This is a genomic window from Enterococcus sp. DA9 (assembly GCF_008000875.1).
Lineage (GTDB): Bacteria > Bacillota > Bacilli > Lactobacillales > Enterococcaceae > Enterococcus_B > Enterococcus_B lactis.
In genome coordinates this window covers 2,552,672-2,668,014 of the sequence record NZ_CP042839.1, presented here as the reverse complement: position 1 = coordinate 2,668,014, position 115,343 = coordinate 2,552,672, and the positions used below count along the sequence as shown (strand labels likewise).

Annotated in this window: 92 protein-coding genes, 1 tRNA gene and 27 pseudogenes (1 of these 120 cut by a window edge); 106 read left to right on the top strand and 14 right to left on the bottom strand. The window is 34.9% G+C overall.

Annotated features, from left to right (window positions below; all coding sequences use genetic code 11):
- From FTX43_RS13885 to FTX43_RS13735, 35 genes and pseudogenes are all read left to right on the top strand, one after another.
- Positions 1–241: the final stretch of a phage replisome organizer N-terminal domain-containing protein gene (locus FTX43_RS13885; protein WP_024635611.1), read on the top strand. It extends 590 nt beyond the left edge of the window; only the last 241 of its 831 coding nucleotides appear in the window; its start codon lies off the left edge, out of view; its stop codon occupies positions 239–241.
- Between the two features lie 16 nt (positions 242–257).
- Positions 258–1,108 (top strand): annotated as a pseudogene (locus tag FTX43_RS13880) (ATP-binding protein).
- A pseudogene (locus FTX43_RS13875) lies at positions 1,105–1,465 on the top strand (DUF1064 domain-containing protein). Before FTX43_RS13880 ends, FTX43_RS13875 begins: the two co-directional pseudogenes overlap by 4 nt.
- Positions 1,466–1,479: 14 nt before the next feature.
- Positions 1,480–1,641, top strand: a complete 162-nt coding sequence (locus FTX43_RS15035) for a hypothetical protein (RefSeq protein ID WP_002319167.1) — start codon at positions 1,480–1,482, stop codon at positions 1,639–1,641.
- A 2-nt stretch (positions 1,642–1,643) separates the two neighbouring features.
- Entirely contained in the window at positions 1,644–1,943 is a 300-nt protein-coding gene (locus tag FTX43_RS13870; RefSeq protein ID WP_187159997.1) for a hypothetical protein, read from the top strand.
- The gene (locus FTX43_RS13865; RefSeq protein WP_002321589.1) at positions 1,943–2,275 is read left to right on the top strand and encodes a DUF1140 family protein; all 333 of its coding nucleotides are present in this window, start codon (positions 1,943–1,945) and stop codon (positions 2,273–2,275) included. Before FTX43_RS13870 ends, FTX43_RS13865 begins: the two co-directional genes overlap by 1 nt.
- Before the next feature lie 43 nt (positions 2,276–2,318).
- On the top strand, positions 2,319–2,651 hold the full coding sequence (locus FTX43_RS13860; protein WP_396015211.1) for a YopX family protein: 333 nt from the start codon (positions 2,319–2,321) through the stop codon (positions 2,649–2,651).
- A gap of 37 nt (positions 2,652–2,688) precedes the next feature.
- A pseudogene (locus FTX43_RS15335) lies at positions 2,689–3,093 on the top strand (DUF1642 domain-containing protein); the annotation flags it as partial.
- 86 nt (positions 3,094–3,179) lie between these two features.
- A complete protein-coding gene (locus FTX43_RS13850; protein ID WP_002323694.1) occupies positions 3,180–3,401 on the top strand; it encodes a hypothetical protein in 222 nt (73 codons plus the stop codon).
- On the top strand, positions 3,398–3,694 hold the full coding sequence (locus tag FTX43_RS13845; protein WP_104832643.1) for a hypothetical protein: 297 nt from the start codon (positions 3,398–3,400) through the stop codon (positions 3,692–3,694). Before FTX43_RS13850 ends, FTX43_RS13845 begins: the two co-directional genes overlap by 4 nt.
- A gap of 76 nt (positions 3,695–3,770) precedes the next feature.
- Positions 3,771–4,176 (top strand): annotated as a pseudogene (locus tag FTX43_RS13840) (ArpU family phage packaging/lysis transcriptional regulator).
- A gap of 781 nt (positions 4,177–4,957) precedes the next feature.
- Positions 4,958–5,125, top strand: a complete 168-nt coding sequence (locus FTX43_RS14995) for a hypothetical protein (protein ID WP_002340810.1) — start codon at positions 4,958–4,960, stop codon at positions 5,123–5,125.
- A 25-nt stretch (positions 5,126–5,150) separates the two neighbouring features.
- Positions 5,151–5,494: pseudogene (locus tag FTX43_RS13835) on the top strand (HNH endonuclease).
- Between the two features lie 4 nt (positions 5,495–5,498).
- Positions 5,499–5,780, top strand: a complete 282-nt coding sequence (locus FTX43_RS13830; RefSeq protein WP_002299164.1) for a hypothetical protein — start codon at positions 5,499–5,501, stop codon at positions 5,778–5,780.
- A gap of 102 nt (positions 5,781–5,882) precedes the next feature.
- Positions 5,883–6,196: pseudogene (locus FTX43_RS13825) on the top strand (terminase).
- A pseudogene (locus FTX43_RS13820) lies at positions 6,174–7,863 on the top strand (terminase TerL endonuclease subunit). The pseudogenes FTX43_RS13825 and FTX43_RS13820 overlap by 23 nt, the downstream one beginning before the upstream one ends.
- A 21-nt stretch (positions 7,864–7,884) precedes the next feature.
- Positions 7,885–9,052 (top strand): annotated as a pseudogene (locus FTX43_RS13815) (phage portal protein); the annotation flags it as partial.
- Positions 9,015–9,694 (top strand): annotated as a pseudogene (locus tag FTX43_RS13810) (head maturation protease, ClpP-related). The pseudogenes FTX43_RS13815 and FTX43_RS13810, both read left to right, overlap by 38 nt.
- Positions 9,694–10,845 (top strand): annotated as a pseudogene (locus FTX43_RS13805) (phage major capsid protein). The pseudogenes FTX43_RS13810 and FTX43_RS13805 overlap by 1 nt, the downstream one beginning before the upstream one ends.
- Positions 10,842–11,707, top strand: a pseudogene (locus FTX43_RS13800) (hypothetical protein). Before FTX43_RS13805 ends, FTX43_RS13800 begins: the two co-directional pseudogenes overlap by 4 nt.
- A pseudogene (locus FTX43_RS13795) lies at positions 11,708–12,047 on the top strand (hypothetical protein). It begins immediately after the preceding pseudogene.
- Positions 11,999–12,344, top strand: a pseudogene (locus FTX43_RS13790) (head-tail adaptor protein); the annotation flags it as partial. The pseudogenes FTX43_RS13795 and FTX43_RS13790, both read left to right, overlap by 49 nt.
- A gap of 36 nt (positions 12,345–12,380) precedes the next feature.
- Positions 12,381–12,732: pseudogene (locus tag FTX43_RS15330) on the top strand (hypothetical protein).
- Positions 12,725–13,122: pseudogene (locus FTX43_RS13785) on the top strand (hypothetical protein). The pseudogenes FTX43_RS15330 and FTX43_RS13785 overlap by 8 nt, the downstream one beginning before the upstream one ends.
- Positions 13,123–13,132: 10 nt before the next feature.
- Positions 13,133–13,736, top strand: a pseudogene (locus FTX43_RS13780) (phage tail protein).
- 20 nt (positions 13,737–13,756) lie between these two features.
- A pseudogene (locus FTX43_RS13775) lies at positions 13,757–14,113 on the top strand (hypothetical protein); the annotation flags it as partial.
- Between the two features lie 6 nt (positions 14,114–14,119).
- Positions 14,120–14,302 (top strand): hypothetical protein, encoded by a 183-nt coding sequence (locus FTX43_RS15465; RefSeq protein WP_002305377.1) that lies wholly within the window; start codon positions 14,120–14,122, stop codon positions 14,300–14,302.
- A gap of 50 nt (positions 14,303–14,352) precedes the next feature.
- A pseudogene (locus FTX43_RS15535) lies at positions 14,353–16,473 on the top strand (phage tail tape measure protein); the annotation flags it as partial.
- A gap of 120 nt (positions 16,474–16,593) precedes the next feature.
- Positions 16,594–18,029: pseudogene (locus FTX43_RS15530) on the top strand (phage tail protein); the annotation flags it as partial.
- Between the two features lie 49 nt (positions 18,030–18,078).
- Positions 18,079–18,816: a phage tail protein gene (locus FTX43_RS13760; RefSeq protein ID WP_147606606.1), complete on the top strand. Its 738-nt coding sequence runs from the start codon at positions 18,079–18,081 to the stop codon at positions 18,814–18,816.
- A 9-nt stretch (positions 18,817–18,825) separates the two neighbouring features.
- Positions 18,826–21,117: a phage tail spike protein gene (locus FTX43_RS13755; protein ID WP_147606605.1), complete on the top strand. Its 2,292-nt coding sequence runs from the start codon at positions 18,826–18,828 to the stop codon at positions 21,115–21,117.
- Positions 21,118–21,140: 23 nt separating this feature from the next.
- The gene (locus FTX43_RS15525) at positions 21,141–24,020 is read left to right on the top strand and encodes a glycerophosphodiester phosphodiesterase family protein (RefSeq protein ID WP_147606603.1); all 2,880 of its coding nucleotides are present in this window, start codon (positions 21,141–21,143) and stop codon (positions 24,018–24,020) included.
- Between the two features lie 63 nt (positions 24,021–24,083).
- Entirely contained in the window at positions 24,084–24,326 is a 243-nt protein-coding gene (locus FTX43_RS13745) for a hemolysin XhlA family protein (protein ID WP_002322123.1), read from the top strand.
- A 15-nt stretch (positions 24,327–24,341) separates the two neighbouring features.
- On the top strand, positions 24,342–24,539 hold the full coding sequence (locus FTX43_RS13740) for a phage holin (RefSeq protein ID WP_099746308.1): 198 nt from the start codon (positions 24,342–24,344) through the stop codon (positions 24,537–24,539).
- Positions 24,540–24,549: 10 nt separating this feature from the next.
- The gene (locus tag FTX43_RS13735; RefSeq protein WP_086314952.1) at positions 24,550–25,827 is read left to right on the top strand and encodes a LysM peptidoglycan-binding domain-containing protein; all 1,278 of its coding nucleotides are present in this window, start codon (positions 24,550–24,552) and stop codon (positions 25,825–25,827) included.
- Between the two features lie 31 nt (positions 25,828–25,858).
- Here FTX43_RS13735 and FTX43_RS13730 read toward each other — a convergent pair whose 3' ends face one another.
- Positions 25,859–26,425, bottom strand: coding sequence for a hypothetical protein (locus tag FTX43_RS13730; protein WP_016627840.1), 567 nt, complete (start codon positions 26,423–26,425; stop codon positions 25,859–25,861).
- A 79-nt stretch (positions 26,426–26,504) separates the two neighbouring features.
- Between FTX43_RS13730 and FTX43_RS15460 the strand changes: the two are divergent.
- Positions 26,505–26,600, top strand: a pseudogene (locus FTX43_RS15460) (N-acetylmuramoyl-L-alanine amidase); the annotation flags it as partial.
- A 177-nt stretch (positions 26,601–26,777) separates the two neighbouring features.
- Positions 26,778–26,851, top strand: a tRNA-Ile gene (locus tag FTX43_RS13720).
- Between the two features lie 509 nt (positions 26,852–27,360).
- Here FTX43_RS13720 and FTX43_RS13715 read toward each other — a convergent pair.
- Together FTX43_RS13715 and FTX43_RS13710 are read right to left on the bottom strand one after the other, a co-directional pair.
- Positions 27,361–27,660 carry a DUF5960 family protein gene (locus FTX43_RS13715; protein ID WP_002340794.1) on the bottom strand — a complete coding sequence of 100 codons (300 nt, stop codon included), beginning with the start codon at positions 27,658–27,660 and terminating at the stop codon, positions 27,361–27,363.
- Positions 27,661–27,674: 14 nt separating this feature from the next.
- Positions 27,675–27,896, bottom strand: a complete 222-nt coding sequence (locus FTX43_RS13710) for a hypothetical protein (RefSeq protein ID WP_104869445.1) — start codon at positions 27,894–27,896, stop codon at positions 27,675–27,677.
- Between the two features lie 834 nt (positions 27,897–28,730).
- Here FTX43_RS13710 and FTX43_RS13705 point away from each other — a divergent pair.
- Positions 28,731–29,279 (top strand): hypothetical protein, encoded by a 549-nt coding sequence (locus FTX43_RS13705; protein ID WP_147607127.1) that lies wholly within the window; start codon positions 28,731–28,733, stop codon positions 29,277–29,279.
- 147 nt (positions 29,280–29,426) lie between these two features.
- On the opposite strand, the gene FTX43_RS13695 is transcribed toward FTX43_RS13705, so the two are convergent.
- A complete protein-coding gene (locus tag FTX43_RS13695; protein ID WP_002292896.1) occupies positions 29,427–30,659 on the bottom strand; it encodes an aminopeptidase in 1,233 nt (410 codons plus the stop codon).
- A 254-nt stretch (positions 30,660–30,913) separates the two neighbouring features.
- On the opposite strand from FTX43_RS13695, the gene FTX43_RS13690 reads away from it, so the two are divergent.
- Positions 30,914–31,483, top strand: a complete 570-nt coding sequence (locus FTX43_RS13690; protein WP_002292894.1) for a TetR/AcrR family transcriptional regulator — start codon at positions 30,914–30,916, stop codon at positions 31,481–31,483.
- A gap of 175 nt (positions 31,484–31,658) precedes the next feature.
- Here FTX43_RS13690 and FTX43_RS13685 read toward each other — a convergent pair whose 3' ends face one another.
- Positions 31,659–32,099 (bottom strand): flavodoxin, encoded by a 441-nt coding sequence (locus tag FTX43_RS13685; protein WP_002292892.1) that lies wholly within the window; start codon positions 32,097–32,099, stop codon positions 31,659–31,661.
- A 157-nt stretch (positions 32,100–32,256) separates the two neighbouring features.
- Between FTX43_RS13685 and map the strand changes: the two genes are divergently transcribed.
- The 29 genes and pseudogenes from map to FTX43_RS13540 all read left to right on the top strand — a co-directional run bounded on the left by map (position 32,257) and on the right by FTX43_RS13540 (position 65,267).
- Positions 32,257–33,021: a type I methionyl aminopeptidase gene (gene map, locus FTX43_RS13680; RefSeq protein ID WP_002292891.1), complete on the top strand. Its 765-nt coding sequence runs from the start codon at positions 32,257–32,259 to the stop codon at positions 33,019–33,021.
- Positions 33,022–33,052: 31 nt separating this feature from the next.
- Positions 33,053–33,976, top strand: a complete 924-nt coding sequence (locus FTX43_RS13675; protein WP_002292890.1) for a YihY/virulence factor BrkB family protein — start codon at positions 33,053–33,055, stop codon at positions 33,974–33,976.
- Positions 33,977–34,051: 75 nt separating this feature from the next.
- Positions 34,052–35,191: an MraY family glycosyltransferase gene (locus tag FTX43_RS13670; RefSeq protein WP_002292888.1), complete on the top strand. Its 1,140-nt coding sequence runs from the start codon at positions 34,052–34,054 to the stop codon at positions 35,189–35,191.
- Complete coding sequence (locus tag FTX43_RS13665; RefSeq protein ID WP_002292887.1) at positions 35,184–35,984, top strand: glycosyltransferase; 801 nt, start codon at positions 35,184–35,186, stop codon at positions 35,982–35,984. Before FTX43_RS13670 ends, FTX43_RS13665 begins: the two co-directional genes overlap by 8 nt.
- On the top strand, positions 35,984–36,811 hold the full coding sequence (locus FTX43_RS13660; protein ID WP_002292886.1) for a glycosyltransferase: 828 nt from the start codon (positions 35,984–35,986) through the stop codon (positions 36,809–36,811). The genes FTX43_RS13665 and FTX43_RS13660 overlap by 1 nt, the downstream gene beginning before the upstream one ends.
- A 4-nt stretch (positions 36,812–36,815) precedes the next feature.
- Positions 36,816–37,523: a glycosyltransferase family 2 protein gene (locus tag FTX43_RS13655; protein ID WP_261801541.1), complete on the top strand. Its 708-nt coding sequence runs from the start codon at positions 36,816–36,818 to the stop codon at positions 37,521–37,523.
- A 99-nt stretch (positions 37,524–37,622) separates the two neighbouring features.
- Positions 37,623–38,489: a glucose-1-phosphate thymidylyltransferase RfbA gene (rfbA, locus tag FTX43_RS13650; RefSeq protein ID WP_002292884.1), complete on the top strand. Its 867-nt coding sequence runs from the start codon at positions 37,623–37,625 to the stop codon at positions 38,487–38,489.
- 13 nt (positions 38,490–38,502) lie between these two features.
- Positions 38,503–39,075, top strand: a complete 573-nt coding sequence (rfbC, locus tag FTX43_RS13645; protein ID WP_002292883.1) for a dTDP-4-dehydrorhamnose 3,5-epimerase — start codon at positions 38,503–38,505, stop codon at positions 39,073–39,075.
- A 21-nt stretch (positions 39,076–39,096) separates the two neighbouring features.
- Positions 39,097–40,125 (top strand): dTDP-glucose 4,6-dehydratase, encoded by a 1,029-nt coding sequence (gene rfbB, locus FTX43_RS13640; protein ID WP_147607125.1) that lies wholly within the window; start codon positions 39,097–39,099, stop codon positions 40,123–40,125.
- 97 nt (positions 40,126–40,222) lie between these two features.
- Complete coding sequence (rfbD, locus tag FTX43_RS13635) at positions 40,223–41,074, top strand: dTDP-4-dehydrorhamnose reductase (RefSeq protein ID WP_002314207.1); 852 nt, start codon at positions 40,223–40,225, stop codon at positions 41,072–41,074.
- A gap of 34 nt (positions 41,075–41,108) precedes the next feature.
- Positions 41,109–43,141, top strand: a pseudogene (locus tag FTX43_RS13630) (hypothetical protein).
- 43 nt (positions 43,142–43,184) lie between these two features.
- Positions 43,185–44,465, top strand: a complete 1,281-nt coding sequence (locus FTX43_RS13625; RefSeq protein WP_002292878.1) for an EpaQ family protein — start codon at positions 43,185–43,187, stop codon at positions 44,463–44,465.
- 208 nt (positions 44,466–44,673) lie between these two features.
- On the top strand, positions 44,674–45,480 hold the full coding sequence (locus tag FTX43_RS13620; protein ID WP_002289081.1) for an ABC transporter permease: 807 nt from the start codon (positions 44,674–44,676) through the stop codon (positions 45,478–45,480).
- A gap of 11 nt (positions 45,481–45,491) precedes the next feature.
- Positions 45,492–46,712 carry an ABC transporter ATP-binding protein gene (locus FTX43_RS13615; RefSeq protein WP_002289079.1) on the top strand — a complete coding sequence of 407 codons (1,221 nt, stop codon included), beginning with the start codon at positions 45,492–45,494 and terminating at the stop codon, positions 46,710–46,712.
- Positions 46,702–48,288: a bifunctional 2-polyprenyl-6-hydroxyphenol methylase/3-demethylubiquinol 3-O-methyltransferase UbiG gene (locus tag FTX43_RS13610; protein ID WP_002289078.1), complete on the top strand. Its 1,587-nt coding sequence runs from the start codon at positions 46,702–46,704 to the stop codon at positions 48,286–48,288. Before FTX43_RS13615 ends, FTX43_RS13610 begins: the two co-directional genes overlap by 11 nt.
- Before the next feature lie 38 nt (positions 48,289–48,326).
- Positions 48,327–50,465: a glycosyltransferase family 2 protein gene (locus FTX43_RS13605; protein ID WP_147607124.1), complete on the top strand. Its 2,139-nt coding sequence runs from the start codon at positions 48,327–48,329 to the stop codon at positions 50,463–50,465.
- A gap of 292 nt (positions 50,466–50,757) precedes the next feature.
- Positions 50,758–52,148, top strand: a pseudogene (locus tag FTX43_RS13600) (sugar transferase).
- A gap of 19 nt (positions 52,149–52,167) precedes the next feature.
- Positions 52,168–53,208 carry a glycosyltransferase family A protein gene (locus FTX43_RS13595; RefSeq protein ID WP_002334678.1) on the top strand — a complete coding sequence of 347 codons (1,041 nt, stop codon included), beginning with the start codon at positions 52,168–52,170 and terminating at the stop codon, positions 53,206–53,208.
- Positions 53,209–53,387: 179 nt separating this feature from the next.
- On the top strand, positions 53,388–54,260 hold the full coding sequence (locus FTX43_RS13590; protein ID WP_025476956.1) for a phosphorylcholine transferase LicD: 873 nt from the start codon (positions 53,388–53,390) through the stop codon (positions 54,258–54,260).
- Entirely contained in the window at positions 54,257–54,958 is a 702-nt protein-coding gene (locus FTX43_RS13585; RefSeq protein ID WP_002310302.1) for a 2-C-methyl-D-erythritol 4-phosphate cytidylyltransferase, read from the top strand. The genes FTX43_RS13590 and FTX43_RS13585 overlap by 4 nt, the downstream gene beginning before the upstream one ends.
- Before the next feature lie 7 nt (positions 54,959–54,965).
- On the top strand, positions 54,966–56,033 hold the full coding sequence (locus tag FTX43_RS13580; protein ID WP_147607123.1) for an NAD-dependent epimerase/dehydratase family protein: 1,068 nt from the start codon (positions 54,966–54,968) through the stop codon (positions 56,031–56,033).
- A pseudogene (locus FTX43_RS13575) lies at positions 56,026–56,990 on the top strand (glycosyltransferase family 2 protein). Before FTX43_RS13580 ends, FTX43_RS13575 begins: the two are co-directional and overlap by 8 nt.
- A 37-nt stretch (positions 56,991–57,027) precedes the next feature.
- The gene (locus FTX43_RS13570; RefSeq protein WP_002334674.1) at positions 57,028–58,560 is read left to right on the top strand and encodes a lipopolysaccharide biosynthesis protein; all 1,533 of its coding nucleotides are present in this window, start codon (positions 57,028–57,030) and stop codon (positions 58,558–58,560) included.
- Between the two features lie 181 nt (positions 58,561–58,741).
- The gene (locus FTX43_RS13565) at positions 58,742–59,689 is read left to right on the top strand and encodes a glycosyltransferase (RefSeq protein ID WP_261801540.1); all 948 of its coding nucleotides are present in this window, start codon (positions 58,742–58,744) and stop codon (positions 59,687–59,689) included.
- Positions 59,689–61,104, top strand: a complete 1,416-nt coding sequence (locus FTX43_RS13560; protein ID WP_002334672.1) for an O-antigen ligase — start codon at positions 59,689–59,691, stop codon at positions 61,102–61,104. The genes FTX43_RS13565 and FTX43_RS13560 overlap by 1 nt, the downstream gene beginning before the upstream one ends.
- Positions 61,097–61,939, top strand: coding sequence for a phosphorylcholine transferase LicD (locus tag FTX43_RS13555; protein WP_226072194.1), 843 nt, complete (start codon positions 61,097–61,099; stop codon positions 61,937–61,939). Before FTX43_RS13560 ends, FTX43_RS13555 begins: the two co-directional genes overlap by 8 nt.
- Positions 61,940–61,953: 14 nt before the next feature.
- The gene (gene tagD, locus FTX43_RS13550; RefSeq protein ID WP_002334670.1) at positions 61,954–62,352 is read left to right on the top strand and encodes a glycerol-3-phosphate cytidylyltransferase; all 399 of its coding nucleotides are present in this window, start codon (positions 61,954–61,956) and stop codon (positions 62,350–62,352) included.
- A 423-nt stretch (positions 62,353–62,775) separates the two neighbouring features.
- Positions 62,776–64,281: a GH25 family lysozyme gene (locus tag FTX43_RS13545; RefSeq protein ID WP_147607122.1), complete on the top strand. Its 1,506-nt coding sequence runs from the start codon at positions 62,776–62,778 to the stop codon at positions 64,279–64,281.
- Positions 64,282–64,319: 38 nt separating this feature from the next.
- Positions 64,320–65,267, top strand: a complete 948-nt coding sequence (locus FTX43_RS13540) for an NAD-dependent epimerase/dehydratase family protein (RefSeq protein ID WP_147607121.1) — start codon at positions 64,320–64,322, stop codon at positions 65,265–65,267.
- 38 nt (positions 65,268–65,305) lie between these two features.
- Here FTX43_RS13540 and FTX43_RS13535 read toward each other — a convergent pair whose 3' ends face one another.
- The gene (locus FTX43_RS13535; protein WP_002310313.1) at positions 65,306–66,466 is read right to left on the bottom strand and encodes a serine hydrolase; all 1,161 of its coding nucleotides are present in this window, start codon (positions 66,464–66,466) and stop codon (positions 65,306–65,308) included.
- A gap of 164 nt (positions 66,467–66,630) precedes the next feature.
- On the opposite strand from FTX43_RS13535, the gene mltG reads away from it, so the two are divergent.
- The 7 genes from mltG (at position 66,631) to FTX43_RS13500 (ending at position 72,139) form a co-directional block, all read left to right on the top strand.
- Positions 66,631–67,806, top strand: a complete 1,176-nt coding sequence (gene mltG / locus FTX43_RS13530; RefSeq protein WP_002289159.1) for an endolytic transglycosylase MltG — start codon at positions 66,631–66,633, stop codon at positions 67,804–67,806.
- A 135-nt stretch (positions 67,807–67,941) separates the two neighbouring features.
- Positions 67,942–68,421 carry a transcription elongation factor GreA gene (gene greA, locus FTX43_RS13525; protein ID WP_002292872.1) on the top strand — a complete coding sequence of 160 codons (480 nt, stop codon included), beginning with the start codon at positions 67,942–67,944 and terminating at the stop codon, positions 68,419–68,421.
- 168 nt (positions 68,422–68,589) lie between these two features.
- Complete coding sequence (gene liaF, locus FTX43_RS13520) at positions 68,590–69,321, top strand: cell wall-active antibiotics response protein LiaF (RefSeq protein WP_002292871.1); 732 nt, start codon at positions 68,590–68,592, stop codon at positions 69,319–69,321.
- The gene (gene liaS, locus FTX43_RS13515) at positions 69,318–70,385 is read left to right on the top strand and encodes a two-component system sensor histidine kinase LiaS (RefSeq protein WP_002289154.1); all 1,068 of its coding nucleotides are present in this window, start codon (positions 69,318–69,320) and stop codon (positions 70,383–70,385) included. Before liaF ends, liaS begins: the two co-directional genes overlap by 4 nt.
- 6 nt (positions 70,386–70,391) lie before the next feature.
- On the top strand, positions 70,392–71,024 hold the full coding sequence (locus FTX43_RS13510) for a response regulator transcription factor (RefSeq protein WP_002289153.1): 633 nt from the start codon (positions 70,392–70,394) through the stop codon (positions 71,022–71,024).
- A 139-nt stretch (positions 71,025–71,163) separates the two neighbouring features.
- Complete coding sequence (locus FTX43_RS13505) at positions 71,164–71,829, top strand: TrkA family potassium uptake protein (RefSeq protein ID WP_002292869.1); 666 nt, start codon at positions 71,164–71,166, stop codon at positions 71,827–71,829.
- A gap of 16 nt (positions 71,830–71,845) precedes the next feature.
- Positions 71,846–72,139: a HesB/YadR/YfhF family protein gene (locus tag FTX43_RS13500; RefSeq protein WP_002292868.1), complete on the top strand. Its 294-nt coding sequence runs from the start codon at positions 71,846–71,848 to the stop codon at positions 72,137–72,139.
- A gap of 59 nt (positions 72,140–72,198) precedes the next feature.
- Here FTX43_RS13500 and FTX43_RS13495 read toward each other — a convergent pair.
- Both FTX43_RS13495 and FTX43_RS13490 read right to left on the bottom strand, forming a co-directional pair.
- Positions 72,199–73,145: pseudogene (locus FTX43_RS13495) on the bottom strand (phosphoglycerate dehydrogenase).
- 218 nt (positions 73,146–73,363) lie between these two features.
- Entirely contained in the window at positions 73,364–74,167 is an 804-nt protein-coding gene (locus FTX43_RS13490; protein ID WP_002310317.1) for a DUF1189 domain-containing protein, read from the bottom strand.
- A gap of 160 nt (positions 74,168–74,327) precedes the next feature.
- On the opposite strand from FTX43_RS13490, the pseudogene FTX43_RS13485 reads away from it, so the two are divergent.
- The 4 genes and pseudogenes from FTX43_RS13485 to FTX43_RS13470 all read left to right on the top strand — a co-directional run bounded on the left by FTX43_RS13485 (position 74,328) and on the right by FTX43_RS13470 (position 76,771).
- Positions 74,328–75,226, top strand: a pseudogene (locus tag FTX43_RS13485) (cation diffusion facilitator family transporter).
- Between the two features lie 47 nt (positions 75,227–75,273).
- A complete protein-coding gene (locus tag FTX43_RS13480; protein ID WP_002310319.1) occupies positions 75,274–75,744 on the top strand; it encodes a GtrA family protein in 471 nt (156 codons plus the stop codon).
- Between the two features lie 84 nt (positions 75,745–75,828).
- Entirely contained in the window at positions 75,829–76,437 is a 609-nt protein-coding gene (locus FTX43_RS13475) for a superoxide dismutase (RefSeq protein ID WP_002310320.1), read from the top strand.
- Positions 76,438–76,570: 133 nt separating this feature from the next.
- Positions 76,571–76,771 carry a cold-shock protein gene (locus FTX43_RS13470; protein WP_002292860.1) on the top strand — a complete coding sequence of 67 codons (201 nt, stop codon included), beginning with the start codon at positions 76,571–76,573 and terminating at the stop codon, positions 76,769–76,771.
- 49 nt (positions 76,772–76,820) lie between these two features.
- Here FTX43_RS13470 and FTX43_RS13465 read toward each other — a convergent pair whose 3' ends face one another.
- A complete protein-coding gene (locus FTX43_RS13465; protein ID WP_002341255.1) occupies positions 76,821–78,269 on the bottom strand; it encodes a helix-turn-helix domain-containing protein in 1,449 nt (482 codons plus the stop codon).
- Positions 78,270–78,805: 536 nt separating this feature from the next.
- Here FTX43_RS13465 and FTX43_RS13455 point away from each other — a divergent pair.
- The 5 genes and pseudogenes from FTX43_RS13455 (at position 78,806) to FTX43_RS13425 (ending at position 86,011) form a co-directional block, all read left to right on the top strand.
- A complete protein-coding gene (locus FTX43_RS13455; protein WP_147607120.1) occupies positions 78,806–80,866 on the top strand; it encodes an adhesive domain-containing protein in 2,061 nt (686 codons plus the stop codon).
- Positions 80,867–80,974: 108 nt separating this feature from the next.
- Positions 80,975–82,653, top strand: a pseudogene (locus FTX43_RS13445) (hypothetical protein).
- A gap of 5 nt (positions 82,654–82,658) precedes the next feature.
- On the top strand, positions 82,659–82,898 hold the full coding sequence (locus FTX43_RS13440; protein ID WP_002316958.1) for a hypothetical protein: 240 nt from the start codon (positions 82,659–82,661) through the stop codon (positions 82,896–82,898).
- A gap of 38 nt (positions 82,899–82,936) precedes the next feature.
- Positions 82,937–84,427: pseudogene (locus FTX43_RS15455) on the top strand (Mur ligase family protein).
- 357 nt (positions 84,428–84,784) lie between these two features.
- Positions 84,785–86,011: an LCP family protein gene (locus FTX43_RS13425; protein ID WP_086307380.1), complete on the top strand. Its 1,227-nt coding sequence runs from the start codon at positions 84,785–84,787 to the stop codon at positions 86,009–86,011.
- A 117-nt stretch (positions 86,012–86,128) separates the two neighbouring features.
- Here FTX43_RS13425 and FTX43_RS13420 read toward each other — a convergent pair whose 3' ends face one another.
- Positions 86,129–86,599 carry a TspO/MBR family protein gene (locus FTX43_RS13420; protein WP_002310332.1) on the bottom strand — a complete coding sequence of 157 codons (471 nt, stop codon included), beginning with the start codon at positions 86,597–86,599 and terminating at the stop codon, positions 86,129–86,131.
- A gap of 276 nt (positions 86,600–86,875) precedes the next feature.
- On the opposite strand from FTX43_RS13420, the gene FTX43_RS13415 reads away from it, so the two are divergent.
- Together FTX43_RS13415 and FTX43_RS13410 are read left to right on the top strand one after the other, a co-directional pair.
- The gene (locus FTX43_RS13415) at positions 86,876–88,423 is read left to right on the top strand and encodes a carbohydrate-binding protein (protein WP_147607119.1); all 1,548 of its coding nucleotides are present in this window, start codon (positions 86,876–86,878) and stop codon (positions 88,421–88,423) included.
- A 157-nt stretch (positions 88,424–88,580) separates the two neighbouring features.
- A complete protein-coding gene (locus FTX43_RS13410; RefSeq protein WP_002310335.1) occupies positions 88,581–89,159 on the top strand; it encodes a lytic polysaccharide monooxygenase in 579 nt (192 codons plus the stop codon).
- A 171-nt stretch (positions 89,160–89,330) separates the two neighbouring features.
- On the opposite strand, the gene rlmD is transcribed toward FTX43_RS13410, so the two are convergent.
- Complete coding sequence (gene rlmD / locus FTX43_RS13405; RefSeq protein ID WP_002310337.1) at positions 89,331–90,713, bottom strand: 23S rRNA (uracil(1939)-C(5))-methyltransferase RlmD; 1,383 nt, start codon at positions 90,711–90,713, stop codon at positions 89,331–89,333.
- A 106-nt stretch (positions 90,714–90,819) separates the two neighbouring features.
- On the opposite strand from rlmD, the gene recX reads away from it, so the two are divergent.
- The 3 genes from recX (at position 90,820) to FTX43_RS13390 (ending at position 93,415) form a co-directional block, all read left to right on the top strand.
- Positions 90,820–91,617: a recombination regulator RecX gene (gene recX, locus FTX43_RS13400; protein WP_002320426.1), complete on the top strand. Its 798-nt coding sequence runs from the start codon at positions 90,820–90,822 to the stop codon at positions 91,615–91,617.
- Positions 91,610–92,788: an A/G-specific adenine glycosylase gene (mutY, locus tag FTX43_RS13395; protein WP_002316961.1), complete on the top strand. Its 1,179-nt coding sequence runs from the start codon at positions 91,610–91,612 to the stop codon at positions 92,786–92,788. The genes recX and mutY overlap by 8 nt, the downstream gene beginning before the upstream one ends.
- 93 nt (positions 92,789–92,881) lie before the next feature.
- Positions 92,882–93,415, top strand: a complete 534-nt coding sequence (locus tag FTX43_RS13390) for a DUF402 domain-containing protein (protein WP_002310342.1) — start codon at positions 92,882–92,884, stop codon at positions 93,413–93,415.
- 70 nt (positions 93,416–93,485) lie between these two features.
- Here FTX43_RS13390 and FTX43_RS13385 read toward each other — a convergent pair whose 3' ends face one another.
- A complete protein-coding gene (locus tag FTX43_RS13385) occupies positions 93,486–93,920 on the bottom strand; it encodes a GNAT family N-acetyltransferase (protein ID WP_002310346.1) in 435 nt (144 codons plus the stop codon).
- 141 nt (positions 93,921–94,061) lie between these two features.
- On the opposite strand from FTX43_RS13385, the gene FTX43_RS13380 reads away from it, so the two are divergent.
- The 6 genes from FTX43_RS13380 (at position 94,062) to FTX43_RS13355 (ending at position 101,253) form a co-directional block, all read left to right on the top strand.
- Positions 94,062–95,180, top strand: a complete 1,119-nt coding sequence (locus FTX43_RS13380) for an AI-2E family transporter (RefSeq protein WP_002310347.1) — start codon at positions 94,062–94,064, stop codon at positions 95,178–95,180.
- A 127-nt stretch (positions 95,181–95,307) separates the two neighbouring features.
- The gene (locus FTX43_RS13375) at positions 95,308–96,684 is read left to right on the top strand and encodes a hemolysin family protein (RefSeq protein WP_002310348.1); all 1,377 of its coding nucleotides are present in this window, start codon (positions 95,308–95,310) and stop codon (positions 96,682–96,684) included.
- Between the two features lie 396 nt (positions 96,685–97,080).
- Positions 97,081–98,661 (top strand): peptide chain release factor 3, encoded by a 1,581-nt coding sequence (locus FTX43_RS13370; protein WP_147607118.1) that lies wholly within the window; start codon positions 97,081–97,083, stop codon positions 98,659–98,661.
- Positions 98,662–98,794: 133 nt separating this feature from the next.
- On the top strand, positions 98,795–99,700 hold the full coding sequence (locus FTX43_RS13365) for a site-specific integrase (protein ID WP_048340615.1): 906 nt from the start codon (positions 98,795–98,797) through the stop codon (positions 99,698–99,700).
- A gap of 82 nt (positions 99,701–99,782) precedes the next feature.
- Entirely contained in the window at positions 99,783–100,190 is a 408-nt protein-coding gene (locus tag FTX43_RS15305; RefSeq protein WP_261801539.1) for a hypothetical protein, read from the top strand.
- Between the two features lie 490 nt (positions 100,191–100,680).
- Positions 100,681–101,253 (top strand): tyrosine-type recombinase/integrase, encoded by a 573-nt coding sequence (locus tag FTX43_RS13355; RefSeq protein WP_147607117.1) that lies wholly within the window; start codon positions 100,681–100,683, stop codon positions 101,251–101,253.
- A gap of 19 nt (positions 101,254–101,272) precedes the next feature.
- Here the strand turns inward: FTX43_RS13355 and FTX43_RS13350 are convergent, their stop codons facing one another.
- On the bottom strand, positions 101,273–102,190 hold the full coding sequence (locus FTX43_RS13350) for a hypothetical protein (RefSeq protein WP_147607116.1): 918 nt from the start codon (positions 102,188–102,190) through the stop codon (positions 101,273–101,275).
- Between the two features lie 535 nt (positions 102,191–102,725).
- Complete coding sequence (locus tag FTX43_RS13345; RefSeq protein ID WP_147607115.1) at positions 102,726–103,346, bottom strand: hypothetical protein; 621 nt, start codon at positions 103,344–103,346, stop codon at positions 102,726–102,728.
- Between the two features lie 377 nt (positions 103,347–103,723).
- Here FTX43_RS13345 and FTX43_RS13340 point away from each other — a divergent pair, with 377 nt between their 5' ends.
- From FTX43_RS13340 to FTX43_RS13285, 11 genes are all read left to right on the top strand, one after another.
- The gene (locus FTX43_RS13340) at positions 103,724–104,293 is read left to right on the top strand and encodes a recombinase family protein (protein ID WP_147607114.1); all 570 of its coding nucleotides are present in this window, start codon (positions 103,724–103,726) and stop codon (positions 104,291–104,293) included.
- A 217-nt stretch (positions 104,294–104,510) separates the two neighbouring features.
- A complete protein-coding gene (locus tag FTX43_RS13335; RefSeq protein WP_147607113.1) occupies positions 104,511–105,599 on the top strand; it encodes a hypothetical protein in 1,089 nt (362 codons plus the stop codon).
- Positions 105,592–105,828: a hypothetical protein gene (locus FTX43_RS13330; RefSeq protein WP_010776246.1), complete on the top strand. Its 237-nt coding sequence runs from the start codon at positions 105,592–105,594 to the stop codon at positions 105,826–105,828. The genes FTX43_RS13335 and FTX43_RS13330 overlap by 8 nt, the downstream gene beginning before the upstream one ends.
- A gap of 475 nt (positions 105,829–106,303) precedes the next feature.
- Positions 106,304–106,546, top strand: a complete 243-nt coding sequence (locus tag FTX43_RS13320; protein WP_374990666.1) for a hypothetical protein — start codon at positions 106,304–106,306, stop codon at positions 106,544–106,546.
- A gap of 2 nt (positions 106,547–106,548) precedes the next feature.
- Complete coding sequence (locus FTX43_RS15300; protein ID WP_261801538.1) at positions 106,549–107,649, top strand: hypothetical protein; 1,101 nt, start codon at positions 106,549–106,551, stop codon at positions 107,647–107,649.
- On the top strand, positions 107,646–108,479 hold the full coding sequence (locus tag FTX43_RS15295) for a hypothetical protein (protein WP_261801537.1): 834 nt from the start codon (positions 107,646–107,648) through the stop codon (positions 108,477–108,479). Before FTX43_RS15300 ends, FTX43_RS15295 begins: the two co-directional genes overlap by 4 nt.
- Before the next feature lie 1,243 nt (positions 108,480–109,722).
- Complete coding sequence (locus FTX43_RS13305; protein ID WP_136498811.1) at positions 109,723–109,950, top strand: hypothetical protein; 228 nt, start codon at positions 109,723–109,725, stop codon at positions 109,948–109,950.
- Between the two features lie 122 nt (positions 109,951–110,072).
- On the top strand, positions 110,073–113,000 hold the full coding sequence (locus FTX43_RS13300; protein ID WP_147607111.1) for a hypothetical protein: 2,928 nt from the start codon (positions 110,073–110,075) through the stop codon (positions 112,998–113,000).
- A 95-nt stretch (positions 113,001–113,095) separates the two neighbouring features.
- Positions 113,096–114,073, top strand: a complete 978-nt coding sequence (locus tag FTX43_RS15290; RefSeq protein WP_261801536.1) for a hypothetical protein — start codon at positions 113,096–113,098, stop codon at positions 114,071–114,073.
- Positions 114,074–114,236: 163 nt separating this feature from the next.
- Complete coding sequence (locus FTX43_RS13290; RefSeq protein WP_136498812.1) at positions 114,237–114,521, top strand: hypothetical protein; 285 nt, start codon at positions 114,237–114,239, stop codon at positions 114,519–114,521.
- A 603-nt stretch (positions 114,522–115,124) separates the two neighbouring features.
- Positions 115,125–115,340 (top strand): flagellar motor switch protein, encoded by a 216-nt coding sequence (locus tag FTX43_RS13285; RefSeq protein ID WP_147607110.1) that lies wholly within the window; start codon positions 115,125–115,127, stop codon positions 115,338–115,340.
- The last annotated feature ends 3 nt before the right edge of the window (positions 115,341–115,343 follow it).

Here is a 115,343-nt window from a genome sequence, read left to right as displayed (position 1 = left end):
GGCAGACACAATCAGGTTGATGGAAGAAAGAGATAAAGCATCTATAGAAGCGATTGAGTATGTGATCAATTGGCTACCTACAAATGAATTTTGGTTTGGAAATATTAGAAGTGCTAAGAAATTGAGAGAAAAATTTGAGAAGCTCAAATTCGAAATCAAAGCAGACAAGAATAATCATAAAAAGCAAAGTCAAAAACTACAGTACAGCAATCCTAGTGAATATGACGACTTGCCAATTTAAAAAGGAGATGCATCACATGGAAAGCCTAGCAAATGCTATGGAGAAACTAATAAGAAGAGTATTAGTGCAAAGCGGAAAATGTCCAGAATGTAGCGAACCTTTGTATAGTTGGCGAGCTAAAAATAAGGATGGTTCAGAACGCTGTAAACCAACATGCATGAGTTGTGGTTATAAAGCGTTACGTGTGAAAGAGGATATACAGACCGAACGGATATATAACGACAGCTTAAAAGCACGAGCATTGAGTTTTTTTCAAAATGGTTCGGTATTAACAGATAAAACTTTGTTTAAATGCAAAATGGAGAATTATCACGTAGTGGATCAAGAAACGAAAATTGCTTTAGAAAGAGCTAAAAGCTATGTAAATGATGTCCTACTGAATCATCCTGCACATTTCATTCTATCAGGGAAATCAGGAAGCGGAAAAAGCCACTTGTCAATGGCGATAGCTTGGGAAATACTTGAGCGCTCAAATTATGACAAGAAAATACTTTTTATAAGCTATCAAGAGTTATTAGAGCAAATAAAGTTTTCTTATAACAATGCTGAACTGAGAAAAGAAATTGAAGGATCGCTTATAGCCGATATTAAAACAACTGATTTGGTGGTTTTTGACGATATTGGAGCTGAATTAGGTAGCGGGTATCAAATAGTAGGCAGTTTACAAACAACACGTTAAACACGCTCTTAGAAGCCAGACAGAACAAGGCAACGATCATCACAACAAACTTATCTGGTCCCGAACTAAGAGAAGCCTACGGTGAAAGAATTGTTTCTAGGATATTTAAGAATTCAGAAGGTTATGCGCTGAAATTCCAACAAACAGCAGACAAGCGCATAAAACCAGTGAAAGGTAGTATCGCATGAATAAATACCGTAATAAAAAAACTGTTCATCGAAGTATCAAGTTTGATTCTATCGCAGAAGCAGAGTATTACGATCTAGCCTTGTGGCAAGCTGAAGCGAACGGCTGGAAAGTAAAACTTCAGGAAAGATTTGAGCTGATGCCGAAATTTGAACTAGACGGAAAGAAGTATCGCAAGATCGAGTATATTCCCGACTTCACATTTTATAAAAACGGCAAACTAGTCAAAGTCGTAGATGTCAAAGGAATGCAGACAAAAGACTTTAAGATCAAGGCAAAGCTGTTTTGTCATCAATATCAAGTGCCGTTGATATTAGCTAAAAAAATATCGGAATACGTTCAAGGAAGAGCGTTTTTAACGAGGTGGTCCATCATGACAACAGAAGAAGTGATTCAAATGCGTATTCGAAGCCTTCAGCGTGAGATTGATGATCTGGAGCGGACAAAGGCAGTGATGGTCAATGAAACGGCGAGGAAGGCAATCGATTTGCACATAGAGAACTTAAGAAGGGAAATTCGTAGATTGGAGGAATGAGCGTGGATAAGAAAGCAGCAATGAAACGAATCATCGAACTGACGCATTCTGAGAATTGGCAAGAAGACAAAGAAATAGTTGCAGAAGTCCAAAAGTTCGGTAAATCAATGTGGACTGAAAAGCCTAAACGGAAAACGCCGAGAAGAATTGCAATCTGGCATGGTGATCGAATTCTAGTAACAGGTACTGCTGAACAGTTATCTGAAATTACTGGTCTGAGCAAAAACATTATTTGGGATAGAGCTAGGAGCTTATGGATTGATTCAAAAGGACGACAATTTAGGTATGTGGAGGAGAAATAATGGATCTCATTACACAATACAGTGACATCATCCTCAAGAAAATCATGATGAAGATTCAGAAAGATAAAAAATCAAAAGAACGAGCTGAATTAGTTAAGTTAGAAATGGCTGAAACAGGAGCAGGAGTGCGAAGTAGCAGGCATTGGAAAGCAGCAGCAAACATTGAATTTTATTACAACGAAATTCAAAAAGGATTCGATCAGATGCGTGAGCTAGATCGGCAAACAAATTGGAGCAAGAAACTTCATCAAGATCGTTTCAAATTTGTAGAAAAGTATAAAGAGATATTAGAAGAGTATTTGAGGAGGACAGCAAATGATACCGAAGTTTAGAGCGTGGTACACACCATTTAAAGATAAAACAATTGGACAAGAAATGAAATATGGGCAAGCAGGAAGGTTGATCACTCATGCTGAAATGGCTCCAGATAAATATGTGCTTATGCAATCCACAGGACTGAAAGACAAGAACGGTGTGGGGATATTTGAAGGGGATGTAGTATCAGTCAGCGTGCGAAATGGCTTCGATTACTTAGATAATAAAGTTTGTATTGTCAAAAATTCAATAGATTATTCCGGATTAGTTTGTGCCACTGTTGATGAAGACTTAGAGTATCAAATTTTTAACACAGAGCTGTTTGAAGAATACACGTATGAAGTCATCGGAAATATATACGAGAATAGCGAGTTATTGGAGGAACAGAGATGAATAAACAGAAACTGATTGATAAATATACTGCGAAGATTTAAAACAACTAGACGAACCGCAAAAGCCAGTGGTGCCTAAGTTTGTGGCGGAGTGGTTTGAAGAGAATAAAGATGATTTAGAATTTCTTATTTGGGAATTGTGTGTAGATTCTTATGGTTCTGCTGAGCAAGGGATGTTGAATTGGATTCAACAATCCGAAAACAATCCAATCGAAACCCTCATCCGCATGAAAGACGGCTACGAGGTCGAGAAAGAGCCGTTATGGGCAATAAAGAATGCCGATGGCAACTATCTTACTAAATGTGCTTTATGGGGAAAAGATGGAGTAAATTATAGTTTTGAATGCAATCCACCTTATCGATTGCTTTTCACTGATAAAGCAACAGCGGATGCTGCAGCATTGTTGGTGAATGGAACAGTGGAAGAGGAGAAAGAGAAATGAATAAACAAGAAAAGTCGGTTCTTAAAGAAGTGGAACAAGAGATTTCTCGTATGAAAGAGAGGTTTAAAACGGGGTGTGAATGCTAAATGTTCAAAATAGCATTTTATCTGTTCGATTACAAAGATGGTTCGTTTAAGAAAGTTTATTTCCATCACTGGAATGATAGCAAGCCAGTTTTTACAAAAAACAAGAGGAGAGCTCAGGAGTATTTTGATGAAAGATCAGCAAATAAAGATATAGTGCAGTTAAAAAAAGCAGAATCACCATCTGCGAAAACATTGTCAATTCGATTGGAGGAAAAAGAATGAAACTAAAAGACGGATTTTACGCTAGCAGTCACGGTATCGGCGGTTTAATGCTAGATATGCCGACAAAGAATCCTAAAACACGTAAGAAAACAAAAGTAAAAGTTGGTGACATGGTTCGCTGTGAAGCAGAGGAGTTCGTTTATCCCTTCCGAGGATACGTTAAAAAGATACTGTCAAACTCAGCAATCATTCGCATTGAAAACACGATGGAATGTGACAAGCGGTTAGCGAAAAGCAAAGAGAATTTAGCTGTAGCGAGATTAGTTGACATGGAAGTAATCAAGAGCAAATAAAAAAAGCCGGATCGCTCCGACTAACATAATAAAACAGACAAGTTTATTATATCACATAAAGGAGCGGTTTGACTTGATGCAATTGTTACGAGAGGTAGATTTCAAACAGACAAGATGTAATGCGAGAGATGTGCTGAAGAACTTTCGGCGTTTGGAACGGATGGCAGGTCGCTCTTTGATAGATATTAAGTCGCCGATTATTACGGATATGCCGAAGGCACCGAAGCACGGCAATAAGGCAGAGGACGCGATCATTCAGATGATGGATATAGAAGCGGAAAGAGATGCGATTCTAGCGGCTTGATGGCGCTTAGTCTGATTAGCCGCATATACTCTACAGCTTCTGTGTGCCAGACAGCTTCTCAAACTACAGAATTAGCCGTGAAGTGGGTTATTCAGAAAGAAGTATACAACGGATGAAGGAAGCTCTAATAGAGTTTGCAAGAGCGTATAAACATGGAAGAATAATTGCTTATAAATAATTTGGCGGTTTTTTGCGAATGATGGCGGTTTTTAGCTATTTACCAGTGATATTATGGTAGTGTCGAAAATTAGTGATAGGTCTGAACAAAATAATAATAAGGAACATCGTTTTATTATTGTTTCACAATTAAGCTTCGATAGACAGCAGCGGAAATATTAAGAATAAGGATGTGAATTTTAACTCCTTCTAAATTGTTCTTATATCTATCATCCGTTGCTGTCTATTGTTATTATGTCACTGTGGCGGAAAGGTGTATCGCTCATCTAAAATTTAGGTGCAAACTGCAATGTTCGATTCATTGCCAGTGACTTAAGGAACCTACGGAAACATTTCTTATCGGATGCCGATGAATTGGCTGACTAGTCGGGATGCCGCTAGCAGTTAATAGGCATAAAATACTAGCGCAGACGTGTGCCACTCTCAGGTGTAGGTTAGGAGAGAAACATTAGTTGGGTTATTAGGAATACGATAACCTGCTTGCGACAAAGCTTTGTACTGTCGCGTTGGTCATGAACAGAGACGGTATTCTGTTTCAGTATTCGTTAGCAACCGAGGGTTGGAAATGGGCGCTCAAAGTACACGAGCAAGGCGAGGTCGATAGTAATCGATGGAATCGGTGTAGGTTGCTATTACATAGTTGGTTAGATTGAGATTTGGGATTCGGTACAAATGAATCGTCAAATGTCTCAAGCACAGGATCGGAAACGTCCTGCCTGTGCATTACATATTAGATCACTCTTTGAGTGGTCTTTTTATTTTGCGTAAAGGAGGTAACAACAATGTATAGACCACAATACTTAGAACAGAAGTATGAAGTAATCACTGTGCAAAATGGTAACGGTGAGATAGTACGAAAGTATAGAAGACCAATAAAGAGCGATACATATAAACGAAAGGAAAGCAATGAAGTTATTCCATTGTATGGCAAAAGAATAGCTAAGCATTAAATAAGATTACGAAAGGAGACGGAACATGACCGAGGAATTCTATAGATGGCTATTACAGTTGATAAGAGAAGATCGTATGGTTAAGTTCTATCAGTCTCCTAAATGGCGTAGGCTTAGAGAGAAAGCGATGAAACAGATCACTATGAATGCCAAGAGTGTAGAAGACTAGGTAAGTATCATAGAGTAGAGAACGTTCATCATATAAAGGAAGTCAAGGATAGACCTGACTTAGCTTTAGATTTAGATAATCTTATTTGTTTATGTGTTGAACATCATAATGAAGTTCATGGCAGATATCTTACAGTGTTAGATAAACAAGAGAAGAAGATAGAAAGCTTTGCTAACTTCGATGCAAGTGAAAGGTGGTAAGTGCATGATCATCAATGACAATGGCAGAGAGTATGATACAGAAAAGATTGAAGAGTATTCATCTTATACACAAGGATTAATTAAACGTTTGATATACGTTCGCTATGTAGGTATTAGGGATCTGTTATCAGATAACTGTTGCAGTAAATACAAAGTGAATCAAGTAAGAGAAGCGTTGAATAAAGATAATAACGTTGAAAGAATAAAAAATATTTTTGGATATAGCATTGAAGAGATTAATTATTACATTGACTTCGCTGAAGCTTTCATTCCGATGGTGAGATAACCCCCCCTTAAAATAAATCGCAAATTTTTTGGGGGTGATGAAACGGAGGGGGCTATCAGGAAAAGAGATTTTTTCGAACTTTATCATGAAAGGAGGGCTAAAATGTTTAAAAACGAATTGTCTCAAAATCGGTACAGAGAAAAATTGCGCCGCTCTTTAATAAGCCAATTGGAAAGCCAGAAAACAAATATTGAGCCATTTTTAGATAATGTTGATCGTTATATCAGTTTATGGGAAACGGCGATATCACTGGAGAAGATATATCCGAGAACGGCATCAGATTGGAGAATGGTAAAAAGAATGAATCAGTAGCGTTGCTTGTTTCTGTCAACAAACAAATGGGATTGATGTTGGATAAACTTGCCATTACTCCTGAATTGGTAGGTGAAGCAAATGAATCAATTCCTGAGTTATAAGCATATTGAAAATTGGTTCAAAGCTATAGAAGAAGGCACTGTCAAGGTATGCAAAGAACAATTATTGTTAAAGAAGTATCTAGAAGAAAGAGTCTTTACTAGAGAAGATATTTACTTCGATAAGCAGATGGTAGAGGATTCAATCAATATACCATCACAATACTTTCCATTCGAATTAATTCCGTGGGAAAAATTTCTACAATGTTTTATTTATGGCGTTCGATGGAAAAAAGATAAAACGCTAGTGTTCAATAGGTATTTAACTCTGATGGGTCGAGGAAATGGCAAAACGGGTTATGCATCATGGAACAACTTCTTTTTACTAACCGCGAAACACGGTATTAAAAATTATAATATTGACATTTTTGCGAATAATGAAGATCAAGCCAAGACTAGCTTTGAAGACGTCTATCAAGTGATTAAAGCTCATCCTGATTTAGATAAAAAAGTATTCAAAGCAACCAAGGAAGTCATTAAAAATATTGCTACAAATAGCAAACTTCGTTATAACACGGCGAACGCTAGAACAAAAGATGGTAAACGGCCAGCAAACCGCTTTGATGAAATTCACGAAAATGAAGATTATTCAATGATGAATGTAGCTACTTCTGGTGGTGGTAAAATTCGAGATTATAGAGAATTTTATGATACAACTAATGGTCATGTTCGAGGTGGACCACTTGATGACATTATAGAAGAATCAAAAATGATTCTTTCTGGAGAACTTGGAATTGATAAGGATGGAGCAGAATTTTCTAGTTTGTTTCCATTTATTTGTCGCTTAGATAATGATAATGAAGTTGATGATCCTGACATGTGGGAAAAAGCTTGTCCAACTATTAATTACAATGCAGATTTAAAACGGAAAATGTTTCAAGAATACTCTCAAATGCAACGTAATGCTGGTTTAAGACTTACGTTCATGACAAAACGAATGAACAGACCTATGGAAGATACACGATTTGCTGTTGCTTCATATGATGATGTTCTGCATACGAAAGAAAAAGAATTTCCTGAAAAAATGGATGAAGTGATAGGAACAGTCGATTTTGCTGATAGACGAGATTTTGCCAGCGTTGGGTTGCTAGGAAAATATGATAAAGATGTTTATTTTACACAACATACTTTTATCCACGAATCAGCCCTTCGATTACAAAACATCAAACGAGAGGTTATAGATATTTCTATAGATCAAGGAAAATCACAGATCGTTCATGGAAAAAATATAGAAGCTGATTATATTGTAGGTTGGTTTCTTGAAATGAGTAATAAATATTATATTAAAAAATCGCTATGGATATGTACCGTGCAAAAATATTGAAGCCCGCTTTAGAAGAAGCAGGTTTTACTGTGGAAATTGTTCGAAGCGGATCTGTTACACATGGTATGTTAAAAGATCTGGTTGATGACCTTTTTATTAATCAACGTTTATTTTTTGGTGACGATGCGATTATGCGTTGGTATTGCATGAATGTATATGAAGAGCATATTTCTAATGGAAATATACGCTATGAAAAAATAGAACCTGAAACTAGAAAAACGGATGGCTTTTTTCATTCCTTCATGGTTTGAATTTTTTAGATGATATTTATGATTCTGCTCCTGTAACAGTCACAAATAGCTCAGTAGAAAATACAGGAACTGGATTTACTCCTCTAGTATTCTAACTTGAAAGGAGGTGAGAAAGTGGGGATTTTCAAAAGGCGGTAGGATACTTCACAAAAAAAGCAACAGTTCCTTTAGAAGAATATTTTTGTAAATTGCAAGTTGATTTTGTGTATCGAAAATTTGCAATTGAAACTTGTATCGATTTGATTGCAAATGCGATGAGTAAAGCAGAATTCAAGTCATATGAAGATGGAAAAAATAAAAAGAATGATCTGTACTATAGGCTGAATGTAGCTCCTAATAAGAAAAATAATGCAACAGAATTTAGAAAAAACTGATCAGGAGATTAATATTCTACAATGAAGTATTGATCGTTTCTCCGTCTAATAATTCTAGCGAAATATTTATTGCGGATAGTTGGGATGTCACAGAATATGCATTGAAAGATGATGTGTTTTCTCAAGTGCAAATTAACAACATAGTCCTTGATAGAGAATTTCTAGAAAGTGATGTTATCTATATAAAATACGCAGATCAACAAATTAGGCAACTAGTCGATGCGTATTATCAAGCGTATGGGAAACTCATTTCTAGTGCTATGAATGTTTACAAGCGTTCTAACGCTCGCAGATACGTGCTGAAAGGGAATTTATTCCGATCGCAAGACAATACAAACAAGATCAAATCAATAAAATGATGACATCACAATTTAAGGCTTTTATGGAAGCTGATAATGCAGGTGCGGTATTTCAATTACAAAATGAGTACACATTAGAAGATTTCAGCGGAAACTTTCAAAGCAATTCAAGAGATATAAAAAACTTAATAGACGACATCTTTGAGATGACAGCAGCAGCGTTTCACGTTCCGAAAAACCTACTAAAGGGAGACATGAGTGGGTTATCGGATCAAGTGGACGCTTTTTTAATGTTCGAAATCATTCCAATTGCTGAACTTATTCAGGATGCGTTTAACGCTAGTCTCTATGAAGCAGAAGAATACTTGTCAGGGAATTTTGTACGTGTGGATACAACTATGATCAAGATTACTAGCTTCAAAGATTTGGTTGACGCTATTGATGTAGGCATTAGAAATGGGTATTTACAATCAACGAGAAGAGAACGCGTTGGAAATGATCGCTCTGATAAGGCGATGGCAGATGAAATATTTATAACTAAAAACAACCAACAAGTATCGAAAGGTGAGGCGAATGACGACAATGAAAACATTTCTAGCAGTAAAGAATGAAGGCACAGTACCGCAAATTTTATTCAGGGATTTATTGGTTCTAGTTGGTTCTTTGAAGGGAATACTGACAAGGAATCAAAAATATTTTGGATAGTCTAGGTGATCAAGAAGAAATTGAAGTAGTAATTAATTCAAACGGTGGAGACGTATTTCAAGGGATTGCTATTGGAACTTACTTAAGTCAAATAAAGCAAAAATCAACGTTTGATTAACGGATTAGCCGCTAGCTGCTTCAATTATCGCAATGGCTGGCAATACTGTAAAATTTACAACAATGCGCAATTGATGATTCACCGCGCTTCCACATATGGAGAAGGTAATGTTGATGACTTCCGCACGATTGCTGACCAACTGGAATCAATTGATAAATCGGTAAAGGCTTCATATAAAACACGATTCAATGGCACAGATGAAGCATTGCAAGAACTTCTTGAAAAAGAATCGTTTATGGATGCAGAAACAGCTTTGAGTTATGGATTGGTCGATGAAATTATCGATGCAGAAAATAGCTTAGGTATTGAAGCTAAAAAAGAACAAAGCGTTGAAGAAATTTTGAATGACGTTGAAGAAAAAAGAGCAGAAAAAATTGCTGCATTTACAGCAGCATTAAATAAAACATTTGGACAAGGAGATGCAAAATAATGACAGTTAAAAATTTAAAAGGTGTAACAGCTGCAAGCGACCAATTGATGAAAGCTTTTAAAGATTAACGAAGAATCTTTTAGCGCAGCTATGGTAAGCTTATCTAAGGAAATTCAGGATAAAATTTTAGAAGCAACAGCAAAAAATCAAGATCAATTAGTATTAATGAACCGTGGTCAGCGTGTACTAACTACACAAGAAACAAAATTCTATAACGAAGTAGTGAATAACGAAGGTTTTGCAGGAGTTGAAGAATTAGTACCAGCTACTATTTGAACGCGTATTTGAAGATCTAGAACAATCTCATCCACTATTGCAAAAAATTACTTTTGTTAACACAACTGGTGTAACAGAATGGATTGTGTCACGTGGAGTCAATCCAGCATGGTGGGGTAAACTGTGCGAAGCTGTTAAAAAAGTTTTAGATAATGGCTTTGACGTAATTAACATGAAGCAGTTCAAGCTATCAGGTTATATTCCTGTATGTAAGGCAATGCTTGACTTAGGTCCAGTATGGTTAGATCGTTATGTCCGTACTGTTTTAGTAGAATCATTGAGAATTGCATTAGAACAAGCAATCGTTGATGGTACTGGTAAAGATATGCCAGTCGGAATGATGCGTGACATGAGCAAACAAACTAGCGGAGAATATGCTGAAAAAACAGCAGAACCTATTACAGCTTTAGATGCTGCAACTATGGGCGGTTTGATGGCGCGACTATCAAAATTCAATATCGAAGGCGTAGATGATCCGATTTATCGTAATGTAAATCCTTCTGATGTGGTCCTAATTGTGAATCCAACAGATTACTGGTCTAAAGTATTCCCAGCTAAAACCGTACTAACTGCTAATGGAGAATATGTACAAGTATTGCCAGTACCAGTTTCAGACTTGCAGTCAACAGCTGTGCCAGAAGGAAAAGCAGTATTGGGGTAGCTTCAGATTACTTCATGGTGTAGGATCTACGCTAAAAATTGAAGCTTCAGATGAATACCATTTTGTTGAAGACGAACGCATTTATCTAGCTAAACAATATGCAAATGGACAACCTAAACGTAACGATAGTTTCATTGTGTTAGATATTAGCGCTTTGGGAACTACTACTACAACTACAAAACCAACAACCACAACAACTACAACACAAGCATAGGTGATCAGAATGAATATTTTTGTCAGCCGGCAATCAATCGGTTTAAATGGGAGCTTGAAGTTTGTTTAACTAATCTGAAGAAACTAGGAATCAAAGATATCGTATTGCTTTTCAGCAGACACGATGATCAGATTCCTATTTTTTTTGAGAAGGAATATGGCGTTGAAGTTCATGTGTACGATGATCTGCGGACGACAAAGAGTATATTCCTTCGATTAAACCATATTTATGGTGGAAATATTTAGAAGAAGATCATTCGCGTGAGGACGACCGATATTTCTATATCGATTCGGATGTCATTTTCAATAAAAGAATTAATTTGCGCAAATTGCCTTCTAAAGATGATGTTTGGTATTGTAGCGACTGCTGTAGTTATCTAAGTCTTGATTATATTAGAAGCTGTGAAAACGGAGAAAATATTCTAAAAGATATGCAAACATTGTAAATTACAGTAAATCTTTGAAACTATAAACACTAATTCAGGAGGCGCACAGTGGTTATTAACCGTCCTAAACGAATTATTGGAAAAAGGTTTATCTAGATTCTAATCGCTATATCGCTACCTTAAAGGCCAAAAACAAATATACAAATCTGGACAGCCGAGATGTGGGCACAGCTTTGGAACATGATGTATTTCAATATCGGTCCTAAAGTTCACGAGAATTAGACTTTTGTTTTGCTACTGACCCAATAGAAAAAGTTAAAGAAGTAAAAATCTTGCATAATGCTGGAGTAACAACAAATGATGAAGATTTATTTTTCAAAGGAGATACGTTACTTCCACGCCTTTGATGAAGATTTATCATTTGTAAACAAGAAAAAATGCTCTTACGCATATGTTAAAGCAATTAAGGCGTGGTAGATGACGCCTGAACAAGTGACTGAAGAATTGCTAATAGCTGTGAAGGATAATATTTACTTACCTGGAACGAAGAAGATGAGTCAATTAAAAAGATGATAGCTAAAAATGCCGTTTATCTTCAAAGTAAAGTGAGTACAACTCTTCTTTTCGTCTGATAGCTTAGGAATACGGATTGCTAATCGAAAGATGTAGTACACTGAATCTGCTTTAGGTGAGTTGAACAAAATTCGCTAGCGAGTTATTAGGTTTCATTCAACATTATGCGCTACAAGAATATATTGCAGGTATGGAATGGCGAATAATCGTAGACTCGAAGAAACGTTCAACGATGGTTGGTTAAAGATTTTAACGCAAACCACCAAAAGAAATGAACTAGGAAAAAAGATTGTTAGAAGATACAGAAATCACTTCTTTAAAATTTAGAAATCTTTCCATGAGAGATAGTGATATAACAGCTATGGATGCGATGGGATCGAAATTAACTAAGAAAGTAAAGACTCCATTTCATCCAATCGCCAAGAAATTTAATAAAGATCAATATTTTATCGTAATCGATAGTATGCGTTACAACTTATCTATGCCGATTACGATAATTTTTATATCTATTTTATCTTGAAAGTGGGGTGAATATGGTGATGATAATTCTAAAGAAAAAGAACGTTTAAATAAGCAAATTTCTGCTATCAAACTTCCTTAGAAGAACATTTTAAGCTCAAACTCTTTCAAGACTCTTTGGCGAGGATGAGCTACCTGATGATTTTAATTACTTCATTCTCGAAACAGGAGAAATAGAAATGATCACTGAACCAAAATATAGCGTGGGTCAAAATCTATATCTAACTTTCTATTCAGAAAATAGAGAAGATTTAACAGAGATTCACTAGATATTATTTCATTGATTCAAAATCGTTCGATTCATTTCAGAGAATGGATCCCAACCATTTAAAACTAGAAAATCAAGATCGCTATATCGATCAATTGTATTTACGTTTAGACGATTATTGAAGAGTGATTGTCATGGCTAAAAATAGTTGGGAGCTAAAAATAAATGGACATGATGAACTTCTTTGCGGATGGAACGCTATTCAAGCGAGAGCGAACGACTGATTAACGAAGCATTGAAATCAAAAGGTTCAAATATTGCAGTGGATAGGATTACGGAAAAAATTCCTGTTCTGAAGCAGATTTAAGAAGAGGCACCAACACGCAAAAATAGTCTCCACTTAAGACTCTGTATATTAATTTGGGTTTCATCATTAGACCTACAAGAAAATTTGAGTATTTAAAATATCCTGATTGGGGATAGGTACTTCTAAAAGAAATCAGCCAGACGAATTTATGAGAAGAGATTAGGTCTTGCACTTGATCCAATTACAGAACTTCTGATTCGTCAATTCGATAAATTAAATAAATAGGGGAACAACAATGGCTAAAACAACAACTGTAGTAACAACGTTCGATAACGTGAGTATCAAACGAATTGCTTTTAATTTTAAGAACGCAGAAAATGCAATCGCAACAGATTGTAACGGACAATTAGATGGCGAAACAGAAATGCAAACGGTGGTTAAAAAATGTGGAGCGACAGAAGTAAAATCAAAATCTAAACCAATCAATATGACGGTAACAATTACTGCACATGTACCGATGGAAGTTTATCGACGTTTCAATGGATTGAAACAAGATGAACGTATTAAACCAGGCATTTACTCGTACGTCCTGATTCCGTAGGCGAAGATTTCTCACTTGCTGCAGAGATCGTGGATGACTTCGAAGAAAATAGCAAGTTAGTTGGTATGTTAGCATGCACTTCGAATACAGGATTAACATTCTCTATTGAAAATGGCGCGATGAAGTAGCTGCGTTAGAACTAGAAACAAAAGTTATGCAAGATGAATTTGGTAAATTCTATCATGAAGCAATTGTTGCAGAACTTGAAGAAGACTTAACAGATCAATGGATGACAAATCTATCTGCTGATGTGATTAAAAAGAGTTCAACAACCACTACTACAACGACACAAGCTTAAACATAAAACGGAGTAGCAAAATGAACGAAGATTACTCAAAAATTGAACTAAACGATGGAACGATTTTGAATTTAGAACCTAAACTGAATATCAAGAAATTATTGATGATCAATAGAGATTTTAACACAGACGAGTTTGCAAAAATGTCGATGGGAAAAGGCTCTATGGATATTACAGTTATTCAAGGTGCAAAAGCCGTGTATGTAGCTTATCGTCAAGCGAACATGGTCGATTACATTTCATTCGATGAATTTATCGATAAATGGGACTTTGATATGGAGGTTGCAGTAGCTGTATACAGTACTATGATGTTCAAACAAGCACGCGATGCTTATCAAAAAGAATTTGAAAAAGCAAATAAGGAAAAAAAGCTTCAAAGTAAAATACCAAAGCTCTTAGTTGAAACGTGGGTCGATGTCTATTCGATGTTGACCGACGTTTTTTCTATGCCTTCAGATTTGGTTTTAAGCGATATCTGTTTAGATGACATTTTGCAAATGGCTTACAACAAGAGTGCTTATGAAGGATGGAAAAACTATGCAATAAACCAATCCCAGAAAAACTAAGAAAGGAGGTAAAAAATGGCTAAAAGAGAACAGAAGCAGAAGTAACTTTCATAGCTAACGATGACGGATTGAATCTACGTTAAAAGAAATCAGTGCTGAATTAACTAAAAATAGAGCAGAATTAAAACTAGAACAAGCTCAATTACAACAGACTGGTTCTGAATCAGACAAGTTAGGAAGTAAATTATCTTCTTTAGAAAAGCAGTATGAATTACAAAGTCAAAAAGTTGAAGTAACTAGTCAACGTTTAGCCAATGCCAAAAAATATTATGGAGAAAATTCCACCGAAGTTCAGAAACTTGAAAGAGAACTGATTAATCAACAAACAGCACAACAACGTTTGTCAAACGAAATTGATAAAACGAGTAATGCACTAGCTCAAGCAAAAGGCGAAATACAGACGTACGAGTCTACAATGCAACAGTTGGACAGTGAACAGAAAAATGTTCAAGCTAGTGCTTCTCTGATTGAATCAGAATATAAAAAATGGCAAGCAACTGCTGGTCAATCAGCTTCTGAATCCGAGAAATTAGCGAAAGCCCAAGAATTTGTTTCTCAACAATCTGAAAATGCGGAGAAAACGATAGATATCCTAAGACGACAGTTAGAAGCTACACAGTCTGAATTTGGCGCTACATCCACAGAAGCAATGCAGATGGAAGCGAAGCTTAATGATGCTGAACGTGAATTTGAAGAGTTAGGACAAGCTGCTAAAAATGTAGATACAACTAACTTGGACGATATCGGAAGCAAAATAGATATGAATAATTTAATGGAAGCTTCTGACGTTTTAAGCGACATTGGCGATAAGCTTACAGAATTAGGGAAACAAGCAGTGGACTCAGCTAACAGTGTAGGTAGTTCCCAGAGTAAGATACAAGCTAATTTTGGTTTGACTAAACAAGAGGCTGAAGAATTAACGAATGTAGCCAGAGACATTTATTATAAAGGTTTTGGAGAATCGTTAGATCAGTCCACAGATGCATTGATTTTGGTAAAGCGTAATTTAGGCGATTTAAATAATCAAGATTTACAAAATATCACGGAACAAGCTATGGTCCTAGAAAATACCATGGGCGCTGATATGGATGAAACGTTACGTGGTGTAAATGGTTTAATGGTCAATTTCGGCTTGAACGCTCAAGATGCAATGGATTTAATGGTTTCGGGTACTCAAAACGGTTTAGATAAAACGCACGAATTAGGCGACAATATGGCAGAATATAGCCAATTATGGAGTCAAATGGATATTCAGCTGATGAAACGTTCGGAATGCTTCAAAATGGTTTAGATGCGGGTGCTTATAACCTTGATAAAGTCAATGACTTAGTTAAGGAAATGGGAATATCGTTAACAGATGGTCGATTTGAGCAAAACATGGATATGTTTAGTGAAAGTACTAGAAAAGCTTTTGAAGAGTGGAAAAATGGCGGAGGAACACAAAAAGACGTTATTAATTCCATGATTCAAGATTTTAGCAATATGGATGGTCAATACGACCAATTAAATAAAGCTTCGACAATTTGGTCTGCGCTTGGCGAAGATAATGCGATGAAAGTTGTCCAATCTTTAACTGATGTTAACCATACATTTGATGATGTTAGTGGATCTGCACAAAAATGAATGAAGATTCTACTACTCCGTTGCAAGAGTTGAACGGGAAAATAGCTGAATTAAAGGATTCATTAGCTCCTATAGGCAACACAATCATAGATGCACTCGAACCAGTAATTGATTTTCTAGGAAAGATGGCTGATGCGTTTAATAATCTTCCACAACCAGTACAGGATTTCATTGTTGCTATAGGTGGTCTTACAGCAGCATTTGGCATACTGTTACCGGCAATACTAGCCGTGTCATATTTATTTGGTCCGATGATGCTTATAATTGGAGGAATTATAGCTGTTATAGCAGGCGTTATTGTGGCAATTAAGAACTGGGGTGCAATTACTGACTGGTTTAAGGGAATATGGAGTAAATTCACTGATTGGTTGGGTGGTACTTGGGAAAGTATAAAAGAAGGTGCCTCATCAGTTTGGGATGGAGTCAAAGAAACCTGGTCTGGATTTGTAGATTGGGTTCAAGATATTTGGCAAGGTGTTTCTGATTGGTTTGGAGAGTTATGGAACGGATTAGTCGAAGGGGCTTCCAATATCTGGCAAGGAGTCCAAGAGACTTGGAGCGAGTTTGTTAGTGATGTAAAAGACTTATGGAAAGGATTAACTGAATGGTTTAATAACTTATGGGAGTCTTTAACCGAAGGCGCATCAAACATCTGGCAAGGAGTAAAAGAAACTTGGCAGAATTTGTTGATTGGGCAGCAAATGTTTGGGATGGCGTTAAAAAAGTTTGGTCAATCATATGGGATGATATTGTGGGTATTGTGCAAATCCCATGGACATTCATCACATCAATTATTCAAGCGGCTATTAATGTTATCGTAGGTATTTTTGATGTAGCTAAACAGCTATTTTATGTAGCGTGGCAAGCTGTTTGGACTCCTATTTCTGAGTTCTTAAGTAATACATGGAATAGCATGACAAATTTCCTAACGAATACATGGAATAATATCATTACTACATTGCATAATGTATTTGATCCTATTGTGACATGGTTTTCCAGTATATGGGAAAACATACAAAATACATTAACAATGGTGTGGAATAATATTCTAACTGTATTAACAAACACTTGGAATACTATTTCTCAAACGGCAATTGCAATCTGGCAACCTATTCAAGATTTTATTATTAATTTATCCCATGCTATTTTGGATGGAATTATAAATATTTGGAATAGTGTTGTTACTTGGTTGACTGGTACGTGGAATACAATAGCAAGTACAGCTAGTACCGTATGGAATAGTATAAAGCTTATAGTTTATAATCTAGTCCAATCAACAAAAGACGGTATAATCAGCGTGTGGACTGCCATCACAAGCTGGTTAACTGATAAATGGAATGCTATCAAGAATAGTGCATCAAATACCTGGAATAGTGTGACAAGCAGTATAAGCAATGCTACAAATGCAGCAAATAGTGTAATTCAAAGCGTTTGGAATAGTATATCTTCATGGATTAGCGGAATTTGGAACGGTATCAAAAATACTGCTTTGAATCTTTGGAATGGAATTACAAGCACTATTAGCTCTAAAGTAAACGATGGGAAAAATGCAATTTCAAGTGGTTGGTCCAATCTAACAGGTATTGTTTCAGACATATTTAATAATGTTAAAAGTACAATTGCTAACATTTGGGAAGGTATCAAAAAGACTGTTAGCACTCCGATTGATTGGATTAGAGATAAAATCAGTGGTATCTTTGATAATTTAAATATTTCTCTTCCTCACATACCCATGCCAGAATTTCACATTAGAGGAAAATTCAATCCATTAAAAGGCGAAATACCTTACTTAGACGTAAGCTGGCATGCTAAAGGTGGTATCTTTACTAAACCAACTTTACTTGGTGGAATGAACGGTGTCGGTGAAGCAGGACCTGAAGCAGTTTTACCTTTGAAAAGATCTGTGCTGCAAGAAATTGGTGATCGTATCTTGAGTAGCACATCAGTTTCATCTAGGGCACAAACGATTCAACCTGTGAACAACTACGAATTCAATTTCACAATTGATGGTAACGCAGATGAGGTTACTATGAAGCAAACAACTCAACAAATCATTGATAGCATTACAAAAGTTCAAAATGATAATGCTTCGGCATGGCGTTAAACAGGAGAGTATTTCTCCTGTTTTTTAGTATTAAAAAGGATGTGAAAAAATGACTGATTGTATACATTCTATAATCGATGGATTTCCTGATTATTTGCATAAATTGGCTTTAGCTGAAAGACCAACCATACCTTCTCCAAAAAGACAGAGAGTTGAAACTTCTGTTTTAGGACGGTTAGGTGGCTTAGTGCAAGATTACTCGTTTGAAGATATGTCATTCACTTTGCACTATAACTACTTAGAGGATGTGGAAGACCATCAAGCTTTTAAGCAATCGTTTTATATCATGCGTCATTGGTTAAATTATGCAAAGAAATTAGAATTCTCTGATGATCCCAACGTCTATTACGTTATCCAAACTATCGATATTGGGGATGCAGAAAACGATATCGTTGAATGGGGAGAGTTTGATGTAAATATCACTGCGAAACCATTCGCAAGAGTTCAAGAAGATGTACCAATAACCGTAGATAAACCACAGTCATTTAACTTGCTGAATAATAGTTTAGAAGAAAGTTTTCCAAAGATTATCATCACTCCTTCAACTACTTCATGCCAGTTCATCTTAAATGATTATGTGTTTAGTTTTGAAGGCTTAGTAGTAGGAACTGACGTAGTCATTGATAGTGATTTGATGCTTTGCTACGAAGAGCAATCGGACGGAGATATTTTAGATCGGTCCAACAAAATGAAGACCATGCAATATCCGACATTGCAAGTGGATATTAATTATTTTAATTGTACTGGTTTGAGCAAAATACAAATTTATCGTAATGGGTTAAGGTAGGTGAAATAGATGATCGATAATTTAATAACTATTTATGATAAAAACGACGCGAATAATTTAGCTGAACATTTATATGATACGCAAGGTTTAGGCGCTTTGTCAGACTGGTTAACAGCTACTGTTAGCAATAAATTAAACGGAGCCGAGATATTTCAGGGTACTTATCCAATAAGCGGAACTAATGCAGATTTGATTGTAGAAGGACGTATTATTCAGTGTTATGTAGATGAAAATCGAGCAAAACAGCGTCTACGGATTTATTATGCAAAGACTTCTGTAATAGGAAATACGATAGAAGTAAAAGCTGAACCTATTTTCAATGATATAAGAAAATCGGTGTTGAATAAATATGACAGTGGAACAGAAAAGATCACTGCTACTCAGGCATGGCAAAACGCAAAAGCTTTAGCGAAACCAGCTATCCCTTCGCAGTTTTCTTTCTCGTCATTAGTAGATACGCTTGCTAATGTGAAGATAGAAAAGGCGAATTTTTTAGAATTCTTTGGTGGAAAAGAGGGATCTATTCTAGATCGATTCCATGGGGAATTTCTAAAAGATAATAATACATTACATCACGAAACAAGGCTAGGCACGGATCATAAAATCAAAGCGATTTATACTAAAAACTTAACTGGTCTTGACTTAGAGATAGATGCTCAAAGCGTTTTAGTTGGAGTTTATCCATTCATTAGCAGTTCTTCAGAAGGAGAAGATGAGATCACTCTACCAGAAAAAGTTATTTTCACGGATTACGTGGATGATTATCCTGCTGGATATGTTTCTTTTGTTGATTTTAAAGACAAAGCAACTGATGTAGCCACATTAAGGGAAGCTGCTAAAGACTGGTTGAAAACAAACATAGATAAACAAAAACCACAAGTGAGTGGTTCGATTGAATTAGTACCATTGAGGCATCAAAGAGGCTATGAAAAATTTGTTGATCTAGAAAAAGTTTCGATGGGTGACGGAGTAGATGTGTATCATCCACAGTTAAAAGTGAATATGTCAGCGAGAATCGTGGAATATACGTTTAATGTTTTAACTAATTCATACGATAAATTAGTTGTAGGAAACGTCAAAACAAACTTCTTAGAAAATACAGAGAATAATGTAAGCAATTTGATTAATGATGCCATTGATCAATTGAAAAATGGTGGCGGAATCAGTGATTTAATCAATGATATTGTAGATCATCAAACTGATATGATTACTGGTCAAGATGGCGGCTATGTTTTATTAGATCCTAAAGAAGCACCTAGTCGTATTTTGATTATGGACACGCCAGATAAGAATACCGCACGGAATGTTTTACAAATTAACAATGCTGGTATTGGTTTCTCTAAAACTGGTATTAATGGAACGTATGACACCGCATGGACGCTAGATGGCGGATTCAATGCCTCGTTTATTACAGCTGGTGAGATAGTAGGGATTACTATTAGAGGTACTACATTAATTAGTGATGGCACTGATTATAGAACAAGTATTGCCAATGGCAAAATGACTTGGTATTCAAAAAAAGTTAACAAAGATATTATGGAGCTAGAAGCACGTGATTATGTAAGTGCTGATGCCGGTATTGTATCATACACCATGAAAACTGGTGGTGGTTTCATGATTAGAAATCCACAGGGGAATTTGGTTTTTAGTACGTGGGATAATGGAAATAACAGACCGTTTTTATCTTTTGGTGCGCCAAATTTCAGATATAGCAATGCTAGTTATGTAACTTCTGGCGACGGTAATTCTTTGGGTATAGATGGTAGTGCGGGTAACTCATGGGAATTTAAGGTAGCTGGCAGGACTATGAAATTTACTAGTGATGGTATGCTAACATTGCCAGGTTGTTTTTTTGGTTCATGGGAAGATGGGAAACTTGCTAGGTTTGAACAATCAACGGTACAAGTATATAAAGATTTTACTGTTAGAGGTACTAAAAACTCAACCGTACCAACAGAACATTATGGACAACGACTATTGAACGCTTATGAAACGCCAGAATATTATTTCGCTGATTATGGGGAAGCCGTTACAGGTGATGATGGTAAAGTTCGTGTTGATATTGATCCCATGTTTGCTGAGACAGTAAATCTAAGTCGGTATATGACACATGTGACACCTACAGAACTAGTTTTGTGTGCTGTTACTCATGAAGATATTGACCATTTCATCATTGAAACTAGTAAGCCAAACGTATTAGTTAGATGGAATTTAGTGGCACACCGTCTAGGGTATGAAGATGTTAGATTAAAAGAGGATACAGCATATGATAGCACAGTGCTTGACCAAAAACGTTTTTAAAACGAAGACAAGGAGGTATATAAATGGCTAGCAGTTTATATAATTTGGCTCTAGATTTCAGCAAAGAATTAAACTACACCAAAGCTATTATGGCTCGTCAAGGTGACAAAGGAATTACGGTGACTGTTAAACCATTTTTAAATGGCTTACAGATGGATACGAGTGGCGGAACATTTACTTTAAAAGGAACAACACCATCTAACCGTTACGTAGATAGTGTTGCAACTAGCGTAACTAGTGAAGAAGTCACATTTTCTCTTGATGGCACATTTATGAGTGAAGCAGGATACTATAAACACTGCTACGTAGAATATAGAAAAGATAATCAAATTTTAACAACGCAAGATATTATTTTTTTCTCACTAGGAGTGTCTGACATTTCGCAAGGCCAAGCTGATGAATACGTTTCGCAATTGGAAGAGTTGATTCGAAAGTATAACGAAACTTTTGATGCTTTTATGGCTGAAATTAAAGGTAGAGTGGATAGCTTAAATAAACAGATTACTGATTTAACTGGTCAAGCTAAAACGCTACAAGACAAGTTAGATGCTCTGAAAGAAGAAATTTCTAAGTTAGGTAACTTGCATGTGATGTACTCCAACAGCATCGACTTCGGGGACTATGATTATAGTGGGAATCCGAATTTAATGTGTGTAATTAAAGCTTCTGATTTTAGGAGAGATGGCAATAGTGATGTCTTAATATCAGACGTAGGATACAATAGTATACGTTTAACTACTCAAAAGGTCAACAATATTTGGGCGTATTCTCAAAGTACCATACCTAGTTTAGTTAGTGGCAAAACGTATACTATAAGCGCAAAAGTTAAAATAGAGGAAGGTACAACTGGTAACATTGACCAGCTGAAAGTATCTTATCGTAAAGTTAACAGTGGTACGATTTTATTATCTGCTATCACTACAGGTGTAGAGGTAGGAAAAGAAATAACAATTAAGGGTACAGGTGTAGTAAATTATGCAATCAACGATTTATCAAGGTTTTATTTATCCATTGGGGTAGACGGTGATATAAACGGTAGTGTGATTGTTAGCGATGTTAAGATTGAAGAGGGTTCAACAGCCACCCCATACCAGTCAAATTTACTCGATGCGCCGTATTATTTGAGTAAGGTGGCTTTAGGTGAAAATCTAATTAAACCAGAATCACAACAACCAGTTACTAATAGTAACTATCTTATTAAAACCTATAACACCAAACCAATGGTAAAAGGCAAGAAGTATACCATCACACTGGAAGGAACTAAGCCAGCAACACAGGTTTTTAGACCATTCTTTACGCAAGCTACAGGAAGTCCATGGGGATTTGGTGATTTGAAGCCAGTAGAAGGGGTAACTGATACTTGGTCTGCAACATTTACCGCAAGTACTGATTCACACCCTACTAGCCCACAAGTGCAGATTTATCAGGTACCAAACACAAGTGTAGGTCAATGTACAATTAAGTGGTTAAAACTAGAGGAAGGCGACACCCGAACCCCGAATATTGAGCAATATAAATACCGAGGAATCGGCATGCGAGACTCAAACAATCCAAAAGATTATGTATGGGATCTAGCACCAGAATATGTCGAAGACAATCTTGCTACAGATGTTAAAATTTCTGAAATTACTGGTAAAGCAAACAATTATACCGATGGGAAAGTAGCTATTGTTAACAAAAACCTTTCAGATATATCAGCAGACTTAAATAAACAAATAGCTAATAATAAAAATAATATTGCTACTAATACAACGAATATCTCCACTAACACTACAGCTATATCTACACTACAAAATAAAAATTTATTCACGCAGAATAAAAGTACACATGGCTTAACTTGGATTGCACATAGAGGAAACAATTCAACCGCACCAGAAAATAGTATTGTAGCTTTCGAAAATGTTTATAGACACCAAGCGATAGAAACAGATATTCAGTTAACAAGCGATAATCGTTGGGTAGTTATGCATGACGAAACAGTAGATAGAACAACTAATGGTACTGGAAAAATATCAGATATGACCTATGATCAATTTAGAGCCTTAAGAATTGATACAGGTGCTAATGTTGATAAGCTAACTGATGATGAAAAAATTCCACCTAATTTAGAAGAGTTTTTATTGATATGTAAAAAAAATAATAGAATACCAGTTGTTGAAATAAAAGCTACTGGTGGATATACAAAAGAGCAACTTCAATTAATTAAAACTATTTCTGATGGAATTGGGATGACTGAAAAAACTATATTTATCAGTTTTAACTACGATATGTTAGTTTTAATGCGAGAGATATTTCCTTTTAACGAATTACAGTGGGTATATCAAGGTACAATTAATACAGATGTTATTACAAAATTAAAAACGCTCGGTTTACCTTGCGGTTTAGATATAAATGAAAATAATGCGTCTCTAACTAAAGATAATGTAAACTTGCTACATGCTAATCGCTTGAAAATTGGCGCGTGGACTGTTGGATATAATTCATTTGAAAAGATGAAAGACTTAGGAATAGATTATATCACTACGAATAGTCCATCTGGTTATTTAAAATATGCCGAATTAAGTTTGCTTAACGGTTTTACACCTACTAATGATAATGGTCAAGTCCCACAGTTTGCAGCAGAGTTAGAAGGAGGATATGTTTTTCTAAGCTTCAATGTAAAAGATGGAACAAATAATAATCAATTAACAGAAATTGCCAAACTACCTGATTGGGCTATCCCTCATGAAAAACAATATAATCAGTGTATGATACGGACGTCTAGCGGTGTATCACTAGCCACTTTTGATACGCAGGGATGGAAACATTCTACGGGTGTAACTGAAGGTACAATTACTATTGGCTTAGGCTGGTCTTCAAGAACTACCTGGGCCGCAGGTCAATGTATTTATAAAATAGATTAACTTTGCTACCAACACGCTCAATAGAGGGTGTTTTTTATTTTACAACGAAAGGAGGCTAGTTGGTTGAAAGACGAAGCAATACAAGACGTGGTAGAACGCTTAGTGCGTATTGAAACGAAGTTGGATAACTACGAATCATTACGCGAAAAAGCGGAAAGTGCAAAAGATAGAGCGGATCAGGCATATTCTATTGCGCTTAATAATGCAGAAGATATCAAAGAGATGAAAGCCAATAATAAATGGTCGTGGGGTTACATGATCGGTTTAGGCATTACAATCATTGGCTATTTCTTGACTAAATTGTAAAGGAGGTGAGAAGAAATGGTTTTACCAGATAAGTATTATCAAGTCATTAAATGGGCAGTTTTAACAGTATTACCAGCTGCTTCTGTGTTAGTAGCAACGTTAGGGAAAGCCTATGGATGGAATGGAACAGATATGACAGTACTCACTATCAATGCAGTAGCAACATTTTTAGGCGTTATCACTGGTGTGTCGGCTTATAATTTAAAAAAATAGGAGGAAACAAATGAAGAAGAAAATTACTATTACTGCGATGAGCCTGTTAACGGCTCTTTTTTTATTGCCAATTAATGGGTTTGCTGCAAAAAATGATCAGGGTGTGGATTGGTCGATTTATCAAGGGGAGAACGGAAGATTTGGGTACGCTCATGATAAATTTGCTATTGCACAAATTGGTGGTTATAACGGAGCTGGTTTATATGACCAATGGACCTACTCCACGCAAGTTGCTTCTGCAATTGCGCAAGGCAAACGAGCGCATACCTATATTTGGTGGGATGTGTGGGGTTCCCCAGCAATTGCTAAACAAACGATGGATTATTTCTTGCCAAAGATTCAAACGCCTAAAGGTTCAATTGTAGCGATTGATTTCGAGGGTGGGGCATCTTCTAATAAGCAAGCTAATACGGATGCCATTCTTTATGGTATGCGGCGAATTAAAGCAGCAGGCTATACTCCAATGCTTTATTCAGGAAAGCCGTTTTTATTAGCTAATGCTTATTATCAGCAAGTAATCAAAGAGTTTCCAGATTCGCTATGGATCTCTGCTTATCCTGATTATAATGTAACGCTAACTCCTAACTGGAATATTTTTCCATCGCTGGACGGTATCGGTATCTATCAATTTACCTCAACTTATATTGCTGGTGGATTAGATGGTAATATCGATTTAACTGGCATTACAGACAATGGTTATACAGGTTCAGATAAACCAGCAACAGATACTCCAGCAACGGATGCAGGGGAAGAAGCTAATGATACGCCAAAATCAGAAATTAAAGTGGGCGACACTGTGAAAGTGAATTTTTCAGCGAAAAACTGGGCAACTGGAGAAGCAATCCCACAATGGGTAAAAGGAGAAAGCTACAAGGTTCAACAGATAAATGGCAACAAAGTTTTACTTGCAAATATTTTATCTTGGATTGAAAAATCAAATGTAGAAATCTTGCCAGATTCTACAACTGTTCCAGACAAACCATCAGCTGCTATCCAAACCCATATCGTCCAATATGGAGAAACACTATCTTCGATTGCTGCAAAATACGGAACAACGTATCAAGCACTTGCTTCGTTAAATGGACTAAGCAATCCGAATATGATCTATGCTGGACAAGTTCTAAAAGTGAGCGGAATAGCAAATGTTACTAGAACATACACTGTTCGATCAGGCGATAATTTATCATCAATCGCATCTAAGTTAGGCACAACGTATCAAGCGCTGGCACAGCGCAATGGATTATCAAATCCTAACTTGATTTATCCAGGTCAAGTACTATCATATTAAAAAAAGCCCCTCGATGAGGGGCGGTACATAGTTAATTCAATATTTTGTCTAAAAAATATGGTATAACTTTTCTAGTAGCTTTTATTTTTGTTTTATTTATATTGTTGTATCTTCCGTTATAGATCAATGGTACATCTGTTTCGCCATATTCTGTTGAAATATGAAGTTGATAATTAGGAATCCCTTCACTTTCTGTATAGGCAATTTTTAGTGCATCACCAGGCTCAATAGTTTTAGAGTAACCCATAGATTTATATATAAGTTCACTATCGTTTTTCATATCTTTAAATTTCATGATGTCAACTTTCATGGGCACGTTTGCAGGGGAAACTAGAACAATTTTTGTGGGACTTTCATCTAATGCTATTTCATCATAAATATTCTGAGGGAAATATTTTCCTTGCGTATCTATAGAGTAGAATTCTAGAGACACATCTTCATAGTATGTTTTGTTTTTTAAAAAACCAAATATTACAAAAACGATAGCTACAATAGTTAAGATTAATTCTAAGATATCTTTGGGTGTGTATTCTTTACCTAAATACCAATGTAAAAAATTATTTACTGTTTTTATTAATTTATGTTGTTCCTCTGACATTCTTTCACCTTCCAATTCACAAATTTTATTTTATCATAACAAAATAAATTCGTAATTAGCCTATTAGAAAAATATATGCATGATGCGTGCAACGAATGATCCAGAAGGGAACACTAAAGGCGGAGCACAAGATTTTCATGATAAACGCTGGTACTTGAATATTCCGCAACGATAAAAAATAGCCCCTCGATGAGGGGCGGTACATAATTATATTGAAAACTATAAAAATCATTCGATAAAATAGTGATGTTGTCGCATATCTTCACTATCACTCATAAATAGTCACACTCCAAGATATGCGATAACAGGTTTGTTGCCACACATTCTACTGGTTGACTGTTTATGGCTTTCCGTACCCTTAGCTCAGTTGGTTAGAGCAGACGGCTCATAACCGTCCGGTCGTAGGTTCGAGTCCTACAGGGTACATTAATGTAGCCATTTGAATCGTTGTGTGTTAGAATTTTTTGAAGAGTACTATACAAGCTAAAGCTTTTCTTCATTGCCACTCAAATGAGTGGCTTTTTTATGTATCCTTTTATGGATTAATGAAAGGATGTTGCACATAGTTATACTTCTGTATATTTGAAAAGTTTTACTTTGATTTTAAATAGAAAGACATTTGGGTTAAATTGTGAGATAATAAAGAAGAGTTTAAAGCGTTCCCCAAAAACCACTCCCCCATAAGTGTGTTACGCTTTAAACTCTTTTATATTTGAAGCCATTAAAAAGCATACCATATTTTTGAAAAAAAGTGAGAAAAAAGGCTTATAATTGGAGTGATAGTTAATTAGTGACTTATTTTTGATTTTATAGCACTGATACTATAAAATATAGATATCATCATATTACACAATCTTAATACTAACTTAAAAATATCTCCTTTCATAAGTATGGTGATAAAATCCATTCCGGGCTACCTTTTTAGGTAGCCTACTTTAATCTTTATACCTTTCTGGATCAACGAAAGTATACTTTATATAGTCATAACGCCGATGATCGCTTCGTGCGTCTGGCACGTCAGTCACGACATCAAACAAAAAATATACGTCTTTCTTCATTCTCGTTTTCGCAGCAGGGATTTTAAAGTAGTTCTTATTAGAATAGTAGAGATTGATTAATAAGCTATCTTCGATTGCTAAAAAGAAAACTTCTGAATTCCATACTTTATAAAAGTCTTTGATAAATCTATTTGAAGGATCGAATTTAAACCATAATTGTGTCTCATTAAAAAGCATAACCATTACTCCAATCAGTTTTTAAACTTAGTTTCTACCTCTAATATATATCGAGTTTTTATTTTGCCTTCAGAGAATACCGTTTCTTTTTTTGCAGTTACAGGGTGTTTATTTTCGGAAAAAGCTAATATAGCTAAAATTGAAACATCCATCTGGAATTTATCTTTTTCGTTGCTTTGTTCATAAAAATCTGCATATTCATCACTGATATTTTTTCTAATAAATTCTTCCATCATAAAGATCACCTCGAAAAGAGTATACGAACAAATGTTCTTTTTGTAAAGGTGGAATTTATTATACTAAATAAATAGGTGAACAAGTACTTGTGCCAAATTAAGTGCCAAAAAAAATCGAATTTAATAAAACACAAACAAAAAGGAATCCTATTATGATAACATTTCTTATAATAACAAACACAACAGAAGACGTGTAATAGTTAGTCAGGAACGTATAAATAACCCCTGTATCCTTTGTGGTACAGGTTTTTTTATTTTAAAACAACAAAAATTAAATGTTTTATAATTAAAAAAACTTCATTTTTATTGATATAAGGGTATAATTGTTGTTGAAGGAAGGTGATAAAAAAACATTTTCATTAAAACGGAAAGCAAAAAATAAAAATAAAAATGAAAGAAGGAGAAAAATTAAAAAAATGGATTCTTAGCGCTACATTGATTGTTTTACTTAGGGCTTTCGCAGATGCAAGGGTAATAGAACAAAGTGGTTTTACTGGTAGGTGAGTAGCTTTTCCAATGCTATGGAGCTAGAGCCTTTCTAGTGGGCATAAGTATGTTTAACTTTTTATGCTAATCTGGGCACATAATGTACAGGCGCACTACATAGAGAATCTCGAAAGTGGGATTAGTACTAAGTATAGTTGATACAAACAGCACTTCACAGCTAGAATAATTGGAAAGTCAGAAGTTTTTTGTTCGATTTGAAATACCTAGTTAGTTTGAATAAGTACATAAAGAATCTTCTTATTTAGCACTTAATAAAAAATATAAAAAACATTTAAAAGAGAAATTAAAGGGTTTCTCAATCTTTGATAAAAAAGGAGGAAGTAGAAAATGAAAAAAGCAAAATTGATACTTAGTACAATCGTCTTGACATCTTTATGTAGTGGTTTTTTAGGGACTGGGACGGTGGATGCCAGTGAATATAATAATAAAGTTGTTTCGCTTCGAGCTGCTAGTGATACAACGCTTACTGTGTCACGCATACCTCATAATCCTATTCTATATTTTGAAATTTCAATGGAAAATTATAATCAATCTGACTCAACCCAACGTTGGGTAATGGAGTACAATGCAAATGCCGGTGGTTATTATATCCGGGAGCAGATTCCGGGAAGTATGAATTTTACACCGCAATATATTTGGCATAGTGGAGGAAGCATTTTGGACTTCTCGAGTAACAAAGAGAGGGTAGGGACTCTGTGGAAGTTATATTCAGCCGGACAGAATTCGTTGGGAAATATATTTTTTATAGAAAATATGTCAAACGGGAACTATATGAGTTGGACCAGAGGAGGTCATACTGATCGGGCGTTGATATCTTCTGCATTTAATTGGAATCATGAGCAAAGATTCATTGTGCAAGTTGAAGGAGAAGTTTAAAAGAGAAAAATGGAAGTACACTAATACGTTCAATCTTTTTGACTTATATCTAGAGAGTGGGGCAATAATCAGATTTTTTTCTGACTATTGTCCCACTCTCTTTTTTATATATTTTTCGTTATTTTATTTGTGCTAATAAGATTTTGCTCAAGCCCAATCTCCATTACGGAAAATCGGTACTGTAGAACCGTCTTCGCGGATACCATCGATATCCATCTTGTCAGATCCTACCATGAAATCTACATGGGTTTGACTTCTATTCAAACCAGCTTCTGCTAATTCTTCATCGGACATTTCTGTACCGCCTTTCACACTGAAGGCATAAGCAGACCCTAAGGCTAAATGGTTCGATGCGTTTTCATCAAATAGTGTATTGAAGAAAATGATACCAGATTGAGAAATAGGTGAAGGGTCAGGAACAAGTGCCACTTCTCCTAGACGACGCGCACCTTCATCGGTATCAAGCAATTTTTCTAAGACATCTTCGCCTTGTTCGGCAGAAAAGTCAACTACTTTTCCATCTTTGAAAGTAAATTTCATACCAGAGATGATCGTACCAGCATAACTCAGTGGTTTTGTACTTGAAATATACCCATCTACACGATGACTGTCAGGAGCGGTGAACACTTCTTCTGTTGGCATATTTGCCATGAATTTTTCCCCTCGAGCATTGTAGCTTCCAGCACCTTCCCAAAGATGGTTTTTAGGCAATCCAATGATGATATCCGTACCAGGAGCAGTGTAGTGCAGGGCAGAAAATTGTTCTTGATTCAATTCTTCTGCTTTTTTTGCTAATTTCTCATCGTGTTTTTTCCATGCTAAAACAGGGTCTTCTTCGTAGACACGAGTTGTTTTAAAAATTTGATCCCATAATGCATCAACTTGTTCTTCTTCTGGCAGATCTGGAAAAACTTTTGCTGCCCATTGTTTACCAGCAGCAGCTACAACAGTCCAACTGACTTTATTTGCCTGAGTTGCCTTGCGCAAATTCATTAGTGCTTTACCGGCAGCTGCTTGATAAGTTGCTACTCGGTGGCTGTCTACACCGGCAAACGCATCAGGATCGGCAGAAACGACACTGATCCTGCTTGCTCCTTTTTCAAGCCATTCATCCGCTTGAACGATTTTAGATTGTGGTACATCCTCAATACGATCTGTTGCTGCATGTAAAAGAAATTCTCTTTGAATCTGATCATCTGTCCACTGAACGATGACTTCAGCAGCTCCTAATTTGTAAGCTTCTTGTGTGATCAAGCGAGCAAGGGGTGCTTGGTCTACACTGATCTGTAAAACGACTGTGTGACCTTTTTCTGTGGCCACGCCAGTTTCTGCAATTAAGCGTGCATATTTTTTTAGAAGTTCATTAAAATTCGATAACATAATAAAAATTCCTCCTCACCATTTTTTCTGGTAACTATTAGCATGATACCATTTAATCATGATTCAAACAATGTAGCTTTAAATAAAAAAAGGAGGTTATTTTTTTCTGGTTGCGTTTCACGTTCTATGACACGACTTGCTATTTTAGCTTGTGAAGAAAATCGAAAACTAATTTTGCATATCAAAAAAACATGTTACAATGAAATTAATCAATGGTGGAAGCGTTATAAAAAAATTGAGGAGATTAAAAAAATATGGCAAGAAAAAAGACGATTACTAAAGAACAGATTTTGGCAGCTGCTTATGAAGTAGCTGCCACCGAGGGATTTACACGATTTACTGCGAGAAACATTGCGAACAAAATGAATTGTTCCACGCAGCCGATCTATCTTGAGTTCAAAAATATGGATGACTTGAGACAAGCACTTTTTGAGCAAATCTATGATTATTTGCAATACGAAGTGTTTCCAGTTGAGCATACAGGGAATACGATTATCGATCTTGCTTTTAATTATATCCATTTTGCAAGAAGAGAGAAGAAGTTGTATCGTTCACTGTACTTAGAAGAATATGGTGGAGGAAAAGAGATGCAAAATTTCTCTTATACTTACTTTGTGAATACAGTGAAACGGGACCCAGCCTACGCGGATCTTTCAGAAGAACAGATCGAATCCTTGCATAACGGTACATGGATCATAGCTACCGGGATTGCAGCTTTGATGTCTTCAAGCATTATCCATCCAACTGATGAGCAGATTGAAAAAATGATCCAAGACAGCATTGATGCAATCTTGAATCTCAAAGAACCAATCGAAATCGATTGAATATACTCAAGAGTTTCGCCAATCAGTAGATAACAAGAGATGTGTCAACATAAGGAAAATTTCGTTTTTCTTACAGCGTATACATTTTTAACTCCCGAAGAACTCTTCCATGAATACAATAAAAGAGCCGTCTAGATTGATTCAATCTGGACGGCTCTTTTATATCTCAAGCATATTAAAGTTTTGCGACTAATTCTTTAGCGAAAGCTTCTAGATTTTCGATATCTTCTTCCTCAGCATTTAAGTCTACTTTTACATTTTCTGCGCCTTTTGATGCGCCTGTTTTTCCAAAAGCAGCATCGAAGTCATCCACTGATTTACAGAATTCATCGTAAAAAGTATCTCCAGATCCGCAGACGCCGTAGATTTTCCCTGATAGATCCAACTCTTGCAAGTCTTCATAAAAATCTACAATCTCATCAGGAAGATCGCCATCATCGTATGTATAAGTAGCTACGACGCAAATATCTGCCTCCTCGAATTCATCTGCATCTACTTGGGTACATTCGTTGATTTCGACTTCGATATCCATATTTTCAAATGCTTCTGCAACAATATCGGCGATTTCTTCAGTATTTCCTGTCATGCTAGCATATACGATTTTTGCTAAAGCCATGATGTGCCTCCTTGTTTAAAATTATTTAACAATTATGAATTATACCAAAACATCGTTGAAAAGAAAATAAAACCTAGAGACACACGGGAAATGTCATTTGGCTAAATGTATGCCGCTATGTTAAAATGAGAGAGATTTGTAAAAAGGAGACGAAAATATGATTACTTTAAAATCAGCACGTGAAATTGAAATGATGGCAGAATCTGGCGCTTTATTGGCAGATGTACATAAAAATCTGCGTGATTTTATCAAACCAGGCATAACAAGTTGGGATATTGAGGTATTTGTCAGAAACTATATCGAGAGTCATGGAGGAATCGCTGCGCAAATTGGCTTCGAAGGGTATGAATATGCGACTTGTATCAGTATCAATGATGAAATTTGTCATGGATTTCCTCGTAAAAAACCTTTGAAAAGCGGCGATTTGGTAAAAGTCGACATGTGTATCGATTTGAAAGGCGGCATTTCCGATTCTTGTTGGGCTTATGTAGTAGGAGAATCTACACCTGAGATCGACCGATTGATGGAAGTAACGAAGAAAGCATTGTACATCGGTATTGAGCAAGCACAAGTAGGAAATCGGATCGGCGACATCGGTCATGCTATCCAGACATATGTAGAAGGTGAAAATCTAGCGATCGTCCGTGATTTTATTGGTCATGGCGTTGGTCCGACGATCCATGAAGAACCAGCCGTTCCTCATTACGGAGAAGCTGGAAAAGGTTTGCGATTGAAAGAAGGTATGGTCATCACGATCGAGCCTATGGTCAATACCGGAACTTGGAAAATGAAAATGGATCCTAATGGTTGGACTGCTTATACAAGAGACGGCGGACTATCTTGCCAATATGAACATACATTGGCTATTACTAAAGATGGCCCTAGAATCTTGACATCACAAGGAGAAGAAGGTACCTATTGATTCAGCCAATTAATAGGTACGGGAGAGGTACATGAAAGTTTGGAACAAAATAAAACAAAATGAAAATCTGATGCGCTTTATTGAGACGACTCAAAAGCGCATCACTGATTCAGAAATGAGTACGACCTCGGTTGTCGTTGCTTATTATTTACTCTTGTCTTTATTTCCATTGATTATTGCTTTTGGTAATATTTTGCCGTTTCTCCATATCGATCAAGAGACTGTGCTGACCTATTTACGAGAAGTGATTCCTGAGACCGTTTACCAGTTTATTGGTCCTGCAATCAAGGACCTTTTGACACAAAGTTCAGGCGGTTTGCTATCCGTTTCTGCTTTAGCGGCCTTGTGGTCTGCCAGTCAAAGTATTAACGCTTTACAAATTGCGATGAATAAAGCGTATGGCGTAGAAAATAGAAAAAATTTTTTGATCGTTCGCTTCTTCTCGCTGATCGTAATCGTCTTGTTCATGATTGCCATTAGTGGAGTAACTATCGTTCTTGGTTTAGGACAGCTGATTTTAGATGCTATCCAACCGATTGTACAAATACCTGTGAACTTTATTGATCAGTTCCAAACCTTGAAATGGCCAATCACATTGGTGGCTTTATTTGTCATCATGTTCTTGATTTATTTAATTGTCCCTAATGCTCAGTTGAAGTTGAAGACGATTATTCCAGGTACGATCTTCGCTACCGTCGGCTGGATGCTGTTATCACAAGTGTTTAGTATCTATGCCAGATATTTTGCAACGAGGATCAGCGGTTATCAGATCATAGGAAGTTTTATTGTCCTCATGCTTTGGCTTAATTTTGCTGCTACGATCATCATTTTGGGCGGAATCATCAATGCAGTTGTTCAAGAATACGTGACGGGACATCAAATCAAAAAACGTCGAGATCCAAGCCGAAAATGGTTCAATAAATTGAAAGCTAAATTTTCTCATAAAAAAAAGTAGAAACAAGAGTTCTTATTGTAAATTTATATCAGTAATTTATAATAATTATGACTCTTAATTAAAGTAGGTGCCCATATGCTTGTTTCTTTTAGTATGGTTATAAGATTTTTTCTGACAATTTTATTATCACTGATATTAACACCTGTATTTAAAATCATTTCAGTACAAACGGGTATGGTCGACAAACCAAATGAAAGAAGGATAAACAAAGTTCCAATGCCTTCCGCAGGCGGACTGCCCATTTTTATTTCATTTGTTATATCGACTTTATTCTTATTCCGTAAAATCATTCCACAATCGTATATTGTGCCGATCTTGCTCGCTTCTTTGGTGATCATTGTCACAGGAGTACTCGATGATAAATTTGAGTTGACGCCTAAACAAAAGAGTGTAGGGATCTTGCTTGCCTCTCTTATTATTTATTTTGTAGCAGATATACGTATTGATTCCTTTACGCTTCCTTTTATTGGCTATGTTCAATTAGGATGGCTTAGTTTCCCTGTAACGATTTTTTGGATCTTCGGTATCACGAACGCAGTCAATCTGATTGACGGTTTAGACGGGTTAGCGGCAGGGATTTCATTGATTGGTTTAATCACGATAGGCATCATTGGGTATTTTTTCCTTCATGCTTCCACAGTGTACATCCCGGTCGTTATTTTCTGTCTTGTAGCAAGTATTATCGGATTTTTCCCGTACAATTTTTATCCGGCAAAGATTTATTTAGGCGATACAGGAGCGTTATTCTTAGGGTTCATGATGGCCGTCCTTTCACTACAAGGGCTGAAGAACGTAACTTTTGTTTCGTCAATTTCTCTACTGATCGTCATGGGCGTTCCGGTAACAGATACGTTTTTTGCTATCATTAGAAGAAAAGCAAACCGTGTTTCTTTTTCTACAGCAGATAAAAAACATCTTCATCACCGACTAATCAGTTTAGGATTTACTCATAAAGGTGCCGTCCTGACGATTTATGCGATGGCTTTGATGTTTTCTTTCACAGCTATGGTCATGAATTATACTGGAAGAATCGGAACGATTGTATTGATTATTGCTATGCTATTTGCTGCAATTTTATTATTTGAATTGATTGGTCTGATTAACGAGAAACATCAGTTTATTTTAAAAACATTGCGATTTTTAGGGAATAAAGAGTATCGTACGCAAGTAAAACAGAAATATTTGAAGAAATGGAACCGTCATATAGATGAATAACAAATTAAACCAGCCAATTCTTATTAGTATTGTAACGGCGAACAGTGATAAGATTTTTCGGACACTAGATAATTTTATTTCCACTGTAAAAGATGAAACAGCGATAAAAATTCGGATTTTTGACAACAACTCCCTTCCGGAATATAAAAGCAGACTAAAAGAATATGTGACATATCCGTATATCGAAATCTATTTTCATGATGAAAATTCCGGATTCGGTTATGGACATAATCACAATCTGCTGAAGAGCGATTGCCACTATGGCATTATTTGTAATCCAGATATTTTAGTGGATGAAGAAACAGTTACAGCATTGGTGTTGTTACTGAAAGAACATCCCGAATGCGCGATGTTAGCACCTAAGATTCTTAATGAAGATGGGACCACTCAGCACCTCATTCGTGAGCGGCTGGCTGTTTTTGATTATGTTTTGCGCTTTGTGCCTTTCAAATGGGTCAAAAAAAGGTTTGATAAACGGCTAGCTGTCTTTGAATGCCGTGGCTTGCCCACTGATGTTGATAGTTATGTGCGAATGATCTCGGGCAGTTTTATGGTAGCTGATATTGATAAATTTAAAGAGATAAGGGGATTTGATGAGCGTTTCTTCATGTACTTTGAAGATAATGACTTGTGCTTGAGTTTTGAAAAAGCAGGTTACAAATTATTGTACACACCCTTTTATGCAGTCGTCCATTTTTATGGAAAGGGTGCACATCGAAATGCAAAACTTTTTCGTGTGTTTTTGACTTCTATGATGAAATTTTTCAATAAGTGGGGGTGGCGTTTTTTCTGATGAAACCAGAAATAGTAGTAGTAGTCGTGCTATATCAGCAACTATTCAGCCAATCTCCAACTTATGAACCATTAAGCAAAGCACTTAGCGAAAAGCATATTCAGCTTGTTATTTACGATAATAGTCCTCAAAGACAGCAAAATGAGCTGTTTGAAAAAGAAAACACCATTTACTATCATGATCCGCAAAACCCTGGATTAGCGGCGGCTTATAATTATGCGTTGTCTCAAGCAAATGAAAGAACACGTTGTATCGTTACATTGGATCAGGATACGAGGCTAGTCGACGACTATTTTGAAATCTTGCGTAAGGTAGCTTTTACAGATGAATGTGTTGCTGCAGTTCCGATGATTTTTTCTGGGGGACGGCAAGTTTCTCCCGTCTATTCAAATCATTATATCAATCGTACAGCACAAGCAGTAGAAGTAGACGGTACGACAGCTGAAAGAATCATGGCAATCAATTCAGGTGTGGCATGGTCTGTCAAATTTCTAAAAAAGATTGGCGGGTTTAATCCTGCTTTTTCTTTAGATTTTTTGGACCATTGGCTGTTTTGGAAAGTGAATCAGTTGGAAAAAATGGTGGAGATATTACCAGTACGACTGGAACATGATCTTTCGGTATTAGACTATGAAAAAGTTACAAGCAATAGATACCGTTCTATTTTACAAGCAGAAAATCGATTTTATCATGAATATGATCAAAGACATTTATCCAGTCACCGACAACAATTATTGTTAAGAACAGTTAAACAGTTTTTGACCGTCAAAAACCGGCATATCTGGCGGATGACTTTGCGCTCATATGTTAAGAATTGGAAGGTGTGAATTCGTGCGTTCGGTTTGTATAGCTACCTTTAATGGGGGCAGATATTTAAGAGAGCAGTTGGATAGTATTTTATCTCAGCTTTCAGCAGAAGATGAAGTGATTATTTCTGATGATGGGTCAGTAGATGATACATGGGATATATTGACTGAATACGCAGAAAAAGATAGACGGATAAAGCTTTTTTCAGGACCTCGTCAAGGGTTGATCGCTAATTTTGGCTATGCGATCCAGCAGACAAAAGGAGAGCTAATCTTTTTGGCAGATCAAGATGATGTTTGGTTAGAGACAAAAGTGAAAAAAATCACTGACTATTTTAAACAGCATCCGGATCAGTTAGTAGTCGTTTCAGATTTGATCATTGTGAACAGTAAGCTGCAAGAGATCCATGCTTCCTATTTTTCATTCCGAAATTCCAAAGAAGGATGGGTCAATAATGTGATACGAAGTCATTATATTGGTGCAGGTATGGCTTTTCGCTCTTCGTTGAAATCCGATATTTTGCCGATTCCCTCAGAAGTGCCTATGCATGACATGTGGATCGGTTTGTTGGGAGGAAGGAAGACTGGGTTTCTGAGAGAACCTTTGACACTGTATCGAAGACATGATTTAAATGCGAGTGAGATTGAAACGCATTCTAAATTACGCCAAAAAATTTCCTGGCGTGTTCATCTGATTACGGCGTTGATCAAACGAAAATGGTTTAAACGTTGATAAAAGATGTTTAAATCCTTAATATTTCCATGACAAATATAACGATTGATGAGATAATAGCAAAGTGAAATTTGAAATCAAAAAGGAGAGCATATATCCATGAAGGGAATCATTCTTGCTGGGGGCAGCGGAACACGTCTGTACCCTTTAACAAAGGCAACATCGAAACAATTGATGCCGATTTATGACAAACCAATGATTTATTATCCAATGTCTACTCTGATGTTGGCGGGAATCAAAGAAATTCTGATTATTTCAACGCCACAAGATACACCACGTTTCAAGGAATTGTTTGGAAACGGAAATGATTTAGGACTGCAGATCGAATATGCAGTACAAGAAAGTCCAGATGGATTGGCACAAGCATTTATCATTGGAGAAGAATTTATTGGAGATGATAGTGTCTGCTTGGTATTAGGAGACAATATTTACTACGGTGGCGGTCTGTCTAAAATGTTGCAACGAGCAGCTTCAAAAGATGCAGGCGCGACAGTATTTGGCTATCATGTCAATGATCCAGAACGCTTTGGTGTAGTAGAATTTGATGAGAATATGCAAGCTTTGTCGATTGAAGAAAAGCCTGCTCAGCCAAAATCAAATTACGCAGTAACTGGCCTTTATTTTTATGACAATGAGGTGATTTCTATTGCTAAAGGAATCAAACCGTCAGAACGTGGAGAATTAGAAATCACAGATGTCAATAAAGCATATTTGGATAAAGGAAAATTATCTGTAGAACTTATGGGACGCGGATTTGCTTGGCTTGATACAGGAACACATGAATCATTGCTTGAAGCATCTACCTTTATCGAAACGATTGAAAAACGTCAGAATTTAAAAGTGGCTTGTTTGGAAGAAATTGCTTACCGTATGGGCTACATTGATAAAGAACAACTGCTAGCCCTTGCACAGCCTTTGAAAAAAAATCAATACGGTCAATATTTATTGAATTTGGCCGCTGAATAAGGAGTTCCTACAGATGAAAGTAACAGATACAAAATTAACAGATGTAAAAATCGTGGAAATGGATGTCTTTGGCGACCATCGCGGTTTTTTTACAGAAAGCTATTCAAAAGCAAAATTTGCAGAACATGGATTAGATTATGACTTTGTTCAAGATAATCATTCGTTATCTGCTGAAGCTGGTGTTCTTCGGGGGCTCCATTTCCAAAAAGGAGAAGCTGCACAGACAAAATTGATTCGTGTGGTTACTGGAGCAGTTTTAGACGTAGTAGTGGACATCCGCAAAGGCAGCCCGACTTATGGTCAATGGGACGGATTTATCTTATCTGAACATAATCATCGTCAGTTGCTTGTACCTAAAGGATATGCACATGGATTCGTTACTTTGACACCAAACGTGAACTTCCTTTACAAGTGTGATAATTACTATAATGCAGAAGCAGATGGAGGCATCGCATTTGATGATCCAGATTTAGCGATTGATTGGCCAATTGATCCATCAAGAGCGATTATGTCGGAAAAAGATCACCGTCATCCGACATTAAAAGAATTTGAAGCAGAAAATCCATTTGTTTACGGAGAAATCTAAGAATTAAGGAGAAATTTTCTTATGAAAAACATCATTGTTACCGGAGGTGCCGGATTCATCGGCTCTAATTTCGTTCATTACGTGGTAAACAATCATCCAGAAGTGCATGTCACTGTTTTGGATAAACTGACTTATGCAGGAAACAAAGAGAACTTGGCTGGACTTCCTAGCGATCGCGTAGAATTAGTCGTAGGAGATGTTGCAGATGCAGAATTAGTGGACCGTCTAGTAAAAGAAGCGGATGCAGTTGTTCATTACGCGGCAGAATCCCATAACGATAATTCATTAAAAGATCCTTTCCCATTTGTACAAACGAATATCATTGGTACGTATACACTTTTAGAAGCTTGCCGCAAGTATGATGTACGCTACCATCACGTATCTACTGACGAGGTTTACGGAGATCTTCCATTACGTGAAGACCTACCGGGACATGGAGAAGGCGAAGGAGAAAAATTCACTGCCGAAACACCATATAATCCTTCAAGCCCATATTCTTCTACAAAAGCTGGTTCAGATCTGTTAGTAAAAGCGTGGGTACGTTCTTTTGGCTTACGTGCAACTATTTCAAATTGTTCAAACAACTATGGTCCTTACCAGCATATTGAAAAATTTATACCTCGCCAAGTAACGAACATTTTAAGCGGTATTCGTCCAAAACTATACGGTGAAGGGAAAAATGTTCGTGACTGGATCCATACAAATGATCATTCTTCAGCAGTGTGGTTGATCTTGACAAAAGGCAGAATTGGCGAAACCTATCTGATCGGTGCGGACGGCGAAGAAGATAATAAGACCGTGATGGAATTGATCTTAGAAATGATGGGTCAACCAAAAGACGCATACGACCATGTAAACGACCGTGCAGGGCACGATTTGCGTTATGCAATCGATTCGACAAAATTGCGAGAAGAGCTAGGTTGGCAGCCTGAGTTTACGAACTTCCGTGAAGGGTTGGCTGACACGATCAAATGGTACGAAGAACATGAAGACTGGTGGAAAAAAGAAAAAGAGGCCGTTGAAGCAGCATATGCCAAAAATGGACAATAATACAGAGGAAATTTCACTGTATTAATGGAAAAACACATGTGAGGCAGGCGCTCGCCTGTCTCTTTTTTAAAATAAAAATCAAGGAGCGGATAACCATATGTTTTTATTAACTGGAGGAAATGGACAATTAGGTACAGAATTGCGTCATTTATTAGATGAAAAAAATCTGCCATATGTTTCAACAGATGCAAAAGACTTGGATATCACAGATGCCGAGAAAACAATGGCTTATATTACAGAATTAAAACCGGATGTTATTTTCCATTGCGCAGCTTACACAGCAGTAGATAAAGCAGAAGATGAAGCAAAAGAATTAGATGAGAAAATCAATGTCGATGGCACAAGAAATGTAGCACTTGCAGCAAAAGCTGTGAATGCTCAATTCGTCTATATCAGTACAGACTATGTCTTCGATGGAAAAAACAAAAATGTAGAGTACGAAGTAGATGACCAAACGAATCCACTAAATGAATATGGTCGTACGAAATTATTAGGTGAAAAAGCAGTAGAAGAGATTTTAGAAGACTATTATATCATACGAACTTCTTGGGTTTTCGGGATTTATGGACACAATTTCGTCTTCACGATGCAACGCCTAGCGGAAACCCGCGACAAACTGACTGTAGTAAATGACCAGTTCGGGCGGCCAACTTGGACACGTACTTTGGCAGAATTTATGGTATATGTCATCGAAGAAAAAGCACCATTCGGTATTTATCATTTGTCGAACGAAAATAGCTGTTCTTGGTATGAATTTGCCAAAGAAATATTGAAAGATACAGATGTGGAAGTAGCGCCTGTTACATCGGAAGAATTTCCACAAAAAGCAACGCGTCCGCAGTATTCAGTCATGAGCCTGAAAAAGACAGAAGCGTTAGGATTTGTCATACCAACTTGGCAAGAAGCACTTGCGCAAATGCTGGAAGCTGCCAAAAAAATGAATAAGTAATTTCCTTTTTATCAAATAGAATTTGGAGCATGATATGGAAAAACAAACAAGAAGTGCACGACGAAAAGAAAAACCAAAAGCGAATCAGGCAGATTCGAATTTGGTGCTTGACCTGTTTCTAAAACTCCGATACCTTATTGGCGTTTTAGTCATCGTGGTCATTGTTACTTTTAATTTAAACGGAAGTTCACTTGGTGTTTGGGATAAATATGTGTCGCAAAGAGACGATGGGAAAAAAACTGATGTGATTTTTGGACAGAATCGGGAAGTACGGTCAGATGAATGGCTGGTGCAGACACCTTTTTACCTCTCACAAGCTGAAGAGGACTTTCCGTTGGTGAACGAAGATTATTCACTGAACGGACAAAACATGATCATTGCGTATAATTCTCCTGTAAAGGATATTACGGTTATCGGAAAACCATTCAACTGGGGATTCTTTTTCCTCGGAAGAGATCGAGGCCTTTCCTTTTATTGGGCGATGAAATTAGTCGTCATGGTCTTGCTTGGATTCGAAGTACTGATGATATTAACGAAGAGAAAAAAGCTCTATCGCTGATCGGTGCATTTGCGCTGACATTTTCTCCCGCAGTCCAGTGGTGGTTCATGCAGCATGTGGGCGATTTGATTTTCTTTACTTTGGGATTGATGACTGCTTTTTATCATTATTTCTACAATCATGATAAAAAATGGCTACGAACGTTGATGATGCTTTTGGTAGTTATTTTCGGTATTGGGTTTATTTTAGTGATTTACCCAGCCCATCAAGTGATGCTAGCGTACTTGCTGATTTTTTATTTTGTTGGCCTGCTTATTTACTACAGCAAGAAAATTTCTTGGGATCTGTTGGATGTAGTGTTGATTGGAGGGGCAGTTTTATTTATTGGCGGAGTCATGGTTCATTTCTGGTTGACGTCAAAAGACGCATTGTTAGCTTCTTTGGATACCTTATATCCAGGAAAACGAGTCAGCACCGGTGGAAAGTGGACGATTGGCGAATTTTTTTCTTTCCTGACAAACTGGAAAATCCCTTTTGAAGACATCAACTATTCGAATAACTCTGAAGTGGCTTTGTTCTATCACTTCTTTCCGACTGTATTCCTAGCCAGTCCATTTGTGTTATTTGGCAAAAAAGATAGTGAACAAAAGTTATTGGGACGTATTTTGATGATTTTTTGTCTGTTTTCTATCTTTTGGATTACCGTTGGATTGCCAAAATGGCTAGCAGAAATTACTCTGCTGTCTTATGTTCCTCCTTTAAGAGCCATCCTTACTTTTAGTTTTGCGGCTTGCCTATTATCAATTTGGTTCATCGCTTATATTTGGAGAGAAGATGTTATTCCTATTTGGTATAAATTCATTTTACTGGCAGTAAACGCATGGTCTTATTTCTATGCAATTACTCATTCGAAGATGGATAATTATTTTTCAGATTTCGAAACCATCGCAGTTGCTGTGTTGGGAACAGTGATTCTAGCTTTTGCATTATTTGGCTGGAGACGCTCGTTTTATCTTGCTTTTACCGCCGTGATCATCGCATCTGGTTTCTTTGTCAATCCAGTCGTAGAAGGTACTGGAGCGATTTTTGAAAAAACACTGGCAAAAGAAATCCGAAAAATCGATCAACAAGATCCTGGCAAAGTCTGGTTGACTGAAGATGAACTGTATAATTTCACCCCAACTTTGGGTGTGAAATCTTTCAATACAGTCCGCTTTTATCCAGATATGGCTGCATGGAAGAAAATCGATCCAAAAGAAGAACATGAGAAGTATTATAATCGGTATGCTCACACAAGAGCTTTTATCGCTAAGGAAGATACAAAGTTCATTTTAGATCGTCCAGATATGTTCTCGGTCACGTTGAATTTTGAAGACGCAGAAAAATTAGGGATCAACTATGTAATCAGTAAGCGACCGTTAACTGATTACAATCAGTTATATGAAGCTCAATTCACACAACTATATGGACCGGACAAAGACGGTTATATGATTTTTAAAGTAGAATATCCGGATTATCCAGATGTACCACAAACACAAACTCAGGAAAATCAGCTAGTCTTACAGTAATGGGCTAGCTGAGAATAACCCTGAAGTATTATTAGAAAGGAGAGTGGAGATAATTCAAGCAATCGTACAAAAATTTGTCAACAAAATGAGTGCTGGTTTCTTGCTTTTGTTGCTGACGCTGGTCTTTTCTGTTTGGACAGCAGGATTAAGCTTCCCAACCACTTTGTTTATATATAACAACAGTTCGCTACTTATCACTTTTAGTGTGGCTATTTTGCTCATTTTAAATGTTTATAAAGCAAAAGGCGTCGATTTTCTTTATCTAGGTGTTGCGCTTGCACTTTTCATTTTCTTTTCTTACTTTCGGGAATTAAGAAATGAGTCTTTATTTGGAGATTTACTGTTTCCTTTGATTATTTTATTTTGTTTAGTAATTAAATGGATTGAGTGGACAAAATGGGATCGCGGTATTTATCTGCTTGTCTTTACGGTCTTCCTCGGAATCACATTATATCGTGTATTTACAGAGATCCAAGTACCAGAAGGACAAAGCATCTGGACTCCAGGCAATTCGCTTTCTGATATTTGGATCAATACGAATACAATCGGAAGTTCTTTGATGACTCTTGCTTTATTGATCAGCGGATTTGCCAGTTCTTTTGAACGGTGGTATGTTCGTATCATCGGTGCGATAGCAGTCGTTGCAGCCTTTTTAGGCATTTGGGTCTGTCAATCAAGAGGCGCATTAGTTGCATTGATTGTTTTTGCGATATTGGATCTTTTCCCTAAATCATTGATGCGTGTCATTCGTGCGCCGTTTATTGCCTATACGGCTACGATTCTTTTAGCTTTACCGATTTCTTATCTAGCCGCTGTTTCCGAAAAAGTCAATTTGTTTACCGGTCGAGAAGATATTTGGCATAAATTCTATCAGACGCTAGGAGAAAAATCTGAGCAAGTTTTACTTGGGATGAAAACATTCATCTTCCAACGAGGAAACCAATTTTTAGGAAACCACAATAGTTATAATTCTATTTTGAATATCTATGGGTTAATAGGGTTTGGAATTGCTGCTTTGCTGCTTATCCTTTTTATTGGTCGCTTAACGTTGAAAGCAGATTTATCCAACGGGCAGATGACTTTTATCTGGGCCTTTTTTGCGGTGATGATGCAGTCATTTATGGAGGATACATTGACTTCATACCCGTGGGTTCCGATTATTTATATCCTGTTGGCTATGGCCGTTCATCGCTATGACGAAACGAAAGTTATGGAAGAATACTATGACATAGAAGAGCCATATGACGACATGAATGCTGGAGATCCAAGTTATGAGGAACAACCAGATAGCGCTCATTCTTCCAGGATCCAACGCTATCATTGATAGGCGCAAAATACGAGAGAGGCTGTGACAACCGTCGCAGCCTTTTTTGGTTTATTGCAATTGTCTAGCATCTTCTGTAAAATAGAAACGTTAGAGAAAATCTTGTATCATAGAAAATTAAGAAATAAATAAGAACGCAGCTCGGTACCAAAAATATGGTAAAATGGCACTTGACTGTAATTCACTGAAATCGCTTGGAGGAACACAAATGTTTAAAGATTTGTATTTATTTATGAAGGACATTTATCAGAACAGAAAATTACTGCTACAGTTTTCGATCAATGACTTCAAATCAAGATATGCAGGATCGTTTTTAGGAATCTTATGGGCGTTTATCAATCCGTTATTTACTGTATTGATTTATTGGCTGGTATTTGGCGTTGGATTGAAAGCACAAATGATCGATGCAAAATACCCATTTATCGTATATTTAGTTACAGGGATGATTCCTTGGTTCTTCTTCTCTGATGCCTTTGCATCAACTACGGTTGTTTTTCGGGAATATACTTATTTAGTAAAGAAAGTCGTATTCAATATTCGTATCTTGCCCACGACGAAAATCCTATCTAATCTGTACACCCATTTATTCTTCATTCTGATTGGCATAGCTGTTGCGCTTATAAATGGTATATATCCTTCAGCCATGTCTTTACAGCTGATTTACTATCTATTTTGCATGTGTGCTTTCTTGACAGGATTGACTTGGCTGACAGCATCCATCCAACCATTTTTACCAGACATCATGCAATTGATTACGATCGTCCTGCAGTTGATTATGTGGACATTGCCGATATTATGGAGCCCGAACCAGTTTGACTCAGGTCTTGTAAGCATATTGAAATTAAATCCGCTGTACTATGTTGTTCAAGGCTATCGTGAGTCGTTTTTAAGTGAAGCTTGGTTCTGGGAGCATGGAACATACACTTTGTATTTCTGGGTGTTCACGTTAGTAATGTTCGTAATCGGCTCTGCAGTGTTCCGTAGATTGAAACCACATTTTTCAGATGTGCTGTAAGGAGAATAGCTATGACAGAATATGCAATTAGACTAAAAGATATCACAAAATCTTATAATATGTACGCAAAACCGTCGGATCGATTTCGTGAAGCTCTTAATCCTTTTAAGAAATCCTATCATGATGTGTTTTATGCGTTGAAAAACGTGAATGTAGAAATAAAAAAAGGTGAGATGATCGGTTTCGTTGGAGAAAACGGATCCGGAAAATCTACGATGTTGAAAATCATTACAGGGGTACTGACACCAACATCCGGTACGATGGAAATCGAAGGGAAAATCTCTGCTTTGCTAGAACTAGGTTCAGGATTCAATCCTGAGTATTCTGGCTATGAAAATATCTATTTAAATGGAATGGTACTAGGCTTTTCAAGAGAAGAAGTCGATGAAATGGTCGATGATATCATTGAATTTGCTGACATCGGAGACCATATTTATCAACCTGTAAAAACTTATTCAAGCGGGATGTTCGTTCGTCTAGCTTTTGCTGTAGCAATCAATGTGAATCCCGATATTTTGATTGTGGATGAAGCATTGGCAGTAGGCGATCTTGAATTTCAACTAAAATGTATGGAAAAATTTACAGAAATCAAGAACTCGGGAAAGACGATTTTATTCGTTTCTCATGATATCAGTTCGATTCGTCGTTTTTGTGATCGTTCCTATTGGTTGAAAAACGGAGAAGTCGTCGAATATGGCGATACGATGGAAGTAACGACGAATTATGAAAACTTTTTAAAGAAAAAATCAGTTAAAACAGTGGATCGGAATAAAAACCAAGTAGAACGGTTCGCCGCTCCAGATATCGTCGACGTGACGAAAGCGGAATTGTTGGATAAAGACAAAAATCCGGTGGATATGCTGGAACAAGGAGAAAAACTATACGTTAAAGTAACTTATGAAGTAAAAGATGATACAATCAAAAATCCGGTTTTAGGAATTGCGCTACGAACAGTCGACAATTTTTATGTATGCGGACTTAATACTCTACTAGATGGTATCAAGATTCCTTGGAAAAAAGGAGAGAATATCTTTTATCTGGAGTATGAAAAGTTAGGTTTGTTAGCTGGTGAATATTATTTTGACGTTGCGGTCTTTGAAGAAAATGCAACGGTTCCTTTGGTATATAAGACAAAGTACATGAACTTGTTTGTCAGCGGTTCTTATATCGGAGAAGGCATCGTGGTCTTAGACCATAAATGGGAAGAAGGGACTCATAGCAATGAAATATGATTTTGAAATGGACCTAGATGAACAAAGCAGTGTGGGAAAAATTGCCGCACAGATCAAACCAGGAAGTAAAGTTTTAGAGTTTGGTCCCGGAAACGGCCGATTAACGAAACATTTAATCGGAGCAAAACAATGTGAAGTGAGCATTGTTGAGTTAGATAAGGAATTGTTCGATTTTGTCAGCGAATTTGCTCAAGATGGATTTTATGGTGATATAGAAAGTTTTGAGTGGGCAAACTATTATGCTGGACAGACATTTGATTACGTCTTGTTTGCGGATGTTTTAGAACATTTGGTAGATCCTGGAAAAACATTGAAGAAAGTCAGAGAATTTTTGAATGAAGAAGGAGAGATCCTGATTACATTCCCTAACTTGGCGCATAATTCTGTCATGATCGATTTGTTCAATAACCAATTGCCGTGGGCTTCTTATGGTCTCCTAGATGAAACCCATAATTCTTTTTATACTCATGATGGCTTCCAAAAAGTTTTTGAAAAAGCGGGATTATTCATTAATATTGAAGATTATTTGTACTTAGCTGTAGGTGATACAGAATTAAAATCAACTTATGAAGAATTGCCGGAAGCTGTACGCTATGATTTCAAAATGCGACCATTTGGTGAAGTCTACCAATACTTTTTCTCATTGATGAAACATCCAGTAGCACAAAGTTCCATTGCAGAGCCACAAAATTCTAATTATGTAAAAGTGTTAGAAGTAACCCAGCAAACGAAACAAGATGAAACAATCCAACAAATACCATTCAATAATTTCACAGGGGAAAATGAGACACTAAGTTTCCCCGTATCAGAAACAACAGAAAGAATGGTGTTTCGCTTCGCGCAACAACCTAGCTTTATAGAATTCAGCGCAGAAGCTGCCGGAGAAAAACTAACATTTATCGATTCGAATGCTGTAGTCAAAACAGTAAATGATTGTTATTTGTTTGATGGGAAAGAATTACCAGAGTTCGTTCTAACGGATATTTCTGGGAAAGAAGTGACTATCCATTGTCACTATCGCTTTATCGGGGAATTGACACCAACAATGAAAGAATTGTTGGAAACGATTCGTCCCATGGCTGAAGTCACAAAGCAGCTTTCTGAGAAAAATGACGAATTAGAAAGAGAAAATCATCATCTTCTTGAGGAAAATACAAGACTAGACCATACGTTAAAAACAACCACAAATCGCTATTGCACATTGTTGGAAAGTGATGAATGGACAATAAAACATAGACTAGGACGACGTAAGAAAGAAACTTCGAAAAAAATCCAAGAAAAAGAACTTTCTATATGTATTGACGAGAAAATCTGGGATGCAGAAACAAAAATATTAAAAATCATCGGATGGGGAATCGCTAATTCGGATCGCCAGCCCTTGTCCTATAAGTTATCAGCTGACCAATCGCCATTTTTCGAAGCAATTCCTGTTTCACGAGAAGAAGTCAATCAAGCAGAACAGCTCGCAAAAGGAACAGAAGCGGGATTTGAGTTACGAATCCTTTGCGAGCAAGAACGTTCATTCTTAGTGGAAGCAGTAGCTCAAAATGGCCAATCATGGATCATTGAAATGTAAATAATGATTAACTTATAAAGATAAGGAGTAAACGAATCGTGCAAAAAAAAGAAATTGCCGTATTTATCGATCAAATCACTCGTGAACGGGCCACTGGCGATTTGCTTATTGTGGGCTGGGCAATTGATGAAGTGACCAAAGAAATCCCTACGATAAAGGTAGAAAAAGAAAATGTGATTGCTGAAGCAACACATGTCGTAAGATTGGATATCAATCATTTATATAATCTTGATGTTAAGACCCAAAGCGGTTTTAAGGTACGTTTATCAGGGAAAATGAGAGGAAAAGCCATCTTAGACTTCCAAACAGCGAGACATCAAAATGGCATAGCTGTGAAATTAAACGGTAAATACCCTTATGATGACGGCATTGAATCTTCATGGGAAAGAAAAAAAAGATTACTGAAAAAAGGGATAAATTATGCAAGGACTCATGGCGTAAAAAAAGCGATCCGTCGGGTCAAATTGGAATTGAAGCCAGGATCGATCGACTATGTAGAGTGGATCAGTCGTCATGAGAAACCAGATTTGAAAGAGCAAAGGAAAGAAGCACAAGGATTTGCGTATCGTCCATTGATTTCCATACTTATGCCTGTCTATAACGTTGAAATCAAATGGCTCGAAAAATGCATTGATTCGGTACTGGATCAAACGTATGATCATTGGGAACTATGTATCAGTGATGATGCTTCTACTGATCCAGCTATCCGAAAGTGTCTGGAATCCTATCAAGCAAAAGATGATAGAATCAAAGTCGTTTTCCGAAAAGAAAATGGACACATCAGTCTGGCAACTAATTCTGCATTGGAAATAGCAGAAGGAGAATTTATAGCACTCTTAGATAATGATGATGAATTACCGCCATTTGCATTATATGAAGTGGCAAAAGTGCTAAACGTACATCCAGAACTGGATGTGATCTACAGTGACGAAGATAAAATCGATGCAGATGGCAATCGCTTTGATCCGCATTTCAAAGCAGACTGGTCGCCTGATACATTGATGGGAAATAATTATATCTCTCACTTAGGCGTATATCGAACAAGCATTGTTAAAGAACTTGGCGGTTTCCGTAAAGGCTATGAAGGTTCTCAAGATTATGATTTGGTCCTTCGTGTGACAGAACAAATCCCTGCAGATCATATTTACCACATTGACCGAGTCTTGTATCATTGGCGGACGATCCCAGGATCAACTGCAAGTAATGGCGAAGCCAAAAGTTATATCTATGATTCCGGAGTGAAAGCATTGACAGATGCCCTGTCTAGAAGAAACATCAAAGGAAGCGTACGTCCTGGCAGAATTTCTGGATTTTATGAGATTGCTTATGACGTCTTGCAAGAGGATTTGGTCAGTGTGATCATTCCAACGAAGAATGGCTATGAAGATCTAAAAACTTGTGTGGATTCGATCATTGAAAAAACGTCTTATTCAAATTATGAAATCATTATTGCGGATAATGGAAGTACAGATCCAAAAATGCAAGAATTATTTGCAGAATACAAGCATCAGCTGAAAGACCGCTTTATCGTAGAATTGATTGACATTCCATTCAATTATTCTCGAATTAACAATTTAGCAGCAGAAAAAGCAAACGGCAAATACTTTTTATTCTTGAATAACGATACAGAAGTGATTGAGCCAGATTGGATGACGGTGATGGTTTCTTATGCACAGTTTGATCGAATCGGCTGTGTAGGAGCAAAACTGTTTTATCCAGATGATACAACGCAGCATGCAGGAGTATTATTAGGAATCGGTGGTGTTGCAGGGCATGCATTGAATAACTATGATCGAACACATTGTGGTTATTTCGGCCGATTGGTCATTGACGTCAATTACTTAGCAGTCACTGCAGCTTGTATGATGGTCAAGGCAGCTGACTTCAATGCTGTTAACGGGTTTGATGAAACATTAGAAGTAGCATTCAACGATGTTGACTTGTGCTTGAAAGTTTATGAACTGGGTCGTTACAATGTCTATGCACATCAAGCAGAATTGTACCATTTCGAATCTAAATCAAGAGGTTATGAAGATACTCCAGAAAAACAAAGACGTTTTGCTGGGGAAATCAAAAAAATGCAAGATAAGTGGCCTTCTTATATTGCTCATGACCCATTTTATAACGATAATCTAACTAAAGAAGGAATCGGCAATTTTTCGTTGAGACCTGATTGATCAAAGAACTGTATTTTCATTTTTATTGATGAAAATACAGTTCTTTTAATTTAATTATATGAATATTGTAACTTGTGACCGAAGAGATGATAGGAAAAACACCCATTCAGTAGGAAGCATGTGATACGGTTTTTGTCCAACTCTCTGTTAGGCAGAAATACACATATAAGCCTACAATAGTTGCCTTTTCTAGTTTCTTTTAATTTCTTTTACAATTTGGTTATTCACTAGGTTTTTAAACTTTGCTATGGTAAGATGATAGAGGCATTATTTTATGGTTAGGAGTGTATATATGAATAAAAATGGGGAGTGGAATGCGGCACGCAGGATATTCATTATCATCATGGATGTACTTGTATTGAATGTGTCGATCTATCTTAGCTTTTTGCTCAAGTTCCAAGGAGAAGTCCCAGCAAGAAACTTAGAGACCTTTCAGCATTCAGCAATTTTTATTTCCATTATCTTTATTGCGTTGAATATTTTGTTAGGAGCTTATGTATTCTATAACCGAATGATCAGTGATATCGTCTTCATTACTGTTATTGGACAGGTGCTGATAGCATTGGGAATCATGGTGGTTACTTTTGCTGGACGTTGGTTTGCATTTCCGCGTGGCGTCATCGTGCTCTCGTTTATACTTGGCACGATATTACTTAGCGTTTATCGGATAGTCGTTTACAAACTATACTTAAGAGTCAGTCGTGATAAGAAAGTACTTATCGTAGGTTTAGAGAAAGATGTCGCACCAGCAATCCAAAACTTTCAATCTAAGAAAAACAACAAACATAAGGTTGAAGCAGTAGTTATCGACAATTATTATGAAAACACAAAAAAATTGATTGATGACATTGATATTGTCTACTTGGCTTCAAAAATCCCAGAAGATGAAAAAATCAATATTTATCAATTAGTAACTAAAAAGAGAAGAAGCTATTTTTAAATACAACTTTTGAAAATTTAACGATGATCAATCCGAACATCATGAATTTCGAAGATGAAAGTATCATTGAAGCTTCCGGTTTCAAAATTCAGCCGGAATATGAATTATTCAAACGTCTCTTTGATATCATCGTTTCGCTTATTTTACTGATCCTCGCTTCACCTTTTATGATAATCACAGCGATTTTGGTAAAAACAACTTCACCTGGACCAATTATTTATAAACAAGTACGTATTACGAAAAATCAAAAGGAATTTTCAATCTATAAATTTCGTTCCATGAGCGCAACAGCTGAAGCGAAATCAGGACCAGTCTTGGCAAAGAGCAATGATGCCCGTGTGACACCAGTAGGCAAATTTATCCGTGCCGTACGTTTTGACGAATTACCTCAAATCTTTAATGTATTGAAAGGCGATATGTCGATTGTCGGACCACGTCCAGAAAGACCATTTTTCGTTGATCAGTTCAATGAAGAAAATCCTTATTATTATTTAAGACACAATGTACGTGCAGGGATTACCGGATATGCACAAGTATACGGAAAATATGTATCAGATTATAATAGTAAACTACGTTTTGATTTGTTGTATATCAAAAAGTATTCCTTACTATTAGATTTAAAGATTTTACTTCAAACAATCAAAATCTTATTTGATAAGATGTCCTCACAAGGACTAGATGAAGATGAAAATATCAGTTCATTAGCAGAAATCGACTTTTCACAAGAGAAAATTTATCGCTAAGCTGGAGGAAAGAAATGAAATGAGCCATCCGATATTTAGTATAATTGTTCCAGTTTATAATGCCGAAGACACGATCGTTCATACTATAGAAGTTTTAAAAAATCTGGCATTTGAAGAATATGAAGTGATTTTGGTCAATGATGGGTCAACTGACAAAACAGAGCAGCTGATTCAGTCAGCTATCCAAGGAGATAGTCATTTTCAACTTTTTACAACCGAAAATCAAGGACCTGGACTTGCTCGAAATGAAGGCATCAAGCAATCTACAGGGAAATATGTATTATTTTTCGATGCAGACGATGAGCCAGTCAAAGAAATTTTGGCAGATTATCAGCAGTTGTTTGAACAGTATCCTGAAGCAGATTTGCTTATCAGTTCTTTTACATTCCGCACGCTAAGCGGGGAAGAAATCATTTCGGAAAAGGACTATCTTGTTCCAGAATACCAATATACAAATCATGAACAGTTCGTGGATGATATGTATCAACTGATGAATCAGCAGTTGATGTATGTGGTTTGGAACAAATGTTACAAGAGGGAAATCTTGATGGAAAAACAGATTTTATTCAAAAATTACAGCAGTTGTGAAGACCGTATCTTCAATTTGAACTATTATGAACATTGTCAGCAAGTAATATTGAATCCAAGAATCGAGTATATCTATCATTTTGAAGGTGGAAAAGGGATAACCAACCAATATAAACCGAATAAATTTGAAACCTTTAAAGAATTTTATGAATTAGCAAATGTCGTGACAAGTGATAAAGACAAACCAGGTATGGCTTCTCTTCTTTTAAAAGGAACAACCTCTGTCATTTTTTCTATTTATGAGAATCCTGAGCGGACTGCTAAAGAAAAAAGAGAAGAAGCTATGCATATCTTGAATGATCCAGCCATCCAAGAAGCTAAAAAGGTTGCATTGACTGATTCCAGCGCGAAAAAAGTAACAAAATGGCTGTATAATTTGCCGGCTCCTCTATTATTATCTGCGGTGAAAGCCGGCAGCTTTGTGGAAGTGAAAATGCCAAGCATCATGGCATTGTTGAAGAGAGTTTATTAAAAAAGTCGGAATAAGGGGTTGTGACTGTCTTTTGTCACAACCCTTTTAAAAACAAAAAATAGCTGTTTATCTATCCTTTTTCAGTCAGTAAAGAAAGAACCACTTGCATAAGATTGAAAACCGCCTCTATTTATGAGAAAATAGGGAAGATTAATAAAAGAATGGTTGAGGCAACTATAATGTACAGTACAGATCCTGAATTAAAAAAAATTCAAAAAGTAAATCTCGAAATGGCACAATACTTTGTAGATTTTTGTAAAAGTCACGATTTGTTGTGTTATTTTTGTGGTGGCGGCGCAATCGGAGCAATTCGACATAAAGGTTTTATCCCATGGGATGATGATTTAGATTTTTTCATGCCTAGAAGGGATTATGATCGCTTAGCTGAATTATGGGAAACCGGCCCACAAAAAGATAAATTTGTTTTATTAAGACCAACTCTGACGAATCACGATCGGAACTCCTTTACAACTATCCGTAACGTCCAAACGACCTTTATCAAAACGTATCAGGAAGATTTAGATATCCCTCATGGTATCCAATTAGATATTTTTCCGTTAGATACTGCACCTGAAAAGCAAGCAGAACGGAAAAAGCAAAAGATATGGGCAATGATCTATGCGCTTTATCGAAGTCAGCAAGTACCGCAAAACCATGGGAAAGCAATGGAATTAGCTGGAAAGTTATTGTTAAATAGCGTATCCGCAAAAACGAAGTATAAAATATGGAGATATGCTGAAAAGCAGATGACCAAATACAATGATAACCCGACGAATTTCGTTACAGAACTTTGTGTCGGTCCACGATATATGGGAAATGTTTATCCTGCAAAAGACTTTGAATCTGCTGTGTGGGTACCATTCGAAGATACAGAGATGCCAGTACCAATTGGCTATGATCATTATTTAAGTCAAGTTTTTGGCGACTATATGCAGCTTCCACCTGAAAAAGATCAGGTTTCTCACCATGAAGCAGTTTATATTGATCCAGAACATTCATTCAAAATGTACAAAGGAAAATATTATTTAACTAAAGGAGCAGAAAAAAAATGATTACAGCTATTATTATTGCCGGCGGTGTCGGTAAACGTATGGGACAAGATATCCCAAAACAGTTCATTACAATTGAAGGTAAACCTATTATTATCTATACTTTAGAATCATTTCAAAAACATCCACAGGTCGATCGGATTTTAGTCGTTTGCAAATCTGGTTGGGAAGAAACGATGTGGGCATATATCAAAGAATTCAACATTAGCAAAGTCCAATGGGTCATTACAGGGGGATCAAAAGGACAAGAGTCGATCAATAATGGTGTCCAGTTTTTGAAAGATTATTCTGAAGACGATGATACGATCATCATCCATGATGGTATCCGTCCACTAGTAGACGAACTAGTATTGTCAGATGTAATCGTTAAGTGTAAAGAATTTGGTAATGGCGTAACCTCTCTACCTTACAATGAACAAATTTTTATCAAGAAAACAGAAGAAACGACGGAACAGTATGTTGATCGTAACACATTGCGGCGTGTCTCAACTCCACAAGCTTATCAATACGGAAAACTACGGGCAGCATATGACCGAGCAGTGAAAGAAGACATTGGTATGACTGATTCTTCCTATACGAATACCATGATGGTAGATTTAGGAGAAACTTTATATTTTGCTGCTGGTTCTGATAAAAATATCAAATTGACAACAACAGATGATTTAGAATTGTTCAAAGCATACTTAAAAATGAAAGACTAGGAGAAAGATGATGACGTTGATTAAACAAGCAATGTACCAAGAAGATTTGGCAAATGTGATCAATCATACACCAAAAATAAAACAGCTACATGGCAAATCCCTGCTGATGATTGGCGCTTCGGGAATGATCGGCTCTTTTTTGATTGATACGTTGATGGCTGCTAATGAACAACTAGACATCAAAATCAAAGTATATGCTATGGGCAGAAACCGTCAGAAGCTTGAAAAAAGGTTTGCCAGTTATCTTTCCTTAGATACTTTCGAAATTGTTGAAGGTGACGTCACAGAACCCTTACCAAAAGAAATTCAAGCTGACTATTTGATACACGGTGCAAGTAACACACATCCTAAGGCTTACGCAACTGATCCAATCGGTACGATCATGACTAATCTTGCAGGTACAGAGCAAGTATTGAAACATGCAGTAGCAACCCAGCCTGAGAGAGTATTATTTTTATCAACAGTAGAAATCTATGGCGAAAATCGAGGCGATATAGAAAAATTCACAGAAGATTACTGCGGGTATATCGATTGTAATACACTGAGAGCAGGCTACCCTGAAGGAAAAAGAGTCAGTGAATCATTATGCCAAGCCTACATCGCAAAACACGACCTCGACATCGTGATTCCAAGGCTCTGCCGTACGTTTGGTCCGACAATGCTTTTATCTGATACGAAAGCATCCTCACAATTTATTTTAAATGCAATCGAACAAAAGGATATTGTTTTAAAAAGTGAAGGAAATCAATATTTTTCGTATGTTTATGTTGGAGATGCTGTTTCTGCTATTCTTCATTTACTGCTTGAAGGAGAAAAAGGAGAGGCGTACAATGTTTCTTCAGAAAACTTTGATTTACGACTAAAAGAATTAGCACAACAGCTAGCTGATATCAGCGGTAAACAAGTAATTTTTGAATTGCCGGATGAGATTGAACAAAAAGGTTTTTCAAAAGCTAGCACAGCGATACTTGATAACAAGAAAATCAAAGAAAATGGTTGGTATCCAATATTTGAATTGAAAGAATCATTGATACACACAGTAGAATTAGTTAAAGGTGAGAAGCAAAATGTGTGAGATTAGTATTATTGTTCCTGTTTATAAAGTAGAACCCTATTTAAGAAAATGTGTAGATTCAATCTTAGCGCAAACATTTACTGATTTCGAAGTGATATTAGTAGATGACGGTTCTCCTGACAACAGCGGTAAAATATGTGATGAATATGCATCAAAAGACAGTCGTGTCCGTGTCATCCATAAAAAAAACGGTGGATTAAGTAGTGCAAGGAATGCCGGGATTGATGTGGCACGAGGGAAATATTTAGGCTTTGTTGACAGTGATGATTATATCGAAAAAGATATGTATGAAGTTTTGTATGAGAATTTAAAAACCCATAATGCTGATATCAGTTCTGTTGAGTTGATTCCTTTTCATGACGATAAGTATAAGAAAGCTAACAAAGAAAAAAAGTAATTCTATTAAATAAAAAGGAAGCAATAAAATCTGTTTTAGAAGGAACACAATTTTATGCATACGCATGGAACAAACTTTATCGTAAAGAACTTTTTTATAACAAGCGGTTTTTAGAGGGTAAAACTTTTGAGGATGCGTATATAATTATAGATATATTGCTTGAATCTGAGAAAATCATTGTATCAAATGAAGAAAAATATTTTTATCTACAAAGAAACGATAGTATAATGGGTAAAAAATTTTCTAAGAAAACTTTTGATGTTATAAAAGCTTGGCAGTATAATCAGAAAAAAATATTGAGCTATTTTCCTGATTTAAAAGATTCATATCAACGTAGAGTATGCTGGGCATATTTTTACGTTTTGGATAAGTTGATTTTATCTAGTGACTATAAGCATATTCCAGAGACAAAAGAAATTATTGGATTTCTGAAAAAAAACAGAAGATTCATATTATCTTATCACGGCTTTACTAAACCAAGAAAAATAGCAATTGTCGCTTTAAGCTTTGGGAGCATATGGTACAAAAAACTGGTTGAGATTCAAATTAAAAAAACTTGATTAGCTGAGTTTGTAAAAATTAAAGCGGAGGAATTATATGAAAAAATCACGACTTTACTATTCACTAATGAACTCATCTATTTCTACTATAGTATTTTTTCTAAAATTAGTTATGCAATTTGTGGTAAGAACATTCTTTATAAGGTATCTAGGTGTAACTTACTTAGGATTGAATGGTCTCTTTTCAAATGTACTTAGTATTTTGTCTTTAGCTGAATTAGGAATAGGTACATCTATTGTATACTCTATGTATAAACCTATAGCAGTAGGAGATAGGGAAGAAATAAATGCATTGATGGATTTATACAAAAAAGCTTATCATTATATAGGAATTGGTGTTGCAGTTATAGGGGTCAGTGTTGTCCCCCTTTTCCCTTATATTTCGGGTAACTATTCAATTACTAATGAATTTATTTTGTACTATTTGTTGTACTTATCAAATTCAGTTTTAAGCTATTTTTTTACTTATAAGCGGTCATTATTGATTGCGCATCAACGAACGTATGTTGTAAATTTAAATGATTTCATTTTTTTATTGTTAAGTAATATTTTTCAAATATATTTACTTGTACATTATAAAAGTTTTTCATTATATTTAATTGTTCAATTAATTTTTACCCTATTAGGGAACCTAAGTATTTCTTTCAAAGTTGACAAGGACTATAGTGAATTAAAAAGATATCAAAAAAAACAGCTGTCTAAGAAGAAAATGAGTAATATTAAAAGAAATGTAATTGGAAATATGAGCTCTAAAGTTGGTGGGGTTATTGTTATGGGGACAGATAGTATCCTAATTTCTAGTTTTGTAGGTCTTTCAGCAGTCGGGTTTTACTCCAACTATACAATGATAATTAATAATGTACAAAATCTCTGCAAACAGGTAACTAACTCAATAACTGCTAGTATTGGTAATTATATTGTTAGTGCAAACACAAAGGATGCATTGGATTTATTTAAAAAACACTTGTTTGTAAATTATTCAATGTTATATTTTTCAACTTTAATCCTTGCTTCAGTGCTTAATCCCTTTATAATTTGGTGGATTGGCGATAAATATGTTTTGCCTTCTTTTACCGTTTCTTTAATTATTATTAACTTAGTGGTACAAATATTTAGAAATACAAGCTTTGTTTTTATAGACTCCTATGGTCTATATTGGATTCAAAGATGGAAATCCATTATTGAAGCCACAATTAACTTAACGTGCTCACTAATATTATTAATATTTTTTGATATGGGTATAAATGGAGTACTCTTAGGTACATTAATATCTTCACTAGGATATGTGTTATGGGTAGAAGTATTTTATATTTTTAAGTATGGTCTTAAGGTAAGTATGTTGGTGTACTTAAAGTTATTTACAAAATATTGCTTTTTGTTAGCTATGGCTACCCTAGTTACCATTTATTTACAATCCTTTATTGTTTATAATGGCTTAGTTAGCATAATATACAAGGCTATTATATCAATTTGTAGTGGGGGAGTTCTATACTTGATTTTTTACTCGCGCTCAAGTGAGTTTAAATATCTATTCAATATAGCTAAAAAAGTCGTTGGGAGGAAATTTTAATGAATATTTGCATAGTTAGCCCTTCGTTTGGTTACGGAGGAGCTAATATCATCGCTGCAACACTTGGAAAGGAACTAGATAAGACTCACAATTTAGTATATTATTCTTACAAGTATACAGATAATTATTCGAATCTTCCCGAAGAAAAAACATTTTTTTTAAAGGAACGCATAACAAAATATTGGACAAGTTAAAAAAAAGTACAGAATATATTTTTAGTGGTGGAGAATTTACTCCGTATAAATACTATAAAAGAGAAATTGAACAGCTTTACGAATTAATTGAAAGATTTAATGTAGAGTGTATCATTCTAAATTCTTTTACTGCAGTGTCAATATTTACAATTCCTTTGAGAAAAAAATATCCTAAGGTTAAACAAATAGCATGGATGCATGAATCTGCAGAACAGAGTTTTGGCTCTTTAGTAAAAAACTATTTAAGATCATATGAAAAATCTTTAGCAACAGTAGATAGAGTAGTTTGTTTGACGCAAACAGATCTAAAGACTTATAGACAATACAATAATAATTCAGTAATAATTCATAATCCTGTTACTTTTAACACCAGTGAAAAGTCTAATTTAAGGGAGAAAGTAATTTCTTTCACTTCTAGATTAGATATAGAGATTAAGGGACTTGATTATCTTGTTGAAGTAGCAAAAAATATACCAAATAATTGGAAAATAAGAGTTGCAGCAAATGGTAGAGAGGACCAAATAGAAGAGTTTTTAAGACTTATAAAAAAGAATAGTGTAGAAAATGTAATTGAATATGTCGGTGCTTTGAAAGGAGAAGAATTAATCGAACATTATGTAAATAGTTCTATTTTTATCTCGACTTCACGAATTGAGTCATTTCAGCTTGTCTTAATCGAAGCAATGGAATGTGGGTTACCCATAATCAGCTTTAAACATAGTGGAGCTAAAGAAATTTTAGATAATGGTAAATATGGTATTTTAATCGAAAACTACAAAATTAATGAAATGTCTGAAGAAGTAAATAAACTATGTAATAGTTATGAAGAGCGTTTAAAATGGCAAAATATTTCATTAAAAAGAGTTAATGATTTTAACATGGATGAAATAAAAGAATATTGGATACAACTTTTGGAAAATTTAGGAGTGAAATAATGAATAATCTTAAAAATAAACCTTATCTGGAAAAATCATATTTACTTATTTTAATTTTTGCGTTAATCATACGATCTATGAATATATACAGTTTGCTACCGTCCAAATTAGATAGCATATTATTTTCTTTTTTAGCTTTTGTCGGTTTTATTGTAGTTCTTTATGAATTATACAATTTTTTAATAGAAAAACATAAAGATTGGACCGATTGGTTAATCGTAATATTTTTGTTAGCATTTCTGATATCTACGATATTAAATAGAAATTATGGAATAACTAGTAATTTAAAACTACTAGTATGGAATAGTGTTTATACAATCGGAATATATCAATTTATCAAAAGACAAAAGAATAGTTTTTCTATAATAGATTATATAAATTACATTGTGATGATAGGAATGTTTCTACTATCATTTGTGTCTCTAGTAATGTATCTTATTCAATATAGTTATGTATTTGTCTATGGACCTGGACCAAGAGATCACATAAGAATCGGCTTTTTAGAATCTAGACTATTTGGAGTCTTTGGAGATCCAAATTACGGCGCAACTACTGCTTTGGTTACTATTATATTATGTTCATACTACTTGTTTATGTATTTCAATACAAAACATTTCTTTATCAAAACATTTTTAATAGTCAATATCGTAGTACAATACTTCACCTTATTGCTAACGGGGTCGAGAAGTGCTTTACTTTTAAGCTATTTAGCTTTCGGATTTATTGCATTTTCTATAATTTTTTATAAGCAAGGATTAAAAAAGTCCTCTACTTTAAAAAAGATTTTATATTCAAGTGTGTTGACTCTATTAGTACTATTTGGATATCTGATAGTTCAAAATGGGACAAAAGATGTGTTAGTTACTATACCTAATAAGATTTACTCAACATTATATAAAACAGAAGAAGCAAATGAAAAAACTATTGAAGATAAAAAAGAACCTATAAGTTTAGACCGTAAAGATGTTGTAGACAATTCTGATATATCAAATATGCGTTTCTCAATTTGGAAAAGTTCAGTTGAAATATTCAAAACTTCTCCTATTTATGGAACTTCTCCGAGAAATTTATTACCATATGCTCATGACAAATTACCTAATACATTTATTTCTCAGAAATCAATAGTAGTGCATAATGCTTTTTTTAATGTCTTGACAAGTGTTGGCTTACTTGGTTTTCTCCCCTTTATGGTGTTTTTGATAGTCAATGGAGTAAAAATCATATTTTGTTATTATTCCTATCAAAAGGAGTTAAGTTTACAATTCTTAAGTTTACTCACTATTGAAATTGTTTTAGTCATGTCCGGCATGTTTAATAATGAAATTATTTTGGTCAATACGGTTGGTTCTTTCCTATTTTGGAGTTATTTAGGTGCGCTAAATGGAAATTTAAAGGGGACATTAAGAAATGAGTAAAATGGAGCGAAAGATGAATCTGGCAGAAATTAAGTCGGCTGCTTTAGAAATGTTACTTTACGTTGATTCTATTTGTAAGAAAGAGAAACTACGTTATTCAATCTATTATGGAACTCTTTTAGGAGCTGTTCGCCATGGAGGTTTCATTCCGTGGGATGATGATGTAGACATAGTTATGCCTAGGAATGATTATATAAAATTATTGAAGATTCTTGAAAATGACGAAAAGTATATTTTAGCTAGTCCATATAATCGAACCAATTATCGTTATACTTTTTCAAAGCTATTTAATCCACAAACTAAATTAGTATCAACACAAGTGTTTAATTATGAAGAGAAGGATTTGGGCGTTTTTCTTGATATTTTTCCGTTTGATGGGTTACCAGATAATCCTGTAAAACAAAAAGAAATAGGAGAAGAGATGGATAAATTAAAACTGAATTTTATGAATAGTATAGGAAAATTATATGCACGTTCTTATTCATATCCAAGAAGTTTAGCTAAATTAATTATTAAGTATCCTCTCCATAGGAATTTAGTGAGAAAAGGAGGATACAAGTTTTGGAATGATTTATATGAGAAAAAAGCATTAGATTATCCTTTTGAAAAAAGTAATTTTTGTGGACATCTAGAGTATGTTAAGTTTTCAAAGGCTGTTTATCCTACTGAGTGGTTTGAATGGGACAACTTAATTCCTATTCAATACGAAGGTTATGAATTGCAATGTATTAAAAATTATGAGGATTTTTTAACACAATACTATGGAGATTATATGAAATTACCTCCAAAAAAAGAACAGATTTCAAATCATCATTATGTAGCATTCTGGAAATAAGAGGTGGAATTAATATGAAGAAAGTTATAACGTACGGTACTTTTGATTTATTGCATTATGGACATATAAATTTGCTGAGACGAGCGAAAGAACAAGGTGACTATCTTATAGTTGCATTGTCAACTGATGAATTTAATTGGAATGAAAAACAAAAACGATGCTACTTTGATTACGAAAAAAGAAAGCAGCTATTAGAGGCAATAAGGTATGTAGATTTGGTTATTCCTGAAAATAGTTGGGAGCAAAAAATTAATGATATTAAAGAGTTTAAAGTAAATAGATTTGTGATGGGAGATGATTGGGCTGGGAAATTTGACTTTATTGAAAAAGAAACTAATGCTGAAGTAATATACCTTCCACGAACACCTGAAATCTCTACTTCTCAAATCAAAAAAGATTTATATTATAAATAATCTCTAGTTGCAAAAATGAGTTTATCAAAATAATTTTAAGATTTTAATAGTATTTAGGAACATCAAACTAGTAGGATCTATTAGTTTTGCATTTGAATTGGTCTTTAGAAACACTGAAAACATAATAAGATGAGAAGGTATAATCGCTGACAAATGATTTTACCTCCTCATCTTTTTTCTTATAATAGGCACGAGATAATTATTATAGAATGAATTTTTAAAGTCTCTAAATAAAGTATTTAGGAGATCTTTTGCATATATTTTCCAGAGGCATTCTAGGTATAGTTAGCATATTTGTATATTAATAACTACTGTCTCTTTTTTATGCTTATAAAAATCATTATTTAGTCCCTTTTATTATATGCTATAATTACATTAACACTAGTTCACTAAGTGTGTAGAAATAGGATTAAGGAGATACTTATGAAAAATACAATAGCTATCTTTATTAATATTGTCATATTGATAGCCTCGTTATTCACTTCAACAAATTATTCCATAGCAGATACCCAAACTTATAATCAGACTGAAATTAGCAGTGACGTAGGCATGTATAGCTACGAAAGCAGTGATGAGAAAAATGAAGAAGCGATATCTGAGTCTTCTCAATCTATTATTAATAGAGAAGAAACTGATAGTTTTAGTAGTTCGTCAAGATATATTTACTCGACAGAATCTACTTCTAGAACTTCTGAAGCAAACTCTGAGACTGAAAAAACAAATGTAATCCAATATGACACAATAAATGAGTATCCATCTAATAGATCTGATTTAAATTATAGTTCTAAAAGAAATAGAAGTAATGTCACCATAAATTCACTAATAACACCTTTAGATAAGAATCCAGGAACAGATTTTATTGATGTGTCTTCACATAACGGACCGATAACTGTGGAACAATTTAAAAAAATTAAATCTTACGGGATAAAGGCTGTTATAGTTAAAGTGACTGAGTATACAACCTATATCAATCCATATGCTCGCGCCCAAATTTCTAATGCTAGAGCTGCGGGAATGAGAGTAGGAGGCTATCATTATAGTTGGTATGAAAACGAAACCGAGGCTAGAGCTGAAGCAAATTATTTTGCTAAAAATGCTAACGATGTTGGGTTAACAAAAGCAGATGTCATGATAAATGATCTAGAAGAAAATAGTATTTCAGCTAATTCAAATCATACAAAGAATGCTCAAGCTTTCGAAAATCAGCTTAAATTACTTGGGTACTCTAATATACAACACTATATAGGTTTAAACTGGATTAATAGTGGATTGATTAATCCTCGTGATTTGGGTGAAAAAAAAATATGGGTAGCTGCTTACCCTTATACTGTCACTGATGAAAAAAAATATCAACAATATAGTGCTTGGCAATGGACATCTCAAATGTCTTTTCCAGATGTCCCAGGAGTTTTTGATGTATCTGTTGACTATGAAAATAAAATCAGCGGGCCACCACAAGGTATTCCTCTAACTGATAATCGGTATGTTACTATTACGAAAAAAGGATACAATTTGTGGTCAAACTTTAACTGGGATAAGCGTAATAGTACAGATAACTTATACAACCAAACGTTTGAATCAAGAGTGAAGTATAATCATATTAACGGATCGACCTACTTATCTTTGTATGATTTCAATGGGGTATGGAAAGGATACTTAAATACAGAGGCCGTTCAAGTAGCAGCCGGGAAACAAGGTATTCCTCTAACCGATAATCGGTATGTTACTATTACGAAAAAAGGATACAATTTGTGGTCAAACTTTAATTGGGATAAGCGTAATAGTACAGATAACTTATACAACCAAACGTTTGAATCAAGAGTGAAGTATAATCATATTAACGGATCGACCTACTTATCTTTGTATGATTTCAATGGGGTATGGAAAGGATATTTGAATGCAGAAGCTATAAACATTATAATAAATTGATTTTTATAATATAACAAAATTTAATTGGAGTGAAACTTGTGGATACTATATTGATTACTGGCGGAGCTGGTTTTATCGGTTCAACGCTAGCGAATTATTTGGGAAAAGAAAACAAAATCGTAGTAGTCGACGATTTATCAATGGGAAAAAAAGAAAACTTGGATATGGATAAACAAGTGACTTTCATTGAGGGGGATGTATCAGATTCTCAATTGATGGAAAGAATCATGAAAGAATATCAGTTTGCCTATATTTTTCATCTAGCTGCTGTAGCTAGTGTGGCAAATTCTGTAGAACGGCCTGTAGAAACACATCGTGTAAATTTTGACAGTGCGCTTTTATTGCTTGAGTTTGCACGGAAATATCAATCTAATTTAAAACGATTAGTATTTAGTTCATCAGCTGCAGTTTATGGTGATGAACCAACACTGCCAAAAAAAGAAGAATCAGTCATCCGTCCATTAACACCATATGCTATCGATAAATTTGCAGCAGAACAATATGTTTTGGATTACTGTCATTTATATGATGTTCCAACAAGTGCTGTCCGATTTTTTAACGTTTATGGCCCAAATCAAAATCCGAACTCTCCATATAGCGGAGTCATTTCGATTCTAGTGGATCGTTACAAAAAACAATTGGCAGGAGAAAAAGCGGAATTTACTTTATTTGGCGATGGGAGTCAGTCTAGAGACTTTGTTTATATAGAAGATGTTATACAAGCACTTTTACTTGTTGCCAAGGAAGAAAAAGCTTTAGGACAGCAATTCAATGTCGGGACAGGAAAAAGCACTACGCTACTTGAATTGATCCATTCAATTGATCAAATCTTAGGAACAGAGCTAGCGCTTAAATATGAAGCGGAGCGTTCAGGGGATATTCGTGATTCTTTAGCGGATATTTCAAAAATTCGTTCTTTAGGCTATCAGCCTAAATTTGATATATTGAGCGGAATGGAACGGTATTTAAAGTCAGAAATCAACTAAAACAAAAACCAGCAAGATGCTGGTTTTTTTGTTTCGACTTAGCTTTTTAAATTAACACCTTCCATCAGTTCATAAATCTGATTTCTTAAATCAGTGGCCGGCAATTTGATGTTTTTATCTGATTGGATATTACTTTCCATAACGATGGCATCTTTAGTGTCTTTTTTCATCGCCACTACTGCATGGAATCGATTGATATTCCCCTGAGCAAGGATATAATCGTTTCCACTGTAAACACCGCCGCTGTAAGGATGTTTATCACCATTATTTTGCCACAATGAGAAAAGTAGTTCTTTTGGTATGATACCGCCAGAAAGAACACTGGTAAAGAATTTGTTCAAGTCATAAACAGACATACTTATGTTTCCCGTACCTAATTCATTTCGGATGTCGGTTTCAGGCTCGATCAATGCTTTTGAATAATCGTCAGTTGCAGACATCTGGTAAGATACAGCATGTTGAGGCGAATTTTTTATATTGTCATAAAAATCTGTATGTTCTAGATGGAGAGGACGAATGATTTCTTTTTTTAGAAGAGTTTCATAAGGCTGATTCGTTAGTTTGATCAATATCCCTGTAAGCAATGTATAATTCAATGGTTCATAATGATACGTATTATAATCAGTAAGTTTCAAATGATGAAGGGCGAACTGAATGATTTCACTATCCGACATAGGTTTGTCGGGAGAAGCAGTTCGATGAAGACCAGAGCGCATATAAAGCATATTTTTGATTGTGATTTGCTGACTTCCAGGAATCTGAGGATAAAATTCAGCTAACTTTGTGTCAAAAGTTAACTTACCAGCTTGGATTTGTTTTAGTATCAGTAAAGCAGTCATTGCTTTTTGAATCGAACCGATTTGATAGTAAATAGAAGGTGAATTCGATTCTTTTACGCGCAGATTTGCATATCCATATCCTTTTTCTAATAGTACGCGATTATTTTTGCGTACATAAATCGAACCGATATAATCTGATTTTTGTAGTAATTGATCAATTTTGCTAGCAAGCATTTGCTCATCGGGCGTTAAATTGGAAGTAAGTTGTGCTGGCTCCGCTTTATAAGTTTGGGACTGAGGTGTTTTTGTTAATTGACCTCCTATAATGATGCCTGTTGAAAAGAAGCAGACAGACAATAATAAAATTACAAGAAAAGAAATAGAGATTTTTTGTTTTTTTCGATGTTTTCCTTTTGACATGTTAATTCCTTTCTATCCATTTTTAACTATTTTTCATTGTAATCCTCAAAAAGAGTATTTGCCACTTACAATTTTGACATAATATTTGGTAAAATAATTCACGGCAGTAGAAATTTCATGTATAATAAACAGAGTTACGAAGATGATAGTAAGGAGGAGTTGTTTTGTCAGGAAACAAACAACACCCAAGTAAAGATAAAAAAGAAGCCAGTAAGGCAGCTACAGCAGATATAATCGACAAGCGGAGAAATCTGCGTAAAAAAGAAGATAAGATTGTGAGGAAGATCATTTTAGTGATTGCTCTTACATTATTGATTATTGGCGGATTTCTTGGATTTACCGTGTATCGTTATGTAGATAGCGGGTTGAAGCCTTTAGATAAATCAGATGACCAATTAGTCCAAGTCGAGATCCCGAGTGGCTCTTCTAACAAGCAGATTGGTGAGATTTTGGAGAAGGACAATATTATTAAAAGCGGGATTGTTTTCAATTATTATACAAAATTTAAAAATTTAACTGGCTTTCAAGCTGGCTATTATCAGTTAGCGCCTAATATGACTCTTGACGAGATTGGCAAACAGTTGCAAGAAGGCGGTACTTCTGAGCCAACAAAAGTTGCAGATGGGAAAATTGCCATTCCAGAAGGGTACGATATCGATCAGATTGCTGAACGGGTAGCGAAGGTAACTGGTAAAGACAAGAAAGAATTTTTAGATTTAGTGAATGATGAGACTTTCTTTAACGAGTTGCACCAAAAATTCCCAGAACTGTTGGAAAGTGCATCTAAAGCTGAGAACACAAAATACCGTTTGGAAGGTTACTTATTCCCAGCCACATATGATTATTACACGAGTACTTCGCTTAAGGATCTAGTGATTGAAATGGTGAACAAGACGAATACGGTCATGCAAAACTATTATTCAGCTATCAAGCAGAAAAATTTGACTGTACAAGAAGTTTTAACTCTAGCTTCTCTAGTTGAAAAAGAAGGCGTAAAAGAAAATGATCGTAAAAACATTGCACAAGTCTTCTTTAACCGAATCAAAGCAAATATGCCACTTCAGTCAGATATCTCTGTTTTATACGCATTAGGTGAACACAAAGAATTAGTGACGTATGAAGATACAGCTGTAGATTCACCATATAATTTGTATACCAATACCGGCTATGGACCTGGACCTTTTGACAATCCAAGCGAAGAGGCAATCAAGGCAGTATTAGAACCAGCAGAAAATGACTATTATTATTTCGTAGCAGATACGAGCACTGGAAATGTTTATTTCGCTAAAACTTATGAAGAACATATGGAATTAGTGGAAAAATATGTAAATAATTCTTAGAAAAACAGGCTCTAGACATTGATCATTTTTAGAAAAACATTTACATTTGAAGAAAAGCGTGGTAATCTTTTTTGGACTATATTCCTCAAAAGATTACCTTTTGCGGTATTTTATCGAAAAAAGGAGACGTTACACATGGTAGAGAAAGTTTATCCAATGACTCTAGAAGGTAAAGAAAAATTAGAAAAAGAATTAGAAGAACTAAAAACAGTCAAACGCGGAGAAATCATTGAACGAATCAAAATTGCCCGCGGTTTCGGAGATCTTTCCGAAAACTCTGAATATGAATCAGCGAAAGATGAACAAGCATTTGTTGAAGGAAGAATCACAACAATTGAAAATATGATTCGTTTTGCTCAAATCATCGATAACGACGGTGTAGATGCAGATGAGGTATCAATTGGTAAAACAGTTACATTCATCGAACTACCAGATGGAGAAGAAGAAGAGTACACGATTGTCGGAAGCGCTGAAGCAGATCCGTTTTCTGGCAAAATTTCCAATGATTCTCCTATTGCGCAAGCATTGATTGGCAAACGTAAAAATGATGAAGTAACTATTGTTACTCCAGGTGGCGATATGTTAGTTAAAATCGTCAAAGTAGAACAAGCGTAGTCTGACTGAAAGATCTAGAGAGTTCATCTTACTGATGATACACTCTAGATCTTTTTCTCTTTGTGTATTTTAGATTTCAACAAACGATCTTACATCTAAAGTCCTATAGCCAACAGTTAAAAAAATAGGTATGATGAAATGAGAATGTGTCAGGAGGGAGAAAGAGCGATGAATAGTTCTTGGCGTTTTTTTGTGGTAGTTGAAGCACTACTGCTGTTATTTGCTGTTTGGCAAATCGTAAACAATACTGGACTTTTGCTTTTAGTGATATTCGGTATTTTCAATATATATCTAGCTATGCGCAAACATCCTCGTACTAAATTTCAAAATTTTCAATTGATATTAGGAAGTTTGGTCATTTTTTTTAGCTTAGTCAACAGTCCTGCTTTATGGATGATGGCTGTATTTGCCGTTTTATTTATTGGTCTGAAAGGTGTAGAGATTTCAGGGATAGATTTAACCAAAAATGCTTTTTGGCGAAAGAAACAGATCATGATGATCCAAACAGAGCAATTAAAAACACATAATAATGAGCGGAAAAGACAGCAATTATTCGGTAACCAACGTATTGGAAACGACGTCTATGAATGGGACGATATCAACATCGCCGTCATTTCTGGTGATACTATCATAGATTTGGGCAATACGCTTTTGCCAAAAGATGATAATATTGTGATTGTAAGAAAAGGGATAGGCAGAACACGGATCTTAGTACCTTTGGGCGTAGCCATCCGATTAGAGCATGCGACATTAGTAGGAAATGTCTTGTTTGAAGAAGAGCAATTTTCTTTGAAAAATGAACAAATCAAAATCTACAGCAGTGATTATGATGAAAACCCTCGTAGATTGAAGATTATTACTAATACCTTGATTGGAGATGTCGAGGTGATACGAATATGATGGGAAAAATATCCAGAGCGATGCTAGCTGTTTATTCGGGGATTGCGGCTTTCCTTATTATTCTATTTTCACTTTTCACTTATTTTTATGCCAGCAATCAAAGTCATTGGTGGGGAGAATTACTGCGTGCACGTTTATTATATGTTCCGCTTATCTTCCATTTGTTAGCCATTTCCTTAGGTGTAGGATTAATTGTCTTTCTATTATTATCACTTATTCAAAAGACAAAATACGGGAAAATCGAAGAAAAGCTGCGTGCACTTTCTTCTGGCAATTATGAATCCAAATTGTTGCTTCTTCCGATCCCAAGTGCATCGGACGATTTATACATCAAAGATATTGATAAGGAAATCACTAAGATAAAAGAAAAAATGATTGAAGTATCTAGTGAATTACAAATTGTAACGAGCCGTCCCCAATATGTAGATGGACAAACCAAAGAAGAAATTTTAGAATTAGAAAGACATCGATTAGCCCGTGAGCTGCATGATTCAGTTTCGCAACAATTGTTTGCAGCAATGATGATGATGTCGGCATTGACGGAGCAAGCAGAAAAAAGCGAGACACCAGAAATGTTCCGCAAGCAGTTGAAAATGGTAGCAGAGATCATCAACGCTTCCCAGTCTGAGATGCGTGCGCTGCTTCTTCATCTACGTCCAGTCAATTTAGAAGAGAAAAGTTTAAAGCAAGGTATCGAGCAGTTATTGAAGGAATTGCAAAATAAAATCCAGATTTCGCTGAAATGGGATGTAGAAGATGTAAAACTATCTAGTTCCATTGAGGATCACTTGTTCCGAATCGTTCAAGAATTGTTATCAAATACATTAAGACATGCCAAAGCCAATGAATTAGAGGTATATTTGCACAAAATAGACAATAATCTTTTGTTACGTATTATTGACGACGGAACAGGGTTTAATATGAATGAAACGAAAACGGGAAGTTATGGATTGAACAATATCAAAGAACGAGTAGCTGGTATTGGTGGAACAGTAAAAATCATTAGTTTTAAAGGGCAAGGTACAAGTGTAGAAATCAAGGTCCCTTTGATGAAGGAGGCATAGATAAGGATGATAAAAGTTTTACTAGTAGATGACCATGAAATGGTGCGCTTAGGCGTCTCTTCTTATTTATCTATTCAAGAAGACATTGAAGTAATTGGAGAAGCTGAAAATGGACGACAAGGCTATGAGAAGGCGATGACACTTCGACCGGACGTCATTTTAATGGACTTAGTCATGGAAGAAATGGATGGTATCGAATCAACAAAAGCAATCTTAAAAGATTGGCCAGAAGCTAAAATCATTATCGTAACCAGTTTTATTGATGACGAAAAAGTTTATCCTGCCATTGAAGCAGGTGCAGCAGGGTATTTGTTGAAGACCTCTACCGCACATGAAATTGCTGATGCTATAAGGGCAACGCAACGTGGCGAGCGAGTATTAGAACCAGAAGTGACAACAAAAATGATGGAAAAAATGAGTCGGCGAAATGAGCCTGTATTACATGAAGAACTAACGAATCGGGAAAATGAAATTTTAATGCTGATTTCTGAAGGAAAAAGTAATCAGGAAATAGCGGACGAATTGTTTATTACACTGAAAACAGTAAAAACACATGTTTCCAATATATTGGCTAAGCTAGAAGTGGAAGACCGTACACAAGCCGCTATCTATGCATTCAAACATGGTTTGGTGAAATAAAAACGATGATAAAGAGGATAATCAAAAGCTGAGAAAATAACTATTATTTTTCTTGGCTTTTTTACAATAATGATGCTTGCTTTTGTTTTTGTAAAGGCTTTGTTATACTGAGAAAAGAAGATACTAAAGGAGGAAAACGGTGAAACAAAATTTTGCAATTGTAGGTCTTGGACGATTTGGCGGAAGTATCTGCCGAACACTGATCGAAGCTGGTCAAGAAGTACTGGCTATTGATAGTAATGAAGATCGGGTCAATGAATATATGAATATAGCCACTCATGCTGTTGTGGCAAATGCACAGGATGAAATGACACTTCGATCATTAGGCATAAGAAATTTCGATCATGTAATTGTCGCTATTGGAGAAGATATTCAAGCCAGTATCTTAGTTACTCTGATGGTAAAGGAAATGGGCGTACCAAATATTTTAGCAAAAGCCCAAAATGAGTATCATGCCAGAGTACTTGAAAAGATCGGAGCTGATCGCGTCGTCCATCCTGAACGAGACATGGGAATACGGATTGCGCATAATTTAGTGTCAAAGAATATTTTAGATTACCTAGAGTTGTCAGATAAATATTCTTTAGCAGAAATCCGAGTATCCAATCCTAAATTTTTCAATAAAACATTATCTGAATTAAATTTCAGACAACGTTTTGACCTAACAGTAGTTGCAATTCGCAGAGTAGATCAAACGGTGATCGCTTCACCTGCAGCAGATGAATACGTTCGTGAAAACGATAATCTGCTAGTGATTGGTGAGACAGGCGATGTGGATATTTTAGACGATAAGATGAATCAATAGAAAGCAGGTTGTTAGGATGGAATTAACAGTAACGCCAAAAGCACAAAAATGGTTTGAATCAGAAATCGATCTGCCAGAAACTTACGGAATACGTTTTTTTGGAAAAGTCTACGGCAAAACAGAAGTTCATGATGGTTTTTCGATTGGGATGTCAGTGGAACAGCCTGAACATCCTGTCAAGAAAGTGGAAATAGATGGGACACTGTTTTTTATTGAGGATGCAGATGAATGGTTTTTTAAAGGATATGATTTACTTGTAGATTATGATCCAAAACTAGAAGAACCAACCTATCACTTTAAAAAACAATAGAAGCAAGAGGGTGTGACAAGTTGTCACACCCTCTTGCTTAAAATAGGCTGATTCAGCTATCAATATCCTGCAGACAATTTGACTTGATTGGTTTGAAGGTCATGAGTAGCAAGGTAGCTTTTTAGATTAGTTAAAAAAATAGACATTAATTTCTTTTGAAAATCAGGTGTCAAACCTGCAATATGGGACGTGATCAGTACATTGTCCATTTTCCAAAGAGGATGATTTTGTGGTAGAGGCTCCTCCTCAAAAACGTCTAATGCTGCAAAGGAAAGTTGCTGCTTGTTTAATGCTTGTATCAAATCTTGCGTTTTAACAGAAGCGCCACGACCGACATTGATAAATACAGCTTTTGAATCAAAGTGTTCAAATATGTGTTGATCAAAGAGTCCAGTTGTTTCCTCCGTTAGAGGTAAGATATTGACGACGAAATCTACTTCAGGGAGAACTTCCTGAAGTTGCTTTAAAGAAAAAGTTTTTTCCATTCCTTCTGCTGGATGACCGGATGTATTGATTCCATAGCAAATCATATCCAATGCTTTGACTTTCTTTGCAATCATTTTTCCAATATGGCCAGTTCCAATGATTAATATTTTTTTCCCTTGGATAGGTTGGTAATGGATTGAGGAACCTAACCATTTCATTTCACTCTGTGCCCTTTGTGCTTGGAAAAGACCGCGAGAATAACCTAGAATGATTCCTAAGACGTGCTCGGTGATCGATTCACTGTGGATACCACTTCCATTTGAAAGTAAGATATGTTTTTTTGAAAATGCTTCAAGGGGAGTTGATCAACTCCCGCTGAGATAGACTGTACCCATTTCAAGTTAGAAGAGGCTAATAGTTTTTCTTGATAGTTTGAGTTCCAACCCAAACTGATTTCTACATTTGGTAGATCCTCTGGTTGTAATTCTGTCTTGAAGACATAACCAGGAGCTATAGTATGGATTTCTTCGATAAATTCGTCACGAAATGGACGATCTGCGTAAATGATTCTTTCTGACATAGTTAATTACCCGCCTTTCTTTACTTTAAGTGTAGCGCATATAAGAAGAACTTTGAAGTGCCATGCTTTTTTAGAAATTAATATTGTATAAATAAAAAAGAGTTGTGACAAAAGATGTGTCACAACTCTTTTTCCGAATAAACGGTGTTCCAGAAGTAGCTTCTGCCACAACCTCTAAAAGAGTTTATTGAAGTTGAAATAATAAGTTGTCTGTATTTCTAACTGATCGATATTTTTGACCATCCTTTGACAGCTTGAGCAAAAATAAAGATACCTGCAAAAGCAATAAATGCACTAGTGTCAAAAGAAGGGAGAAAGATCATCAAGAGTGTTGCAATGATAGTCGGCAACGAGATTGAATAAATCAATGTCTTCAAGCAATCAAGGAAAGTAGCTTTTGTTAGTCGAAAGCGTGCATAGAGAAAAGCAACGACATTGGCAAATAGTAAAGTGATCAGCAGATTCAAGAAACTAGGATAAATCGAAAATAGAAAGGTCAGGGCTTTTACCCAAATCGGTATAGATGCTTCACTTAAGAAGGATCGAAGCTGCTTACCTGTTAAATTTTTTAAAGATTCATTGGTGTAAGGAAGCTCTAACTGATTATTATTCAATAAAGCAGAGGTAGTGCCTGTATTGGGAAGAGCAATGATAAGTTTGTCTTTTAACATCCCGACACTAACGAAATTTCCCATCAAATCAGTAGAGATGTCTTGTTCTGTACGTTTTCCCTCTGGATCAAATGTAAAGATAATGGAGTTTGTTTGGTAAATGAAACCTTCTTTTTCTTTTGTTTGAAGCTGTCCGTTTTGGACTGTAAAATCAGGAATGCGGGTAGCAATCTTTTGTCCGTCCAATTGAATGTTATTTAAGACTTGAAAAACTTGGAAAGAGATTGGCAGAGCCATAATTACACTCAAAATCAGAAGATAGACAATAGCTTTCCAAAATGGAACGTTTCTCGCCTCCTTAAGGTCTTTGAATCGTATAAAGGAACTGATAATTAATTGTTTTGTTGTCATAAGTACTCCTCATCTAGTAGTGTCATCACTTGCAATTCTAGCGAAGTATCAAGTGAAATACAAGTGCTTTAAGGAAACATCTGAATGATTGGTGAAATATCAAAAAAATGTTATTCTTGATTTAAGATTATTCAATACAAATAAAATGGAGGAATGAATCGTGCATACACAGCCACAGAGATCATCAAAAAAGCTATTTGGGGTAGTGGTGCTGAATGCGGTGATCACTTTATCAGAATTTATTGGAGGGGTTGCGTCGGGAAGTTTGTCTCTTGTTTCAGATGCTTTTCATAACCTTAGTGATACATTAGCAATCATTTTTTCTTATGGAGCACAAAAAATGGCCAAAAAAGAAGCGAATGAAAGGCATACGTACGGTTACCAGCGTTTAGAAATATTGAGTGCTTTCATCAACTCATTCATACTGATCATATTATCTTTGTTTTTAGCTGTTGAAGCATTTAAACGGTTCAATTCCCCAGAAAAGATAAATAGTCATTTGATGCTGATAGTAGCAGTTATCGGATTGCTTGCGAATTTGTTTTCGACGTTATTGTTGAGACAAGAAGCAGACGAAAATTTGAATATAAAATCTAGTTATCTGCATTTGTTAAGCGATACACTGTCTTCGATAAGTGTGATTATCGGAGCAGTTTTGATTCGATTTTTCGGTATCTATTGGATTGATCCAGTTATTACATTGATCATTTCGATATATATATTGTTAGAAGCAATAATAGTGATTAAAAAAGCTGCGGCTATTTTGATACAAAGTGCACCTACGATCGACTATGAAAAAATGGAGCAAGAAATCAAAGCAATCGAAGGGGTGAAAGATGTTCATCATGTCCACATTGGCAGTATAGCGAAAAGATTATTATTTTCGACGGACATATTGATTTTGAAGATCAGCTGCTAAGCGAGATTGAAAAGGCATATCCGCGTATAACTTCTTTATTAAAATTAAAGTATGGGATTACACATGTAACGATTCAAGCAGAGACACATGTAAAAGACCAAAAAAAATTAATTTTTTTAAATAAAGATGAAAGTTACTGAAAAATAGAGTATGATAAATAAGAATTTCTAATAAGGTAGGTTGGCTCATGAAGCAGTATCGACAAATAAAAGGATATTTAGAAGCAAAGGGATATTGGGAGATACTGGTTTATCTCTTTTTTGGTGGTTTGGCTACGATTGTGAACTTTGTTAGTTTTGCCCTCGCACGCCAATATTTTGATTTAAGTATGGCTCTATCCAATTCTATTTCATGGTTTTGTTCTGTATTGTTTGCTTTTGTGACGAACAAACTTTGGGTATTCCATTCAAAATCACCGAATTTTACACATGCACTTATTGAATGTGGTAAGTTCTTCTTTTACCGCATCCTTTCTTACGGGTTGGACATGGGAGCAATGGTGTTATTAATCAATGTCATGAACAGCAATGAATATGTGGCAAAAATTATCACTCAAATTATTGTTATCCTAGCTAATTACATTTTCAGCAAGTTGTTCATTTTCAAAGAAACTGAGGTTTTTGAAGAAGAAGTAGGCCAAGGAGAAAAAGACGACTAGGCATAACTATTGAAGAATTTCCTTCTCTTTGTTACTCTTTGTAATGTAGACATTATAAAGAAAACATTGAGGAGGAATTTTTTTATGACTTACACATTACCAGATTTACCTTATGCATATGACGCATTGGAACCTTACATTGATGAAGAAACGATGCACCTGCATCATGACAAGCATCACAATACTTACGTAACGAATTTAAATGCAGCAATCGAAAAATATCCAGAATTAGGCGAAAAAACAGTAGAAGAATTATTATCTGATATGGATGCTGTTCCAACAGATATCAAAACAGCTGTACGCAACAATGGTGGTGGACATGCTAACCATTCATTTTTCTGGGAAATCATGGCACCGAATGCGGGCGGCGAGCCTACTGGGGCAATAAAAGAAGCAATTAATGAAGCTTTTGGCGATTTTTCTTCTTTTAAAGAAGAATTCAAAAAAGCAGCAGCTGGACGTTTTGGTTCTGGTTGGGCTTGGCTTGTAATGGAGAATGGGAAATTAGCTATTACCTCTACTGCAAATCAAGATTCTCCATTGATGGAAGGTAAGACACCAATTCTAGGTTTAGATGTTTGGGAACATGCTTACTATTTGAAATATAAAAATGTACGTCCAGACTACATTGCAGCATTCTGGAATGTTATTAATTGGGACGAAGTAAATAAACGTTTCGAAGCAGCAAAATAACTATTTTCTCCATCATATCAGTCTTAAAAATAATTTGGAAAATAAACGAGCGAAAGCTTGCGAGCGTTTTCTAAATTGGGTATAATGTTCTTGCAAGGTTACTTGCAAGAACTTTTTTGGAGGCTATACATTTATGGAACACGGAACAGTTAAATGGTTCAACAATGAAAAAGGATTTGGGTTTATTACAGTAGATGGCGGAGATGACGTATTTGTTCATTTCTCAGCAATTCAAGGAGACGGCTTCAAGAGCCTAGAAGAAGGCCAAGAAGTAGAATTTACGATTGTTGAAGGTGCGCGCGGTCCTCAAGCTGCTGAAGTGACTAAATTATAATAATTTGTTGGATAAAGACACGACTTCTTAGGGAGTCGTGTCTTTTTGTCTATTCAAGAAGTTTTTTGATTTCTTGACTAAGTAAATAGATTTGTTCACTAGACATTTCATAACTAATTGTCAAGCAAGGTACATCTTCTTCATAAGTAACGGTTTTTAAAGAAGTATCAGTTGTTCGGATGATCAATTCCGGCTTGAATAAAAGGTCGTTAGTAAACACAACATTTAAATACATACTCAGCTGTTCTTGAAGAATTTCCATATATGCTAACTCCAAACCAATCGGAAGGTCACTCTCAAATTTGATTTTGATTTCTTTATTAAAGTAAGTAGGAGAAATGATCAACATGAACGCTTCTGCTAAATTCCAAGAATGCAACCAATCAAGTTCCTCAGATTCGTTTTTAAATTGTTCCGTCAATCGGTTGATTTCTCGGTGGAATGCCGGATAACTCATCTCGATAAAAGAGGTAATTTCATGTTTGACGATCGAAAATTGAGGAAATAGCAATCCATGCATCCCATTTGCGAGCAGTGTACTGTTCAACAGCGACTTTTTTGAATGGATTTGGGCAGACTTGAATCGATTGGAGTGAATATAAGAATAAAAACTAGTCTGCAGTTGTTTTACAGGAGTCGCAATTTTTGTATGGATACGCAAAGCAGTTTGCAGATAGTCCTCTTTCAAATAAAAAGCAGCCCGAGATTGCATCCAAAGAAACAAGAACATGCTATCTGTCAGACTGAAACGCATACGTTTATAATTCGTTGTTAACTCTTCAGCCATTTTTTCAAAGCCATTCCAAAGGTCAAGTGAAAAATCAGGTAATTCTTTTGCTGGAATAACGTGTCCTTGTTGAGAACGAAGATAAGTAACAGCTAGTATAAAGGACCATTCGATCATTTTTATCTTATTTGGTTTTTGATGAACGATAGCAAAAGAATCCTCCACTTCTGAAAATAATTGATGAAACTCTATTGAAGCAAAAGGCCATTCAACACTGCGATAGGATGGCCATAGTATCAAATAAATCAAATAACGAATTTGCATCTCACTTCCTTTGAAATACATCTCGCCTTTTTTTGTTTTGATCTGCAGTTGATATTTTTTTAGTATCTGATTGATGCGAGTAATGTGCCGCCGAAGGATGGATTCACTGATATTATTATCCTCAGAGAATTCCGCAATCGTTACTTTCGAGTCAAGGCATAAATTTTTCAACAGATGAAAAATAGGCGAGCGCTTCAAAATGGACAGAATCAATTCTTGAAAATCCGAATTGGTACCTAAAAATAAATAATTACGTCCTTCCTTTCTGAACTGATCGCTAATGGAGAGGGTGCGTACTTGTTCACAATAATTTTGTACAGAACGTTTGTCACAAGCAGTGAATTCAGCTAATTGTTCGATAGACCAAATTTTATTGGAATGATAGATGGTATCAAGAATAGTAATCTGTAAACGTGTGGTCTTTTCCAATAATGAATAAAAATCCATGAATTTTAATTCCTCCAATCAATAATTAGTACTTAAGTTATCTTGATATTAAAAAATAATGTTATTTTTTAACGGAAAATGTATGCAGAAAAAACAATTTATAATAAAAAAAAGTTTGTTATATGAAAAGCTATACCTTTAGTTTGATAAACAAAATATTGATTTTATTGTTATTTTATTTATTTGTGAATAAATTTACTTCAAAAAATAAAAATATTTTTTATTCTTTTATGCTTAATTTCATTATAATTCATCTCATAAAAAAAGCATAATTTTATACTAAAAATAGAAAATCGATTATTTTGTACTTTATTTTCGTGAAAACTGGATAGTTATTTAAAAAAAGATTAAAACTTAATAATAGATTTATCATTGAGATGTTGTTAAACTTCCTCTGACTTAAGTTGAAAACAAAATCTGCACAAAAAGATATCTTTTTGATTAAAAAATGATAGCTAAGGGGTGTTGTAATCTTTTCTTTTTTATAACGATCAAAAATTTGGGGATGAACGATAGAAGGGTGACAGGAGGAAAAAATGAAAAAGGATTATAAAAAAAGTATGAACCAGAAGGCACGGGCAAAAAGTAGATCGAAAAAAATCTTGCTTGCCGGTACATCCATTGCAGCTGGTGTGATGTTAGGGATCACACCAATCTCAATGGCTACGCCATTATTTACTATTGGTTCTCAACAAGTACATGCAGATGTAATCAGTGGGCAACTGTTTAACAATTTAAGTACAACGAATACTAGTGGGACTACAGCTGCTGCCCCATTTCTTCTTCAGGGGGCGAGTCGGGATGTTGATTTTGTTATATCAGCGAATAGTGGTATTGATGTTAGCGTGATTAATGGAACGCGTCGTGCTGTCTTAGCTATTCCAGAAGAAATGCAAGGATTGGTCACTCCGAATGGAACTGGTACTTTCTACACAGATATTTTGCTTCCAGGAAATAGTTTAGCACCTCTATTAAATATTGTAGATGGAGCGGTGACTACTTTGGTAGGAGCAGTAGAAGGTTTGATTAATTTGAATCCTTTAGCTACAGTGAATCTTTCGGAAGTTTATGAACAACTTGCTTTATTGAATAATCTAAGTACACTGACTTCTGCTGAAGTAGAATTGCAGCTTCAAATGCAAGGGGATGAATACATCTACGGAGAGCTAGACGGTGCCTTGGAAACCGTGATACGAGAAAATTTAAGTAATATATTGAGCGGAATCAATAATGCAGTTCAAGCAATCGAGGCAACTTCAACTGGAGGGCTTCTTGGAGATGCAGCGGCCGGAACAATCAATACTGCTTTAGCAGTTACAGTCAAGCCAGCGTTCAATCTTACGTTTAATACCGCTTTGGCATTGGTGAATGTCGGTTCTTCTTTCCTTGGTAATCTTGCTGATGCAAGTATTTTGGGTGAAACGACTGTTACTATACCGACAACGATCCAAGATCCTACTTATGCAGACTTAACAAATGCAGGTGTCGACATGACTGTTCCTTATGAAGCAGGATTTATCGGTACCATTCTTAAATCAGACATTCTATCGATCTCTATTGCTTCGAATGTTGATGGCTATTCTCCAGTGTTTTATGCAGCTGAAGAAGTCACTGCTCCTTATAACGTAGAAGTTACAGGTAATTTTACTGATGGTTATGAGGTGACTGGGATGGCAGATCCCAATGCCACAGTTCGTATTTATGATGATGAAGGAAATATGATTGCAGAGGGACAAGCAGATGAAAATGGTAATTTTGCTATTCCAGTCTCGGCAGAAGATGTTGTGCCCTTAGAACAGATCCAATTGATTGCTTATGATGAAAATGGTGTGGCAAGTGCGCCAACAGCAGCAATTATTCCAGATGATGATGAAGGAGATGCTGATGCCGATGCCGACGCTGATGCTGATGCGGACGCTGATGCCGATGCGGACGCTGATGCCGATGCTGACGCCGATGCCGATGCTGACGCCGATGCTGACGCGGACGCTGATGCCGATGCTGATGCTGATGCGGACGCTGATGCGGATGCGGACGCCGATGCGGATGCGGACGCCGACGCTGATGCCGATGCGGACGCCGATGCCGATGCCGATGCGGACGCCGACGCCGATGCTGATGCCGATGCGGACGCTGATGCCGATGCCGATGCCGACGCTGATGCCGATGCGGACGCCGATGCCGATGCCGATGCCGACGCTGATGCTGATGCTGATGCCGATGCTGATGCAGATGCCGATGCGGACGCTGATGCCGATGCGGATTCTGACGCTGATGCCGATGCCGATGCGGACGCCGATGCCGACGCTGATGCCGATGCGGACGCTGATGCCGATGCCGATGCCGACGCGGATGCTAATCATCCAATGGGAGACATGCATTCTCATGATCAAGATTCAGTGCAGATGCCAATAAGACATGGTCATTCAAATACTCCAAAACCAAGTACTACAGGTGGCTCTACACCGAAATCCTTGCCAAAAACTGCTGAGACATTTCATAGTTCACTTTCTTGGTTAGGAGCAGCTCTGTCTACACTATCTGGTTTAGGAATTTGGAAAATCAAAAAAAATAAAAAAACAGATAACAATAAATAATTAAGAAAGAAGCCGTTGCGGCAAGCAGTTCCGTATCTATGATTTTTTGATAAAAACGGATGTTCAGATTTTGTTTGCCGCAACTTCTTTTTAATATGAGGTGATTGAGTGCTAGTTAAGACAAAAGAAAGCTATTTGCCAGCAATCAAAGAAATGATAGAAACAATTGAAACAAATATATCAAAACAATTGATGATCGTCTCTACAGGAGATTTTACGAATAGAGGAAAGATCTTTGAATTCTACGGCAGTAATTTTGATACGATTTGGCGGAATTTTTTGACAGCATACCATGTCAATAAGCTGGATCAGGCGACTTATTTAAGAATTGATATTGTTATTGAAGAAGAAAAAAACAACTATGAGCAGTTTATACAGCACTTAAAAAAATCAGAAGAAATAATTACATTGATTTCAATGTAAGAATTGATGGGCTAAGAAAAAGAAGTTTCTTAAAAGAAGAACTGGTAGCAAATGCGATCATCAAACCTAGTAAAACACATAAAGTTGGGAAGAATCTTCCTGATTTAAGAATCGACGCTCAAAATTACCGCAGTTATGTGAAACGCAAGTATGGTCGTGAAGAGACAGATCTCAGCTACTTGGAGCGTTCTGCGTTCTATTACTTTAAAACAAAATCTTTTTATTTTGAAGGCGGTCATATTTATCCTTTGCAAGATTACGGTAATGGAAATTGCTTACGGGAAGTTTCATATGAAAATTTATCAGAAATAACAGATCTAGTGATCGAAAAAGGAAGTATATATCTACAAAACCAGCTAACTGCTACAGGAAAATTTATTTACGGATATTATCCTTGTTATAATCAACTGCTTAAAGGTTACAATTCCGTGAGACACTTTTCGTCTTTATATGCGCTAGCCGAAGCAGCAGAATACTTTTCGGATGAAAAAATGCTCTCAGAGGTTGAAAAGGGTTTAGATTGGGGGATTGAAAATCTGACTTCGGAGACTGACGGTTATTTTTTAATCAAGGATTATTTAAACACAGAGATCGAATATAAGCTAGGAGCACAGGCTACAGCAATCTTAGCTTTTTCAAAATACATCGAACAAACAGGTGATGAACAATACGTTCCAATCCTAAATCGTCTGATAGAAACTGTTTCCGCTAAATTTTTAACAAATGAGCATCGAACGATTCATGTACTTAATGCACAACTAGAAACGAAAGAAAAATTTCGGATCATTTATTATGATGGTGAAATTTTATTCTCTTTGCTTCGAGCATATGAGATTTTAGGCAATAAAGAAGTTTTTGCTATATGTCAAGGTTTGATGGACCAGTTCGTAGCGAACGACTATCAAAAATATCATGATCATTGGTTAAGTTATGCGACCAATGAAATGCTGAAACATAGCCAGACAGAAGAATATTATCGCTTCGGTATAAAAAATGCGTTAGATAATATCGACTTTATTGATAAAAGAGATACTGCTTATCCTACGATGCTGGAATTGCTTGTCGCTGCTTCAAAAATGATGAGAAAATTGGAGTTCAGCACGTGGAGAAAAACGATTTTTGCTGAAGAAACTGACTTCTATAAGGTAAAAGAAAGAATAAATACAGTAATGAAAAAAAGGGTGAGACATGAGATTACTACTGGGGTCATGTTCCCTGAATTTGCTCAATTCTTCAAAGAACCAGAAACAATAAAATATGGCTTTTTTGCACGTCATGATCGTTTTCGTATGAGGATCGATGATGCAGAGCACTTTTTATCAGGATTGATTAACTATCGAATGTATGATCAAAAGAAGGAGTGAGAAGAATGGTTGGATTCATTCGCTTTGTTACATTAGCTGCATTTGGTGTTTTCTATTTAGGTCTTAAAATACGTCGGAAAAATGATCAAAAAAATAATCTGAAAGAATCAGATTTAAGTCAATATAAGAAAAATGAAGAAGGGTTGTATCCTTGGGAAGTGGATCAAGATGATTCTCCGAAAAGGATCGAACCGAATGCCTCCAGATATGTAAACCAGGCAAGGCCAAGAAGAGGCAGGTGGTAAGGCGTCTAGAAAAAAACAAGAAAAACAGGAGGAGAGTTATGACTTCGATACATTCATTATTAGTTGATATGGATGGCCATTATTTAAAGAAATATAGAGATTTAGATAGAAATATCCAAGATGTTGAATATTTCTCAGGCCACTTAAAACGAAACATGGATTATTCTGATACGATGTTTGTTTGTGTTTCGCCAGAAAGAAGGAGTTACGTCAATCGAAAGGTCGTGAAATGGCGAGATGGAAATGAACAAATCATCGGAAAAGAAAATTGGTTTGGGGTGATTGTTACTGAAAAACCAATCATGGATCCGTCAGTGACGACACCACAGTTCATCGTAGAAGATAGTTGGAAATTTTTATTGGAATTATCCGCGAAATTGCGTTCCTGTTTTGTAAATCCGGTTGTTGCGATTACCGGGTCAGCAGGGAAGACTTCTACGCGAATGATGATCACTCATTTGCTTCAAGAAGAGAAAGTTTTGGAAAACAGGGGAAACCACAACGTTCGGTTTGCTGTTCCTTTATACATGAGTAAATTACTTTCTAATCCTGATGTCTTGAATCTTGAAGTTTCTGTCAATGCTTTGAATTCATATGATACAGGCTCGATGTCTAATTTGATACAACCAGATATTGCTATTGTGACTTCAATTGGAGAAGCACATCTTAGTTCTTTAAAAGATACAAAAGGAGTAGCAGTGCATAAAGCAAAAATTTTCGAAGGCCTGAAACAAGATGGAATCGCCATCATCAATGGAGATATAGGAAAAGAAGAATTTTCAATTTTAGTAAGCGCTGCTGAGAAAAGAACCAGCAAAATAGTGGTCTATTCATTACATGATGCTTCAAGAGATGTTTTTGTGAAATAAATCTCACAAAAAAGAGAATATTGCGAAGTCCTAGTTTCTTTTTTCGGAGAAGATATTTTATTGAAACTTGCAGTTTCTTCAGAAGGGATGATCGCTAATTCATTGGCTGCGTTGATTGTAGCAAAAGAACTGAAAAAAGATATTTCTCCATATATAAAAAAATTTGAGACATTCAAACCACTACCTAAAATATTGGAACGTACGATTTATACATCAGAAACAGGGACAGACTTCACCTTTATTGATGATACGCATAACGCTTCATTGCCTTCCATGAAAAATGCAATCAATTACTTTGATGGGATACAACCATTTTATAAAGGAAATAAAGTCTTGATACTTGGACAAATCGCTGATTTAGGCGATTCAGCAAAGCAAATCCACCGCTTTGTACAAGAGGAGTTAAACCAATCGGTTGCCACGCATATTTATGGTTATGGGGAACATTTTAAATTGCTTTTTGAAGAAGGACAGAAAACAGATAATCGGCTTCAATGGTTCGATTCACTTCAGGAATTATGCAATGATCTGGAAACAAAACTAATAGAAGACAGTTTAGTTTTAGCAAAAGGATCAGTTACTGGAAGTGATTTTCATGAAATCGGTAAATATGTGCATCAGATCGGAAACAAGCATAATATGAAAAGTCAGACTTTATAGAAGGTATTAGGGAAACGCCATGTGAGTCTGAACAGAGTGGAGAGGAATCGTTAAAATGACGGGAAAGGAGTGTGGCAGGTCGATGTCACACTCCTATTTTTGTGAACTACCTGGTTGTTCAATTTTTCTAGAAAAAAATGCATAAAAAAAGATAAAATGGTTGTAAACTGCGTATATTCGGGCTTTCGAACTTTTTCGTGGTGTGGTATGATAGTTAAGAATTTTGAGAAAATTTTTAAAAGAATGGTTATTATACAAGAATTATTTTTTAAAGTTTTCTTATGATTAAAAAGTGAATTTGCTGATTGAACAGTTGTATGAGACAATATTTTAGAAAATGTGAGACAGAGGTGTACTATGAAGCAATGGCAAAAAGTTCTATTAACCTTATTAGGTATACTCGTTTTGCTGATAGCCGGATTATCAGCATACGGTATCAGATTTATGGGAGAAGCGAGCCAAACAGTAAACAAAATATCTAAAAACTCTAATCGAATATCTTCCAAACGTTCTGAGAAAGTAAGCATTGATGACAAAGAACCGTTTTCGGTTTTGCTATTAGGTTTAGATACCGGTGGATTAGGAAGAACAGAACAAGGGCGTTCTGATACGATGATGGTAGTAACAGTTAATCCGAAACAAAAAAAATCAACGATTATCAGTTTGGACCGAGATATTTATACGAATATCGTAGGGTATGGAACGGTAGATAAATTAAATCACGCCTATGCATTTGGTGGCGTTGAAATGGCCATGGATTCAATTGAACAACTGCTTGATATTCCTATTGATCATTATGTAACCATCAATTTGGACGGTATGGAAGATTTGATCAATGCGGTCGGCGGCATCAAAGTGAATAATAAAATCGACTTTACGTTGGATGGTGTCCATGTACCAGTAGGTGAACAAACATTGGATGGAGAAAAAGGATTAGCCTATTCCCGAATGCGACACGAAGATCCAGAAGGAGATATCGGGCGACAACGTCGTCAGCGGGAAGTAGTGACGAAAATCGTCAATAAAGTTTTAAGTTTAGATGGCGTAAGCAATTATAGAAAAATTTTAAAAGCAGTCGAAAACAATGTGACAACGGACTTGAATTGGGATGACATGCTTGATGTAGCAACGAATTACACGCCGGCGTTCGAAACGATTAAACAAGACCAGTTGCAAGGTGAAGGTCAAATGATCAATGATATCTACTATCAGATTTTAGGACAAAACGATCTTCTTTCGATTCAAAATGAACTGAAGAAACAATTAAATATCAAAACCAGCGACACATTACCTAATTTGAAAAATGAGAATGCTTCAATGATGTTCTTTGATGATTCGGAAGATGCCGATTCGACAACCGGTGATGGGTCGAATAGTGAAGGATACACTGATTATTCTTCCTATTCAGAAAACACCTATGATCAGTACCAAGATCCGAATACCTATTATCAGCAAACAGAAGATACAAGTCAGTACTATACACCAAGTCAAGATACTCAAAGTTATGATCCTTATGCTGGACAGGAACAAAATGGTTATGGTTATGACCAGAATAATGAGTATGGAACAACAAGTGGGTACTAGAAAAAAATAGTTTGGTTAATAAAGAGTGCCACCTAAATTAGACAAAACAATCTAACTTAGGTGGCACTCTTTCTATGTGTTAAATATACTTTTTAATAAGTTTTCAGTTTTTAGCACTTAGTTTAAAAAATAAATCGAATAATTCAGTAAAGTTGCGAATAGTACCCATAAATAATAAGGAATCATGAGCCACATGACTAGGCGATGATGTAGCCATAATTGATACATAAGCACTGACAAGAAAATAACCAAAAGTGTAATATCGATTGCTGCAACGAAGATATTTCTTAAATTAAAAAATAGAGCAGTCCATATGAAATTAAAAATGAACTGAATCACAAAAAGACCTACAAGGTTGTTTCGCTGTTTTTTGTTGTTGTGATTAAGCAACAAATAAAGAGAAATACCCATCAAAATATACAATAAGGTCCACATTGGTCCAAATATCCAACTAGGTGGTGCAAATGGCGGAAGTTGTAAAGAATAGTAATATTCTCCAGGATTTCCGCTAAGCAATCCTGATAAAAAGCCTAATATGACAATTCCTATAACACAAACCCAAAAACGAATATCTTTTATCATCTTCATTCTATTAACTCCTTTCTATAATAATATTTTACATGAAGAATCACAACAATACCTGTATTTAGTTTGTGAAGTAAGAATAATGGAGAAATATTGTTATTTAAAAAAGTTAAAAATTTGTTTATATGAATCATGAATTTGAAAAAGATCGTATTAAATAATTCTCATGTTTTTTACAATTCGTTATTTTCTTATTAACTTCTGTTACAATCTATATTGTAATCGATTACATAAAAGCTTGGCTGAAGTAAAAAATTATACATAGGAAGGTTGATAAATATGAAAAGAGGTTTACTCAAAGTACTTACTGGGGCGGCACTCAGCACGATGCTTTTTTCTCCTGCATTGCTGATTCAAGTACAAGAATCATCTGCAATCGAACAAACAGTAGTGACTAATCCCGATTTTGGAGTAGGACAAGGAATTGAGTGGCCAAAACAAGTAGTTGCTCCTTATGTGGATATAACTGCTTATTCTTCTGATGAAGAACTATCTAATAATGGGGCATTGAACTTAGCAGCTGTTGCTCAACAAACAGGACAGAAATTTTTTAAATTAGGTTTTTTACAGGCGAGAGGTATTAGAAATGGTCGAATTGATTGGGCTTGGGGTGGTTTTAATGGTCTAAGTGAGATTGATAATGACGAATGGCAGTATGAAGGAATCAAAAAATCTATCCGGGAATTACGTCAAAATGGCGGAGATGTAGCTGTTTCGTTTGGCGGACTGAATTCAGGAGCATTTTGGGAGGTCACTCAAAATCAAGCACTTTTATATGATGCCTATATGGAAGTTATTCAAGGCTATGGATTGACACGTGTAGACTATGATGTAGAAGCCGCTGCGATGGGATATGAAGCGAATTTGGTAAATGCAAAAGCGGTAAAGAAAGTTCAAGAAGCAACTGGTGTAGAAGTAACGTTGACCTTGCCAGTCATGGATACTGGCCTGATTTCGACCGGATTAGCAGTGTTACAAGCTTATCTGGAGGCAGGAGTGGATTTGACAAATATCAATCTAATGACAATGTGCTACGGAAGCAGTGTACCAGATTATGCCCAAGGGTCGCTTGATGCTGTGGATAATACAATGGTGCAGTTAAAAGAGTATTATCAAAGATTTATGGGAACGACTTTGACGACAGAACAAGCATATGCTAAATTAGGAACCACTCCATCAATCGGATTTGAAAGTGAAGCTCATCCATACTTTACAGCAACGATGTTTAATCGAGTTGTTCAGCATGCAAAAGAACGAAATATTGGAATGGTTTCCTACTGGTCAATGAATCGAGATTCAAAGGTCGATGGAGGACAAGGACAAGTCAATAACCGGTATGAATTTTTAAATGTGGCACAACGTTTTACAGATGACACACCTCTTCCAGAGGACAAAGAAAAACCAACTATTCCAGAGAATTTTAAAGCAGAATTGGTGACATCTAGGCGTGCTGCGCTAAGTTGGTCACCTGCGACAGATAATGATTCTATTGGAAAGTATAACCTTCGATTGATTGGAAACGAAGAAATAGTTGAAAGAAGTACAATAGATATCAAGTATACTTTTGAGAATTTAAAAGCGAATACAACTTATACAGTGGAACTTACAGCAGAAGACCGTTCTGGTAATATTTCGGATAAAACAACATTGACGTTTACAACATTAGCGGACAATGAAAGTGAATATCCAGTATGGGATCCTGAAAAAGTTTATGCGGCTGGCGATCGTGTTGTATACGAAGGCATCATCTATGAAGCTAAGTACTGGACTCAAAACAATAATCCAAGTGAATCTGGAGAATGGGGACCTTGGAGACAGATTTCTTGATTCATAGGTATATATGAAAAATAAATAAAAAATGTAAACAGGAGTTTTATTTAGCTCCTGTTTCTTTTTATTTCAATATAAAATTATAAAAGAATAATGTTTGTGTTAATATAATAAAGCGTTTACAATATGTTTATCAAATGAAGGAGGTTTCTACATGAAAAAGATTAGTACGTTATTGTTTATCGGGTTAGTTAGTTTAGGGTTGTTCGGTTTCAGCATTCCAGGTTTCGCACACGGTTATATTACTTCTCCTGGAAGTCGTGCATATCTAGGAACATCAGCAGCAGGAAATCTAAACCAAAATGTCGGAAGAGCACAATGGGAACCGCAAAGTATCGAAGCTACCAAAAATACATTCATTGATGGAAAAATCGCCAGTGCAGGAGTCAGCGGATTTGAACCTTTAGACGAACAGACATCTAACAGATGGTATAAAAATATGGTCAATCCAGGAACATTGAATATTACTTGGAATTTAACAGCGCAACATCGGACAAGTACTTGGGATTACTACATTACCAAGCCAAATTGGAACCCTGATCAACCTTTGAAATTTAGCGATTTTGAATTGATTACAAAAATAGACGACAAAGCAACCGTACCACCAAAAACAGTCAACCAAACAATTACACTTCCTCAAGACCGCAAAGGATACAATGTGATTTTAGCAGTATGGAATATCAGTGATACGACAAATGCATTCTATCAAGTGATTGACGTGAATATCCAATAATAATCAAAAGGGCTGTGACAAAAAACGTGTCACAACCCTTTTTTGAATAAGCAGTGTTCGCCTGCCAACTCCTCGGTCACAAGTGACAATAGTCACCAAACATGAAAAGCTGTTTTTTGAAATTGTTCCTTATGACTCGGAGCTGAACGGCAGGCTCACGCCTTCTCTCGTTTAATCAGCAAGTCTCGTCATCTTCACGACAACTTCACAACGTGCAGTCTGAGGAAACATATCAACAGACTGTAAATATTCAACATTGAACTTTTTACTTAAATGGACCAGATCTCTGGCAAGTGTAGAAACGTTACAGGAGATATAAACAAGTTTTTTTGGTGGAAATTTCAGTAACGATTGAATCAATGCGTTATCCAAACCCGTACGTGGCGGATCTACGATAATACCATCTGGCTGAAAACCTTCATTCAACCATTTAGGTAGAACTTGTTCGGCTGTACCGACTTCATATCGAGTATTGTGATACCCTAATCTTTCCGCATTTCTTTTTGCATCAGCGATTGCTTGAGGAACGGTATCCATTCCTCGGACTTCTTTGACCTTTTTTGCTACACTTAAACCAATCGTACCAACTCCGCAATAAGCATCTACGATTGTTTCATCAGGCTGGGCACCTAATGCTTTGATTCCTTCACCATAAAGCAGTTCGGTCTGCTGAGGATTCAACTGAAAGAAGGCGCGAGGAGAAAGATCGAAAGTCACTTCATTGATTTGTTCTTCAATGGCTTCTTTTCCCCATACGTGGATCGTTTCATCCCCCATTACGAGAGATGTTTTTTGTGCTTGGACATTTTGCATGATCGAAACAACTTCGGGCAGGCGTTCATTGATCTCGCGAATCATTGCGTTTTTTTGTGGGAATTTTTTACTGCGAGTAATAAAAACGACTTGCAGCTCTCCAGTTTTGACACCGATTCTGACCATGATCGTGCGGAAAATACCACTGTTTGTCCGTTCATCATAGATGGGTGCATCAAATTTATTCAATAGTTGAACAACAGTATTCATCACTTTTTGTGTTCGGGGTTCTTGTACCAAACAGTCTGTTATAGGAACTAACTGATGCGAGTTTGCTTCATATAAACCAGCTTCGGTCTTTTGCGTTTGTTTATTTTTTCGTAATTGAAATTGTGCTTTGTTTCTATAATGCCATGGATCATCCATCCCAATCGTCGGTAACAACTGGTAGGATCGAAAGCCTGCTGGTTTGAATTTTTCCAATGCTTGCAAGAGTAGATCCTTTTTAAAATCCAATTGTGCTTGATAGGCTAAGTGTTGTAATTGACAGCCACCGCATTCATAATAAACAGGACATGGCGCCACTACGCGATCTTTGCTTGGCTTTTTGACTTTTATTAATTCTCCTTCTGCATAACGAGGAGTTGCTTTCGTGATTTTGACTAGTACTTCTTCTTTTGGTAGTGCATACGGAACAAATATAATCAATCGTTTGAAATAACCAATTCCTTCGCCATTTATGCCTAAACGCTTGATTTTCAAAGGAATCGTTTGTCCATTTTTGACAATTGTTTCTGCCATAAGTATCTCCCTTTTTCTTTTTTCTGTGGTTTATTCTAACATATAATACCTGATTACGGGGATTTTCTATGGTATGATAGAGAATATATGTTCGAGGAGGATGTTTATGTTAACCGTTACGAGAATCAGTAAAGGCAAAGGCCCTTTCTATCGCGTAGATTTATCTGAAGGAGAAGCTTTACAAGTATCTGAAGATGTATTAGTACGCTATCGTTTGTTAAAAGGACGGGAATTAGACGAAGAAACTATCCAAGAGATCAAGAAGAGCAGTGGCGCTGATTTCGGATTTCAGCTAGCAATGAATTACTTAAGCTATCAGTTACGGTCGGAAAAAGAAATCCGAACATACTTAAAAGAAAAGGAAATCCTTCAAGAAGACCGAAATAAAATCGTAGCCCGCTTAAAAGAATTGGATCTTGTCAATGATTTGGTCTATGGGGAAAGTTATGTGCGCACGAACATGCGCTTAAGTGACAAAGGTCCAAAAAAATTGTCACAGCAAATGCAGCAAAAAGGATTAAAACTAGAGATTATTGAACAGGCGCTCGCCCAGTATACAGTTGAAGACCAAGTTCAAAATGCACATCAAACAGCTGAAAAAACATTTGGAAAAAATCATGGGAAAAGCCAAAAAGAATTATTGCGGAAAATCCAACAAACTCTGATGACAAAAGGTTTTTCTCAAGAAGTGATCCAACAAGCGATGGCTGATCTTCCGCAAGAAGTAGACCAGGAAACAGAATATGATTATTTAGTCAAACAAGGGGATAAACTATGGCGAAGAAATTCAAGGTTTGAACCTAAAAAAAGAAACCTAAAAGTAAAACAAAGCTTATATCAAAAAGGATTTGATTTGGATATGATCCAGCGATTCATTACGGAAAAGGAAGAGGAAAGTGAATAAAGAATGGGAAAAATGGACAGACGAAGAAACAAAAGAATTTCAAGATCAGTTCATTCAATGGTATGAACAAGAAAAAAGAAACCTGCCATGGCGCTACAATCGGGATCCTTATCGTATCTGGATCTCTGAGATCATGCTCCAGCAGACCAGAGTAGATACAGTGATCGATTATTTTTATCGCTTCATGGAATGGTTTCCTACAATTGAAGAATTGGCAACTGCTCCAGAAGAAAAGCTTTTAAAAGCTTGGGAGGGGCTTGGCTATTACTCAAGAGCCCGAAACATCCAAGCAGCTGCTAAACAGATCATGTCTGAATTTGACGGAAAAATGCCGCAAACGCCTGAAGAAATCAGCTCATTGAAAGGAATAGGCCCCTATACGACAGGAGCGATAGCAAGTATAGCATTTGGACTTCCAGAACCTGCAGTTGACGGTAACGTGATGCGAGTAGTCAGCAGATTGTTTTGCATTGAAGCAGATATTGCCAAAGCTTCCAGCAGGAAAATCTTTGATGAAGCGATGCGGAAAATCATTGATGAAACGTATCCAGGTGAATTCAACCAAGCAATGATGGATCTAGGATCAGCTATCTGTACACCAACTTCTCCAAAGTGTGAAGCTTGTCCGATCCAAGCCTTTTGTTTAGCCAACAAACGAGGAATCCAAACGAGTTTTCCTGTAAAAACAAAAAAAGCAAAGCCAAAAAACGTTTATTATATCAGTGCGGCTCTTCAAAATCATTCGGGAGCGTATTATTTTGAAGAAAGAGATAGCCAAAAACTGCTAGCGAATATGTGGACATTTCCAATGGTGGAAGTGACACAAGAGGAGTACGAGCGATTGAAAAAAGAATGGGAAGCAAAACAGGAAGTCGATCTGTTTGATGATCTAGTAGCAGAAGACGGAAAAGAGCTTCCCTTCGAAAAGCAGGAACTTTTTATTTGGCAGACACGTCATTTAGGAGAGGTTACTCATGTTTTTAGTCATCTGAAATGGCATGTTCTCCTTTTTTACGGACGGGCAACCGAGGAAGCAGAACAGGAATTTACCGAGAACAAAACTTCGAAGTGGTTGAAGCCTGCTGCATTTGATTCGGTCGTTTTTCCGAAGGTACAAATGAAACTAGTGGAACAGTTGGAGAAAAATCGAAACAATAGGAATCCTTTCTAGGCAAAGCTCATTTTTATTGATATAATAATTATGATGTCGGTGTAATGAACACCCAAACACAAAGCACAAAATGCTGCTTAAGGAAGGGTTGCTATGGGAGTTCCAAAAGAAGGAGAGTTTGTGACGATCCAAAGTTACAAGCACGACGGCAGATTGCATCGAACGTGGCGAGATACCATGGTATTGAAAACAAGCGAACACTCTATGATCGGCGTGAATGATCACACATTAGTTACTGAATCTGACGGACGCCGATGGGTAACGCGCGAACCAGCGATTGTGTATTTTCATAAAAAATACTGGTTCAATGTAATAGCAATGATCAGAGAAAAGGGGGTTTCCTATTATTGTAATCTAGCTTCACCTTTTTTGCTGGACGATGAGGCCTTGAAATATATCGACTATGACTTGGATATCAAGGTGTTTCCTGACGGCGAGAAACGACTATTGGATGTCGATGAGTACGAGATGCACAGCAAAATGATGAATTACCCGAACGATATTGACTTCATCCTAAAAGAAAATGTGAAGATTCTGGTTGACTGGATCAATAATGGAGATGGCCCGTTCTCAGAAGGCTATATTGATATTTGGTATGACCGTTACAAGCAATTGTCGCGTAAGTAAACGCAAAAAAGAACAGTAAGCCAGTGAGAAATTTTTCTCAAAAGCTTGCTGTTTTTTTTTGAAAAATTTTTTATAAAGTCTTTTTCATATAAATGTGAGGCATGCCAGCGTCTTCAAAAGGCTCACCGTAAGCTATGTAACCAAGCTTTTCGTAAAAAGCTTCCGCTGTAGACTGCGCTCCTAATAAAATCGTATTATAGCCTTGATTCTTAGCAAAGGTTTCTGCTTCTTCAATCAATAGTTTACCTAAGCCTTGGTGTCTGTATTCAGAAAGAATCGCCATTCGCTGTAATTTCATTTTTCCGTTTTCTAAAGGCAAAAGGCGTACAGTTCCTTGCGGTTCTTTTTTATCTGAGTACAGAACGAAATGGATGCAATGTGCTTCATCTTTATCTATTTCTCGAGACAAAGGGACACCTTGTTCGACTACAAAGACTTGATGTCTGATTCTTACAGCATCTAAGTAAATATTGCTCATTGTATCTTTTGTTTGTACAACTTTCATGGTCTAGCCACCTTCCTTTCGTATAGTATACTGGAAAATAAAATAAATAAAAAGTATGGAAAGTTTTCGAAAATAAAAAAAGAATAAAAGAATTTTTAGTGAATATAATATATACTAGGAAGAAAGAAAGGAGGAAATCTATTGTTTGAAAAACTTAGACAGTCTAAACTAATGTTTTGGTCGCTTGAATTATTGATCATAGCTGCACTGATCATGATTTCATCAGAAATAAATTTTATTTTTGAACCGATCGGGACATTTTTTTCCACGTTATTTGCACCCGTACTGATTGCAGGCTTTCTTTACTATTTGCTGAATCCTATCGTCAAGCTGCTGATGAAAGCAAAAATCAAAAGAATATGGGCTGTCGCAATTGTGCTGCTCCTTTTAGTTGCAGCAATTATTTGGATTTTACTTAGTGTCATTCCAAGTCTAGTACAGCAAATTTCCTCATTGGCATCTAGTATGCCTGATTTTATCAAACAGGTGGAAAGTTGGTTAAAAGAGGTAGCCGAATTGCCTGTGTTCAAGGAAGTTGATATCAATAAATATTTTGAACAATTAGATATTTCTTACGGGACGATCATCCAACAATTCCTTAGTGGCGTTTCCAACAGTTTAGGTTCGATCGTTGGAACGATTGCTTCGGCAACCGTAGTGATCATTACGGCACCCTTCATCTTGTTCTATATGTTGAAAGATGGCGAAAAACTAGTGCCAAACATCCAACAGTTTTTCCCGGAGAAAAGAAGAAATCAAATTGTGGAATTATTGGGACAGCTGAATAAAACATTAGCTAATTATATTAGTGGACAAGCAATTGAATGTCTATTCGTCGGCACTTTTACATTTTTAGGATATATGATCATCGGTGTAGATTATGCTTTCTTGTTCGGGGTCATTGCAGGATTGACCAACCTGATACCATATTTAGGACCTTATCTAGGGCTAGCACCTGCATTTTTAGTGACGATCTTCAACGATCCGATAAAAGCATTGCTTTGTTGTTTAGTTGTACTAATCGTCCAACAGTTAGATGGAAACATCATTTATCCGAATGTAATTGGGAAATCACTGAAGATCCATCCTTTAACGATCATTATCGTCCTTCTAGTAGCAGGAAACATTGCCGGATTGCTTGGTATCTTCTTAGGTGTTCCTTTTTATGCAATCTGCAAGACAATCATTTCCTATATAATCAAAATCATCAAGGAAGATAAACAAAATGAAAACAAGAAAAAAATTGCTACGACCTCGTAGATAGTTTTAGTACACTTGTTTTTATTGCAAAGAAAATTGCTTTGTGATACCATTTTAACGTGGCTATAGTGCCACGTTTTTTTCTATCGTAAACTAAAAATTAATTTTATAAGGAGAGAATGCGATTATGAATGCTGACCCTGAGAGTCAGTCGCTGTTAGCGCAGATTTTATTATTGATCGTTTTGACATTGATCAATGCTTTTTTAGCAGCTTCCGAAATTGCTGTTGTTTCGATCAATAAGAATCGAATCGAGCAAAAAGCTGATGAAGGAGATGTGAAATCTCAAAAGCTTTTAAAAATATTGCAGAATCCAAATAATTTCCTATCGACAATCCAAGTAGGAATCACTTTGGTCAACATTTTGTCCGGTGCGTCACTAGCAAATACTTTATCGGAACGGTTAGCTCCGGTATTAGGTGGCGGTACAGCGGCAAAAAATATTGCAAATATCATTGTGCTGGCTATTTTGACCTATGTATCGATTGTTTTTGGAGAATTGTACCCTAAACGTATTGCTTTAAATAAATCAGAAGAAGTCGCAAAGTTCACTTCAGGGCTGATACGCTTGATCGGCGTAGTAGCTAAGCCCTTTGTCTGGTTGCTTTCTGCTTCTACAAGTTTGTTGGCACGTATCACACCGATGACCTTTGATGATGAAGATTCAAAAATGACCAGAGATGAAATGCGTTATATGCTTGAAAACGAAGGCGTATTGAACAACGAAGAATTGGAAATGCTCCAAGGGGTTTTTTCTCTTGATACGAAAGTTGCTCGAGAAGTAATGGTCCCACGAACGGATGCATTTATGATTGATATCAATGACACTGTGGAAGAAAATGTGAATAAAGTTTTATCGGAAAACTATTCAAGAATTCCTGTCTATAATGAAGACAAAGATAAGGTAGTTGGAATCCTTCATACAAAGAATTTACTAAAAGCAGCCCATAAATTTGGCTTTGATCATTTAGATATCAAAAAAATCATGCAGGAGCCTTTATTCGTTCCTGAAACGGTCTTTATTGATGATCTATTATATGAAATGAAAAAGACACAGAATCAAATGGCTATTTTATTGGATGAATATGGCGGTGTCGTTGGTTTAGCAACATTAGAAGATCTTTTAGAAGAAATCGTCGGAGAAATCGATGATGAATCAGATGAAGTTGAGAATCTTTATGAAAAAATCGATGAACACGAATATATTATCCAAGGACGAATGCTGATTGATGAATTCAATGAAGCTTTTGACAGTGATTTGCATATGAGTGATGTAGACACAATGGCTGGTTATTTGATTACAGCATTAGGCATGATTCCGGATGAAGGCGAAAAGTTATCATTTGATGTCGATAATATTACGCTGGTTTCTGAAGAAATGGAAGGTTCTCGAATCCTTAAAATCCGTGTCATTTTTCATGATCCGGAAGAAACAGAAGCGGAACCTGAAGAAGAACGCAGATACTTCAGAAAAGAATTCGAAGATGACGAACCAAGAAGATAATTGGAAACTTGGTTATAAAAGAAAGACGTGTTGCTTGAATAAACAAGCAACATGTCTTTTCTTTAGTCAGCTGACAAAAATATTTGACTCTTATGATTTGGTGGCTTTTTCATTCGCTGAATCCATGCTATACTGATTCAGTTGTAGTAATTAACAGAAGTTGTGAAAAAGCTGTCTTGTATCAAGTAATAAAAACAGCTAAGCAAAAACAGCTTCTCTTGTTTTTGGGTTGGTGGGGATTATTACCAATGCAAGCTTTTAAACACTGTTTACTCGGAAAAAGGGACGGCGACACGGCTTTTGTCACAGCCCTATATGAAATTGTCTTTCCTTAAGAGAACAGACAATCTGTCTAGAAAAAGATAAATAATTGAATGGAAGAAATGGAGTTAGGTTATGAATAATCCAGAATTAAAGCAGCAAGTGGACAATCGCAGAACGTTTGCAATCATTTCCCATCCGGATGCGGGGAAAACAACGATTACAGAACAATTACTATTGTTTGGTGGAGCTATTCGTCAAGCCGGAACTGTAAAAGGAAAGAAAACAGGTAATTTTGCCAAATCAGACTGGATGGAAATCGAGAAACAACGTGGAATATCTGTCACTAGTTCTGTTATGCAGTTTGATTATCAAGGAAAACGAGTAAATATCTTGGACACTCCAGGACATGAAGATTTTTCTGAAGATACTTACCGTACTTTGATGGCTGTGGATAGTGCGGTCATGGTAATCGACAGTGCCAAAGGGATCGAAGCACAGACAAAGAAATTGTTTCAAGTGGTTAAAAAACGTGGCATCCCGATTTTTACTTTTATCAACAAACTAGATCGTGATGGTCGCGAACCATTAGAACTGTTAGAAGAATTAGAAGAGTTATTAGATATCGAGTCTTATCCAATGAATTGGCCAATTGGTATGGGAAAAGGTTTAGAAGGTCTTTATGATATTTACCATAATCGTGTAGAGTTTTATCGTCCGGAAAATTATCAAGGAGAACGTTTAGTAGAATTGGATGAAGATGGTCTGCTTCCTGATAATCATCCTTTAACTGAAAATTCCTTATATGAACAAGTCTTAGAAGAAGTAGAACTACTCAAAGAAGCTGGAGATGCATTTAATCAAGAAAAAATTGCTCGTGGCGATCAGACACCAGTATTTTTTGGTTCTGCATTAACTAATTTCGGTGTACAGACTTTTTTAGAAACTTTCGTTGAATTAGCACCAGCTCCTTATGGGCATAAAACACAAGATGATCAGATGGTAAGTCCTTATGAAGAAGAATTTTCTGGTTTCGTATTCAAGATACAAGCAAATATGAACCCAGCCCATCGTGACCGAATCGCTTTTGTCCGAATCTGTTCTGGAACATTCGAGCGAGGAATGGATGTCTGGTTAGAACGTACAAATAAAAAATTGAAATTAAGCAATGTTACGCAATTTATGGCAGATTCGAGAGAGAATGTAGAAAAGGCAGTAGCAGGTGATATTATTGGTGTATATGATACCGGTAATTATCAGATTGGGGATACATTGTTCGAAGGCAAACTAAAAGTTGCTTATGAAGAACTTCCTTCATTTACTCCAGAGCTGTTCATGAAAGTGACTGCTAAAAATGTTATGAAACAAAAATCCTTCCATAAAGGAATCTATCAATTGGTTCAAGAAGGAGCGATTCAGCTTTATAAAACATATCTAACAGAAGAATATATCATTGGGGCTGTTGGTCAGCTGCAATTCGAAGTATTCCAATATCGTATGTTAAATGAGTACAACGCAGAAGTCATCATGTCTCCGATGGGGCACAAAATTGCTCGCTGGATTGATCCGGAAGATTTAGATGAGAAGATGAGTTCAAGCCGTAATATCTTAGCGCGTGATCGTTTTGATCAGCCGTTATTCTTATTTGAGAACCAATTTGCGGAACGCTGGTTTGCGGATAAATATCCAGATGTTGAACTGAAAAGTTTGATGTAAAATTAATTTGTAATCAATCAGTAGCTGAATCTTTAGAAGATTGAAGCTCGCATCTTCAGCAAAATCTATTAAGATGCGTTGGTTTGCATGAAGTCCTTTTTTATCAAAATTTGATAAGAAGGGACTTTTTTCTATGAACTGGGAGGATATTATTTTAGAATTTTGTATGGATGTTACAGTGAAAGGTTTTTCAAAAATAACAATCAAAAATTATAAATCAAAATTGAGAAACACAGCAAATTTTTTCAAATCAATAAATGTTGAACCGTCACAGATTGAAAAGAAACATATAAAAAGCTGGATAATAGATATGCAAGAAAAAGAAATGCAAGCATCGACAATCAATGTCAGTGTTAGCAGATTAAAGAAGTTATTTGACTATATGTTAATTGAAAAATATATTGATTATAATCCGTTTGTTGATATTGAAAGATTAAAAGAACAAAGAAAAGTAATCTATCCTTTGAATGATTATGAAATTAAACAAATGCTTATAGTTGCTAAAAAACATCCTTACAAACATATAGCACAAAGAAATGTTGTGATATTGATGTTGATGATTGAATGTGGGTTGAGGATTAGCGAAGTTTGCGAGATACAAGATGAAGATATTATGAATAATCAAATCATTATTAGAAAATCAAAAAATAATAAGGATAGAGCCGTCGCTGTCAGTCCAATTCTCAAAAAAGAAATAATAAAATATCAACGAATTAAGAAAAGAAAATATGGGCTGTTAGAAGGAAATCCTTTTATTATCAGTAATCTAGGTAAAAAATTGAATGAAAAAAGTATTTGGCAGATTATGCAAGAAATAAAGAAGCAAATTGATATAAGAGATTGTGTCCGTTTTTCGGGGCATACGCTAAGACATACTTATGCAAGTATGCAATTACGGAATGGATTAGATATTTATACGTTAAGTTTAAATATGGGTCATAGTTCAATTGAAATGACTCAAAGATATGTTCAGACGTTAAGTAGTGAAGATTTTATAGAGAAATCTATTAAAACGAGTACTTTGATGAATTTGAAATAATGAATCTACTTAATAAATATTTAAAGTAATGAATGTGTGTAGTAAAATATATCTTAGCTCTTATTTAAGGAGGAATAATAAAATGATAGAAATTGACTTAATTGTTGAGTCATTGAATGAATTATGCAGATTTAATAGAACTCTATTTAAAGAGACTGTAAGTGAACAGACTATTTGTGCTTCACTGTCTCAATGTATTCTTTTGGTAAAGAGAGAAAAATATCCTCGGTTCAATGATTATTATGTAGATGTAGAATATAACAGAGGATATTCTGGAAAGAAAAAAGCTGTTCAGATGTTTGATAATCAAACAAAAGAATATAGACTAAAAAATGTGATTTGTGATTTAGTTATTCATAAGAGAGGTGAAGGAGGTGCAACACCTGAAAATTTAATAGCGATTGAAATGAAAAAAACTTCAGATTGTGAAAAAAGGTTAGTAATAAGACTGAGTCAGAATATTTTAATAATAGACGCGAAGCAGATATAGCAAGATTAATAGCACTTACTAATAACAAAAATGTGCAAAATGGATATGGAACATTTTCACTAGATGTTGACAAAAAAGACCAGTCATACTTTGTAGAAGGTTTTCAATTAGGTGTATTTATTGAATTATGTGATAAGGAAGAGGGTACCGAATGTCCTGAAAGTGGATGGAGAAAAACGAGTATAAACAAATTAAAAATAAGGTTTTTTATTAACGGACAAGAAAGAACAGAGTATAACGTATCATTTGTATTCAATAAAGATTCATTTATACAGAATAATTTTTTATAAAGTATGTATTATGTTCTACAAATTTGCAACCTCCTAACAACGATGCTATAAAGGTCCTTGTAAGAGGGATACTTTTGTAATTAGTATCCCTTGAAGATGTTGATTTATCAACATCAAAACAGACCACAAAGATGAAAAGGATACTTTAACTATTATTCAATGTAAAAGTATCCCTTTAAAACAGCATAGGAGGAGGTAAAATGACACGAAATATTATTAATGTAAAACCTATAAAAGACAAACAAGTGATGTTAGATTTTTTAACGGAATTGAAAAAAGGAAAACATGGAAAAAGAGACCATCTGATTTTTGTGATTGGTATTTATACAGGTTTAAGAGTATCTGATATTTTGAATTTGAAAGTTTCTGATGTTCAAAATAAGACTACTACAGTCATTGTCGAGAAAAAGACAAATAAACAAAGAGAATTAAATCTATCCAATTTGACTAGTTTAATAATTGATTATTTAAATTCTTATCATGATGGACAATCTGATTGGTTATTTTATAGACCTTCTGACCACTCTAAACCGTTAGGAACCCATCAGTACTATAAAGTCTTGCAAAGAGTCGCAAAAATTCTTGAATTGGATTATATTGGCACACACACGATGCGGAAGATGTTTGGTTATAAATACTATCGCCAATTTAAGGATATTCCTACGCTGATGAAAATACTAAATCATAGTAGTCAAGCAATCACGATTCGGTATATAGGATTAGAAGAGGAAGAAATTCGAGCAAGTTTAGACAAGTTTAATCCTTTAGATTAAATAGTAAAAAGCACAGTCTTTAAGATTGTGCTTTTTGTTTGTTCTTTTTTAGCTGAACGGTATTGAATTTCTTTTTATTCTGTTGGCTTTTAATATAAAGGCGGTGTGCAGTATTTAATTCGATTGTATCAGAAGAAAAGTAAAACGTATCCTTAGATTTTGAATTCTTAGCTAGAACATAAAAGAAGTCCATTATTGAGCTAATTCGTTTCAGTTCATACTTCCTGTTTTGTATTTTATCAAAATAACAAAAACTATGTTCAGATTCAATATAAAGTAATATATCATCACGAACAAAATGAGCATTCTTTTCAAGATTCTTATAAGAAAAGTCATCTAGTCTTTCTTCAAGCATCGGAATGTATTCAGTATTGGGAATAGATAGAATTTCAACCGTATCTAAAGAATTTGTATGATAATGAAAGTCAAATTTGTTAGTGACACTCGAAATTCTGATTGGGAATTTCGTCAGTTCGTTTTTTAAAAATTCTAAATACCAATCTCTTTCTTCTACAGACGTTAATTGATTGTATCGCACATTTGCAATTTGTTTTAATTGTTCGTTCGTTTTGAAGTTAATTTTGCCTGTGGCATAAGCTGAAAGATAAACTTCCTTATAGTTGTTATCTTTTGTGATAATTTGAATAGTTTCAGTAAACATAGCATAGTCAACAAGCTTTTGAATAATGTTGGCTTGACTATCTAATATGCTTAAATTCTTAGAATCAAAATGGTTCGTATAAAAGAAGTGTTTTCCTATTTTTTGTTTTGTAATCATTTTGTTTTTTTCAAGGGTTTTTAATCGACTTTCTAAACTGATTCGATTGCACTGAAGCATTTTCAGTAGGGTGGATTCATAGATGCCATCTGAGTTATTTATTATCTGAAATAATTCTTCTGTGTCAATTGCTCGTTTGTTTACAAATTGTGTTGTCATGTTCACTCCCTCCAATAGTAATTTTGTATAATTGATAATATATTATATTTAGTAAACTTAATTGTTCATTCTCTAAACTATCCCTTAAAACTATCCATTCAATTTGCTGATTGTAAGTTAGTAGAAAATTAGGATAATTGTAAGGAGCAGCCAGTTAGAAAAAATTCACGGAGGTTTCCATTCAATTTTTTCAAAATCCTTTCAAATTTCCTGTAGTTTTAAAAAAGTTCTCACGAAAGTTCTCAAAAAGTTCTCATCTGCTTTTCTTAAAAAATGCCTTATGTAGGGTCAGTGAAGGGTTTATGAAGCCTATCATTTTTATGAATGTAGGGTTTATGAAGGGAGGCAAGTTAATAAAAAAGAGCGTTCAATTCTTAAAAGTATCCCACAAGAGTATCCCAAATTCATAAGTATCCTACCCCTACTTCACCCCTTCATTATACCATCCTAAAACAGATGATGGAAATTTGAATCTTGTCTTTAAAATTGTTGACAAAAAAACTCTCTAATAAAATTATTAGAGAGAAATCAAGTATTAATTGAGTATTATTACCTGTAAAGTATATACTGTTTTTCCACCATGAACATTGATGTATTTCATCTTAATTGTATTTACTTCACCGATTTTTAGTTTTAATCCTTTATTTGTTCCCCATCTTACATTTGAAGAATTCGCTTTACCTAAGTATATTTCTTTTTCTCCGTTAATACTTATATATGCTTCACGTGTCTTGTTTGTTCCAAATCCTTTATCAATAGCATCTTGTTTTACAGCAACATTAATGTCGGAAATACTATCAACAAGAACATATCCATTCTCTATTGTAGGTATTCCATTTGATGCTTGGCTCAGTTTAATTGTTCTTATTTCTGTATTATCTGGTGTCCAAATGATAGGTCCCCAATTCGCTCCTTTAAACCAAATATTAAAATAACCTTTAACTTCAAAAGAATTGTTAAATTTTCTCATACATTTACTATTATTAGTATCTAATAGATTGGTGTTCTCATCTATTTGTTCAAAAGAATCACAATATATTGTCGATAAGCTGGGTTTTAAAGTATTTCTAAATAATAAATAACTAATAGCTATAAAAATACCAAATATAATTATTGCAACAACTATAAATAGTCCTTGACTTGTTCCATTTGTCATAAAAAATGACCTCCTTCTTGTTATTTTATTGTAGTATAAATTATAGCAAGTACCTATCAGAAATCAATTTTATAGAACAGGATAATTTCTGTAAAAAAGCGTTTTTGTTAGAATAATAAAGTGTTTAAAGGGAAATAATAGAAAAGTAAAGGAGGATTAATTCGCTGGACATTTGCTATTTTTGATGCAATAATAAATGTATACCTTGATGAAATACACCATTGTCATATAAATAGATACAATATTGGATAATTGTATTCCCTCTATATGATAGAAAATCCCTAATTTGCTCTAGTATCCATTTTTTATGTGATACTAGGGTATTTTTGTGCGGAAAATAAACAATTAAAATAAAGAAAGAAGGGAGGTTTTGCAGGATGACAAATAAAGTCATTGGATATATCAGAACAAGTACTAGCTCACAAGATTTAGGATTAGAAGTCCAGAAAAAGGCGTTAGAACGGTATGAACCGGATATTATTTATTCTGAAAAAGTAAGTGGAAGAAAAGAGAAGCGAACAGAACTTGAAAAAGCATTAGAAAATTTGGAGTCAGGAGATACTTTACTTATCTATAATTTAGCTCGTTTAAGTAGGTCTAGTAAGCAGTTAGTGAATCTAATGTCAGAATTAAATGCGAAGGGAATTCATCTGAAAAGTATTCAAGAGAGTGTAGACACGAAAACAGCGACCGGAAGACTATTTTTTACCGTTTTAGCGGCTATTGCAGAATTTGAAGCAGAAAATATCAGTATCCGAACAAAAGAAGCCTTAGCGAATTCAAACAAGAAACTTGGGAGACCTAAAGTTAAAAATAACACGAAAAAGAAAGTTTTAAAGCTATATCAGAATAAAGAATTATCACTAAATGAAATTGCTGAAAAATGTGGTATTAGTGTGAAAACTGTCTATAATTTGGCTAAAAGTGAAGGATTATCAAGAAAATAGTACTTGATATTTTTTTGGACAAGCGATAAGATTTAGTAGTATAACATGATGTTTAATCGGTACAAAACCAAGGTTTTTTACCGATAATTTATTAAAAAAATAACTGACAGACAAAGACGAGTGTATCAATGTTTTAAAGATTGATAGATTGGTCTTTTTTTATGCAGAAAAAACCTTGGTTTATTACATTGAATGAGAGTGAGAAAGGATTGATTTTGTGGGACTAAGTAAACGTACAAAGATTGGTATAGGAATAATAGGAGCAATTCTAATTTCTAGTTGGGGAATTTTCACCTATGTTCAAAAACAAAAAGAGTTGAAAAGAGAGCTAACTATTGAAGAAACAAAAGAATTAAGACCATTTTCGGCAGTAGGTAAAACTTATTCAAATGAAGATGGTCAATTAGTGATGACATTTAAGATTGAAAAAGAGTATATTGATGAAAATAAACGACAAAAAATGGAGTATTATCTCTATAATTCTCAAAATGATGAGTTAACTAAACTAGCGTTAGATTCAAAAGATAAAGTTCAATATACTGTTGATTTGAAAGAAGCAGTTCGACCAGAAATCACGAAATTCGTCAATACAGGAGACGGGCAATATTCTTATGACCCCTATAGATTTCAAGAATTATTAGCCAATGAATTTAAAAATGAGAATTATTATTGCGTAGCAATTCCTAAAAATTATATGAAAAAACATGATATTGATAATTACGAGAAATTTGCAGAAGAGAATAGTTTCTTTTCACGTGATTTTACCTCTGAATTGGATTATTCAGGATATAACGAACATTCAGTTAAAGGAGGATATTCAACCATCAGTGAATATGTTTCAAGCTTAATCACGAATGAATTATCACCAAAGGATTTTGCTTATTTAGTAACAAAAGTAAAAGGAAATGTTCCCCGAGCGGTAGAAATTTTAAATGCAACACTTTTTGAAGGTCAATATTCCAAAAAGTTAAAAGATGGTTATTTTGCGAGAGGGAATTATGATTTTAGAAGAACAGGATATGTCATAGCTGAAGATTTTGGTTTACCCATATATAGTCCAATGAGTTTATATCTGAGAACGTATAGTGTTTCTGAGAGTGAAGAAAAATCTTTAGCAAGAGATATATCAGAATGGAACCAACAAATTATTGATGACAAAGAAAAGTATGAAAAAGAATCTGATTTGATTTTTTTTGATAAAAAGATTAAAAAGTTAGGAAAAATTGAAAATGCTCTATTTACTTTTCGTATAAATGATGATTTAGGGCAATGGTTGGAAATCACAACGGATGATGTGAATGAATAGTTTAGATAAGAAGAAATATGTGCAAAATAAAGTAAAACGAACGTTTGTGAGAGCCAACGTGACCATACCTAAGATTGTTTTAAATAAATTGGCAAATGAATTATATAGTCAATTTGAAAAACTATCTGATAAACAGCAGGAAAAATTGATATTTTCCGAGGACTTGGTGATTGAATTATGGAATAAGCATATGGATAAAATGAATACAGAATTGTTAGAAGAGATATGAATTTATTCATGTCTCTTTTTTATTTACAAATTATCTTAAAAATTTTGTAAAAAGTCACTTAAAAAATGACCCTCGAAAAAGTCAGTAAAATCAATACTTTTCTACTTGTTGACAAAATTAACAGATTGTTGTTATATCAACGTTTTAAAGTGTTATTTTTCAAAAAACACCTCTCAAACGCCATGAAAAAATTTTTGTGGGTAATTCTACGCTTAAATGAATCTGAGAGGTATTTTTTAGTATGTAGATAGATTTAAAATTTGAAAAAATACCGATATATCAGCTTTTTTTAAAGATTTTACTGTTTCTAAGAAAGTGCTAGGAAAATAGGAGATAGCAAAATGAAATTTCTGATAAAAATAGACTACTTATTTTTTAGTGTCCAATTATGGTAGATTTACTTTACTTCAGTGTTGGATGATGGTAAGGTCCTATCGTGATTAGAAAATTAATAACTATGAAGGAGAAACTTACAATGAGAAATAAAAAATTTACAGAAGAAACTATTCAAAGACAAGAAAAAGTAAAAGAATGGTTAGATACTTTAGAAGGATATTATGGAGTGAAGATGACTAGTGTAGCTAACGCTGTCGGGATTCATTATCAAAATTTACATAATTTCAGAAAAGGACAACGAACGATAAGTGAAGAAAAATTAAGTGGATTAGAGGAACTATTACAGTTCAAATATGGTAAATTATTCGAGGAGGAGTTATAAGTATGAAAATTGAGCTGTGTATGGAAGATATTCAAAGAAAAAGTAAACCTAATCCTGATGAAATTAGATTGATTCAAAATACTTTATATAAAAAAATAAAGAAAAAAGAAATTGAAAATATTGCTGAAAGTATTGCTGTTAAAGGGAAAACAAGTATGTTGGCAACGTATTTTGAAACAGAAGAATTCTCTGAACGCATTCATTCGATTAATTTTAAACAGCAACAACTGATTATGCTTGATTTTGATAATTCTAAAGTAGATATAGAAAAATACGGTATGACCACTTATGACTATGTAAGAAATCATGACTTTATTAAACAAAATGCTTGTTTCATGTATCGAACCTTCTCTGATAAAGAAGCAATAGTTGATAAATTTAGAGTAGTCTTTGTGCTGAATAAGCCTGTAATAGACTATTTAGAAATTGGTAATATTTATACTAAATTATTTCGTTTGTTCCCATCAGCTGATAGAAAATGTTCTAATCCCAATCGGCTATTTTTTGGAAGTGATAGAGGGTATGAAGAAATTAATTTTTCCAATCTTTTGAATGTTAAAAAATTTACAAGCGATATTGTGCCGATGAAAAAACTGCCAAACAAAATAGTAAAATCAGAAATTTATAACGAACAATATGAAATTCAAAATAGAAAGCTGGTTTGGCAATTAATTAAAGAAAATACACAAGAATCAATTGATGAGGCAAGAGCGATTATCCTAGATAAATTCGATTCAGAAATTTCTAAAATATATCCTTCTTACACAAATGCACGAGTGATACTAAGGCAAACAATTGATATGAGAGAGTTTTTAGAACTACCTAAATCAGAACCGTTTCATGATATTTTAGAAAAAGACGAAAATCCAAGTGCGAGCGTGATTCAATGGAAAGATGGCACACAAATTTACCATCGGTTTAATAAGGATTCTTTTGCCAATTTAGATATTTTGCGAGTAATTTCTAAACTGTTAAATCTAACAGGGTATGAAGGAAGTTGTAAATCCATCGATTTATTATTATATTTAACTGGAAGTAGTTTGGATAGAACTTCTGAATCAGCAGAACAAATTGATAAAATTCATTTTTTAGAAAAGTATTGAAGAGTGAAAAATTAGCTGTTGAATACCCTAAATTCAGAAAGTTTCTAGGAAGTGACTTACGTATTTCAATTGCGTTATTGGATATGCTTTCAGAGTATATGTATGAAGATTTTAAAACAGGGGAAGTTCGACACTTACTATGCCTAACAAGTGAAAATATTGCAAAAGAAATAAATATTGTTCTGGGAACAAGGTATGATAGTAAAAGAATACAAAGAGTAATTAACAAACTGGCGATTACAGAAAATATTGAAAAGCTAGAAGAATCACAAATACCTACTGAATTATTTGAAAAATACACAGAAAATTCTTATGAAAAAATAATTAGCAATAAATATCATTATACAAATTTTATAGAGTTTAAAAATGCTGACATGGAAAAATCAGAGACTATATCTAAAGAATTATATGATAATAACTATACGTTGAATGCTTTGAATTTTGAAGGGATTGCTAGAATTTTGGGAAAAGATATTGCCAGTAATATTTTTAAGCAAAGAGAAACCACTGTAGTATCTAAAAAAATTAAAGTAGATGAAAATTTATTATCCGAATCAAAAAAGGAAAATGAGTTGAAAATAGCTAAATTCATTTTAAGAAAAATAGAAACCCAAAGATATGTTGCTGAAAGAGATATAATTTTTTATGTTTATAAATATCTATTAAAGAAAAAGACAAAGAAAGATGCTGAATATTTGGTAAAACAATGCCGTGCAAATATCTGTAAAGACTATGATTTAGAGCTTATCAGAGTAACCAATAGTATTCGAGAGAGTTATAAAATATCTAATGAAATTAAGAGTAGAAGTATCATATACGTGAAGAATTAGTATTATTGAAGAGATTGTATAAGTTATACCCTATTTTTATTGAATTGTAACTTTCATTCGATTTCTTCAATAAAACTAGGGGTAAATCATAACTTTTATAATCATACCTCAAAGAACTTATTATTTATATATTCTTATTTGAGGTATGATTATAAAACCTAACAAGTTTTACCAGAAAAACTGGGTTTTCTCTACGAAAGTTCCAATTCAATATTGATGGTATATAATATGTAGGTTTATAATCATACATACTGATTGAGTATTAGCAAAGCTTCGCTTTGCTTACTTATAATAGGAATATTAAAATTTAAAAAGAGGATGTTTTCTTTTCTTGTTTTTAGGTAGTAGCAAGTCAAAGACTTGCTTACTTAATAGCACTTGTCTAGGTTCAGTTAAATATTTAAAATTTACTCTCTATTAATGATTATGTATTTTTATATATAACGAAATTCTATGTTTCTCTTTTTTTAATTCAGTAAATGAAAGTACTTATAAAATCTATATTAACCTCTATCTAACAACAATATACATAATATTATATAAAATGAATTAATGAAGTTTTGGGATAATAAAATAACTAGAAACGCTTTTTAAACGACCTGTATTATCTCTAGAGGGTGTTAGAAATTATTTTCGATAAATTATACATAAAAATTTAAAACGTCTTAGAACGCAAAACAAACAGCATAGAATCGATTTTAGAAATCTATAAAGTATTTTTGAACTTTTAAATGCTAAAATGACTTTATGAATAGTATTTTAAATCATAGTCTGATGGAAAGATAAAAAATTTTACTTCTACCAGTTTTATAATTTGAAAAACTATATGTAAACATTGATATATAAACGTTTAAGCATAGTTTAGGAAAATCTTCGTTACAAAAACATCTCTCTGATGAAAGTTAGTGGTTAATTCCCCACAATTATTTCTTCGTTTCATTTGAGAGGTGTTTTTTCAAAAATAGTGCTTTAAAACGTTGATATAACAATAATATATTAATTTTGTCAATAAAGAGAAAACCTTTGGTTTTATTGACTTTTTTAAGGGTCATTTTTTAAGTGGTTTTTATCATTAAATTTGAGATAAAAAAATATTTCTTAGACCTGATAGAAACAAAAATCTTAAGACTATTTTGCTCTCTAAATTAAAATGAGTAAAGAAATATTTGATTGAATAGAAAAATCGTATTTTTTAATTGACTATAGCAACGTTGGATGATAACCTTCAGGACCATTAAAATGAATGGAGGGCATTATTATGAATGAATACGTCACTGTTATTACAAGTAATCTAAGCTATAAGCAAGCTATTTTCTCTTTGTTAGCATTAGATTACTTGTCTAATGATTGTGTGGGAAATCAGGTATATCGAGATACTGTGCAGAATATTATTCATCAAACAATAGACAGTTCAGACATGGAATTGACTATTATTGAAAGTTTTCCAGAAATTGAAGGAAGTCTGTATTGAAGTTGATAAAATTTTGAAGAAATTGAAACCTAGTCTGCTTTAGACTAGGTTTTTTTATTATCCCTAATTAAGTTGAAAGCTGTTATAATTAAAATGAATATTTAACGAAGGATGTGTAAAAATTGTTAGAAAGATTAAGAAAAACTTTTTGGACATCATACTTAATTGTTATAAATCAAATAATTGATTGGTTTAAAGCAAAGTCGAATAAAATTGAAGAAAAAAATAATGCTGGAAAATTTATTCAAAGTAGTTTATCTCCAAAGATTTTAAAAGGTATAGAGTTAGAACGAATAATGCCATATATTAAGCGAATTCATGACGGTGTTAAAAATCCGGACATTACTAATATCGCATTAATGGGCAGTTATGGTTCAGGAAAGAGTACAATAATAAAGAATTTTGAATTTCTTTATCCTAATTATAAAGTTTTGAATTTATCATTGGGTTCCTATTCTAAACAAGAATTGGAAAACCAAGAGGCGAATGCAGAGGAAACTGATAATATTGATGATTTGAATGAAAAATTAGAAAATAGTTTGGTAAAACAAATGATTTATAGAGAAAAAAATTCTAAGTTACCATATTCACGTTTCAAAAAAATCAATCATATTTCGAGTAGAAAAAAGTTTTTATTATACTTCCTATTTTTTGCATCGTTGGTAAGCTTTTTCTATTTAAAAGATTATTTAAATTTCAAAGAAATAATATTGAGTAATGTCGAAGGAATCGCCAGTAAAACAGAGTCTCTTGATTTGATTTTGTATTGTGTCCTATTAGCCAGCATTAGTATTTTATTTTTTCAAGTTTTTCAGACCGTTTTGAAACAATTCAAACTTTCAAAACTAAACTTTGCTAATGTTTCAATTGAAGAGGACAAAAATAATTTTTCTTATTTTAACAAATATATAGATGAGATTTTATATTATTTTGAAACGAATAAGTTCGATGTGGTGGTTATAGAAGATGTTGACAGATTTAAAAGTATTCGAGTATTCGAGCATTTAAAGGAACTTAATCTACTTCTAAACAATTCAAAACAAATCAGTCGGGAAATCACATTTATATATGCTGTGAAAGAGGATATATTTTCAAATTCAAAAGAAGATATTGAGGAACATGAATCAGAAATTAGAACGAAATTTTTTGAACTGATTATTCCGATAATACCAGTCGTAGATACGTTTAATTCAAGAGAATATCTAGTACCTATGATGAAAGAGAAGTCAGTGACGAATTTAGATGGAAACTTCGAGAATTTTTTGAAAGACATCTCCTTATATATTTCAGATTTGAGGTTGTTGACAAATATCGTTAATGAGTTTTTTACTTATTTAGATATACATGGAAGTTTATCTAGAAGCATGAACAAAGAAGCTTTATTTTCAATAATAGCGTTAAAAAATCTAGTCCCTTCTGCGTTTACAGAATTACAAAAGTCACAAGGTTTTATTTATGAAATAATCGTTCAGGGTAAATTTGATTGTGAATTAATTAAAGAAGTAAATGAAGAGTTAACAATAATTGAAGCTGAATTTAAAAAAATCGAGGAACAAATAAATGTAGATAAGTTAACTGAAATAAAGAAGTTCTTATTTGACCAAGGAATATCGATAGATGATAAGATATTACTTAATGGAAACTATAAGCAACTAACTGAATTTAATATAACAACTATTGATGATATTTTAGAAAATAATGAAGAAAAAATTCAATTCCATTTGTGGAATCGTGGAACGAACGAAATTTTAAAATCTAGTTTTAAGCAGATATTGAAAGAAAAAGATTCAATTTTAAAAGCAAGAATGGAAAAACAACAGGAAGAGTATGATTTAAAGAGAAATGAGTTAAATACTTTCATCAGGGCATCTTTGAAACAAAAAATAAAAAAGTATCCTGAGTTAGTAAAATTAATATATGCAGAAATGACAAAAGAAAAATACGACAATAAAGATAAGGATTTTATTCTGTATATTTTATCTAATGGTTATTTAGCCGAAGACTACTCATCGTATTTATCCATTTTTTATGAAAAAAGCATGACTATTGATGATAAAAATCTATTAGTTAAATTGAAATCTAATCAAAGCGTTGAATTTAATGAAAAACTTGATAATCCAGAAGGATTTGTTAGTGAACTTTTACCACAAGATTTTGAAAAGCAGGGAATACTTAACATCAATGTTTTGAAGTACCTATTTTCTAATAACTTTAAAGATAAACATAAGATTCGTGAAGCAGTTTTAGAAAAAATCTTTATTCAAGAAGAAGATATATATTTAGAAAATTTGAAAATAATTTTAGCTGAAGATAAATTGAATATCGCTAATTTAGTTTTTGAATTATTAAGAAAATATTCAAATGATTTTATAGAAAAATGCAATGCTTCAGAAAAGAACCGATTGATTGATTTGATTTTTTATGCTTGTTTAGGTGATATAACTCTATATTATGGGAAAGATAATAGAAAGAATCTATTGTTACAGGTATTAAGTAAGTATAAGCCAGTTTATGAAGGTAATGAAGAGTTTGAAGGCGATGAAGATGCGTCTGACTATGTATTCTTAATAAGAGAAAACATTTTAAATAGACCTAATTTCTTTATAGAAATTGAAGACTATGTAGAGTCTAATACCATTATGGAAGTCTTATCTGAACATAATGAAGAGACATTTCAATCTGCGAAAATCTATTTTAATGATATAGAATTAGATAACTTGTCTGAAGAACAATACAATAAATTTATTCAATATGATTTGTATAGATATGATAAAGATATGTTTTCTAAAATTTTAAACTACAAAAATTCAGATGAATTAAAAGCGGTCTCTTACGCAAATATATTAAATTCAAAGATAGATGATTTAATCAGAAATACGAATATGAACTTATATCATTTTGTAGATGAAGTTCTATTTTCATTAGACGAATTACTTGAAACTGAGGAAAGTTTTTTAAGTCTATTAAATTCCCAAAAACTTAATAAACCAGATATTAAGACAAACCTAATAGATAAATCGAATATTACATTAGAAAAATTAACCAAGTAACGGATTCTTCGCTTTGGGCAACATTATTAGAGAAGAGAAAATGTAGTATCACATGGGAAAATATAGAAGACTATTATGAAAATGTAGAAATTGATTTGTCTGTTATGAACTCAATATTCACTAATCAGAATGAAGTGATTTCTCTTAAAAAACAATATGATAAATCTGATTCAAAAGATAAATTAAAAGCATTGCTTAAAAGGATGGTTGATAATAAAGCGATAGGTATTACAGAGGATAATATTGAACTACTAGAGATTACAACATATGATGCAGGCAATCTTTCAAGTCAAAGCACTCATATTTTAGCTAGAAATAATTTAATTGATTTTAATATAGAAAATGTTAGTAAGTTTAAGGAAGATGGTGTTATTGTCAAGGTAGTACTTAATCATCCTAATGACTTTCTAGAAAATTATTCTGAAATTGACTTGTCAGAAGATGAAATGTTTTCTCTCATAAAGAATTGGAAACTTGAATCAGTTAAAGAGTTACTAGATACTATTGTTGATGAAGAATCAGATGAGTTTTTCGAAAATACTAAATTAGTAGAAATTCTGTTCGAAAGAGGAATTTCTTCTGATGATACACTGTTTGTAAAATTGCTTAAGAATATGGATGTTGAATACTTAAAAGAATATTTTATCTTTAACTTACAAGAGATGACATTAAGTAAATCAACAATTGAACAAACGCTAAACTTATTCTTAGAGAATGATATTATTGATTTTTCAACAGAAGAATATGATTGTATTTTTAACAATTTGTCAAATACGGAACTATTCGTTGATTTACTCAATAATCTTTTCAAAAATAAAAAGTTGAATGAGATTTCTATAAAAAATGTAATATATTGGTTGGGAACACAAAGTAAACCAATTTCTGAATTGTATATTGATAAAAATGGAAAAAACAGAGTAGTTGAAATAGAGAATACTCCTCAAAATATTGAGTTATTAAATAATTTACAGGACATTAACATGGTATCTACTTTTAACGAAAAAGGAGATTCTACCATAAAAGTGAATATGCGAAGAAAAGTACCTAAAGAGCTAAAAACAGAATTATTATGACACAATTCAGCATAATGACTGAGAGAAAGAATTTGAATAATAATAAAAATAAAGAAGTAGAGAAGTTCATTGATTCAGGCATGAATGCGGATTTATCTAAAAGAGTAAAATCGTTAGAGGAATTGAAAGAAGTATTCTCGAAGACAGACTGGAGTAGATAAGTTTGAATATCCAAAAAGCATTAATCGAGCTAACGATAAATGGAGTAGTTACTTGTAAACATCTTGCCGACTTTTACGATGCTTATCATGAAGATAAAGAATTTTCAGATGCAATTAATTTTTTGAGCGGAAGTATTCATGTAGATATGGCTCAAATAAAAGAAGAACTCCGAAATTCCGAAGATAAGGGAAGTTTAGGTGTTTTGGAATATATACAGAAACACTATCTTTCAGCAATGTTGTTCATGAATCTACTCCCTCAAGAAAAACGCAGATTTATCCATTAAACAGTTTGGATTAGGCACAATTGATAGAATAGAAAAGTCACATTAAATAACATATAATTTTCAACTTTTGTTTTGTGATACTTGTCTAATCAATTTTCCTACTAAAATTATTGATTAAGAAGTAATAGGTATATTGAGAAAAACAAAGGTATGAACATTGCGTTGGTTTGTAGCAGAAATGGATTGCTTTCTAAGATTATTTATTGTATGATGAAGCCTGATAAAAAGGGACTTTCACTTATTTGAAAACCAATTTGCGGAACGCTGGTTTGCGGATAAATATCCAGATGTCAAACTGAGAAGTTTGATGTAAAGAGGTTATAAAAAATTTGCGTTGCATCAAGTAATAAGGAAAGCCAAACAAAAACAGCTTCTCCTGTTTTAGATTTGGTTGAATACAGTTTACCAAGAAACCATGAGTCTGCCACTCAGTTTCAAGTGCAAATAAAAATTTTGAAAATACATTCTTATACTTTGTTGTTAGCCGTGACGGATTTTCCGTTACGGTTCTTTTTATCATTTAAAACTATAAAAAATGTCTAATCTAAAAAAATATAAAAATTACTTTGCGTACATACTATTAAAGAGAGGAGGGTTTGTGAAATGGAAACAGAATGGCAAAGGCGTCAAAGAAAAAAACAGAAAAAAGCAGAAATGTTGCGATTATGTCGATTGTTGGATGTAAAAGACTGGGACAAAAACGAGCAGATTGCACAAGAAGTGCAATCAATCATCCAGAAAGAAGAAAAAGTAAAAAATAAAGATACGAGTAGATCAAAAAATGAAAAGAGAAAGACACAAAAGAAGCGTAAAAAATAAAGA

What these genes read in the sequence shown, in the direction of transcription:
- FTX43_RS13420 (WP_002310332.1), bottom strand. Translation starts at nt 86,599, where the DNA reads ATGAAGATGATAAAAGATATTCGTTTTTGGGTTTGTGTTATAGGAATT.
- FTX43_RS13350 (WP_147607116.1), bottom strand. Translation starts at nt 102,190, where the DNA reads ATGACAACACAATTTGTAAACAAACGAGCAATTGACACAGAAGAATTA.
- FTX43_RS13730 (WP_016627840.1), bottom strand. Translation starts at nt 26,425, where the DNA reads ATGTCAGAGGAACAACATAAATTAATAAAAACAGTAAATAATTTTTTA.
- FTX43_RS13465 (WP_002341255.1), bottom strand. Translation starts at nt 78,269, where the DNA reads ATGGATTTTTATTCATTATTGGAAAAGACCACACGTTTACAGATTACT.
- rfbA (WP_002292884.1), top strand. Translation starts at nt 37,623, where the DNA reads ATGAAGGGAATCATTCTTGCTGGGGGCAGCGGAACACGTCTGTACCCT.
- FTX43_RS13705 (WP_147607127.1), top strand. Translation starts at nt 28,731, where the DNA reads ATGAAAAAAGCAAAATTGATACTTAGTACAATCGTCTTGACATCTTTA.
- FTX43_RS13365 (WP_048340615.1), top strand. Translation starts at nt 98,795, where the DNA reads ATGAACTGGGAGGATATTATTTTAGAATTTTGTATGGATGTTACAGTG.
- rfbB (WP_147607125.1), top strand. Translation starts at nt 39,097, where the DNA reads ATGAAAAACATCATTGTTACCGGAGGTGCCGGATTCATCGGCTCTAAT.
- FTX43_RS13355 (WP_147607117.1), top strand. Translation starts at nt 100,681, where the DNA reads ATGACACGAAATATTATTAATGTAAAACCTATAAAAGACAAACAAGTG.
- FTX43_RS13455 (WP_147607120.1), top strand. Translation starts at nt 78,806, where the DNA reads ATGAAAAAGGATTATAAAAAAAGTATGAACCAGAAGGCACGGGCAAAA.
- FTX43_RS13695 (WP_002292896.1), bottom strand. Translation starts at nt 30,659, where the DNA reads ATGTTATCGAATTTTAATGAACTTCTAAAAAAATATGCACGCTTAATT.
- recX (WP_002320426.1), top strand. Translation starts at nt 90,820, where the DNA reads ATGTTAACCGTTACGAGAATCAGTAAAGGCAAAGGCCCTTTCTATCGC.
- rfbD (WP_002314207.1), top strand. Translation starts at nt 40,223, where the DNA reads ATGTTTTTATTAACTGGAGGAAATGGACAATTAGGTACAGAATTGCGT.
- FTX43_RS13615 (WP_002289079.1), top strand. Translation starts at nt 45,492, where the DNA reads ATGACAGAATATGCAATTAGACTAAAAGATATCACAAAATCTTATAAT.
- FTX43_RS13585 (WP_002310302.1), top strand. Translation starts at nt 54,257, where the DNA reads ATGATTACAGCTATTATTATTGCCGGCGGTGTCGGTAAACGTATGGGA.
- FTX43_RS13330 (WP_010776246.1), top strand. Translation starts at nt 105,592, where the DNA reads ATGAATAGTTTAGATAAGAAGAAATATGTGCAAAATAAAGTAAAACGA.
- FTX43_RS13830 (WP_002299164.1), top strand. Translation starts at nt 5,499, where the DNA reads ATGATCATCAATGACAATGGCAGAGAGTATGATACAGAAAAGATTGAA.
- FTX43_RS13500 (WP_002292868.1), top strand. Translation starts at nt 71,846, where the DNA reads ATGGAATTAACAGTAACGCCAAAAGCACAAAAATGGTTTGAATCAGAA.
- FTX43_RS13620 (WP_002289081.1), top strand. Translation starts at nt 44,674, where the DNA reads ATGTTTAAAGATTTGTATTTATTTATGAAGGACATTTATCAGAACAGA.
- FTX43_RS13760 (WP_147606606.1), top strand. Translation starts at nt 18,079, where the DNA reads ATGACTGATTGTATACATTCTATAATCGATGGATTTCCTGATTATTTG.
- rfbC (WP_002292883.1), top strand. Translation starts at nt 38,503, where the DNA reads ATGAAAGTAACAGATACAAAATTAACAGATGTAAAAATCGTGGAAATG.
- FTX43_RS14995 (WP_002340810.1), top strand. Translation starts at nt 4,958, where the DNA reads ATGTATAGACCACAATACTTAGAACAGAAGTATGAAGTAATCACTGTG.
- FTX43_RS13610 (WP_002289078.1), top strand. Translation starts at nt 46,702, where the DNA reads ATGAAATATGATTTTGAAATGGACCTAGATGAACAAAGCAGTGTGGGA.
- FTX43_RS15300 (WP_261801538.1), top strand. Translation starts at nt 106,549, where the DNA reads ATGAAAATTGAGCTGTGTATGGAAGATATTCAAAGAAAAAGTAAACCT.
- FTX43_RS15525 (WP_147606603.1), top strand. Translation starts at nt 21,141, where the DNA reads ATGGCTAGCAGTTTATATAATTTGGCTCTAGATTTCAGCAAAGAATTA.
- FTX43_RS13555 (WP_226072194.1), top strand. Translation starts at nt 61,097, where the DNA reads ATGAGTAAAATGGAGCGAAAGATGAATCTGGCAGAAATTAAGTCGGCT.
- liaF (WP_002292871.1), top strand. Translation starts at nt 68,590, where the DNA reads ATGAATAGTTCTTGGCGTTTTTTTGTGGTAGTTGAAGCACTACTGCTG.
- FTX43_RS13475 (WP_002310320.1), top strand. Translation starts at nt 75,829, where the DNA reads ATGACTTACACATTACCAGATTTACCTTATGCATATGACGCATTGGAA.
- FTX43_RS13470 (WP_002292860.1), top strand. Translation starts at nt 76,571, where the DNA reads ATGGAACACGGAACAGTTAAATGGTTCAACAATGAAAAAGGATTTGGG.
- FTX43_RS13285 (WP_147607110.1), top strand. Translation starts at nt 115,125, where the DNA reads ATGGAAACAGAATGGCAAAGGCGTCAAAGAAAAAAACAGAAAAAAGCA.
- FTX43_RS13305 (WP_136498811.1), top strand. Translation starts at nt 109,723, where the DNA reads ATGGAGGGCATTATTATGAATGAATACGTCACTGTTATTACAAGTAAT.
- FTX43_RS13755 (WP_147606605.1), top strand. Translation starts at nt 18,826, where the DNA reads ATGATCGATAATTTAATAACTATTTATGATAAAAACGACGCGAATAAT.
- FTX43_RS13345 (WP_147607115.1), bottom strand. Translation starts at nt 103,346, where the DNA reads ATGACAAATGGAACAAGTCAAGGACTATTTATAGTTGTTGCAATAATT.
- FTX43_RS13415 (WP_147607119.1), top strand. Translation starts at nt 86,876, where the DNA reads ATGAAAAGAGGTTTACTCAAAGTACTTACTGGGGCGGCACTCAGCACG.
- FTX43_RS13375 (WP_002310348.1), top strand. Translation starts at nt 95,308, where the DNA reads ATGAATGCTGACCCTGAGAGTCAGTCGCTGTTAGCGCAGATTTTATTA.
- FTX43_RS13665 (WP_002292887.1), top strand. Translation starts at nt 35,184, where the DNA reads ATGAATAACAAATTAAACCAGCCAATTCTTATTAGTATTGTAACGGCG.
- FTX43_RS13660 (WP_002292886.1), top strand. Translation starts at nt 35,984, where the DNA reads ATGAAACCAGAAATAGTAGTAGTAGTCGTGCTATATCAGCAACTATTC.
- FTX43_RS13715 (WP_002340794.1), bottom strand. Translation starts at nt 27,660, where the DNA reads ATGCTTTTTAATGAGACACAATTATGGTTTAAATTCGATCCTTCAAAT.
- FTX43_RS13340 (WP_147607114.1), top strand. Translation starts at nt 103,724, where the DNA reads ATGACAAATAAAGTCATTGGATATATCAGAACAAGTACTAGCTCACAA.
- FTX43_RS13850 (WP_002323694.1), top strand. Translation starts at nt 3,180, where the DNA reads ATGTTCAAAATAGCATTTTATCTGTTCGATTACAAAGATGGTTCGTTT.
- FTX43_RS13685 (WP_002292892.1), bottom strand. Translation starts at nt 32,099, where the DNA reads ATGGCTTTAGCAAAAATCGTATATGCTAGCATGACAGGAAATACTGAA.
- FTX43_RS13590 (WP_025476956.1), top strand. Translation starts at nt 53,388, where the DNA reads ATGTACAGTACAGATCCTGAATTAAAAAAAATTCAAAAAGTAAATCTC.
- FTX43_RS13545 (WP_147607122.1), top strand. Translation starts at nt 62,776, where the DNA reads ATGAAAAATACAATAGCTATCTTTATTAATATTGTCATATTGATAGCC.
- FTX43_RS13490 (WP_002310317.1), bottom strand. Translation starts at nt 74,167, where the DNA reads ATGACAACAAAACAATTAATTATCAGTTCCTTTATACGATTCAAAGAC.
- FTX43_RS13385 (WP_002310346.1), bottom strand. Translation starts at nt 93,920, where the DNA reads ATGAAAGTTGTACAAACAAAAGATACAATGAGCAATATTTACTTAGAT.
- FTX43_RS13320 (WP_374990666.1), top strand. Translation starts at nt 106,304, where the DNA reads ATGAGAAATAAAAAATTTACAGAAGAAACTATTCAAAGACAAGAAAAA.
- FTX43_RS13440 (WP_002316958.1), top strand. Translation starts at nt 82,659, where the DNA reads ATGGTTGGATTCATTCGCTTTGTTACATTAGCTGCATTTGGTGTTTTC.
- FTX43_RS13390 (WP_002310342.1), top strand. Translation starts at nt 92,882, where the DNA reads ATGGGAGTTCCAAAAGAAGGAGAGTTTGTGACGATCCAAAGTTACAAG.
- liaS (WP_002289154.1), top strand. Translation starts at nt 69,318, where the DNA reads ATGATGGGAAAAATATCCAGAGCGATGCTAGCTGTTTATTCGGGGATT.
- FTX43_RS13865 (WP_002321589.1), top strand. Translation starts at nt 1,943, where the DNA reads ATGGATCTCATTACACAATACAGTGACATCATCCTCAAGAAAATCATG.
- FTX43_RS13860 (WP_396015211.1), top strand. Translation starts at nt 2,319, where the DNA reads ATGAAATATGGGCAAGCAGGAAGGTTGATCACTCATGCTGAAATGGCT.
- FTX43_RS13690 (WP_002292894.1), top strand. Translation starts at nt 30,914, where the DNA reads ATGGCAAGAAAAAAGACGATTACTAAAGAACAGATTTTGGCAGCTGCT.
- FTX43_RS13370 (WP_147607118.1), top strand. Translation starts at nt 97,081, where the DNA reads ATGAATAATCCAGAATTAAAGCAGCAAGTGGACAATCGCAGAACGTTT.
- FTX43_RS13595 (WP_002334678.1), top strand. Translation starts at nt 52,168, where the DNA reads ATGAGCCATCCGATATTTAGTATAATTGTTCCAGTTTATAATGCCGAA.
- FTX43_RS13580 (WP_147607123.1), top strand. Translation starts at nt 54,966, where the DNA reads ATGATGACGTTGATTAAACAAGCAATGTACCAAGAAGATTTGGCAAAT.
- FTX43_RS13570 (WP_002334674.1), top strand. Translation starts at nt 57,028, where the DNA reads ATGAAAAAATCACGACTTTACTATTCACTAATGAACTCATCTATTTCT.
- map (WP_002292891.1), top strand. Translation starts at nt 32,257, where the DNA reads ATGATTACTTTAAAATCAGCACGTGAAATTGAAATGATGGCAGAATCT.
- FTX43_RS15035 (WP_002319167.1), top strand. Translation starts at nt 1,480, where the DNA reads ATGACAACAGAAGAAGTGATTCAAATGCGTATTCGAAGCCTTCAGCGT.
- FTX43_RS13410 (WP_002310335.1), top strand. Translation starts at nt 88,581, where the DNA reads ATGAAAAAGATTAGTACGTTATTGTTTATCGGGTTAGTTAGTTTAGGG.
- FTX43_RS13710 (WP_104869445.1), bottom strand. Translation starts at nt 27,896, where the DNA reads ATGATGGAAGAATTTATTAGAAAAAATATCAGTGATGAATATGCAGAT.
- FTX43_RS15305 (WP_261801539.1), top strand. Translation starts at nt 99,783, where the DNA reads ATGATAGAAATTGACTTAATTGTTGAGTCATTGAATGAATTATGCAGA.
- FTX43_RS13675 (WP_002292890.1), top strand. Translation starts at nt 33,053, where the DNA reads ATGAAAGTTTGGAACAAAATAAAACAAAATGAAAATCTGATGCGCTTT.
- FTX43_RS13560 (WP_002334672.1), top strand. Translation starts at nt 59,689, where the DNA reads ATGAATAATCTTAAAAATAAACCTTATCTGGAAAAATCATATTTACTT.
- greA (WP_002292872.1), top strand. Translation starts at nt 67,942, where the DNA reads ATGGTAGAGAAAGTTTATCCAATGACTCTAGAAGGTAAAGAAAAATTA.
- FTX43_RS13535 (WP_002310313.1), bottom strand. Translation starts at nt 66,466, where the DNA reads ATGTCAAAAGGAAAACATCGAAAAAAACAAAAAATCTCTATTTCTTTT.
- rlmD (WP_002310337.1), bottom strand. Translation starts at nt 90,713, where the DNA reads ATGGCAGAAACAATTGTCAAAAATGGACAAACGATTCCTTTGAAAATC.
- FTX43_RS13425 (WP_086307380.1), top strand. Translation starts at nt 84,785, where the DNA reads ATGAAGCAATGGCAAAAAGTTCTATTAACCTTATTAGGTATACTCGTT.
- FTX43_RS13740 (WP_099746308.1), top strand. Translation starts at nt 24,342, where the DNA reads ATGGTTTTACCAGATAAGTATTATCAAGTCATTAAATGGGCAGTTTTA.
- FTX43_RS13735 (WP_086314952.1), top strand. Translation starts at nt 24,550, where the DNA reads ATGAAGAAGAAAATTACTATTACTGCGATGAGCCTGTTAACGGCTCTT.
- FTX43_RS13510 (WP_002289153.1), top strand. Translation starts at nt 70,392, where the DNA reads ATGATAAAAGTTTTACTAGTAGATGACCATGAAATGGTGCGCTTAGGC.
- tagD (WP_002334670.1), top strand. Translation starts at nt 61,954, where the DNA reads ATGAAGAAAGTTATAACGTACGGTACTTTTGATTTATTGCATTATGGA.
- FTX43_RS13480 (WP_002310319.1), top strand. Translation starts at nt 75,274, where the DNA reads ATGAAGCAGTATCGACAAATAAAAGGATATTTAGAAGCAAAGGGATAT.
- FTX43_RS13845 (WP_104832643.1), top strand. Translation starts at nt 3,398, where the DNA reads ATGAAACTAAAAGACGGATTTTACGCTAGCAGTCACGGTATCGGCGGT.
- FTX43_RS13670 (WP_002292888.1), top strand. Translation starts at nt 34,052, where the DNA reads ATGCTTGTTTCTTTTAGTATGGTTATAAGATTTTTTCTGACAATTTTA.